This is a genomic window from Candidatus Auribacterota bacterium (assembly GCA_026392035.1).
Taxonomy (GTDB): domain Bacteria; phylum Auribacterota; class Tritonobacteria; order UBA1439; family UBA1439; genus JAPLCX01.
The window spans coordinates 1-89,129 of record JAPLCX010000064.1; the positions used below are offsets into that span (position 1 = coordinate 1).

Annotated in this window: 81 protein-coding genes, 1 tRNA gene, 1 pseudogene and 1 riboswitch; of the genes and pseudogenes, 64 read left to right on the forward strand and 19 right to left on the reverse strand. The window is 57.2% G+C overall.

What is annotated here, in order from left to right; genetic code table 11:
• Positions 1–145, forward strand: a 145-nt coding sequence (locus NTX71_06165) for a transposase (GenBank protein MCX6339488.1), incomplete at its 5' end; no start/stop codon positions are given.
• 66 nt (positions 146–211) lie between these two features.
• Positions 212–910 (forward strand): annotated as a pseudogene (locus NTX71_06170) (NmrA family NAD(P)-binding protein).
• A 191-nt stretch (positions 911–1,101) separates the two neighbouring features.
• On the opposite strand, the gene NTX71_06175 reads toward NTX71_06170, so the two are convergent.
• Positions 1,102–1,521: a secondary thiamine-phosphate synthase enzyme YjbQ gene (locus NTX71_06175; GenBank protein ID MCX6339489.1), complete on the reverse strand. Its 420-nt coding sequence runs from the start codon at positions 1,519–1,521 to the stop codon at positions 1,102–1,104.
• A gap of 133 nt (positions 1,522–1,654) precedes the next feature.
• Positions 1,655–2,410, reverse strand: a complete 756-nt coding sequence (locus NTX71_06180) for an NAD-dependent deacylase (GenBank protein MCX6339490.1) — start codon at positions 2,408–2,410, stop codon at positions 1,655–1,657.
• A gap of 156 nt (positions 2,411–2,566) precedes the next feature.
• Between NTX71_06180 and NTX71_06185 the strand changes: the two genes are divergently transcribed.
• The 8 genes from NTX71_06185 (at position 2,567) to NTX71_06220 (ending at position 8,672) form a co-directional block, all read left to right on the forward strand.
• Positions 2,567–2,809 (forward strand): ribbon-helix-helix domain-containing protein, encoded by a 243-nt coding sequence (locus NTX71_06185; GenBank protein MCX6339491.1) that lies wholly within the window; start codon positions 2,567–2,569, stop codon positions 2,807–2,809.
• Positions 2,794–3,132 carry a type II toxin-antitoxin system PemK/MazF family toxin gene (locus NTX71_06190; GenBank protein MCX6339492.1) on the forward strand — a complete coding sequence of 113 codons (339 nt, stop codon included), beginning with the start codon at positions 2,794–2,796 and terminating at the stop codon, positions 3,130–3,132. The genes NTX71_06185 and NTX71_06190 overlap by 16 nt, the downstream gene beginning before the upstream one ends.
• Positions 3,133–3,305: 173 nt before the next feature.
• Positions 3,306–3,803 carry an NUDIX domain-containing protein gene (locus NTX71_06195; protein ID MCX6339493.1) on the forward strand — a complete coding sequence of 166 codons (498 nt, stop codon included), beginning with the start codon at positions 3,306–3,308 and terminating at the stop codon, positions 3,801–3,803.
• A 152-nt stretch (positions 3,804–3,955) separates the two neighbouring features.
• On the forward strand, positions 3,956–4,777 hold the full coding sequence (locus NTX71_06200) for a hypothetical protein (protein ID MCX6339494.1): 822 nt from the start codon (positions 3,956–3,958) through the stop codon (positions 4,775–4,777).
• Between the two features lie 75 nt (positions 4,778–4,852).
• Entirely contained in the window at positions 4,853–5,071 is a 219-nt protein-coding gene (locus tag NTX71_06205) for a hypothetical protein (GenBank protein MCX6339495.1), read from the forward strand.
• A 280-nt stretch (positions 5,072–5,351) separates the two neighbouring features.
• The gene (locus NTX71_06210; GenBank protein ID MCX6339496.1) at positions 5,352–6,083 is read left to right on the forward strand and encodes a hypothetical protein; all 732 of its coding nucleotides are present in this window, start codon (positions 5,352–5,354) and stop codon (positions 6,081–6,083) included.
• Between the two features lie 190 nt (positions 6,084–6,273).
• Entirely contained in the window at positions 6,274–7,602 is a 1,329-nt protein-coding gene (locus NTX71_06215) for a hypothetical protein (protein ID MCX6339497.1), read from the forward strand.
• A gap of 200 nt (positions 7,603–7,802) precedes the next feature.
• Positions 7,803–8,672, forward strand: coding sequence for a glycosyltransferase (locus NTX71_06220; protein MCX6339498.1), 870 nt, complete (start codon positions 7,803–7,805; stop codon positions 8,670–8,672).
• On the opposite strand, the gene NTX71_06225 is transcribed toward NTX71_06220, so the two are convergent.
• The 3 genes from NTX71_06225 to NTX71_06235 all read right to left on the reverse strand — a co-directional run bounded on the left by NTX71_06225 (position 8,622) and on the right by NTX71_06235 (position 11,798).
• Positions 8,622–9,260, reverse strand: a complete 639-nt coding sequence (locus NTX71_06225; GenBank protein MCX6339499.1) for a GNAT family N-acetyltransferase — start codon at positions 9,258–9,260, stop codon at positions 8,622–8,624. The genes NTX71_06220 and NTX71_06225 overlap by 51 nt on opposite strands.
• Before the next feature lie 29 nt (positions 9,261–9,289).
• Positions 9,290–10,702 (reverse strand): PIG-L family deacetylase, encoded by a 1,413-nt coding sequence (locus NTX71_06230; protein ID MCX6339500.1) that lies wholly within the window; start codon positions 10,700–10,702, stop codon positions 9,290–9,292.
• Positions 10,703–10,970: 268 nt separating this feature from the next.
• The gene (locus NTX71_06235) at positions 10,971–11,798 is read right to left on the reverse strand and encodes an A/G-specific adenine glycosylase (protein MCX6339501.1); all 828 of its coding nucleotides are present in this window, start codon (positions 11,796–11,798) and stop codon (positions 10,971–10,973) included.
• Between NTX71_06235 and NTX71_06240 the strand changes: the two genes are divergently transcribed.
• The 9 genes from NTX71_06240 (at position 11,779) to NTX71_06280 (ending at position 21,463) form a co-directional block, all read left to right on the forward strand.
• On the forward strand, positions 11,779–12,654 hold the full coding sequence (locus NTX71_06240; GenBank protein ID MCX6339502.1) for a hypothetical protein: 876 nt from the start codon (positions 11,779–11,781) through the stop codon (positions 12,652–12,654). The genes NTX71_06235 and NTX71_06240 overlap by 20 nt on opposite strands.
• Before the next feature lie 122 nt (positions 12,655–12,776).
• On the forward strand, positions 12,777–13,247 hold the full coding sequence (locus tag NTX71_06245; protein ID MCX6339503.1) for a PTS sugar transporter subunit IIA: 471 nt from the start codon (positions 12,777–12,779) through the stop codon (positions 13,245–13,247).
• Between the two features lie 176 nt (positions 13,248–13,423).
• Positions 13,424–16,114, forward strand: a complete 2,691-nt coding sequence (locus tag NTX71_06250; protein MCX6339504.1) for a PAS domain S-box protein — start codon at positions 13,424–13,426, stop codon at positions 16,112–16,114.
• Positions 16,115–16,151: 37 nt separating this feature from the next.
• Positions 16,152–16,517, forward strand: coding sequence for a response regulator (locus NTX71_06255; protein ID MCX6339505.1), 366 nt, complete (start codon positions 16,152–16,154; stop codon positions 16,515–16,517).
• A gap of 66 nt (positions 16,518–16,583) precedes the next feature.
• Positions 16,584–17,015, forward strand: a complete 432-nt coding sequence (locus NTX71_06260; protein ID MCX6339506.1) for a hypothetical protein — start codon at positions 16,584–16,586, stop codon at positions 17,013–17,015.
• 108 nt (positions 17,016–17,123) lie between these two features.
• Entirely contained in the window at positions 17,124–18,656 is a 1,533-nt protein-coding gene (locus NTX71_06265; GenBank protein ID MCX6339507.1) for a YifB family Mg chelatase-like AAA ATPase, read from the forward strand.
• 67 nt (positions 18,657–18,723) lie between these two features.
• On the forward strand, positions 18,724–20,247 hold the full coding sequence (locus NTX71_06270) for a tetratricopeptide repeat protein (protein MCX6339508.1): 1,524 nt from the start codon (positions 18,724–18,726) through the stop codon (positions 20,245–20,247).
• A 266-nt stretch (positions 20,248–20,513) separates the two neighbouring features.
• A complete protein-coding gene (locus NTX71_06275) occupies positions 20,514–20,756 on the forward strand; it encodes a hypothetical protein (GenBank protein MCX6339509.1) in 243 nt (80 codons plus the stop codon).
• Positions 20,753–21,463: a polyprenol monophosphomannose synthase gene (locus tag NTX71_06280; GenBank protein MCX6339510.1), complete on the forward strand. Its 711-nt coding sequence runs from the start codon at positions 20,753–20,755 to the stop codon at positions 21,461–21,463. Before NTX71_06275 ends, NTX71_06280 begins: the two co-directional genes overlap by 4 nt.
• Here the strand turns inward: NTX71_06280 and NTX71_06285 are convergent.
• From NTX71_06285 to NTX71_06320, 8 genes are all read right to left on the reverse strand, one after another.
• A complete protein-coding gene (locus NTX71_06285) occupies positions 21,442–22,953 on the reverse strand; it encodes a hypothetical protein (protein ID MCX6339511.1) in 1,512 nt (503 codons plus the stop codon). The genes NTX71_06280 and NTX71_06285 overlap by 22 nt on opposite strands.
• 7 nt (positions 22,954–22,960) lie before the next feature.
• Entirely contained in the window at positions 22,961–24,670 is a 1,710-nt protein-coding gene (locus NTX71_06290) for a glycosyltransferase family 39 protein (protein MCX6339512.1), read from the reverse strand.
• 17 nt (positions 24,671–24,687) lie between these two features.
• Positions 24,688–24,978, reverse strand: a complete 291-nt coding sequence (locus tag NTX71_06295; protein MCX6339513.1) for a hypothetical protein — start codon at positions 24,976–24,978, stop codon at positions 24,688–24,690.
• A 19-nt stretch (positions 24,979–24,997) separates the two neighbouring features.
• Positions 24,998–26,395 carry a hypothetical protein gene (locus tag NTX71_06300; GenBank protein ID MCX6339514.1) on the reverse strand — a complete coding sequence of 466 codons (1,398 nt, stop codon included), beginning with the start codon at positions 26,393–26,395 and terminating at the stop codon, positions 24,998–25,000.
• Positions 26,396–26,417: 22 nt separating this feature from the next.
• Positions 26,418–27,809: a hypothetical protein gene (locus NTX71_06305; GenBank protein ID MCX6339515.1), complete on the reverse strand. Its 1,392-nt coding sequence runs from the start codon at positions 27,807–27,809 to the stop codon at positions 26,418–26,420.
• Between the two features lie 9 nt (positions 27,810–27,818).
• On the reverse strand, positions 27,819–28,580 hold the full coding sequence (locus tag NTX71_06310) for a glycosyltransferase family 2 protein (protein MCX6339516.1): 762 nt from the start codon (positions 28,578–28,580) through the stop codon (positions 27,819–27,821).
• A gap of 156 nt (positions 28,581–28,736) precedes the next feature.
• Positions 28,737–31,055: a YfhO family protein gene (locus NTX71_06315; GenBank protein ID MCX6339517.1), complete on the reverse strand. Its 2,319-nt coding sequence runs from the start codon at positions 31,053–31,055 to the stop codon at positions 28,737–28,739.
• A gap of 176 nt (positions 31,056–31,231) precedes the next feature.
• On the reverse strand, positions 31,232–32,785 hold the full coding sequence (locus tag NTX71_06320; GenBank protein MCX6339518.1) for a glycosyltransferase family 39 protein: 1,554 nt from the start codon (positions 32,783–32,785) through the stop codon (positions 31,232–31,234).
• Positions 32,786–32,993: 208 nt separating this feature from the next.
• Between NTX71_06320 and NTX71_06325 the strand changes: the two genes are divergently transcribed.
• A complete protein-coding gene (locus tag NTX71_06325; protein MCX6339519.1) occupies positions 32,994–34,430 on the forward strand; it encodes a glycosyl hydrolase in 1,437 nt (478 codons plus the stop codon).
• On the opposite strand, the gene NTX71_06330 is transcribed toward NTX71_06325, so the two are convergent.
• Positions 34,414–35,790: a radical SAM protein gene (locus NTX71_06330; protein ID MCX6339520.1), complete on the reverse strand. Its 1,377-nt coding sequence runs from the start codon at positions 35,788–35,790 to the stop codon at positions 34,414–34,416. The two genes, NTX71_06325 and NTX71_06330, sit on opposite strands and share 17 nt — an antisense overlap.
• 343 nt (positions 35,791–36,133) lie before the next feature.
• On the opposite strand from NTX71_06330, the gene NTX71_06335 reads away from it, so the two are divergent.
• Both NTX71_06335 and NTX71_06340 read left to right on the forward strand, forming a co-directional pair.
• Positions 36,134–36,367 (forward strand): hypothetical protein, encoded by a 234-nt coding sequence (locus NTX71_06335; GenBank protein MCX6339521.1) that lies wholly within the window; start codon positions 36,134–36,136, stop codon positions 36,365–36,367.
• A 70-nt stretch (positions 36,368–36,437) separates the two neighbouring features.
• Positions 36,438–37,454: an ATP-grasp domain-containing protein gene (locus NTX71_06340; protein ID MCX6339522.1), complete on the forward strand. Its 1,017-nt coding sequence runs from the start codon at positions 36,438–36,440 to the stop codon at positions 37,452–37,454.
• A 169-nt stretch (positions 37,455–37,623) separates the two neighbouring features.
• On the opposite strand, the gene NTX71_06345 is transcribed toward NTX71_06340, so the two are convergent.
• Positions 37,624–38,874 carry a tetratricopeptide repeat protein gene (locus NTX71_06345; GenBank protein ID MCX6339523.1) on the reverse strand — a complete coding sequence of 417 codons (1,251 nt, stop codon included), beginning with the start codon at positions 38,872–38,874 and terminating at the stop codon, positions 37,624–37,626.
• Positions 38,875–38,989: 115 nt separating this feature from the next.
• On the opposite strand from NTX71_06345, the gene NTX71_06350 reads away from it, so the two are divergent.
• The 27 genes from NTX71_06350 (at position 38,990) to NTX71_06480 (ending at position 66,422) form a co-directional block, all read left to right on the forward strand.
• Positions 38,990–39,063 (forward strand) — tRNA-Gly (locus tag NTX71_06350).
• Between the two features lie 219 nt (positions 39,064–39,282).
• Complete coding sequence (locus tag NTX71_06355; protein ID MCX6339524.1) at positions 39,283–40,746, forward strand: radical SAM protein; 1,464 nt, start codon at positions 39,283–39,285, stop codon at positions 40,744–40,746.
• A gap of 88 nt (positions 40,747–40,834) precedes the next feature.
• Positions 40,835–42,415: an ATP-binding protein gene (locus NTX71_06360; protein MCX6339525.1), complete on the forward strand. Its 1,581-nt coding sequence runs from the start codon at positions 40,835–40,837 to the stop codon at positions 42,413–42,415.
• A 210-nt stretch (positions 42,416–42,625) separates the two neighbouring features.
• Positions 42,626–42,805 carry a hypothetical protein gene (locus NTX71_06365; GenBank protein ID MCX6339526.1) on the forward strand — a complete coding sequence of 60 codons (180 nt, stop codon included), beginning with the start codon at positions 42,626–42,628 and terminating at the stop codon, positions 42,803–42,805.
• Positions 42,806–42,835: 30 nt separating this feature from the next.
• Positions 42,836–43,849, forward strand: a complete 1,014-nt coding sequence (locus NTX71_06370; protein MCX6339527.1) for a D-alanine--D-alanine ligase — start codon at positions 42,836–42,838, stop codon at positions 43,847–43,849.
• Positions 43,850–43,855: 6 nt separating this feature from the next.
• The gene (locus tag NTX71_06375) at positions 43,856–44,353 is read left to right on the forward strand and encodes a GNAT family N-acetyltransferase (protein ID MCX6339528.1); all 498 of its coding nucleotides are present in this window, start codon (positions 43,856–43,858) and stop codon (positions 44,351–44,353) included.
• 49 nt (positions 44,354–44,402) lie between these two features.
• The gene (locus NTX71_06380; GenBank protein MCX6339529.1) at positions 44,403–45,587 is read left to right on the forward strand and encodes a KamA family radical SAM protein; all 1,185 of its coding nucleotides are present in this window, start codon (positions 44,403–44,405) and stop codon (positions 45,585–45,587) included.
• Positions 45,588–45,984: 397 nt separating this feature from the next.
• Positions 45,985–47,739: a PQQ-binding-like beta-propeller repeat protein gene (locus NTX71_06385; protein MCX6339530.1), complete on the forward strand. Its 1,755-nt coding sequence runs from the start codon at positions 45,985–45,987 to the stop codon at positions 47,737–47,739.
• 263 nt (positions 47,740–48,002) lie between these two features.
• Positions 48,003–48,479, forward strand: coding sequence for a hypothetical protein (locus tag NTX71_06390; GenBank protein MCX6339531.1), 477 nt, complete (start codon positions 48,003–48,005; stop codon positions 48,477–48,479).
• Positions 48,480–48,805: 326 nt separating this feature from the next.
• Positions 48,806–49,552, forward strand: a complete 747-nt coding sequence (locus NTX71_06395) for an ABC transporter permease (GenBank protein MCX6339532.1) — start codon at positions 48,806–48,808, stop codon at positions 49,550–49,552.
• A gap of 74 nt (positions 49,553–49,626) precedes the next feature.
• Positions 49,627–50,394, forward strand: coding sequence for an ABC transporter permease (locus NTX71_06400; protein MCX6339533.1), 768 nt, complete (start codon positions 49,627–49,629; stop codon positions 50,392–50,394).
• A gap of 76 nt (positions 50,395–50,470) precedes the next feature.
• On the forward strand, positions 50,471–50,830 hold the full coding sequence (locus NTX71_06405) for a four helix bundle protein (GenBank protein ID MCX6339534.1): 360 nt from the start codon (positions 50,471–50,473) through the stop codon (positions 50,828–50,830).
• A gap of 37 nt (positions 50,831–50,867) precedes the next feature.
• A complete protein-coding gene (locus tag NTX71_06410) occupies positions 50,868–51,608 on the forward strand; it encodes an ABC transporter ATP-binding protein (protein ID MCX6339535.1) in 741 nt (246 codons plus the stop codon).
• Positions 51,609–51,619: 11 nt separating this feature from the next.
• Positions 51,620–52,231: an MlaD family protein gene (locus tag NTX71_06415; protein ID MCX6339536.1), complete on the forward strand. Its 612-nt coding sequence runs from the start codon at positions 51,620–51,622 to the stop codon at positions 52,229–52,231.
• A 189-nt stretch (positions 52,232–52,420) separates the two neighbouring features.
• Positions 52,421–53,518 (forward strand): hypothetical protein, encoded by a 1,098-nt coding sequence (locus NTX71_06420; GenBank protein ID MCX6339537.1) that lies wholly within the window; start codon positions 52,421–52,423, stop codon positions 53,516–53,518.
• A 77-nt stretch (positions 53,519–53,595) separates the two neighbouring features.
• Complete coding sequence (rnc, locus tag NTX71_06425; protein ID MCX6339538.1) at positions 53,596–54,297, forward strand: ribonuclease III; 702 nt, start codon at positions 53,596–53,598, stop codon at positions 54,295–54,297.
• Between the two features lie 175 nt (positions 54,298–54,472).
• Positions 54,473–56,125, forward strand: a complete 1,653-nt coding sequence (ilvD, locus tag NTX71_06430; GenBank protein MCX6339539.1) for a dihydroxy-acid dehydratase — start codon at positions 54,473–54,475, stop codon at positions 56,123–56,125.
• Between the two features lie 166 nt (positions 56,126–56,291).
• Entirely contained in the window at positions 56,292–58,019 is a 1,728-nt protein-coding gene (gene ilvB, locus NTX71_06435; GenBank protein ID MCX6339540.1) for a biosynthetic-type acetolactate synthase large subunit, read from the forward strand.
• A gap of 169 nt (positions 58,020–58,188) precedes the next feature.
• Complete coding sequence (gene ilvN / locus NTX71_06440) at positions 58,189–58,662, forward strand: acetolactate synthase small subunit (protein ID MCX6339541.1); 474 nt, start codon at positions 58,189–58,191, stop codon at positions 58,660–58,662.
• Positions 58,649–59,077 (forward strand): four helix bundle protein, encoded by a 429-nt coding sequence (locus NTX71_06445; GenBank protein ID MCX6339542.1) that lies wholly within the window; start codon positions 58,649–58,651, stop codon positions 59,075–59,077. Before ilvN ends, NTX71_06445 begins: the two co-directional genes overlap by 14 nt.
• 83 nt (positions 59,078–59,160) lie before the next feature.
• Positions 59,161–60,159, forward strand: a complete 999-nt coding sequence (ilvC, locus tag NTX71_06450) for a ketol-acid reductoisomerase (GenBank protein MCX6339543.1) — start codon at positions 59,161–59,163, stop codon at positions 60,157–60,159.
• Positions 60,160–60,205: 46 nt separating this feature from the next.
• The gene (locus NTX71_06455; GenBank protein MCX6339544.1) at positions 60,206–61,747 is read left to right on the forward strand and encodes a 2-isopropylmalate synthase; all 1,542 of its coding nucleotides are present in this window, start codon (positions 60,206–60,208) and stop codon (positions 61,745–61,747) included.
• 197 nt (positions 61,748–61,944) lie between these two features.
• Positions 61,945–62,742 (forward strand): prepilin peptidase, encoded by a 798-nt coding sequence (locus NTX71_06460; GenBank protein MCX6339545.1) that lies wholly within the window; start codon positions 61,945–61,947, stop codon positions 62,740–62,742.
• 422 nt (positions 62,743–63,164) lie between these two features.
• Positions 63,165–63,365, forward strand: coding sequence for a winged helix-turn-helix domain-containing protein (locus NTX71_06465; GenBank protein MCX6339546.1), 201 nt, complete (start codon positions 63,165–63,167; stop codon positions 63,363–63,365).
• Between the two features lie 5 nt (positions 63,366–63,370).
• Positions 63,371–65,308 carry an aconitate hydratase gene (locus tag NTX71_06470; GenBank protein MCX6339547.1) on the forward strand — a complete coding sequence of 646 codons (1,938 nt, stop codon included), beginning with the start codon at positions 63,371–63,373 and terminating at the stop codon, positions 65,306–65,308.
• 89 nt (positions 65,309–65,397) lie between these two features.
• Positions 65,398–65,946 (forward strand): OmpH family outer membrane protein, encoded by a 549-nt coding sequence (locus NTX71_06475; protein MCX6339548.1) that lies wholly within the window; start codon positions 65,398–65,400, stop codon positions 65,944–65,946.
• Between the two features lie 89 nt (positions 65,947–66,035).
• Positions 66,036–66,422 carry a hypothetical protein gene (locus NTX71_06480; GenBank protein MCX6339549.1) on the forward strand — a complete coding sequence of 129 codons (387 nt, stop codon included), beginning with the start codon at positions 66,036–66,038 and terminating at the stop codon, positions 66,420–66,422.
• A gap of 564 nt (positions 66,423–66,986) precedes the next feature.
• On the opposite strand, the gene NTX71_06485 is transcribed toward NTX71_06480, so the two are convergent.
• Positions 66,987–68,603 carry a hypothetical protein gene (locus NTX71_06485; protein ID MCX6339550.1) on the reverse strand — a complete coding sequence of 539 codons (1,617 nt, stop codon included), beginning with the start codon at positions 68,601–68,603 and terminating at the stop codon, positions 66,987–66,989.
• Positions 68,604–68,991: 388 nt separating this feature from the next.
• Between NTX71_06485 and NTX71_06490 the strand changes: the two genes are divergently transcribed.
• From NTX71_06490 to NTX71_06555, 14 genes are all read left to right on the forward strand, one after another.
• Complete coding sequence (locus NTX71_06490; GenBank protein ID MCX6339551.1) at positions 68,992–69,252, forward strand: hypothetical protein; 261 nt, start codon at positions 68,992–68,994, stop codon at positions 69,250–69,252.
• 302 nt (positions 69,253–69,554) lie between these two features.
• The gene (locus NTX71_06495; protein MCX6339552.1) at positions 69,555–70,208 is read left to right on the forward strand and encodes a TIGR03936 family radical SAM-associated protein; all 654 of its coding nucleotides are present in this window, start codon (positions 69,555–69,557) and stop codon (positions 70,206–70,208) included.
• 260 nt (positions 70,209–70,468) lie between these two features.
• Positions 70,469–72,004, forward strand: a complete 1,536-nt coding sequence (locus NTX71_06500) for an Rne/Rng family ribonuclease (protein MCX6339553.1) — start codon at positions 70,469–70,471, stop codon at positions 72,002–72,004.
• A gap of 93 nt (positions 72,005–72,097) precedes the next feature.
• Positions 72,098–72,219, forward strand: a riboswitch (FMN riboswitch).
• Between the two features lie 115 nt (positions 72,220–72,334).
• Positions 72,335–73,525: a bifunctional 3,4-dihydroxy-2-butanone-4-phosphate synthase/GTP cyclohydrolase II gene (locus tag NTX71_06505; protein MCX6339554.1), complete on the forward strand. Its 1,191-nt coding sequence runs from the start codon at positions 72,335–72,337 to the stop codon at positions 73,523–73,525.
• Between the two features lie 123 nt (positions 73,526–73,648).
• Positions 73,649–74,113, forward strand: coding sequence for a 6,7-dimethyl-8-ribityllumazine synthase (gene ribE, locus NTX71_06510; protein MCX6339555.1), 465 nt, complete (start codon positions 73,649–73,651; stop codon positions 74,111–74,113).
• A 174-nt stretch (positions 74,114–74,287) separates the two neighbouring features.
• Complete coding sequence (nusB, locus tag NTX71_06515) at positions 74,288–74,704, forward strand: transcription antitermination factor NusB (GenBank protein MCX6339556.1); 417 nt, start codon at positions 74,288–74,290, stop codon at positions 74,702–74,704.
• Entirely contained in the window at positions 74,694–75,869 is a 1,176-nt protein-coding gene (gene ribD / locus NTX71_06520) for a bifunctional diaminohydroxyphosphoribosylaminopyrimidine deaminase/5-amino-6-(5-phosphoribosylamino)uracil reductase RibD (protein ID MCX6339557.1), read from the forward strand. The genes nusB and ribD overlap by 11 nt, the downstream gene beginning before the upstream one ends.
• A gap of 247 nt (positions 75,870–76,116) precedes the next feature.
• Entirely contained in the window at positions 76,117–76,764 is a 648-nt protein-coding gene (locus NTX71_06525; protein ID MCX6339558.1) for a riboflavin synthase, read from the forward strand.
• A gap of 572 nt (positions 76,765–77,336) precedes the next feature.
• Complete coding sequence (locus NTX71_06530) at positions 77,337–77,978, forward strand: hypothetical protein (protein ID MCX6339559.1); 642 nt, start codon at positions 77,337–77,339, stop codon at positions 77,976–77,978.
• 19 nt (positions 77,979–77,997) lie between these two features.
• Entirely contained in the window at positions 77,998–78,165 is a 168-nt protein-coding gene (gene rpsU, locus NTX71_06535) for a 30S ribosomal protein S21 (protein ID MCX6339560.1), read from the forward strand.
• Positions 78,166–79,122 (forward strand): TIM barrel protein, encoded by a 957-nt coding sequence (locus NTX71_06540; protein ID MCX6339561.1) that lies wholly within the window; start codon positions 78,166–78,168, stop codon positions 79,120–79,122.
• Positions 79,123–79,227: 105 nt separating this feature from the next.
• On the forward strand, positions 79,228–79,611 hold the full coding sequence (locus tag NTX71_06545; protein MCX6339562.1) for a RidA family protein: 384 nt from the start codon (positions 79,228–79,230) through the stop codon (positions 79,609–79,611).
• 59 nt (positions 79,612–79,670) lie between these two features.
• Complete coding sequence (locus tag NTX71_06550) at positions 79,671–81,194, forward strand: glucose-6-phosphate isomerase (GenBank protein MCX6339563.1); 1,524 nt, start codon at positions 79,671–79,673, stop codon at positions 81,192–81,194.
• Between the two features lie 15 nt (positions 81,195–81,209).
• A complete protein-coding gene (locus NTX71_06555) occupies positions 81,210–82,028 on the forward strand; it encodes a polysaccharide deacetylase family protein (protein ID MCX6339564.1) in 819 nt (272 codons plus the stop codon).
• Between the two features lie 58 nt (positions 82,029–82,086).
• Here NTX71_06555 and NTX71_06560 read toward each other — a convergent pair whose 3' ends face one another.
• Positions 82,087–83,484 (reverse strand): sugar transferase, encoded by a 1,398-nt coding sequence (locus NTX71_06560; GenBank protein MCX6339565.1) that lies wholly within the window; start codon positions 83,482–83,484, stop codon positions 82,087–82,089.
• A 56-nt stretch (positions 83,485–83,540) separates the two neighbouring features.
• Positions 83,541–84,341: a hypothetical protein gene (locus NTX71_06565; protein MCX6339566.1), complete on the reverse strand. Its 801-nt coding sequence runs from the start codon at positions 84,339–84,341 to the stop codon at positions 83,541–83,543.
• 252 nt (positions 84,342–84,593) lie between these two features.
• On the opposite strand from NTX71_06565, the gene NTX71_06570 reads away from it, so the two are divergent.
• Positions 84,594–85,571: a bifunctional oligoribonuclease/PAP phosphatase NrnA gene (locus NTX71_06570; protein MCX6339567.1), complete on the forward strand. Its 978-nt coding sequence runs from the start codon at positions 84,594–84,596 to the stop codon at positions 85,569–85,571.
• A 192-nt stretch (positions 85,572–85,763) separates the two neighbouring features.
• On the opposite strand, the gene NTX71_06575 is transcribed toward NTX71_06570, so the two are convergent.
• Positions 85,764–88,904, reverse strand: a complete 3,141-nt coding sequence (locus tag NTX71_06575) for a fibronectin type III domain-containing protein (protein ID MCX6339568.1) — start codon at positions 88,902–88,904, stop codon at positions 85,764–85,766.
• Between the last annotated feature and the right edge of the window lie 225 nt (positions 88,905–89,129).

The window sequence follows — 89,129 nt, forward strand, 5'->3', positions numbered from 1 at the left end:
GGTGGTCGAACGGACTCTGTCATGGTTGAATCGCTATCGAAAACTGCTGGTTCGATTCGAGAAGACCAAGGCAAGTCACGAGGCTTTATTAGAGTTGGCATGTGCATTGATTGTTTTTAGACGGGTTATTGTTATTTACGGATAAGCTCTTACACAATCACTAAAGGGAGTATCAGTACTTTATAATACCTATTGGGTTAGATTTAACTACGGGGCTTTTACTCATGAATCTACTGTGACCAACACACTGACATTATTTAATTCGGCTAAAAAAGCAGGTGTTGAACGGATTGTGCATGTTAGTATTACAAACCCTTCAGAAGAATCTAATCTTGAATACTTCCGAGGGAAAGCAAAGCTTGAAAAAGCATTGATGAAATTGGGTATTTCATATTCCATCCTTCGCCCGGCAGTACTTTTTGGCAAAGAAGATATATTAATCAATAATATCGCCTGGCTACTGCGTAGGTTTCCTGTTTTCGGCGTATTTGGAAATGGTAATTACCGACTTCAGCCGATTTATGTTGATGACTTTGCCAAGCTGGCTATTGAACAAGGTGAGAGTAGAGAGAATACAGTAAGCGATGCGATTGGATCGGAGACATTCACTTATAATGGTCTAGTCGAGGAAATTGGTACAATTATAGGTAAGAAGAGGCCAATAATACATATTCACCCGGCAATCGGTTACATAGCAGGGAGTGTCATAGGCAAATTGGTAGGTGATGTAATCATTACGCGTGACGAAATTGAAGGTCTCATGAACGAACTTCTATACGTTAATTCGCCACCTGTTGGAAAAACAAAGCTTACAGACTGGGCAAAGGAACACGCTGAAACGCTTGGATTAAAATATACAAGCGAATTGGCACGTAGAAAAGACAGATTCAATGCATATAACACCAACTAACCCACCGCTGCACCTGACCTGAGAAAGGCTGCTCTTTCGTCTAGCAGTTCCAGGTGTAGCAAAGCTCAGGGGACGGTCTTTACTTGTTAACTTACTGCCATTTTCTCAGGCAGGTGAGCTTCACGTTAGCCCAAGTTCCGCTTTGGGGTCAGGTCTACGCATTACTATAATATTCCCCTCCGTTCAGCCCTTCACTCCCCCAAAATCTGAACGATGACCTGCCGCTGCCGGGGACGGTTGTCGAACTCGGCGAGCACGACCTGTTGCCACGTGCCCAGCAGGAGGCGGCCATCCTCAAAAGGTATCGTAAGGGAGGGCCCCTGGAGTGCGGCCCTCAGGTGGCTGAATCCATTCGCGTCCCCCCAGGTATCGTTGTGGGCATAGTGCTTGTTCCTGGGAATCAGCTTTGCATAGAATTCCTGGACGTCCTTTATCAACCCCGGTTCGTATTCAAATGTCGTGATCGCCGCGGTTGAACCAACGACGAAAACCGTCACGCTCCCCCTCTTGAGCTTTGTTGCCCCCAGCTTTTCCGCCACCTGGCCTGTGATATCCACGAGGTCCCCATCCCCCTGCGTGTCCAGACTGATTCTCTCATTGATGATTTTCATAATCTCCTTCCCGCGATGACTGTATCCTGTAGTGGGTTGATTCATCAATCCCGCCTTGATGCGGGTTCGATAAATCGAACCCCTACAACTACACCACAATAATAATCCGCGAAATCCGCATAATCCGCGGTTTCTATTTTTGAAAAGCCCTATCAACGAGTCCCGGCAAAATCTCTCCCGATTTTCCCATTATCGACCAGTCCACTATTTCTGAAATCTGCGTCGGCTCGCGGTTGATCTCCGCCGTCTTCGCCCCGCGGCGCTTCGCCAGATACACAAAGCTCGCCGCAGGCTGGACGACCGCGCTCGTGCCCACGGAAAAGAAGAGGTCGCATCTGCCGAGCGCCCGTTCAGAATCGCGCACCGCTTTCGGCGGCAACTGCTCTCCGAACCAGACCACGCCCGGCCTCCGGATGCCGCCGCACGCGCATCGCGGCGGATACTGCCCGAATGGGCCGCCGCGCTCCTCACGGCTTACCCCGCAGCGCTCGCACCGCCATTCCCAGATCGAGCCGTGGAGCTCGATGACGTTCTTGCTGCCCGCAGCCTGGTGGAGCCGGTCCACATTCTGGGTGAGGAGCGCGAATTCCCCTCCCCTCTCGATGAGGCACCGCTCCATCCGGGCGAGGGCATGATGACCGGGATTCGGTTTGACCAGCGCGCAGTTCTGCCGGCGCTCGTCATACCACTTGCTCACCATCTCCGGATTGCGCGCGAAGGCCTGCGGCGTGGCGAGCTCCATCGGATCATACTGCGCCCACAGTCCCTCCATCGCGTCGCGGAACGTCGGTATCCCGCTCTCCGCCGACACCCCTGCACCGGTGAGCACAACAACATATTTTGCCTTTTTTAGTGCTGCCGCCACTTCTTCCGGCACCCGCACCCTCATACGTCACTCCCACTTTATATAACTATTGTAACAGAATGCGTGAAATGCAACGCCTGACATTTAAATCATCTGTGTTTCCATCAGCCAAAAAAGTAATGATTTTTATCACTTGCATTATCTGCTGGTATGATATATTATCATACCAGAGGTGAAAAGATGAGCACTGCAAAGATCGCTATCACAATCCAGGAAAAGTTATTGCATAAGCTGGACCGCCTTGTAAAACTGCGCATTTTCCCAAGCCGCAGCAGGGCTGTTCAAGAAGCCGTTGAGGAGAAACTTACACGGATAGACCGGAGTCGCCTCGCGAGGGAATGTGCGAAGCTTGACCCCGCGTTCGAGAAAGCGATGGCGGAGGAAGGGTTCCCCACGGAGATTGAAGAATGGCCAAAATATTGAGGGGTGATATTATCTGGGCGGATCTGAACCCTGTAAGAGGACGCGAACAAGCAGGCCAGAGACCGGTGCTGATCCTCAGCCACGACGTTTTTAACGAGCGATCAGGCACGGTGATCGCCGTTGCACTCACAAGCAAGCCGCAACAAGCTGCGTTCCCCTTAACTATTGAACTTACCAGTTGTAAATTACCCAAACGCTCGTGGGTCAAAATCAGCCAGATCCGCACCCTCTCTGTTCAACGCCTCGACAAAGCGATCGGGAAAGTATCGCCCGAGGAACTCAGCCTTATAACAGAAGGATTGAACGAGATTATCGGAGGCTAGCTTGTTACTCACCAATGATCTTAGAAAAACTGTTTCTCCTACTGCATAATCCGGTGTCAAGCACACATCGTCGATTAGTTTAGTCGGTTCATTCTTACTTTTCCCAGGCAGATGAGTTTAGCTTAAGGCGCCATACTCTGAAACGCACTTTGTCTCGAAATTAAGGAAATCGCGTGATTAAATTCTGTCCCGATTGCGGCACAGCTCTTGAGTTGAAGGAGTTTGAGCAAAAACGGCAACATTTTTGTCCCTATTGCAAACATATTTACTATCCACAGTTGAAAGTCGCAGCCGGCGGTTTCATTGAACAAGATGGAAAGCTATTGCTACTACAAAGAACTGGCGCTCCCTTCCAGCACTGTTGGAACATACCTGCGGGTTATGCAGAAGTAGACGAAAGCCCTTTTCAAGCCGCCGTCAGGGAAGTTTACGAGGAAACAGGGTTGCGTGTCGAAGTGTATAACCTGATAGACGTCTACTTCTTTTCTGATGATCCCAGAGGTAATGGCATTTTAATCGTCTTTAAGTGCAAACTCATTGGAGGCGAATTACACCAAACCCTTGAAGGGGCCAATCCAACTTTTTTTGCCGCGTGTGATATTCCAAAGAATTTGGCTGGTGGTGGTCATGATCAGGCGATACGCGCTTGGGTAAAGTGCCAGCGCACCTAATAGTCCCCGCAGCCGACCACCCTATCGAAAATTTTATTCAGCGAGTCACTGAGCTCGTAGCATGCCGGTTCCTATTTGGCATCATGGCGAAACGCGCGTGGTGCCTTATCTGAATCGTTAGGTCTTTAATTACCTAGTGAACTAGAGGGATGATGAATACCAACGATATAATGAATGTCGCACTCACATTAGCTGGTTTTGCTGAGATCCCAGGTGATAGCGACATTTTTTATCCGGGTGAGAATATAAAGAAACTCCTGTTCGGGATTGATGTCTTTAATAGCGATATAATTGCTGCCAAAGAGAATGGATATGATCTGGTGATCTCTCATCATCCGCCGAACAAAACCTTCACGGCGCGCTTTTGCAATGAAATCAAGGATCAGGTTAAGTTGCTGGTTAAGGCCGGCGTCAGCCAGAAACATGTGGCAGCCATTGTCGAGCCGATAGTTGATAAGTTTTACAACTGGAATCGAGATAAAAATCATAACGAGGTGATATCACTGGCAGCAAAGCTTGAAATGCCGCTAATGAATATACATCAGCCATGTGACGAGCTCGGGAGACGCTGTTTACAGGCTATACCCGACCGAATAGGCAAAGCTGCCACTGTTGGAGATTTGATGTCTCGATTCGGTCAACTAAGAGAAGTGCAGCAAAGCGGTGAGAGAATCGAACTCGTGTGTGGTAATTTGAATGATCGAATCGGGGAAACTATCGTTGTCCACGGAGTGGGTACTAATGGCGGGCACGCAGTGGCGACGGCGCTATTTGAGGTTGGAGTCGATACCGTAATCTATATCCATCTGCTGCCGTATCAAAAAGACGAAAGGGAGCTTCTTGCGAAAGAGAACAAGGGAAATTTGATATTGACCGGCCACTATGCATCTGATTCCATTGGGGCAAATATTCTCATCGTGAAGCTTGAGGAGTTGGGGATGGAGGTCACACGTTTCAACAAGCTCTACTTTTGAGTATTACCGGGAGTATAATACTCGATGCATTGCGTAGCATGTTTCCGAAATACAGTAAGGGACAGGGGTGTGAATATGCGATTACTGGAAAAATGGGAATATGATGAATTCAAACAGATTGGAGTGGATTTTCAGGATGCGCGGGAAGTTCAAGCCTATGATGAGCGTATAGCAAAGTTCAGGAATACAGATGAACAGAACCAATTAATTAACCCAAAAGCGGCACGGGATTTAATCGCGCGTATTAGACAACAATCATCACTCGTGTCCAAATCACTAAACAAAATATCCTAACCTGTTGAAATATATGGGAATTGCATGCTTTATGGTTATTCGAGATTTCAATTCCAATTTGGATAGCAGTGGATCCAACTGTCAAGGAGAAAGATTTGACCCCAAGGCCAGTCATATACCCTGAAGGGTTGAACAGAAATCAGGGAATTGTCATGGGTATCCTGGTGCTCCTTATCAACCTGTTGGTTTATACCGCACTCGCGGGAAAGAGGAGTTGAGAGTGGCGGGGGTGAGCAGCGAGCAGTATTCGTCATTATTTTGGGAGGTGTCGCAACACCGCATGGACACTTTTGAAACTCTCTTCGGCATAAAAAAGGAGCAGGTGAAAAAGACCTGCGTGCTGCTCCCGCTCCTGTCGAGAGATATTTTGAAACAGTTCGGTGTGCAGCAGCTCTCACGAGGGAAAATCTACTCATCAGGGAACAGCGCGCACTTCACGCTCGTCCGCACCGGCGTCGGGCCGGCGTTCGCAGGCGATGCAGTGCTGCACCTCGCCGATACACAATGCAGAAACATCATCCTGTTTGGATCGTGCGGGCTGGTGGAATCCAGCACAGGCCTGCGTATCGGGAGCCTCCTGAGCCCCTCTGCAGCTTACGCGGCTGAAAGTTTCACCAATCTCCTGGAAAGCGATTCGCGCTCCTGGAAGGCGTACTATCCCGACAGGAGCTTGCACGACCAATTGCTGAACTCATCCGGCCCGGCTGGCATTGAGAATGGAACATGTCTTTCCATCGGCTCATTGAAGCTTCAAGACAGCATGCTACAGATAATCAAGGAAAAAGCGATCCGGATGGTTGACATGGAGTGCGCGAGTGTGCTCGCCGCGGCCGCGCACACGGGGCTGAGGGCGGCTGCCGTATTCTACGTCACTGATGTCATAGGGGAAAAGCCTTTCCACGCGGAATTGAGCCGGGAAGATACAACCATCATCACCTCCTCCATAAGGAACGCTGTCCGTGTTCTATGCGAGTTTATCGAAACGAAGTTGACGAGGAATAAAGATGTGTGAGCTTTGCATTCAGGCGTACCCAGACGATGACGTGCGCGGGGGGATGGATAATGGGTCGTGCGGAGGGCTCCTAGGATGTCGCAACAGGAGGGGGCTTTCTCAAAGCACGCAGTTCTGTAGGCATACTCGTGAATCTGAACGCCTGAAGGCGGCTCGCGCTCTCGCGAGTGCCAGATTCCCTCGGTTCGGGGTGAACAAAACGCAGGAGACTGTCCGGCTCTTATACGAAATATCGAAGCGGGACAATGTCACGCCGGCGGCAATACTCCGCACGAGCCCCTCCGTAAATTTCGCGGAGCTCAAAGAATGCCTCCTGCACAAACGGTTCCCGCACGCCTCTCTCCGCGGTGAACCCTCAAAGGCCTTTCTCCCCAAACTCTCCCTGGATCCCGCCGCCCGCCTGGTGCGCGGGCCGGGCACATTCAATCCGAAGCGGATCATGGTGGAGGAATCGGCAAGGAATTCAGATCTCGAACGAAGGCTGCGAGACGCGTTTCCCCGCGCGGTCGTCTCGGAAATCCCGAGCCTCGAGGCATACCTCTCAACACAGGAGGAATTCGGGATCGCCGATTACAACAGCAGACGCACTACCGTCTTCGTCATACGCGCGCGGCATGATTTCTTCAAACGGTGCCCATGCACAAATGGGGCGGTGCCGTGCGGCTACCATATCTTCAATCTCGGTTTCGGCTGCATCTATGAGTGCAGCTACTGCTACCTGCAGGAGTACGCCAATGCACCGGGGATCGTCCTGCCGGCCAACATAGAGCATTTCTTCGACCGCTTCGCGCGGTACACATCATCGCCCGCCGCCGTTGCATGGCGGCGGGGGACCCGCATGCGCATCGGGACCGGCGAGTTCTCTGACTCACTCATGCTTGACCACCTCACTGAATATTCCCTGCCGATAGTGGAATTTTTCAAGCGGCACCAAGACGCGCTCTTTGAGTTTAAGACGAAGAGTGCGCGCATCGACAATCTGCTGAAGGCCCCCCACGCCGGCAATATCGTATTGAGCTGGTCGCTGAACCCGCAGAAAATAATAGACGAAATTGAATGGTACACCGCGCCGCTCTCTGCGCGTCTCAATGCAGCGGCACGTGGCGCCGAGGCGGGCTACGCGATAGGGCTGCACTTTGATCCCGTGATTCATTTTGAAGGGTGGGAAAAAGAGTATGCCGGTGTCATAGAAGAAGTCTTCGATACACTGCAACCTCAGAATATCGCGTGGATAAGCATCGGCACACTGAGGTTCAGGCCACGTCTCAAGCAGATCATCGAGAACCGCTTCCCGGACAACACCATCCTGGATGGAGAATTGCTCCCCGGCTACGACCGCAAGCTCAGGTATCCGGTCAGCACACGCCACGCTGTGTACAATCGCCTTATGACGATGCTGCTCAAACACTCAAAGAAACTTCCGGTCTACCTGTGCATGGAAGACCGGAAAATGTGGGAAATGGTAGGGCTGAAGTTCCCATTTGGCGGAGATCAAAACCACAATTCTAACCACAGATAAACACAGATGACAAGCCGCGGATCGCCACGGGTAAACACGGAGATTTTGAGTTGTTGAAACAGGATGCACGCAGATGCTCACTGCAGTAGAAAGTGCAAAGCTTACGGCGCTGAAAATAGTGATGCCGTACACTTTCAAGATTTGGCTTTGAACTGTATTCCGGGCTGTGTTCATCCGCGTTGATCCGCGGCAAAAACCTTATGAAAGAAAATGTCAGCGTGATTATCCCGACGTACAACCGGGGGCCTTTCCTCAAAAAGGCGATTGAGTCCGTGCTGTCGCAGAGCTATCAGGAATTTGAACTCGTCGTCGTGGACAGCCACTCAGGTGACGACACACCGGCCATCCTCAAGGGCTTCGGGGACAGGGTCACCGTGCTTCAGGCGGCGCACGGAAACCCCGCCGCGGCGCGCAACCTCGGGATCAGGCGCACTCACGCTCCGCTCATTGCCTTCCTCGACTCAGACGACTGGTGGCAACGGGACAAGCTCTCGCTCCAGCTCAGGGCGATGGATGAAAATCCCCCGTACCTCATCTCACACACGCAGGAAATATGGTACAGCGGGGGGGAGATTCTGCGGCAGAGACGAAAGCACCGGAAATACCACGGCTGGATATTCGATAAATGCCTCCTGCTGTGCGCGGTCAGCCCCTCCACGGTCATCGCGCGGCGCGAGCTCTTCGAAGCGGTCGGTATCTTTGATGAAAGTTTCGTCTGCTGCGAGGACTACGAACTCTGGCTCCGCGTGAGCGCGAGGTATCCCTTTCTCCTCGTGGATATGCCGCTCACCTTTAAGGACGGCGGGCGCGGGGATCAGATGTCCCGCATCCACCGGGTGGGGATGGACAAATTGAGGATACGGGCCCTCTTGAAAATACTGAGTGAACCCTCACTTCTGAGCGAAGCGCAGAGAGCGCTGGCAGTGCGCGAACTCGAAAAGAAATGCCGCATTTATGGAGAGGGCTGCATTAAACATGGGAAAATCGAGGAGGGCAACCACTATCTCGAGTTGCTGAAATTACTTCCGGTTATCCAGATTTCTCCCCATCAGCCAGACTTCACCCGGTGAAACACCCGCCAGCGCGGGGGCAGGGTACCGCGAGAGGAGCACAAATCCCATTTTGGTAAAAAATCTCTTTCCCGGCCCTGTGGGTGTTGACACATGAATACCCTTTACCCCGTCCGAATTCAGCCGATCGAAAAATGCTTCCAGTAGTTTTGATCCGAGTCCTGTACGCTGCGCATCCGGCGCGATGTCTATATGACAGTGTGCGGGGTATTCCGCCATGATTCTTCGCACGACCCGATAACGGCGGAGGCCGAGCACCGTGACCGCGACAATGATTCGCCAGACTCCGATGCGGTGCCAGTAGCCATGCCTCACAAATCGAAAGAGGAGACGCGGAACAATCGCGCGCGCGAAGATGCGCTCGAACCGTTTCGTATCAGCGCACCCGGTGAGGTAGCCCACAACCCGACCGTCGGCCTCTGCAACAAAAAGCGATCCTCTCTCGAACCTTGTATAGTAGCCCAGGACTGCTTCGGCAACAAACTCCCGGTCATTGCAGAGCGGCTCTATGGACTGGCCATAGAGGGCGGTCTCAACGCAGATGTCGCGGATCACCTCCCAATTTGTCTCCCGGTAGGATCGGATCATAGCGCACACTTATGGAAGTGGAGGGCCTTTCACTCCCTCGTGAGCGTGAATATCTGCCACGCAGTATATGATCGGGGGACAACACCAGAAGTCAAGCCGCAAGCCTGCACAAAAATCGCCTCAGGATCTCCGAGCACACGCCACGGGATCGTCACAACACCGACGTCATTGCTTAATTCAGCATTGATCTCATCCGAAGGAATTTTCACATCCTGGTCATGAGCGACCAGCACGCCCATGAAAGACTCGACGCACACCTTGGGCATCTGCTCGAACGGCGTGTCATGGCGGTACCCGAAGGCGCCAATGGATATCCCCATCCTGTACTCAAGCGGGTGCCGCAGGCCAACCTTCACCTCCAGCCCCTCCCCTGTGTTGCGGTATGCCACGCCTGCAACATAACCACTCGGCTCTCCACGCTCATAGTCTGACGTCTCCGCGCTCGCAACCGCCTCACGATGTGGACTCCACGCAGCCGCTTTCATGAGCGACACCGGCTCAACGAGCGTGAAGAGTTCGTTGCGCCGCGCAAACGCCGTCAGCCAGTAGCCGCTGTCCGACATCTGGCTCTTATAGAGCCGGATTGCTTCGTACTTGCGGCGCACCTGGTCGGGTGTGAGCTCAAGTATCCATGAGCGCGCTCGCTCGTCGGCAAGGCGTTCCGGAAATGAAAGCCACTCATGCGGGCGGTAAAAGTAGGGGCGGGGCCACGGCCCCATGTGTATGGGGTAGGTGAAAATCTGGGGCTCGGGGATCCGGCCGGCGAGGTTCAGGAGCGCGACGCGCAGGAACAGGAAGTGGGCCCGATGATCAGGATTGGCGTCAATCGGGTGCGTCACGAAAATGTGCGTGGGACGGAAGTCGAGCAGCTCCCGCTCGATATCCGCCACAATCGATTCGCCCTTATAGGGCTTCCCATAGCCCGGCGCCTCTCTGTACGGCACATGCGTAGTGTCGGTGAGCATGCTGTGCAGCGGCGGCGACGTTCCCCAGTGCCTGTTCCAGATGTCGAGGGTGTCGTGATCCGGATACCCCAGGAACACGAGCTGCTGAACGGGAACGCCGAGAAAGGCCATCGCCTCTATCGCCTCGTGGATTCTGATTTCTCCCATGTTCCGATTGACCCTCGGGCTCAGCCAGGGACGCATTCGGTATACCATGAACGCGAGCTGGTTGTGGTCGCCGCTCGTCAGGTACACCACCCGTACCGCGGCGCCTACCGCTACCGCCTGCTGGATGAGCCCGCCGCACCCGAGCGTTTCATCATCTTCATGGGGTGCCAGTATAAGGATTCGACTGGGCACGGCGACCGCCGTAAAGGCGGGAAGCGCCGGACGCACGGGCGCGGCGCGGCGGGGAATGAGCAGCACCACCACGAACCCTACGATTCCCAATGCGAACAGCAGGAGAAACCACCACGCGCCATGCAGATGCCAGTTCATATCTCACACATCATAATACATACTCCCACCGAGCGAAACCAGATACCCTGCGAGAGATCTCACCGCGGGGAGTGCGTGTAGCGAACACAAAGAAACATAATGGATGCTCAGTGTCTTCAGTGGTTAATTGTTCTTACCACTGAAGTCACTGAATGCACTGAAGTTGGGTTCCTCCACTCCGCGGCTCCGTGGTTAATACTGCATGGCACCCATTGCATGACTGCGGGATTACCATTGCCGGAGAGGATACGCACCGGCTCACCGTTCCTCACGCGATCCCAAACCTTCCCTCGCGCTCTTTGATCAGGCCGTCTTTGACGAGCTGCCTGATATTCCTCCTCACCCTCCTGGCCTCCACGCTCAGCCGGGCGACCAATTCCCGCGCCGAGAGCGACTGTTCCGCAATGCACGCCCTGAGAATCAGCCCCCTGATCTGCCTGTCCGAACCCTTGAACGAAGTCTGTTTCCGGTAACGGGCGCTCTTCCTGTTTGGATTCCCATGCGTTGCCTTGAGCATGGACCCATAATCCATGAGTGCATTGTACCACTTTCGCGGACGCGCGGCATCGAGCGTCTCCTCGACCAAAGAAAGAATTTCTTCATCACTCACCACCCGCCGCGCCCGGAAGAAAAAGTGAATGAACACGGTCCGGACATTGGTCTCGATGAACGCGACCGGGATCTCAAACGCGAAGGCGGCGATGGCCGATGCCGTCGCGGGCCCGATCCCCGGGAGGGTTTGCAGATCCTCTATCCCGGGGGGCAGCTCCCCCTCCCACTCACTGATCACGCTCTCGGCGATCCTCTTCAACGCGAGCGCCCGCCGATTATATCCCAACCCCTGCCATGCCCGGAGTATCTTCCTCAGCGGCGCCCGGGCGAGCGCGCGGAAGTCAGGAAAGGCGGCGGTAAATTCCCGATATTTCCGCACCACCCTCTCCGCCTGAGTTTGCTGCAGCATGACCTCTGAAACGAGAATACGGTAGGGATCGCGCGTGGTCCGCCAGGGGAGACGCCGCCCATGCAGGGCGTAATGTCGGTATATCGTTTCCCTGAACGAACGGATGCGCGCGGGCGTGAGCGGCATTGTGCTCATCTCGCCCCTCCCCGAGGGATCGGTCACGCGCGACTTTCGCGCATGCGTTCTCGTCGCCCGCTTTGATTTGGGAGCTGCCATATACCTCATTATAACGGAATCGACTCATACTGAAATTAATAATCCAGTCAGTGATTTGAAACGCGGTACGGATGTATGGTATAGTACTTATGTGATGAAGATATCGATCGGCATACTGCTTGCAGGCTCCCTCTCTGTCATCCCCTCACTGGATGCCGATACCGTCACCTGCAAAGACGGCAGGGTGATCCATGGCACGATAACAAGCGAAACGGAAAACGAGTTGACCATCGGCCTCTACGGAGAGCAAGTGGTCATTCCCCGCTCGAAAATTCTATCCATCACGCGGGCTACCCCTGAAGACAATCAACGGCTTGAAAAGGAGTTTGAACAACTTGATGCACACTACAAAGAGGAGAGCCGCGAGCGGGAAAAGCAGGATGCGGAAAACGGCCCGGCAGAGTACACACCCATTCCATTCCCCACAGAACCTCCCCCCCCTGACGGCGATTTCGAGGAACCAGAAGTAATAGTCTTCCCGGCATATCCCCCCCAGGACGTGGCGCCTCCCTCGGGAGAAGCAGCGCCTCCAGGACCACCGAACAGGGTGCAAGAGCGGTTGTCCTGGGAGCAAGAGGTCCATCAGGCGATTCACCAGAAACGCGTGATCCCCGGCATGACGGAGAAACAGGTAGAGTCGGCGTGGGGGTTCCCCGACCTGATCCATCCAGTGCATGGAACCTACACCTACACCGATCGGTGGATCTATGACCGCGATGATAGCGGAAAGGTGAGTGTCTATTTCAATAATGGGATCGTGGTGGAAATCTATTAAGCGCGCTGTGCAGGTAGCGCCGCTGCGATCTTAGTAAACGGCTAAACGGGGAGACTGGCCGGGATCTTGACAAGCCATCTTTTTGGTGTTATATTTTATTTGAATAAATAATGGGGCTCAACATGGAATGCGTCCAATACCTTGACTGTTCCACTATCATCCTCAACCTCAGCGGGAGAACCCACGAAGAGGTTATTGCTGAACTTGTTGACACAATCTGCCAGGGGGGTAATGGGGATAGAGCGAAAATTCTGAAAAGTATCTATACTGTAGAAGACATCAAGAATACCGCCGTAGGGAAGGGAGTCGCAATCCCGCACGGCAGGACAGACGCGATACCCCACCTCAAGCTCGCGTTTGGGAGGTCTGAGCGCGGCGTGAACTGGGGATCGCCGGATGGCAATCTCGTCCAGATGGTGTGGCTCATCGTGAACCCCAAACACCAGGCCGACGAATACCTGAACGTGCTCTCCCAGATAACAAAGATTTCCTGCCGGCAGAATTGCCGCGAGGCCATCATGCTCGCCAGGGATCCTGCCGAAATAGTACGGATCGTGAAGGAATGCAGGAACCGAGAGCGGGCCCGAAATTAAGGGTTCCCTCCCTCTCTTCGATGCCCGATCCGCGGGCTCATATAATCATGATATTTGCTTTCCCTATGCCCCTCTCCCCCCACCCCACACACCGATCAGTCAAAAACCCAACGGTGGGAATAGATTTTAAACCTGCTCCCGCTGTGCTATAATATAGGGATGGAGCGCGAGATGCCGTGAACACCCCTTCCAACACAACCCCGAGCCTCAGCGGGAAAGAGATATATCGCCACATCTTCGAGCATGCGGCCAGCGCAATGTTCATCGCCGACGCCGAGACAGGAATAATTCTGGATTGCAATGCCCAGGCTGAAGCGCTGATCGGACGCACGCGGGGCCAGATTCTCGGGATGCATCAATCGGAGCTGCATCCCGAGGGCGAGGAAGAAAAATATAAGGAGCGATTCGCCCTGCACGTTCAACAGGGGAACATTGGCGATGTCGAAGTTGAAGTACAGCATAGCGACGGTCGGCGAATTCCCGTCATGATAAGAGATAAGATCGTGGAGGTGGATGGCAAAAAATTGATCCTGGGGATCTTCGTGGACATGAGCGAGCATAAACGCACCGAGGAAGAACTCAGGGGACTTAAGCAGCAAATCGAGTTCATCCTGGGCGCGACAAAAACGGGCCTTGACATCATTGATTCAGAGCACAACATACGCTACATCGATTCGGCATGGCAAAGCGTCTATGGAGATCCCGCGGGAAAAAAGTGTTATGAATACTTTATGGGGGCAAAACGGGTGTGTCCCGGCTGCGGAATTCCAAAGGCCCTCGCCACTAAAAAGCCGGTCGTCACTGAAGAAATACTGGTCAAGGAGAACAACAGGCCTATACAGGTGACCACCATTCCGTTCCAGAACGAAATGGGGGAGTGGCTCGTCGCCGAGATGAACGTTGACATCACCGAGCGTAAGCGAATCGAGAACGAAATAAAAAGATATCGCGATCAGCTCGAAAAGATAGTAGAAACACGCACCCGAGAACTCGAAAGACTCAACGAACAGCTCCGGGGAGACATCGCCGCGCGCGCGAAGGTTGAAGAGACTCTCCGGGAGCGTGAAGATTTCCTTGCGAGCATCTTCACAAGCATTCAGGACGGGATCAGCATCCTCGACAAGGAAATGCGCATCATCCGCGTCAACCCCACCGTGGAGCGGTGGTACGCGCACGCCATGCCGCTCATCGGCAAAAAATGCTACGAAGCCTACCATTCGCGGACGGCACCCTGCGAGGTCTGCCCAACGCAGAAAACACTCGAGACCGGCAGCGCAGCCTATGAGATAGTCCCCTTGAACGGTCCGGGAGGAGAGATTGTGGGGTGGCTTGACCTCTACAGTTACCCACTCATCGACAGGGCAACCGGCAAACTCACAGGGGTTATTGAATACATGCGCGACATCAGCGACCGCAAGAAAGCCGAGGAAGCACTGAGAGCATCCGAGGCCAAGTATCGCGCCGTCGCCGATAATACCTATGCCTGGGAATTCTGGATGGATCCCGACGGCCGCCTCATTTACTCATCGCCCTCGTGCGAGAGAATCACCGGCTATGCCGCGGAAGAATTTGAGGCGGATCCTGGCATGTTGCGCACCATTATCCACCCCGATGATCGGGCGCGTTTTGAGTCGCACGAGCAGGAACAAGATCACGGCACTTCCCCGTCCGAGATGGAGTTTCGCGTCATCCATCGCGGTGGGTCAGTCCGCTGGATCTCCCACGTCTGCCAGCAGATATACGACGCCGCTGACACATATCTCGGCACACGCGGCAGCAACCGCGACATCACCGAGCACAAAGTAGCCGAGGAGACTTTGCGGGAATCAGAGGAGAAATATCGCGCGCTGATGGATGGTGCGGTTGATGCTATATTACTTGCAAATACCGATGGGTATCTGCTGGAAGCGAATGAGAACGCCCTCAAACTTTTTGGGTATTCGAAGAAAGCCTTAATGGGGACGCATTTCACACATCTTCACCCTGAACAGGAGCGCGCACGAGTGGATGCCGATTTCAAAGGTGGTGTAGAGAGTGGGCGCAGTTTTTTAACTGACGGCATAGTGCTCAGAAAGGATGGGAAACTAATTCCAGTGGATATCAGCACATGCGTCATTGAATATGCAGGCAAGAAGGTGGCACAGGGTATCTTCAGAGACATCTCGGAGAGAAAAAGAATAGAGCAGATGAAAGATAACCTCATCCGGGACGTCTCCCATGAACTGAAGGCCCCCATCGCCATGATGGAGATGGCGTTTGCCATGGGGCAGAAGGCGCTTGGGGCTGAAAATATTGATGATGCACAGAAGGCGTGGAGCATTGGCTCCAGAAATCTCAAGACGCTCAGCAAGGATGTGAACAACATACTGGGAATATTCTCGCTGAGCGCCAGAAGAGTAGTACCACAGCGGAAGCAGATTTCCCTTAAAAGGATGGTGGCCGAGATCGTGAGGGATTTGCGGGATCTCATCGCGCAGAAAAAACTCAGAGTTAAGATAGATATCCCGCGAGAGATCGACAAGATCTACGCTGACAGGAGAATGATGCGGACGCTCGTCCACAATATCATAGACAACGCGATAAAATTTACGAGACATGGCACCATCTCACTGATCGTTCGCTCTCGCGGAAATGAGATCTGTCTCAAGGTCAAAGATACGGGCCGCGGTATCGCGGAAAAAGATATGGGTGTGCTATTCACCAGATTCTTCAAGCATGATCCGTCAATGCAGGGGACGGGACTCGGCCTGGCAATCTGCAAGGACATCGCCGGGATATACGGCGGTACGATCCAGGTCACCTCGGCAGGAGCGGGGAAGGGAACCACGGTCACAGTGAAATTGCCGCGCGCAGTGCTGGGTATCTGAGCGCGGGAAACATGGAATACCACAAGAGGGTGAATGGATGAAGCGCATACTTATTGTTGAAGATGACCCCGACATGCAGGCAATTTACAAGTTCATGTTTAAGGATGAAGCCCACAAGTATGCGATCCAGATCACGGGTAACACGGCGAGAGCGTTAAAATCAATCAGACAGCGGCGCTTTGATCTCATTATCTCTGATATCATCATGAGGGACATGAGTGGTGAATCCTTTCCTGTCCAGGTAAGGCAGGAAGGGAAGAACAACGTGCCCGTCTTGGTGGTGAGCGTGCTGAACCCCGACATGCTGGGACAGCTCAAAAATATGCACCGCGTCTATTTCCTCCAGAAACCGATCACCAGGGAAAAATTGCTGAATAAGATTGGCAGGATTGTGCGGTCGTGAACGATCCCGCCAGTGCTCTAGATGGAGCAGGCTGAACAACCCCTCGTACGAGAAAGGAGCAGTGCCATGAAAGCCGTTGCGATGTTATGCGCAGCAATCGTTCTTCTCGGCCCCGTTGCAGATAGAGCGTTCGGTGCCGAAAAAGCTGATGAAGGAGCCATACGGGAAGCCTTCAACACCAACGCGGCTCTTTACATACAAACGACGCAAGCGGATTTACAATCCAATATAAACTTTCCGAATGTCGGCGTCACCCTCCTCTCGTCCGGTATCGAAAAAACAGACTCACTGGTCACTCCGTATAAGGGGAAGGCCGAGTATGTCATCGAATACGATAATCCCGCTGAAAAAGGCTTGCGCAAAACTCATCCGTATATCATGCGCTGCACCTACTTCAATGGGAAATGGGACATTGACCCGCACGGGCATGCTCGCAAGAAGAATATTGAAGACCTGGAGCCGCCCCTGTCAAAAACTCGTGTCTCTCCTGACGTGTAAACACGAAGAGCCACCCTCAGGTAACTGACCAATAACCTTTCGCCGCGCTTTCCGCTTGCCACGCCATTTCCCATAGTCTATGATGGTGGAACCGGGAGGATCGTTGATATGCTTGCGAAGGTTCATTCAGGTTCCATCCACGGCGTCGAGGCGTATCCCGTTGAGATCGAGGTTGATGTCTCAGGAGGCATCCCGGCGGTGGTCATCGTCGGGCTCCCCGATACCGCGGTAAAGGAATCCCGGGACCGCGTCAAAACAGCCATCCAGAATTCCGGTTTCGTGTACCCCGAGGGGCGCCTCACCGTCAACCTCGCCCCCGCGAATATCAAGAAGGAGGGTCCGAGTTTCGATCTCCCCATCGCCGTGGGGATTCTCGCCGCCGGCAAACAGATCGATCGCGATCGCCTTGGCGACTTTATCATACTGGGTGAGCTCGCCCTCGATGGGAGCGTGCGCGCGGTCAGGGGCGTGCTCCCCATCACCCTCACGGCGAAGCAGGAGGGACGGAAAGGCATCATCGTCCCTGCGGATAACGTCGCAGAGGCCGCCGTCGTGGAAGGGATCAACGTTTACCCGGTTGACTCCCTCGCGGCGCTCGTCAAGTTCGTCGAGGGAGAGGCTGAGATCAATGCCGTCACGCTGGATATGAGCGAGGTGTTCGAGCGGGCGCGCACTTACCCGATTGATTTTTCCGACGTCAAGGGGCAGGCGCACGTGAAGCGGGCACTCGAGGTCGCGGCGGCCGGCGGCCACAACATCATCATGATCGGCCCTCCAGGGTCAGGCAAGACAATGCTCGCCAGAAGGCTCCCGACAATCATACCCGAGATGACGCTCGATGAGGCCCTCGAGACGACCAAAATTCACTCAATTGCCGGCCTCCTCGATCGGGGAACGCCGCTCGTGGCCACGCGCCCGTTCCGCAATCCGCACCACTCAATCTCGGACGCGGGGCTGATCGGCGGGGGAACCTACCCGAGGCCCGGCGAGGTGAGCATCGCGCACAACGGCACTCTCTTCCTCGATGAGCTGCCGGAGTTCAAGCGGAATGTGCTCGAACTCCTCCGCCAGCCGATCGAGGACGGCTATGTGAACATATCCCGCGCGGCGGGGACAATCACCTATCCCGCCCGCTTCCTGCTCGCCGCCGCGATGAACCCATGCCCGTGCGGATTTTTTACCGATCCCCAGCGCACCTGCCGCTGCACGCCCGCGCAGATCCAGCAGTACATGTCGAAGATCTCGGGGCCGCTCCTGGACAGGATCGACATCCACGTGGATGTGCCCGCGGTGAAATACCGCGAGCTCGCGGGGGAAACGATCGCCGAGAGCTCTGAGGCGATGCGGAGCCGCGTGAGCGCCGCGCGCGGACGCCAGCTCGGGCGGTTCAGCGAAGAGAAGATCTACTGCAACGCCGAGATGAACCACCGGCAGATCAGGAAGCACTGCCGGCTGAACGCGGAAGGGCAGGAACTCCTCAAGACGGCGATCACCGAGCTCGGCTTGTCGGCGAGAGCTTATGACAGGGTGCTGAAGGTTTCCCGCACGATAGCCGATCTCGAGGGGGGCGGCGAGATACTCCCGCCGCACGTCTCCGAGGCGATCCAGTACCGGGTGCTGGACCGGCAGCTGTGGATGTAACTACAGCCCAAGGTTGAACGTTGAAGGTGTAAAGCCTTTTTACAACACGCTCAGGCGTCCCCTTATCATGTCCAGCGAAAAGCGGAACACGATCATCGCGCTCTTTATTATCGTCGCTGCCACGCTCATCTCGTTTTATCCCTCGCTCCACGGCGGCTTTGTCAACTTCGACGACGATCGCTACGTCTATCGCAACCCGATGATCAGGGACTTGTCCTGGCAGGGAACTGCGACGATATTCACCTCCACCGACTACGCCGTGATCTACTGCCCGCTGGTGTTCCTCTCTTACGCGATTGAATACCGCTTTTTCGACCTCCACCCGTACGCATATCACATGACCAACCTCGTCCTCCACTTGTGCAACTGCGTATTGGCGTTCTGGTTCATCCTCCTGTTGAGCCGCAGCATCTCCACCGCGCTCATCGTCGCCCTGCTCTTCGGCGCGCACCCGCTCCGCGTCGAATCGGTTGCCTGGATCACCGAGAGGAAAGACGTGCTCTACGCGTCCTTCTTCCTGGCTGCGCTCGTCTGCTATTGCTATTACCTCGCACACAGGTCAACCATGAGGTATCTCGGCGTTGTTCTATTCTTCCTTCTCTCCCTCCTCTCAAAACCGGCAGCGCTGGTGCTCCCGCTCGTCCTCCTCCTCTGCGACTATCTCCGCGGCGCGAAAATAGACAGGAAGAACCTTCTCGCAAAACTTCCCCTCTTCTCAATCGCCGCGGCCTTTCTGATCCTGGGGTTTTTCGCCGCAAAGGACTACGCGCGCACGGGGCCCGCGTTCACCATGTTCGACCAGCTCTTTATCCCCCCCTATGCCCTGCTCTTTTACCTCTACAAATCCATCGTGCCGGTGCGCCTGTCATGCCTCTACCCTTTCCCCGTAAAGCATGGTGATTTTCTGCCTGCGGTATTTCTCCTCTCTCCCCTCATACTCATACTACTCGGCGGGCTGGTCGCGTTCTCAACACGCTCCACAAAAAAATTGGCCTTTGGGAGCTTGTTTTTCCTGATCACGGTCCTCCCCGCCCTGCAATTCTTCCCCACGGGCACGGCGATTGTCGCCGACCGCTTCATGTACATCCCCTCGATCGGGCTGTCATTTCTCCTGGCCGAATTGATTGCATGGCTCTACGGGAGGAAGAGGAAGTTTGTCGCGCACCTCGCGGCCGCCTCGTTCGCGGTGCTTATCGTGGCGCTGTCCGCCCTCACGCGGAGCAGGTGTGCGGTGTGGAATAGCAACATCGCGCTGTGGGACGATGCCGTTCGTAAGTACCCCGATGGCTACATTCCGCTCGCCTATTTCAACCGGGGCATTGTGTATACCGACATGGGGCTGTATGAAAAAGCTGTTTCCGATTTCAATAGAGTGCTCACGCTCTACTATCGCGAGCGGGGAATGGATGGAGACCACGCCGAAACCTGCCGCACCATGATGGCAACCGGCGGTGGACCCGCGGAGGCATATCACTTCCTCGCCTCCAGGTACGCTGAGATAGGCAAGACCCAGGAGGCGATCGGCTGCCTCAATGTGTCCAGACGGCTGCGCGGCGAGAGCGGCGTTCCACTCCACACGGCGCCGCCCTGAGGTGAGGGCGTGAGGTAACCCCTTAGTCACAGGGGGAAAACAGTATAAACGACTATCCACTGATTTCACTGATGAGCACGGATTTTTAAGTAGGTTATCAGTGTAAATCCGTGTTAATCCGTGGATGAAAACACTGCGTGAAATGAATTAGTGCCCACCGTGACTGATGTATTACGGCGCACGCTCATTCCAGATAGAGAAAAGGATGCGAGCTGTGGTATCATTTGAACCTGCGCTGACAGAACACACCGGAGAGGGGGAGCCAAATGGGCCTGACGCCCGAGCAGCAGGATGTGTTAAAACTCATGCGCGGCATCGTGGAGGGCTACCACACGCTCAGCATCGGCAACGCGCACGCGCTCAAACGGCTGGCCAGGGACTACTTTAAGGTTGACCTGGATGTGGCACCGACCATTGAGGCGGTACGCAGCCGCCGCGGTGACCTCATCTACACTGAACTCAACCGGCTCCAGGCCGTGATCAGCGAGATTGAGGAGCACGGTAGATGAGCGGGAAAATCCTCGTCGCGATCGGCACCTACAACGAGCGGGAGAACATCGCGCGCCTCGTGGAGCAGGTGCTGTCCGTTGCGGGCCGCGAGCCACTGGACATACTCATCGCGGACGACAACTCGCCGGACGGGACAGGCCAAATCGCAGACGAGCTCTCGAAGAGGCACGCGCGCGTCCACGTGCTCCATGGCCCGCACAAGCGCGGCCTCGGCAGGGCATACCTCGCCGCCTTCGCGTGGGCACTCCCGAAGGGATACGACACCATCATCACCATGGATGCCGATTTCTCGCATGACCCGAACTATCTCCCCGAGATGTTGACGAGGAGCCGGGAGTGCGACGTGGTGATCGCCAGCCGCTACGTGCCGGGAGGCGGCGTGAAGAACTGGCCATGGTATCGCAGGGTGGTGAGTCGCGGGGGCAGCATCTACTCAAGGCTCGTCACCGGCCTGCCGGTCCGGGACGCCACCGGCGGGTTCAACTGCTACGGGCGGAGCGTGCTCCAATCGATCGGCCTCGAGACCATCCAATCGGAGGGATACGCGTTCATGATCGAGATGAAGTACCGGGCATGGAAGAAGGGATTCCGCCTCTGCGAGATTCCGATCGTCTTTGTCGACCGCACGCTCGGCGCGTCAAAAATGTCAAAAAGGATCTTTCTCGAAGCGTTTTTCCGCTGCCTTCAATTGAGATTCTCGCACTGAGGACCCGATTCTAAGGACCTCGCATATATCGCGCGCGCTCCCATCAGGTGAATTCTCCGGAAGCCTGATTCCCTGAGGCGCCGTCGCACATCTCTCGTGAGCAGCCCCCTGGCGATGACAATGTAGTTCGGCTCCTCGCCCCGCTTCAAACTCAGATGGTAGTGGTAGCCAGTCTTCCCCATCAGCTCTTCAGGCGTCCGCGCACTGCGGATCGCATGTTCGAGGAGCATGTCAGGGGTGCGCGGGGCCGGCGAATACCTCTGGTATTCGTCCAATGTGCCAAAGGCCTCAAGCGGGACATTGTGGCGAAGGTAGAAATATCCTCCTGTTTCCCACCAGTAGGCACCAAGCACGGTGACCGCCCTCACATCGTTTTTCCTGCTCAGATATGCGAGGGCTGACGCGTATCCGCTGTTCTGCCGCCATGGGAAATGGAGGCCCTTGACGCATGAGAGGAGCAGGATGGCAACCACCACGGTTGTCGCAAAGAATCGCTTGAGCCCGGAACTGCCGATTCTCGCCGAGAGCCCCGTGAGGCCGGCCGCGATCGAGACGAAGAGGAGGGGGAGCGCGGGGGCTAGAAATCGCGCCTCTTTATGGAGCAGGACAGAGAGGATACCGACGAGCAAGAGGGCAGAGCCACCTATAAGGGGAAGCTCGTGGAGGCCGTAGAGGAACAGAAGTGCCACCAGCGGCGAGAGCGGGTAGAATTCGTTCCAGAGCCACGCGAGATAGAAATACCACGGCTCCGCTCCCCAGAGGGAAGCCGGAAGCCCTGTAAAGTGGAATGCGAAGTAGGCGCGCAGGGAGTGTACGGCGCTGCCCCACCGGACCCAATCGATCGCTCCCTGGAGGAGGAGGCAGATCGAAAAACCAACTGCCAGTGCCAGGAGGCCTCGCAGGTCGCGTCGCACACAACAATAAATGGAGAGCGGCAGGAGGAAGATCGCGACCTGGAAGCGGATAAAGAAGGCCACTCCCATGAGCAGGCCGCCGAGAAATCGCCCCGTCAGGCTCCCCCCACGGTTCAGCCCTATCAGGAGAAACGGGAACAGGATAATATTCATGACGAATGTGTCCGGGAGCGTGCGCACGCTGTAGTATATGAGTAGATACCAGAATGCGCAGAGGAGCGAGGCGATCACCCCCGTCGCTCCGTCCCGCAACTCCCTGCCAAGGAGATACGCCCCCCAGACCAGGCCGAGAGAACAGAGCGCGTTGAAGGACCGGACAATGACAACGCCGGATATCGGATCATCCAATCGAAGGATGCGGACAAGCCACAGGAGAGGTACATAGAGGGCGGGGAAAAACCAGAATCGCGCTCCGAAAACGAATTCCCATGGAACGATGCCGTAGCCGCACACGATGCGGTGTGCCTGCTCGAGGCTCTGGAACGGCTCATCGGGGTGCATGTACCCAGATGAATGGACGGCCGCGACTGCCCTCACGACTGTCGCCAGCGCGAGGACGGGGAGGAGGGCCCGCATGCCGGAGTCACCTCGTGGGCGCATGGTCAGTCCCTATGGATGTCGGGGGCGTATCAACAGCGTAGACGAAGATAGAGTGACCCACCTGCGCTGCCGGGCGGCGCTCTTTCAGCCAGTCTAACGCGTGCTTGTCGTCTCTCCGGACGCACTGCAGATCCATCGCGGAGATGGCGACGTAGCCGCTCACGCCCTCGACGTTCGCCGGTAGCGGCGCGTGCTTGATCGCATAGTAGTCCAGCACATCGGGATAGAAACCGCATTCCCAGATCCGATCAATCCCCTTTTCCCGCAGGTAGTTTTTCAACCCCTTGACGTCCTGCCCCCAATCCAGATTCGAATCGACGAGATACCTGTATCCCTGGCTCGGGCCGCCGATGAGCTCATTGAAATACGCGAGGTAGTGCGGGTAGATGGAGAGTGATGACGCGAGGTGCCAGGCGAGGAGCAGGCACATGACGGGCGCGAGGAGCTTGCGCCGCTCGGGCGCGGGCATCGCCAGTCTCGAGATGAAGACGAAGAGGAAAGGGTATATCGGCAGGATGTAGCGGAGGCCGATATTTATTTTCCCCAGCATGCAGGCGGTGAAGAAGAGGAGCGGGGGCAGTACGACGAAGCACTCGCTCCCCCAGTCCGCGCGCGCCCTTTTAAACAGTGCGAGCGACAGGACGAAGAGGATGAGGATCGCGACAGGTGTCTTTATGAGGAACGCCACGGGGAAGTAGTACCACCAGCCGGTGGTGGAATAGCGGCCCATGAGAAACGCGGGATGCCCCTCCGCGGCGTGCCGCAACTGGAACAGCAGGCCGCGTACGAAGCTGGGCGCAGGGCAGGGGAGTCCGAGCAACCGGGGAGGCAGGAGCCTGGCAGCCCTCCGCGGCAGTTCACCGATGAGCGATGCGAGCGGCGCTGTCTCAAAGCCGTACGCGGCCCATATCACGACCGCGGCACAGCAGAATACGACGATGAGCGGAGTAACCGCCGAGAGGATACGCGCGGGGAGAACCCGTGGCGGGCAATCTGCCTGCACAAAGGCTCGCAGCGCGGAGAAGGCCGCGGGGGAGAGATACGCCGCGCAGTAGAGAATGACATAGATGGGAAAGAGCAGGAAGGCGGAGAACTTGCTCAACTGGGCGAGGGCGAGGCACGTAGCGACAAGGAGCAGCCCCGGCCAGTTGGGGCGCCGACAGAAACACCAGAGCGAAAAAACGGCGAGGAAGATGAAACAGGCCGCCGCCATATCCGAGGTTGCAACGCCTGCGTGGGCGAGGATATTGGGACAGAAGCAGTACAGGAAGAGCGCCATCACTCCGCTGAGCTTGCCGAAGAGCAGCGACGCCCACAGATACACCAGGAAGCCGAGCAGGCAGCCGCACGCAACGATGCCCATCCTCCCCCAGAAGATAATGCGCTCGGCGTCCACCCTGTTGTGATAGAGAAAATGGAGACCGAGTGCGGGCGAGTTCGCCTCCCGCCATGCGGGGTGATCCAGCGGCAGGTCCGGTTTCAGAAAGAGGAGGGGGATTGCGGCGATGTATTTACTCAGGGGCGGGTGCTCATAGGTCAGGCGGAAATTACCTGTTGTGAGCTCGGCGTAGCCGGGGAGGAACGTCACGATTTCGTCGGTGACCATCGACTGCTGCCTCATGCTGGCCACCGCCTGGAGCGCACACAGTGCCAGCAGAAGACAGATGAGTAACCGCGTGCTGCGTTCCGTCACCTCTCAGACTCCATACCTCACTGTACCGTAACGGGCGAGGTGGACATGCCGTTGCCCAGCCAGTTTCCGGGGCTCGCCGCACCGGCGCCCGCGGGCACAATGACCGCCTCGAGCGTGTAGATCCCCGCGGGGATGCCATTCGGTATCCGGAACTGCAGCGCGCCCGCGGCATTCCCGTTCGGGTTGAAACCGCCGGCGACCGGACTGATGCTGGTTGACCATCGGAGTTTTGAGTCCGCGACCCACAATTTTCCATCCGGCACATTCGCCCCGAGGTCAACTGCGCAGACAACAGCTAATGTCCTCATCTTTGCTTCTCTCCCTGAATCACGGGTACACAAAACCCACCATGCTGAGTGTGATAGTAGTTTGAACCATTGTCGCGACCAAGACAAGCGAAAACGTCGATCTGCCCAGCCGCTCGGCGCAGCAGTGCGCGGCCACGATCTGAATCAAAACGGCGAGGAATATCCACAGCCTCGCCACCTCGCCCCTGTTGATGCCGATGAGATCGAGAAAGAGCAGCATGGCGGCGGTTGAGAGTGTGAGGAGCGGGCCCGGTTCCAGCAGCGTTTTCCAAATCTCCCCTCCACGCCCCACCCTGTTTCTCACGGCGGAGATGCCGCGCGCGAGCGCCCCTCCCATCGCGAAAAAGAAGAGGATCATCTGGGCGATGCCTGCACTAAAAAAGAAATCCTTTGGATTCTGGACGACCCATATCCCGTAGCTCCTCTGGTCGTGCAGGTTAAAATCTATCGCATCCCTGAGCACCATGAGAAAAACCTCAACGATATTGAACTCCAGCAGGAGGAGCACTGCGAGATGGAGGGCGAGAAATGAGAGGGCGGCGTATGCGATCATACCCACGAGCTGTGGCCGCTGGATCTTTCTCTCAAAGTAGTATTTCGCGCAGAGGGCGACACACACGATACCCATGACCAGCGGAAGCGGTTCAAAGAATAGCACGAGATAGATCGAGCACCCCGCGAGCACGAGATACGCCACGCCGCGTGACTCGAGGTACCTCAGGAAGAGGAGGAGCGTGAGGAGAATGAACACCGGCGTGACGGTGTTGAGGATCGGGAAGAAAAAGATCTTCGCGGGGATAAAGAGGTAGAGGATCAACGAGTAGATTGCGGTCTGGGCGTTATGGAATATGCGCTTCACCAGGGCGTAGGTCAGCAGCGCGCCGATGTTCGAGATGAGGATGACGAGCCACCCCATTACCCGTGGCGAGGCGGTGAGCGCGCGCATGAGCGAGAAGAACACGATCTTCCCCGGCATGTTGCTCCTCACGTGCCGCGGCATGCGCGGCGCGATCGTTTCGTAGTGCCTGAGGAGTTTATCCGCGCGGTATTCCATCGCCGGTTTATAGAACGAATTGGCCACGTCGCTCTTGATAATGGTTGCCAGCGAATATGGATACACTGAACGGAGCGTCAGCTGGATGAAAAAACCGGTGATGAGCCAGAGACAAATGAACCCGCGCTCGCGCCCCCCTATGTATCGGTTGGTGAGGAGTAGCAGCGCGAAGATGAACGGAAGGGCCGCGAGGGAGACAAGAATCGGAGCCCATGTGATGCCCCGGTAGTACGGATAGGTCCAGTTGCCCGGAGCCGACCCGAAGGAGATATTTTTTGTAGCGACGAGAGAAATAAAAATAAGTAACGCGGCTGCGATACATATATTCACCGCCGCTGCTTTACCAATTCTCAATCTGGCCATTTTTACCACCCGCGACATGGGCTCATCGCACACGATCGGGCGACAGGGCGTACGCGCACCTGGAGCGCTCCGGAATCAGGTAGAGGAGCATGAGAAAGATCATTTGGGCTGAAATGAGATAATAGTAATTGCAGAAGGCATTCTTGAGGACGAGGAGCGCGCAGAAAGAGACCGTGATGCTCGCGCGAAGGAAACCCGCGATGTTTTTGTCCTCTATGAGGAGCAAAAGGATGAGAAGGGACAGGATGAGCGGCAGGGAGATCACGGGAGGTATGTGTGTTCCGTAGCGGTTGAAGAGGAGGCTCTCGAGGCTGAGCGCATCGGGCCGGGACCCCAGTTTCAGATGGTGCATCACCGTGCTGTACAGGAATTGCCTCGGGGAAGCAATCAGATAGGGCAGGATCGTAATGAGCACGATCATCGAAATGACAAGGATTTTCTTCCCTCCCCCCTCGAGGAGAAAAATAAAGGGAAGCAGGATGAGATTATATTGCTTCGCGGCGAAGAATACCCCCAGGACGATTGTCCCGGCCCTCTGAGACCCACGGTAGATGAGGTAGATAGCCACACAGAGGAGGCCGGCTGAAATAGGCTCCGTCCATGCTTGCTCGAGCACGAAAAAGGACAGCGGATTGGCCAGATAGACCAGGGCCAACAGGGGAGCCGCGAGCTTCGGGTAAGAGTCCCCTCGGGCCATTCCATGCACCGTGGCGATCCGGTAGAGCATACACGCGCAGACAAGGTCAAAGAAGATAGAGCATGTGCGGATATCTCCAAATGCCCAGCGAAACGGCGCAAGAAGTGCAACAGTCACAGGAAAATAGAACAGCCCGGGCAAATAGGTGCCCGGCGGGTAGATCGCTGTATACGTCGCCCTGTAGGGATTCTCACCGGCGAAAAGAGCCCTCGTCGCCTCCTGGAGAATGTAGTACACATCTATGTGGGGTTTGGGTGATGCAAAGATGACAAAGACCTTGCCGGCGAGAAACATACCCGCGCAGAGGATGATCAAGAGGCGTAGCGCAAAAATGTGCTTCCGCCCCTTTGAACGGATGAGTGCGATCAGGATGCCTATGCCGAGCGGGAAGGCGCAGAGGCCACATGCATTGATCATACGATTGGAGAGAGGATTCTCGCAGTACATCAGGCTGTTGGTGAGACCAAGAATGAGAGAGAAGAGACAGAGACACGCAGAGAGGAGGATGAGTGGAGCCGTACTATTTGCCGCATGCACCTTCCTGAACAGGGGGCAATAGAGGAGGCCGAGCGGAGCCAGTAATGCGATGAGCGAGAGAGCTGCCCAGGAGCGGTAGCTGCCGAAGGTAGCGTATAGGACCGAGCTTATGGTGAGATACATCAGAAATAGTGGATAGAAACCATAGCTATAGCAAATCCCATTCGCCTCTTGTTTCACTGGAGTCACTCAGACCTGTAATTTTTTGCCATTCCGGTTGAATATCGAAAACCGGCCGAGCCGCAGTTTTTGGAGTACGAATTGCAGGGCGGTGCCGACCACCCCCCATCCATATGCCACACTCCTGCCGAATCCTATGGAGGAAGACTCCCTGGTATATTGCGAAGGCGCCGTCAGCTCGCCTATCCTGTAGCCGAAATAGATTGCCTGAGCCAAGATCTGGTTGTCAAATATAAAGTCGTCGGAATTTTCCAGGAGGGGAAGGCTTGAGAGCACTTCTCTTGAAAAGCCTCTGTAGCCGGTGTGGTATTCTGAAATTTTCTGGCCGAGCAAAATATTCTCCATGAAGGTGAGTGCCCTATTAAAAAAATATTTATAAAGGGGCATGCCGCCCCTCAGGGCCATGCCGCCCAATATCCTGGAGCCGAGCACGACATCAAACATTCCCGAGGCGATAAGTCCCGCCATGGCGGTTATCAGCTTGGGAGGATACTGATAATCCGGATGAAGCATTATCACTATGTCTGCTCCCTTTTTGAGAGCTTCCCGATAGCACGTTTTCTGATTGCCTCCATAGCCCCTGTTTTCATCATGCACGTGAACCTCAATTCCCAATTTTTTTGCTACGGAAACAGTATTGTCACTGCTGCGATCATCCGTGAGAAGTATCACATCGACAATTCCCCTGGGGATCTCGTGATAGGTTTTCTCCAGTGTCTTCTCAGCATTGTATGCAGGCAGCACCACAACTATCTTCTTGCCTTCGAGCATCTCACACCCCTCCAATCGAGAGCACGTTGAATTGTACGGGTTTGATTCATCAAGCCCGTATTTGACTCGGATTCGATAAAACTTGTCCTGAGCGGAGCCGAAGGATCCCTGCCCGGCCGGCAGGCGGGGAACCCCTACGACAGAATGATGTTCACTTCAGTCGAATATGCATCTCATACTTGTGACAACGGCGATGAGCAATGAAATCAGGGAGATCGCCACGCCAATTTTAAAGGAAGATGGTGAATAGTAAAAGTGCAGATTGTGATCGCCCGCAGTCGAGATGGCAACGAGCCTGAAGCTGCCGTTCGCTCTGTGGATCTTTACCTTCCGTCCGTCAATAAACGCCCTCCAGCCCGGAAAGTAATTATCGCTCAGGATCAGATAGCAGGGTCTTTCTGCGTGGATTTTCAGCGCTACCTCCCGCGGCCTGTAGCGCGTGATGGTGCAGGAACTGTTCGAAATGCCGCCCGCGTGGTACAGTGGCACATCCCGGTCGGCGACCAGCGCCTCACTGCGGAAGTCAAGTCCCGGCAGCTCCTTGAGCACCTCGTCGCCGGAGCCGACGACACGCACCCGCGGCACGAGGAAGGCGCGCGGCATGCACGAGAGGTTTTCAAATATGCGCACCGAGCGGTCAGCGTATGCGCACCGGTAGCGCTCCGGATAGCGCACGCGCATCGCGCGCCGAGGGTCCTGATCTTTCGCGCACATGATATATTTCACATTAAGGAAACTCGCCATCTCTTCGTTGACGCTGGTGACCACCTGAAAAAGGTTTTCAAAATTTCCGAGCGCCGACTGGAAGAGTCCGTATGATCCGATCCCCATGGCATCGTAGTTCCTCGGTTCCTGGATCCCGTACCAGGCGCTGAGGTCGGGGAAAAACAGATCCCCCATGAAGAGGCATCGATGCACCGATTGATCCCTCTGGAGGAAGCGGAGGGAGGGTGACGTAGGATAGAACTGGCTCTCCGGAATCGCGGGATTGAAACCGATTGCGTGGACACCCGTCTGCGCGAACATCAGCAGGCCCAGATACAGCGCCGCGCGTCTGCCCGTCAGCAGGCCGTACCGGCAGAGCAGGAGGATGAGAGAGGTCACCATGATGAACGCGAGGAATAAGATCGGCGGCGCGAGGTTGTGGCGAAAGCGGAACTGGAAGTTGTACGCTTCGAAAAAGGCCTTATTGGAAACGGCGAGCACAACTGCCGCAGCGAGGACAAGTGCCGCGAGTCCGATCACGGCTGCCGCACGCGGAGGCCGTGCGCCATTCTCTGTAATAGAATGGATAGAGAACGCCCCGATGACGCAGAGCGAGAAGCCGAGGCAGAAGAGCAGGCGGCTGTTATCGGCGATGTCGAGGAAGGGGACTGCGGTGAGGATCCGGTAGATCGGCTCTCTCTTGTATATCACGCAGAAGCACAGTGCTCCTAGGATCAGGTAGAACCAGACGTACCCCTTATTTCGCGCCGTGCTGAGGATGGCGAGAAGGGACAGGATGACCGTGGTCACACCGGCGAGTCCGCCCACGGACACGCAGTAGTTGGTGAACGGAGCGAAGTAGCTCTTGTGGCTTGGGTTTCCGTAGAAATCGGGAATCAGGTTGAGGATCGCCGCGGGGAGCGGGAGGTAGTGCGGGTTCGCCGCATATGCCGCCCGTCGAGTGTATGCCGTGCTCAGGAACAGGTACTCGAGAAAAGGGATGAGCTGGACGGCCGCCAAGCCCAACCCAAGGGCTGAGAAGAGGAGGAAGCACGCGAGCCTCCTCCGGCATTGGCCCCAGGAAAGTTCACCGGATAGCAACCTCCAGAGGAGGTATGCGAGCGCAATGAGAAGCACGTGGATGAGCGTCTCGATATGGCCGGCGAGGGCGGCGAGCGCCACGGAAAGGGCGACGAGGAGCGACGGCCATCTGCCGGGGGGACTCTGCCTGAGGAACTGCTCGATGAGAAAGAGCAGGAGGGGGAAGAAGATCATGACGCTGCTCAGCGGCCACTGGAGCCAGAACACATTGAAGCCGAGGAATGCGAAGTTCACGCTGCCGAACGTTGCGCCCCCCCTGTTGAGGCCGAGCGAGCGCAGGTAGAGATACGTGGAGAGCGCGATGAGGGAGAGTTTGAGAAATGCAGCGGCGACCAGAGCGATTTTCCATGGCAGGATATAGAAACAGAGATTGAGCGGAAAGAGCACTGCGGATTGCAGGTTGGCGAAGTGAGGTACGCCTGCGCCGGAGCAGGGGTTCCAGAGGGGGAAAGAACCGCCGAGGATCTGCTCGCGGCTGAATTTCAACCATGGGTGTATCTGGGTCACGATATCGGAGAGGAGCACGTTTCGTGGGGTGTACGGTACACCGGGAATGGAGAAGGGCGACCACATCTGGAGAATATCGGCAGGGGAAAAGTAGGCGCCGCTGAAGAGCGATAGTGAGAAGAATATGAGAATGGAACAAAGGATGAGTATGTGGTATTTCATGCGGGGCGCCGATCAGGCTCGGGTATACAAGATAATTGCTTTAAGATGGATCATCCCTTTGGCAACAACCAGTGCCGATCTGAAGGAGTATATTATATATATTCCGACAAGCACATCAGCAGAGGTTCCTATTTTAAGTACAACATGTACAGTGAGCGCTCCTTTTGAGTCTGGCTCTATAGCTGAGTTTCTGCATACCGTTTCATAATATTGTTATGTTGATCGTAAATGAGGATGATGCTATTTTTAATCTGATCGATTTTTTTCAACTCCCCAACGTCAATCTCCTTGTGTCCTCGCCATGTCCCTTCTGCGCCCGGCAGCCGAACGGCCTCTATGTCTCCTGATCTCCCTCCGTAGGCAAAAAAGAGCGCTTCTGAAATGCCATTTCTAAAAATAAATGCATATCCTATCGAAGATTGGATTCCGTCGGGGAGATTAACAAAATATACTTTGCGACCGGCTAATGAATCCGGTTCAAGCTCCTTTACCGATTTTATGATCCGTCTCACATTATATGACGCAGTCGCCCAATCCATTTCTCTTTTTTTTATGAAAAGCACTTGTGGAATACTAGCAGCAAGACATATCGTGATGAGTATGACTACGCTTATCCAGGAAGAGTGAGGACAGGCGTCAGCGGTCGACTTAGTGAATTTGCTGCCAAAATAGTTGGAGGAACGAACAAAAGCCATGGCCAGGATGATAGACGAGAAGCAACCGGGGAGGAAGAGGTAACGCGCTTCGACCACCGTGTAGATGGCCGGCAGGGAGATGAACAGAAGAAAACAGGCAACCAGGAATTTCATTTGCATTGAGCCAAGCCCCAATAGCATTCCCACACCCCCACAGGCAAAGAGCATGGCGCCGATTTTTACATAGGCGGGACAGCTCAAGTGAGAATATGTGGTGAGAAACGGGAGGAAACCGTAGAGCACATATTGCGTGTAGTTCACGGCTATTTTGCCGGGGGGATTTATCATGCTGAACGGAGCTTTGAAAAATAGGTACACGAACAAAAGCACGAGGAAGGGAATGAACTTTGCCGCCGCACAGGGCGGTGTTGATAATGGAGCAGCCGTGGGGGAGTGAAGCCGGGCAATATTGAAAACATGATATGCAACGAGAATGAAGAAAAGAGGAAATGCTGACTCCTTAGTAAAAACGGCACAGCAAAACCAGATGAGGGATAGTATATACCATCGCAGCTCCCCGCGATGGCAATAGATGTGGTAGGAAAGCAGTGCGAGAAGGCAGAAAAATGTGAGGAGGATATCTGCGGAGCACGATATCCAGAAGATAACCTCGCTATGGTAAAATGTGCACGCGAAAAGCACGGGGGAAACTATTGATACTATTTTATTATGGGTGATTTCAAGAGCAAGCAGGGAGAGCAGAACGCAATTGCATAGCTGAAATATAATTGCAGTTACGCGAAAGGCAATTGGAGAAGTAGAAAATAATTTGTAGATGATTGAAAATATGAAAAGAACGCAGGGCCTGTAGAATTCCCATTCTGAAGGGATGAGGGCGGCACGTAGGCCCCCCGAAGCCCATTTAAGGAGTACGAAATCATCCGATTGAAAATAATTATTGAGTGAATATGAGTAAAGGAGTACAAGGGTTAGCCCGCATATAATGATTACCCATGTTACTAGAGTAAAATAAGGCTCCAGATAAACTCTCTTCTCGGCGTTTGAATTTGGCATATGTAATGGTTTAGACATCATATTGGGCTCAATACGTTCGGAGTCATATTATTACAAAAATGAGAAATATTTGTATATCCATTCCCGGATGGAGTGTTTAATGTGGGTATGCGTGGTATCCAAATCACCTAGAGGCGGAAGTTCAAGCGGTGAGCGGGAGGGCGCGCTCCCTTGCTTAAAGAGCATTTAGATGCTATCTTATATCAGGAGAAGTAAATAGGAGATTATCATGAAATCGAGGATCATTATAGCTATCTTCATGCTCGCCAGCTTTAATGGTGTGTGCGGCGGGGGACAGATCAGCCCTGGAATTTTCTTCCAGGGGGGGGATAATTGGGCCGGGCGGATTGACTATTTTAACGACCAAGCCGGGAAGGCGCATCCTCTCATAGGGTACTCGGTGACGTGGACATATGAATTTGGCGTCAATTGGCCCGATTATATTGCTGAAACGGTAAAGGCGGGCTCTGTCCCCATGATGACATGGATGTCTTGTGTCGATGACATTATGGACAGCGACTATCCGCTTCAAAAGATTATCGATGGGGCATTTGACGACTATATCAGGCGATCTGCAAAGACGCTTAAAAACTATAACACGAGAATACTGTGCCGCTTCGATCAGGAGATGAATTTGAACATATGGGCCTGGTCAGTGACCGCCCCTTGGAACAATGGGGATCCAAAACAGTACGTAGCGATGTGGCGGCATGTGGTGGATATTTTTAAGGAAGAAGGCGTTACCAACGTTGAATGGATATGGTGTCCTAATGCCATGAGTTACACCCTGGCGACCTGGAATGATGTGAATAACTATTATCCGGGTGACGGTTGCGTTGATTGGATCGGCCTTGATGGTTATAGCTGGGGCTCTGCGAACACGAGTGGGAATGCAAAATCTGCGCTCTCCTTCCCGTGCATATTCGATCCGATTGTTCGCGATTTTCAATGCACATATAAGAAGCCGATCATACTATGTGAGACAGGATGTCTGGAAGATGCGCGATATCCGAAACCGAAGTGGATTGGCGACGCCTACGACTATCTTTTCCAATATCCATTTATAAAAGGAATCGTATGGCTTAACAGCTATAATCCAGAGACAGGAATGGAGGAGGATTTCCGCGTCATCCGTATGTATGATGATAAGTTGGGCGTGCCGGAAATCGTCACGAGCGCGTACCGCAATGCGCTCACCCCCGAGTCATTTATCACCTACCTGCCGACATTGGAACAAGCGACTCCATCGGAACTTGCGTGCAACCCGCTGCCGCGCGGCAGCGAATATCCGAAACATGAGATCTTGCTCAACAAATCTCCCGGTTCGATCTATCGGACTGGTGATGTGCTGGCTCCCGCATACTTCGTCTATTCGGCAACCAATCCAGCAAACATGTTCGTGGATCCTTATGTGGTTGTAAAATTGCCGAATAACACATATTACTCGTACACTAAATCTGGATTTGTTCGTGGAATCGTTCCTGCGGCAACTGGCTTCGCCGTGAAGAGAGAGTCGAGATCAATGACATTTTACTACACGTTCTCAGGTTCTCTTCCTGAGGGAGCCTATATTCTGTACAGCGGACTTGTACGGAAAGGCCAGAGCGCACTGGTAGCGGCCAATCGGTTGAGTTTCGACCAGGACCCGTTCACGTATCAGCGCTGAGAGCAACCTGTTGTTTGTTTGCCCGCCGGTTCGATCGGATTCCCCGGAGCAATCTCCAGAGTTTTATTTTGATGCGATGGCTGATTCGTCGGAGGCGGTTCAAAAACTTCCGGCGTTGTTTCTTGATCTCTGCGCACGCCGCCTGTAGTTTCTTGTTGTAACTGTCAAAAGTGGCCCAGTCAACCTGCTCGATCATTGCATTTTTGATATCCAGATCATCCCGCAGGAGATTCATCTGTTTTGCCATCTCCCAGAATACCGTTCCTGGCAGCGGGATAAGCGAACCAAATGAGACATTGGCAAACTTATGGCGATTCGCATTGATAAAACTCAATGTCTCTTCAATATCTTCTTTCGTCTCGATCGGGGTGCCGATGATAAAGCTTGCATTGACGATGAGACGATTCCGATAGCAGAGGTCGAGCGCTTCTTGATTGATTCGTTTTGTGCACCCCGTTTTATTGAGATAACGCAGGATTCGATCCGATGCCGATTCAAAGCCGAAGAAAACTTCGCGAATGTTTATTTTCTTGAGCAGTTGAACCACCTCAGCATTAATCAGGTTGGCGCGAGCATTACAGCCATACCATGCCAGGCGCTGCAAACCGTCAGTGCGCATGAGTCTGACGATATCTCTGAACCGCTGGAGATGGCCTATGAACAAATCGTCAATAAACCCAATACTTAATGGCCGATAGCGCTCGAGGACATACCGGAGTTCCTTCACTACATAAGGCGCGGTGAAGTAGCGATATTTTCCCCACATTCCCTCGTTGTAGCAAAACGCGCATCTGAAGGGGCACCCGCGCGATGTTACCATGTGCATATTTTTGTCATAGGGCAGGAAGCCTTTGTTGATGAAGATATCTCTGTCAGGGGCCGGATATTTGTCAAGTGTGCGATCTATCTTTCCCGGGTCGGTTCTCCTCAAGCAGCCGTTCTCTCTATATACAAGGCCGGAAATGGACGACAGATTTTCCGGGGCGATTCGCCGATTGTTCAAAAGCAGACGCGCTATTTCCGAAAAGCTCTCTTCCCCATCTCCAATTACGCCAATGTCAAAGCATTCCGACAATGATTCGGGCAATGCGGAGATGTGGACTCCCCCAACGACTATCGGTATTCTCGCTGCCTTCTTGATCTGGTGTGCGATCTGTGCCGCGGCCGTGAAGTTGCGCGTGATGGATGATATGCCGATCAAATCGGGATTGAGTTGGAGGATTTTCCGGGGATCTTCCGCATAATAAACCTCTATATTTTTTTCTCTCGAATGGAGGAAAGAGGCGAGGTAGCCGAGGCCGAGGGGGGGGAGATTGGTTTCCGACTGAGCCTTTTTGCTCTCGAGCAGGCATATCTTCATAACGCCCGCGAATCCTAGCACACGCCCCATGGCGAGTCAAAGTCAAATGCCGCCCCGGGACGCAGACGACACAGAGCTCGCAATAATTTCCACCACGGACCTGCCTGTCGGCAGACAGGGACACGGAGAGCACGGAGAAACACAGTGGATTCTCAGTGGTTTCAGTGTCTTCAGTGGTTAGGGGTTTTTACCACTGAATACACTGAAGTAGTGCACCTCTGCTCCGTGTCCTCCGTGGTTAATGCTAAGTGTTATGCCATGGATAACCGATCGCGCATTTGGGCTTCCTCAACGTCTAAAGTTTTATCTATAATGTTCTCACCCGAATGGAGGATGATTACACATGAGATGGATAAGTGTCGCCATGATTATGCTCCTCCTCTGCGCGCTCCCGTCCTGCGTCAACGTGACGACGGAGCGCAGGGCGGAGTCTGTTTCCCGCACGCCGGAGGGAGGCTACGAGAGGGACTCGGAGGTCAAGGTCAACACGTACGGCTGGAATTTCCTGGCGGCGTCGCTCCACATTCTTTTTTTCCCATTCAAGCTCCTGTGGCACGCGGTGAAGATAGTTCTTTAACCGCTTCTCACGCTCGGATATAATTTTCATCGCGATTGCACAGTTGGTGCGTGACGAAAGGCGGAGCCGCGTGAAGAAGCTCAAGATCACCATTCTCTACGACCGTTCACCCGATCAGTCTGACGAGAAGGAGCTCGCGCTCGCCATGTCAGGCGAGGGAAAAGATGCGCACCATCACCTGTGTGGGTACCTCGGCAAGCTCGGCCATGAGGTGCGGCTCTACGGCGTGTATGATGACGTCAAGGGGCTCATCGCTGAGCTCGATGCACATCCGCCCGAAATCGCGTTCAACACGTGCGAGTCGTTCCGCCAGGACTCCGCCATGGAGTTCCATATCCCCGCGTTCCTCGACATGCTGAGCGTAAAGTACACCGGCTCCGGTCCCGACGCGCTCATGCTCGCCCAGAACAAGGGGCTCGCGAAGAAGGTCCTCGCCCACCACGGCCTCTGGTCGGCCGATTTCACCGTGTATCCCAAGGGGCAGTTCGACATCCGCCCCTCGAAGTTGAGGTTCCCACTGATCGTCAAGCCGCTCACCGAGGACGCCTCCATCGGCATCGCCGAGAGCTCGGTGGTCAAAAATGATGACGCGCTCGCGAGCCGGATCGCGTACGTGCACGAGAAGATCGGCTGCGAGGCTCTCGTCGAGGAGTACATCGAGGGGCGCGAGCTCTTTGTGGGGGTGATCGGCAACGACAAACCGACCGTGCTCCCGCCGGTGGAACTCGACTTCAGCAAAGCCACGAGTGACAAGCTCAAGGTCTACAGCTTCAAGGCTAAGTTCGACTCCGCGTATAGGAACAAGTGGGGGATCCAGTCCCTCTTCCCGAAGGACCTAAAGAAGGAAACGATCGCGACGATCGAGGAGATCACGCTCACCGCCTACCGCGCCCTCGGCCTCAGGGACTACGGCCGCCTCGATCTCATCCTCGCCCCCGACGAGGCCGTGTATGTCCTCGAGGTGAATCCCAACCCGAACATCGCAAAGGACGAGGACCTGCCGAACGCCGCCGAGCAGATCGGTTTGAGCTACACAGATTTCGCCGAGCGAATCATCAAATTCGCCCTCGAGCGATATAAGAAATAACGGTCAATTCTGCACCACGAAGACACGGAGCGCACAGAGTAGAGGAACACTAATTCAGTGGCTTCAGTGGTAGAAACACCTAGCCACTGAAGACACTGAAACCGCTGAGAATTTACTGCGGTTTTCTGGGGTGGAAATTATTGCGAGCCCTGTGCCCTCGGTGGTGAACTCACCTCCTCCGCTCCAGCAGCAAAGCTTTTTGGAACTCCTCAACCGCCTCAGCGTGCCGGTTATACCCGCCCTGCTTCGAGAGCGACTCGCCGAGCAGCCGATGTGCTTCCGGATCATCCGGACAGAGCCTCACCGCAGACCGCAACTCGATTTCAGCGGCGTGAAATTTACCTGTCTCGTAGAAGAGCTTCCCGAGGAGAAGATGTGCGGGGCCGTATCCCGGGCTGTCCGCAATCAACCCCTCGAGGATGCGGCGCCCCTCATCTCCCCTCCCCCTGTTCACCAGGCAGTGTGCCAGCCAGTAGCGCGCTCCGGAATCTTTCGGGCGCAGCTTTATCGCCCGGCGCAATTCCCCCAGCGCGGATGCGCAATCCCCACGCACGGCCTTGAGTTTCCCCGATTGAAAGACCGCCTCGAAAAAGGCCGGCTGGATGCGGGCGGCCTGTTCGAACGCGCGCTCGGCGAGCGTGGTCCGCTCGAGAGAGAGCCAGACGAGCCCCTCCTGATACGCCGGCATGGAGAACGCCGGATCAAGGTTGCGGGCCTCATTGAACAGGCGGAGGGCCATATACGGCTTCTTCGCTCCGAGCGCAACGAGGCCGTTCAGGTAGCGCGCATCGGCGCTCTCCGGGTAATCCTCGGACAACTGCGCCGCGTTCCGTGATGCCCCCCCAAGGTCGCCATCCCCCAGGAGCTGGAGCGCGCGGGAGAACGGGGGGAGGAATCCCGGGGGAACGCGCGGAGGGAGCGGATCCTGGACGAGGCGGCACGCCCTTCCCGCCGCATGGGCGGCGAGCGCCGGGAGGGATTCATCTCCGCCGGCAACGCCGGTTTTAAAAACGTCCGTACCGTCCCCCGAGGCGGAGCCATTATAGAAGGTGACGGAAGCTGTTTCACCGCGGCCTGCTGAATCCTTCCGCTTCGCGAAAGCGCCCAGGAGGTAACGGTCGGCTCCCGCGCGCGCGCAGAGGGTCCTGGCCTCGCCGACACGCGGCATCCCCCGGGCATCGTAGAGTGTGCTCAGCGTTTTTGAGTGGGGGGCTGCCGACAGGAGCGCCTCGCAATCCCCCGATCCGTTGATCGCCCTTGCGATGAAATAGGGCAGGCCAAGGGAGAAACAGGGATCCGGCGTTCTCCCCCCATCCGCGCCGCAAAAATCTCCAATGAGAATGGTATCGGCGGCGGCTCCGGAGAGGCACAGGACACACAGACACAGCGCACCACATCGTCTCGTCGCAGTCAGATTCATCTTGAGTGTCTCTATTATAGCCCATGCGCAGACGCGGCAATCCGTTTTTTATTGAACTCGGGGCTCTGATTCATATATTATTTGAATCCCTGCGGGCCGAGGATGATCGTCTCAGGCGGGCGTAGCTCAATGGTAGAGCCCCAGCCTTCCAAGCTGGTCATGTGGGTTCGATTCCCATCGCCCGCTCCAGATTTAGCATGGGGAGGCGCATTGAGGTGTGTGGATACGTTTCCAGATCAGAGGAGAGCCCTCGGCATACGCCTCGGGCCCCAAGGGCTTCATCCGGATTGCGTTCACTCTGTTCCGCAATCCGGTGAATCCCTAGGGTTCCCATCGCCCGCTCCACTACTGCAGGGATAAGGGATAAGAGATTAAGGATACGCCATGTCTCTTACTAATGGATGACTGATGCGATTAGGGCTTGTGTTCAATCCTTTCTCGTACAAGCTGCACGAGGAGAATCTCAAGATCGTGCAGCGGTTCTTCGGCCTCTTCCCCCCCTTGAGCCTGGCGTGGGTGGCGAGCATCGCCGAGAAGGCCGGCCATGAGGTGATCATCATTGATGCCCGCACGCTCAGGCTGAGCAGAGAGGATGTGCTCGACCGCCTGTGTGAGTTCGCGCCCGACATCATCGGGTTCATGATGACGACCTACATGTTCCGGGAAACGCTCGACTGGATACGGTACCTCAAGAACAACCTCAAGGTCCCCGTGGTCATCGGCGGCTATAATTTGCGCGTCTATCCCCGGGAATCTGTCGCGCCGCCCGAGATCGACTTCGGCGTGGTCGAGCACGCCTACTACACGATTCCGAAGCTGTTCGAGGAGCTCGGGGGGGGCAGGCGATTCGGGGACGTGCCCGGACTCGTATACAAGCAGAACGGCGCCACCATCGTCACCCCTCACGAGATGCAGATTGACTTTGACAAGTTCCCCTCCCCCGCGCGCCACCTGCTCCCCAATGAGCTCTATGCCGAATTTCCCACCGAGCGGAGGAACTTCACCGTGATGGTGACATCCCTTGGCTGCCCGCGCCGCTGCGTTTTCTGCGAAGCAGGCGGGACACGGTACGCGCCCCGCACGCCCGCGACGGTCGTCGCGGAAATGGAGGAGTGCTACCGGAACCACGGGGTGCGCGAGATCGACATCTTCGACTATGAGTTCCCGTGCCTCCGCGGGAGGACGCTCGAGATATGCCGTTTGCTCAAGGATAAGAAGCTCGACCTCGAGTGGGCCTGCCGCGCCCGGGTGGACTCGGTGGACGAGGAGTTGCTCCGGGAGATGAGGGCGGCCGGCTGCAGCCGCATCTACTACGGCCTGGAGTCCGGCGTCCAGGAGATCCTCGACAGGGTCAACAAGGGAACCACGCTCGCGCACATCGAGGACACAATGCGGATGACGAGGGACGTCGGGATACGGCCGCTCGGGTTTTTCCTCATCGGGGCGCCGGGAGAGACCCGCGAGACGGTCAGGCAGACCGTGAAGTTCGCGAAGCGGCTGAACCTTGACTACGTGCAGTTCTCCAAGACGCTCGCGAAGCCGCTCACCCCCCTCTGGAAAAAGCTTGTTGCAGACACGGGATATGATTACTGGCGCGAGTACATCCTCGGCAACGCCCCTGAACAGGTGCTGCCCCGGCCGTGGACGGCGTTGAGTAACGAGGAGATTGATCGCCTCGCCCGCCGTGCGTATCTGAGTTTTCACACGCGTCCGATGTTCCTCCTCCGCTCAACGCTCAAGGTCAGGTCGTGGAGCGAGTTCAGGCGAAAATTCATGGCGCTGTTCGAGATGTTTCTCAAGCAAGAGCATGTGTCAACAACCGACGAGACATTCGTCGCGTACGACGACAATGCGATCGCACTGCCGCATTGACAACGGGTGACTCGTGACCAGTGACCCGGTAACCGGGAAACGGTCCGCGAACCATTGGCCGCGAGGCGCGAGCGACGAGACACCATACATGGATGCAGATAGAATTCTCAAAGCGATATCACGATCGGTCCCTGCCCTCTTCAGGGAAAAGGAGTTCGGTCGCGCGGCGGGCGGCTTTTTGCGCGGCCTTGGCGTCGCGACGGGCGCGAGCAGGATATACGTTTTCGAAAACTGCGCCGGGCCCAGGGGAGAGCTCCTCGCCAGCCGGCGCTATGAATGGGCGGCCCCGGGGATCTCGCCCCAGATCGGGAAGAGAGCCGTGCAGCACCTGAGGTGGAGCCGCTTTAAATCCCTGAGAGATCACCTCCGCAAGAAACACTTCTGCGGCACGGTGCACACGATGTCCGCATCACTGAGAAAATTCTTTGAATCCCAGCAGATCCGCTCTATCGCGCTTCTTCCCGTGTACGTGAACAGGTCCTGGTTTGGCTTCATCGGTTTTGACGACTGCCTCGCTCCGCGGCGCTGGTCAATGACAGAGATCGAAGCCCTGCGGGTGGCCGCCAATGCGCTTGGAGGCGCGATAGAGCGCCGCAGGATGGAGCAGCAACTGCGCATCGCGGAAAAGAAATACCGCGACCTTGTGGAGAGGATGAACGAAGGGCTCTCCTACGCCGACGAGCGTAACATCATCAGGTACGCCAACAAGGGGTTCTGCAGGATGCTCGCCTACGCCCCGCGCGAACTCATCGGCCGCAGCATCGAGAGCTTACTGAACCAGGAGGGGAAGGAAACGTTGAGGAGCGAAGCCAGGCGCAGGAGAAGGGGAGAGTCCTCACGTTACGAGCTGAGCCTTCGTTCCCGGAGCGGAGAGATGGTGTTCGCGCTGGTATCCGCCGTCCCGGTCTTCGACGAGAAGGGATGCTTCCGGGGCGGATACGCGGTGTTTACGGACATAAGCGAGCGGAAGAGGATCGAGGTATTGAAGGACGATATCCTCAGAGAGGCCTCGCATGAGCTCAAGGCCCCCACCGCGAAGATCAAAATGGGGCTCGATCTCCTGAAGACGCACCGCAGGGCGCCGATGGATGATGAGGAACGCCTGGGGATGAGAATGATCGAGAAGGAGGTGGCGCGGCTCCGGAGGAACGCCGATTCGCTCACGGATCTCTCCGCCTTCGATTCGGGACTGATAAAACTCAGGAGGGAGAAAATCAACCTGGGTGACTTTCTCAATGGGGTGGTTGCAGAGCACTTCGTGAGCGCGCGCGAGAAAGGGCTCTCGCTCGTGTGCTCACCCGGCGGGGGAAAATTAATTCTTCGAGGCGATCGCGAGAAACTATATCAGTTGTTCCGCAACCTGCTCGAAAACGCCATCAAATTTTCTACGGCAGGAACGATTGCTGTTTCCGCGGGGAACGGGAAGGGTGAGATCGCCGTTTCCGTCACCGACGAGGGAAGGGGGATCGAGCCCGCCTATCTGGAAAAGATTTTTGAGCGCCACTATCAGCGCCACCCGCACGAGCCCGGGATGGGTCTCGGCCTCACGCTGTGCCGCAAGATCGTTGAGCTCCACAGAGGCAGAATATGGGCTGAATCGAGAGAACCCGGGAAGGGAACGACGATCTGCGTTTCGCTGCCAACAGCATCAGGGAAAATAAAAAAATGATTTTTTTAAAAAATATATTGACATAAAAACACCTTTACGCTAGTATGCTTGAAAATGGCGTTTTTTTTATGAGTAGAGAGGCATAATTATGTATTTATGCGTTTATGTTAATATCTGGCTCTCACAGCTTGGGCCAGAGGCCGCCACACAAGCTGCGCTCAATCTCAACCACATCAACTGCACAAGATGCGGAGAAAGGTGGCACGGCATATGAAAAAGAGAACGACCATATACATGGATGAAGAGCTTCACAAGAAGGTGCGGATGCTGGCCATCAAGGAGAACACCACGATGGCGAAGATATTCGTGCATGCGCTGAGGCGCTATCTTGCTGAAGTCCAGGAAGATCCCCGTCAGGAAAAATTCGCCCAGCTTCTGGGCACCCCCTGAGGGAACTTCATGAACTGAAAGGGCGACCCTATGCGCATCGCATTGACGTGCAATCTCAAACCCCGGCTCTCCCCCACCCCCTCGCGCGAGGACTACTACGCTGAGTGGGACGACCGCGGCACCATAGACGCGGTGGCAGCTGCCCTGTCAGAATCAGGCATGGTGGTGACAGTAGAAGCCGATGAGGATATCGCCGAAAATCTGAAGAAGGCGCAACCCGACATGGTCTTCAATATCGCAGAGGGGATCAACTCGCCGAGCAGGGAATCCCAGGTCCCGGTCATCTGCGAGCTGCTGGGGATACCGTACACCGGCTCGGACCCGTTCACACTCGCCGCGTGCCTCAACAAGGCAAGGGCAAAGGAGGTCATGTCGTTCCACCACATTCCCACCCCGGCGTTCCAGGTGCTCACGCACCCCGAAGAGCCGCTCAACGGGTTGAAGTTTCCCGTGATCGTGAAGCCCCTGTGGGAGGGGTCGAGCATGGGGATCAGGGATGACTCACTCGTTTTCGACCGGAGCGACATCCCCTCACGGGTGGAGAGAATTGTTTCTGAGTATCGCCAGCCCGCGATTCTGGAATCCTTCCTCAGCGGCAGGGAATTCACCGCCGCGCTGCTGGGGAACGAAGAGGGCCTGCGGGTGCTCCCATTGGTTGAAATCGATTTCCTGACGCTGCCCGAAGGCGCCAGCCGCATCTACTCCTATGAGGCCAAGTGGGTTTGGGACACACCGGGGGCACCCTTGAAAATATTCACCTGTCCGGCTGAGATCGAGCGCGAGATGGAAATGGCGATTGCAGATCTATGCAAGGAGGCGTATGTCGCGCTCGGCTGCCGCGACTGGTGCCGCATCGACGTGCGCCTGGATGAATCCATGAAACCGCACGTTCTGGAACTGAACCCCCTGCCCGGTATCCTCCCCGATCCCGATGAAAACTCCTGCTTCCCAAAAGCGGCGCGGGCGGCGGGGATGAGCTATGGCGATCTCATCAGGGAGGTCGTGCGCATCGCGCGCGCGCGCTACGGCATGGGGGAGGCATAACTCATCATGAGCACGGTATCGATCCGTCCGATCAGGCGCGGCGACCGCGCGGGAATTGAGAGTTTGCTGAACCGCGCTTCCGAGTTCACGCGCGACGAGATCGCCTGCGCCCTGGAGCTCGTTGACTACTCGCTCGCGAACGGGAACAGCGATGAGGACTATGCCGTGTTCTGCGCCGAATCACCTGAGAAAGGCATCATCGGTTTCGTCTGCTACGGCAAGACCCCCCTCACTCAGGCCACCTACGATCTCTACTGGATCGCCATTGATCCCGCGCGCCGGAGGGAAGGTGTGGGAAAACGCATGCTTACGTATCTCGAAGATATTTTGAGTGCACAGGGCGCTCGGCTCCTCGTGGCGGAGACCTCATCCCAGGCCGCCTACGCACAGGCGTGTTCGTTCTATGCCAAAGAGGGGTTCCGTGAGGAGTCCCGCATCAAAGACTTTTATGCGTCGGGAGATGATCTTTTGATTTACTGTAAGAGGTTTCAGAGCAGCAAATAACTACCGAGCAACGCTCGCATGCATGGCGAGCTCAAGGGAGGAGGAAACATTGCAGTCGCGATTGAGAACCACCATCTGGAAGGATGTCCCGGAAACTGATTGGAACAACTGGAAATGGCAGGTGAAGAATCGGGTCACCGCGCTCGCGGAGCTCTCCCGGCTCGTGAAACTCACCGCGGAGGAAGAGAGCGGCATCAGGCGCGAGGAGGACAGGCTCCCCATGGCGATCACGCCGTACTTTCTCTGCCAGATAGATGCTGACAACCCCGACTGCCCCCTGAGGAAACAGGTCATCCCGCACATCGAGGAGCATTTCTTCTGCTCGCGCGAGATGCAAGACCCCTGCGGCGAGGAGAAGGATTCGCCCGTCCCCGGGGTGGTGCACCGCTACCCCGACCGCGTCCTCCTGATCGCCACCGAGGCGTGCGTGAGCTACTGCCGCTACTGCACGCGCAAGCGCATCGTCGGGAGGAGGACACAGAGCATCGACCGGGAGCAGCTCGCGAGGGCGTGCGACTACATCAGCGGCAACAAGAAGATACGGGACGTGCTCATCTCCGGGGGCGACCCGCTGTCGCTGTGCGATGAGAAGATCGAAACGATCATGAAGTCGCTCAGGGCGATCAAGCACGTCGAGATCCTGAGAATCGGGACCCGGGTTCCGGTCTTCCTCCCTCAGCGGATAACCCCGGAGCTGGTGGGGATGCTGAAAAGGTACCACCCGGTATATGTGAGCATCCATTTCTCCCACCCGCGGGAGATCACCCCCGAAACCTCAAGGGCGTGCGAGATGCTCGCCGACGCCGGCATCCCCCTGGGGAGCCAGACGGTGCTCCTCAGGAACATCAACGACAATGCGGTGACGATCAAAAAGCTGCTCCAGGAACTGTTGAGAATCCGCGTGAGGCCATACTACCTCTACCAGTGCGACCTCGCCGTCGGGACCGAGCATTTCCGCACGCCGATCTCCACGGGGATCAACATCATCGAGAAGCTCCGCGGCCACACCACCGGCTACGCCGTCCCCACCTTCGTGGTGGACGCCCCCGGCGGCGGCGGGAAGATACCGTTGAGCCCGAGCTACTTTATCTCGCTGGTCGAGGGGAGGGCCGTCCTGAGGAACTACGAGGGGAAGATCTTCGAATACCCGGAGCCGATGGACGCGCAGCGGCTCAAGCTGAAGCTGTGCAAGGAGGAGATCCACGAAAAAACCCCGCCCCTCCTGGTCACATAGCAGAGCGCGTTTGATCCGTTTGAACCGTCTTCAGCCGTAGGACGCCCCATTTTCTCTTCCTGATTAAGATCCCGTCCCTCTGATCTCGTAGCCGAGACTTCGGTCTCGGCTCTGTAAAAAGGGTGCATGAGCCGCGGATTGGCGCGGATAAACACGGAATTTGGATACCCGAAAAGTTATCCACAGCGTAGCCGACACTTAAGTGTCGGCTACGGCAGATGGTTAGTGTGGTGTCTCGGAAGTAGCATTCAAAAGTCCTGTCATTGCGAGGAGCGTAGCGACGAAGCAATCTCATGATTGCCAATATGTTGAGATCGCTTCGCTTTCGCTCGCGATGACAGACATATGCTAGGAATTTCCGTGACAAGACATTAGATGATTTCAACAGAGGTCGTGCATGAACCGCCGGCACGTGATTCTGGCCGCCATTCTGATTGCACCGTGCGCGCTCAACGCCCAGCTCGGCAACTTCCCCTGGCCGATGTTTCACAAGGATGCCCGGCATACCGGCATGAGCTGGTCATACTCGGGCCCCTCCCAGGGCGACCTGTACTGGAGCTATTACACCGGGGGCGCGGTGCTCTCCTCGCCCGCCATCGGTTCCAACGGCGGCATCTACGCGGGATCGGATTCCCGAGCCCTCTACGCCCTGACGTCTCTCGGCGCTCTCACGTGGAGTTACACGACAGGGGGGGCGATCCAATCCTCCCCCGCCATCGGGTCTGACGGGCGCATCCACGCCGGCTCTCAAGACAACAATCTTTATGTAGTGAGCAGCGTCGGGAACCTTGCGTGGAGCTATTACCTGGGGGGGGATAGTTACCATTTCTCGTCGCCGGCGCTCGGCTTAAACGGACGGATATATGTCGGATCACGCGATTACCAGGTATACGCGTTTAACTCCAATGGCGCTCTTGCATGGACTTACGCAACCACCAACCTCATAATTTCCTCCCCCGCCATTGATTCTGCCGGGCGCATCTCTGCCGCCTCCGCCGACAAGCATTTCTATATGGTTAATTCCGCGGGTTCTCTCGCATGGAGTTATGAGATTGGATACCAGTCGAACACCTCTCCTTCGATAGGCCCGGACGGCAGGGTTTATCTTGGTGTGGACAATACTCCCCCCGAAGGTTCAAATTACGGCAGGTTCTGCGCGTTCACGTCGAAAGGTTCCCTCGTGTGGAGTTACGGGACCGGGGATGGAGCATTGGGAGTGGAATATGTCTGTCCCGCCATAGATAATTCCGGGAGGATATTCGCAGGCAGCAATGACAATATTGTTTACTGCCTCTCGTCCACCGGCAGTTTCGCCTGGAGTTACAGAACGGGAGCTGACGTGCAATCTTCCGCCACATTGGGATCTGACGGGATGGTTTACATCGGCTCCGAGGACACCACGTTCTATGCGTTCACTTCCTCGGGCGCCCTCGCCTGGACATATTTCACCGGAGGCCATGTTGATTCCTCCCCCGCCATAGGTTCGGATGGAAGGGTGTTTGTGGGCTCCAATGATGCCAACATCTACGCATTCAGGCAGCAACCGACTGCCACGGTCACGCCGACGCACACGAGCACACCGACGCGCACGCCCACACCAACAGTTACGAGGACTCCGACCATCACGCAAACGCCGACCCAGACGCAGATTCCCACTCAAACACCGACAACGACGCCGACTCCCACTCAAACGCCGACGTGGACGCCTGCTCCACCGTTCACCTCAACACCGGCCATCACACTCACGCCCACCGCCGGACCGAGTCCCCAACCCACATCCGCCTCGCTCCTCGGAGTGACGGTAAACAGCACTTCCCTCTCGGCGGGGAATCCATTCACGGTTGATGTTGTCGTACAGCCGATCAGACAGGCCTTCGACGCATGGGGGGTGATCAAGGGGCCCGGCGTGATTTACTCATTCATACTCAACAAACCGGGCAGCCTCCGCAAGGGAGCAAGACCCATTGTCAGAAATGTGGCCGGCTTGAGGAAACCGTACCATGGAACACTCTTCTCGATGCCGAAGCTCCCCGCGGGCATCGCGGGTGATTATCTTGTCATCGTGGCGCTCGTAAAGCCAGGCGTCTCGCCGAAGGGCGTGGAGAGCGCTATCTCCGGCTACGCGGATCAAAAATCCGTGACGATGCATTAGAACTACTGGCGCCCTAGAGCACTGCACCTCGCAGGAGAGAATTAGACCTCCGCTGCTCAAAGAGGGTGAACACAAGCTTATGGGGGCCGGCCATGGCACCGGCGGTCATTAGTCACGTGCACATGCCTGTTCATTCTCAGCGTAAAAATATTTTTAGATTATCTATTGACAGAAAAACGGCAGTATAGTAGTTTGCGTATACATGGAGGTGCACAATATCATCATGGACTCTGCATAGACATAATGCAGAAAGGAGGTGGGTGTTGAAGAAGCTGGTGGCTCTAGTTCTTGCCGTAACGTTCAGCTCAGTTTGTAGTGTCGCGCCGATCCTTGCGGGTGAGGGCCCCATGCCGGCGAGCGAACCCGCCGCAGTGACAAGCGGGGCTCCGGTGACATCCGGAGGGCCGGGATGGACCCTGGCGGGCGGGGCGAAAGAGAAGAATCCCACGCTTGCCGGGATCATGTCGTTCATCGTGCCCGGTTCAGGCCAGTGGTACAATGGCGAGCTCCTCACATGGAAAACTGCCGCGATGATCGCGGCCGAGGGCGGCTCCATATTCGTTCTCGCGTTCTTCGCCGCGCGCGGCCCCACGGGAGTGGCGTTCGCGGGCATGGGCGGTATGATCGCGACCGCCGCAGTGAGCAGCTGGGACGCCTGGCGTTCCGCGAAGAGAATCAACGGCCTTGCGCTTGAAATGGACAAGAACCGGACGATGGTGAGCTACAATATTCCCTTTTAACACAGGCTGCCTTCGTGCGGTTTTATAAAGAAGCAATAGAACCTCCTGGGCTCTCGGGCTCGGGAGGTTTTTTATGCCCACACATAGCGCGCCTGAACCAGATATAAATACAGATACATATTATGAAACAGGATGCACGCAGTTGGTTACCACGGCCGACAGTTTGAAGTGTAAGGTGTAACGTATAAGGAGCGCGATATTCTTTCAACTTTATGCTTTTTACCGTAGTGAGCATCTGTGGTTTAAATATATTACTGTTCCCGGCGTTGCGGATTCGGGCGGAATATGGTAAGAATAAACAACTTCAGAGGGCTACATAACCGTCCATGCGATTCATCATTGAGGTTGGCGCCATAGCGCTCTTCGGGATCAGGAGCATCTCATGGGCCCTCAGGCCTCCCTTCTTCTTCAGGGAGACACTCAGGCAGATGGCCCGCGTGGGCGGGCGCTGCCTCGTGCCCGTGATCGGCGTGGTCGCCCCGTTCGGGATGATCATCACGCTCCAGGGACTGCACATCGTCAATCTCTTCGGCGTGGACAGAATGCTGAGCAGCATCCTCGCGGCGTCGCTCCTGCGTGAACTCTCTCCCGGCCTCTGTGGAATCATGATGGCGGCGCAGGCGGGCAGCACGGCGGCAGCCGAGCTCGGAACCATGCGCGTCAAGGAGGAGGTGGACGCCCTCTCGGTGATGGCGGTCAACCCCTTTCAGCACCTCGTCGCCCCACGACTGATCGCGCTCACCCTGATGTGCCCCATCGTGAACGCGATCGCATGCTTCAGCGGGATCATCAGCGGCTATGTCTCGGCGGTGATACTCAAGGGGGTCAACCGGGGAGCCTTCATGGCGAATCTCTACAGCTTCGTGGACATCATAGATATCTGGGGAGGGATCATCAAGACCCTCGTCTTTGGATTCATCATCGGGTTGATAAGCTGCTACTACGGCTACCACGTGAGAGGGGGGGCGGAGGGCGTCGGCAGGGCGGCGAACGATGCCGTCGTCCGTTCCATCATCACCTTTCTGGGGGTGAACTACTTCTTGACATCAGCGCTTCTCGCGCTAGCCAAATAATGCGAGCGGGCACGATAACTCATGCCCCTACAGGGGCTTCGCTTCTCGCATCAGCCAACTGATTGAGGCGGCACATGGTCACAGACAATCGGCACAACCCACTCGCTGCGGGGATCGCGCAGGTTGGAGGGTGGGGAATCTTCAGCGCGCGGGCAATGCACTGGGCCTTTGGCTCGCCGCCGCTCGTCGCCACTGTGATCGAGGAGGTGTACCGCATCGGGGTTCAATCGCTTTTTATCGTGTGCGCAGTCGCCGTGTTCATCGGCGGCAATATCGCCCTCCAGGGGTACTACGTCTTCAGGGAGTTCGGGGGGCAGAATCTCGTGGGGATTTTCGTCGCCCTCGCCTGCGTGCGCGAGATGGGCCCCATCGTCGCGGGATCGATGGTCGCGGCCAAGGCGGGCACCGCCATGGCCGCCTCGATCGCCACCATGCGCGTCAAGGGGCAGATAGACGCGCTCGAGGTCATGGCGGTCAATCCCTACCGGTACCTCATCGCCCCGCGCGCGATCGCCGCGCTGATCGCCCTCCCGATCCTCGTGGTGTTCGCTGATTTCTTCACCGTCGCCGCCGCATATTGCGTCTCCGTGTTCCAGCTCGGCGTCAGCTCGGGCACCTTCATGGAAAATGTGGCGAGCTACACAAAGATGAGCGACATCTTCTTCGGCATGGTCAAGGGGATGGTGTTCGCGCTCCTGATCTGCCTACTCAGCTGTTATCAGGGGTACTATTCTGAGCCGGGCCCCGAGGGCGTGGGGAGGGCAACCAACAGGGCGGTGGTGAGCGTGTGCGTCGTATGCATTATTGTGAATTACCTTTTAAGTGAGCTCATGTACGGCTAAATACTCGTGAGGCGTATCTCGTATTTCGTATCTCGTATTGTGCATCTCGCAAGCACATGCACAAGGGACATGAAGAATGAAAGACAAAATAATCAGTTTTAGGGATCTTGAGGTGTGGCAGTTGGGGAAACTGATTGTGGTAGAAATCTATACGACAACAAAAACGTTCCCGCCTGAGGAGATATATTGCCTCACCAACCAGATGCGGCGGGCGGCAGTCTCCATTCCATCAAACATAGCAGAAGGTTTCAGCAGGTATCACAACAAAGAATACCGCCAGCTGCTTTTCGTAGCCCTCGGATCTTGTGCTGAACTGGAAACCCAAATTGAGATAGCTTGCGAATTGGGTTACCTCGATACGTCCTCACGCCAAAGCCTGCTCGAAAAGTTGGATCACGAATCGCGAATGTTACGGAACTTAATTAAAAAACTCTAAGGACGAGATACAAAATACGATATACGAGATACAGAACGTGATCGAATACATTAAGGTGTACAAATCATTTGGCGATCTGAAGGTCCTGGAGGACGTCTCGTGCACGATCCCGGACTCAAGGATCACCGTCTTCATCGGCCCGAGCGGCGTGGGCAAGAGCGTGCTCATGAAGATGCTGGTGGGGCTGGAAAAGCCGGACTCCGGCGCCGTGCGCGTTGATGGCGAGGATGTCACCAGCATGGATGAGCGGAGCCTCTACCGCCTCAGGCGAAAGATGGGGATGCTCTTCCAGGACGGCGCCCTCCTCGATTCCATGACTGCGGGAGACAATGTCGCGTTCCCCATGAGGCAGCACACGAGCATGACGGAGACGGAGATCGCGCGCGCCGTCGCCCAGAAGCTCGCGCTGGTCGGCATGCCGGGGTGCGAGGAGAAATGGCCCTCGGAGCTGAGCGGCGGGATGCGCAAGCGGGTGGGCCTGGCGAGGGCCATCGCGCTGAACCCCGAGATCGTCCTCTTTGATGAGCCGACGTCCGGCCTGGACCCGCTCATGGCTGACGCAATAGACGAGCTCATCCTCGACATGCAGCGGAAACTCGGCTGTACATTTGTGGTCATCAGCCACGATATCCCCGGAACATTCAAGATCGCAGACCGGGTCGGTGTCCTCTATGACACGCGGCTGATCGCATACGGAGAGAAGGAGGAAATCTATCGGTCTCGCGAGCCGCTCCTCGTGAAATTTTTCTCGCGCGACACGGGTTACACACGCGCATAAAGGAGGCAACTATGGACAAGCGATTCAGGTCCGAGATCACCGTGGGGCTTTTCGTCATCGCCGCCGCGCTCATCCTCGGCTACATCTCGCTCAAGATTTCGAGGATACGGGTCCGGGACGGGATAGACGTTACCTTCGTATTCTCCCACGCCTGCGGCCTCGTGAAAGACGCGCCGGTGGCCGTGTCGGGAGTGGAGGTGGGCTACATCAAGGACCTCAAACTTGATTCGGGCAACGCGCTCATCACCACCCGCGTCGCCTCTTCCGCAGGATTGAGGAGAGACCTCAAGGCGACCATACGCTCAAAAAGTCTCCTCGGGGAGCCGTACCTTGAGCTCATTCCCGCCAGTCGCACCGCGCCACTTCTCCAAGACGGCGACAGGATCGTCAATACGGTAGCGCCGGTCCAGATAGACCAGATGATCTCATGGCTCGGCGCCGCGTCGGAACAGATGGATCCCGCTGAGGCGGGGCGCTTTCTCAAGGCGCTCTCCCATGACCCCGCCGCCACACGCCGCATCATGAAGAACGCCGACGAACTCCTCGGAAAACTCTCCACGCTGGACGCCAAGACCCTCAGGGAATTCATCCAGCAAGTGAAAGTGCGGGCGCGCTTGTTCTGAGATGCGAGGGGTTTTAATAGCCGTCCGCCTTGGTAGTGTAGGGGTTCGATCCTTCGGCAAAGTTTATGCTGAGCGTAGCCGAAGTACTCAGGACAGGTTTTATCGAACCCGCGACTATACCTTCTCTTTAAGCGGGCTTGATGAATCAAGCCCCTACGGATAATTGCCCCCATAAAAGGCAATAATAACATGCTACGGATCGCATTCTACATAAGCTGCCACGGCCTGGGCCACGCGATGAGGATGAAGGAGCTCCTCTCGTGGATCCACAGGGAAGATCCGTCAGCTCAACTGCATGTCGCGGGGATGATGCCCCCGTGGGTCTTCAATGAGGCCCCCGCCGTGCCACTCCGGCACCGGGCCGTGCAGTGCGACATCGGCGCCATCCAGAAAGACAGCCTGCACCTCGACGTGGCGCGCACACTCGATGAGAATGCCGACTTCTACCGCGACATAGATCCCCTCGTGCGGCGCGAGGTTGATTTTGTCCGGCGGGAGAAGATTGACCTCATCGTGGGCGACATCCCCCCGCTCGCGTTCCTCGTGGCCGCGGCCTCAGGCGTGAAGAGCATCGCCATCGGAAACTTTTCATGGGATTGGATCTATGAAGAATACGCCGAGGAGCACCCCCGCTACCGCTATCTCGTCGATTGTGTGAGGGAGGCCTACGCTCGCGCTGACCTTCTCCTGCGCCTCCCTTTCCACGGTGATATGAGCGTGTTCCGCACGGTGAGGGACATTCCCCTCATCAGCCGCTCGGCATCCCTCCCGCGCGATGAGGTGCGGAGCCGCCTCGGGATACTGGAGGGAGAGACGAGGAAGGTGGTGTTCATCTCGATGGGCGGCCACGACAATGCGGGCATCGTGGCGGACACGCCGGCCCCGGAGTTCGGCGACTACATTTTCATCTCGTTTTTCAATGTCAGTGGCCGGATGAAACAGATGATACTCCCGGAGGACAGGGCCGGCATCCCACACCCGGACATCGTCCGGGCGAGCGATTGCGTGATCAGCAAACCGGGATACTGCACCGTCGCTGAATGTATCGCGAACCGGACCCCGCTCATGTACACCTCGCGCGACAACTTCAGGGAATATCCTGTGATGGAGGCAGCGGTAAAAACCTACTGCCGGTGGCACTACCTCCCCAGAGATGACTTCCACGCGGGATTATGGCGGAGACACCTTGATGCCTTCTTCCAGGGGCCGGATTCGTTCCGCTGGCCCGAGATACCCACCGACGGCGCGGCAACGGCGGCGCGCATCATTCTGGGAAAGTTGGGGTAACGTCGCCGACAGACCCCCACTATGCTCGTGCAGCGCTCGTTTGTTTCCTATATAATAGCGATCCCGACGAGGTCGTTATGCCCGATGATCAACAGCTTGACCATCTCCAGGAGAGGCTGGGCTACCGGTTCAGGAAGAGGGCCCTGCTGGTTGAGGCGCTCTCCCATTCCTCTTACGTGAACGAGAAGCTGGACGCCAGCGGATCCAGCAACGAACGGATGGAATTCCTCGGCGACTCCGTCCTGGGGCTGATCATCACCCAACACCTCTTCGAGCACTACCCGAAATGCTCCGAGGGCGAGCTCACCCTCATGAAATCGGTCCTCGTGAGCGAGGGAACCCTCGCCGGGATCGCTCAGAGAATCGAGCTCGGTCCGTGCCTCTACCTCGGGAAGGGTGAGGCATCGAGCGGGGGCGCCGAGCGGCCATCGAATCTCTCGAACGCACTTGAAGCCCTGCTGGCCGCGCTCTATCTCGACGCGGGAATCGAGGAGGCTCGGCGCGCCACGGAGGCGTTATTTGAAGAGGATTTGAAGAAAATAGAGACCACACGGCACAGCCTGAACTACAAGAACCTGCTCCAGCACTACAGCCAGGAGCGCAGGGGCGCCATACCCGAGTACGTTCTGCTCGGCAGCCATGGCCCGCAGCACGACAAGTTTTTCGAAATAGAGGTCAGGATCAAGGGGGTGGCGCTCGGCAGGGGTTCCGGACGGAGCAAGAAAGAGGCCGAGCAGGAAGCCGCACGACTCGCGCTCGAGGCCCTCGGCAAACAGTAGTATCCCGTAGTCAACTCACATCAATCATATACGCACACTAATGTGTAACCACAGATGAACACAGATTAACACGGATGAACACTACAGCCTGTTTCCCTGATGTATGAAATTAGGTGAAAAATCGCCCGCGATAGGATATCATGGGGCATTCTCTCACAGGGAGACTGTCATGCCGATGAAACATGAGGCGATCACCAAGGGGATCGAGCGAATGCCCCACCGCGCCCTCCTGTTCGCGACAGGGATCGGGCGCGAAGATATGTCAAAACCGTTTATCGGCGTGGCCACGTCCTGGAACGATCTCATCCCGGGCCACGTGCACATGCGCACACTGGAGCGATTCATCGAGCGTGGCATCTTCGCCGCGGGGGGCGTCGCGTTCTTTTTCGGCATCCCTGGCGTCTGCGACGGGATCGCCATGGGGCACGAGGGGATGAGATACTCGCTGCCGCTGCGCGAGCTCATCGCCGACTCCATTGAGACGGTCGCCCGGGCGCACGCACTCGACGGCCTCGTCCTCCTCACGAACTGCGATAAGATCACGCCGGGGATGCTCATGGGGCTCATGCGCCTCGACCTCCCCGGTATCGTGGTCACCGCCGGGCCGATGCTCGTGGGTCACTACAGGGGGAGGAAGCTCTCCCTCGCCAAGGACACCTTCGAAGCGATCGGCCGCTTCAAAGCGGGAGAGATCGATGAGCAGGAATTCCGGGAGCTTGAGATCAGGGCTTGCCCTGGGCCCGGTTCCTGCCAGGGCCTCTACACCGCGAACACCATGGCGTGCGTGACGGAGGCGATGGGACTTTCATTGCCGGGCTGCGCGACGGCGCCGGCGGTTGAATCGGAGAAGCTCCGCATCGCTCAGGCGAGCGGGAGCAGGATCGTGGAGCTGGTGCGGCAGGGGATCACCGCGCGGGCGATCGCCACACGCGCCGCGTTCTCCAATGCCATCCGCGCCGATATGGCGCTCGGCGGTTCGACGAACAGTGTCCTCCACATACCGGCAATCGCGTACGAGGCCGGGATCGAGCTCCCTCTGGAAACATTCGACCATGTGTCAAAAGACACACCGCACATCGCGAGCCTCCAGCCTGGGGGCGATTGGTGCATGGAAGATCTCCATCGCGCGGGCGGCATTCCCGCGATCCTCTCGGTGCTCAAAGAGAAGCTTGAGGATGCGGCAACCGTGAGCGGGAAGAGCATCCTCCGGATTGCCACAGAGGGCGTTGTGTACGACCAGGCGGTGATCAAGCCACTGAAGGAAGCGTACAGCCCCGAGGGAGGCATCGCGATCCTGAAGGGAAATCTGGCCCCCGAGGGAGCCGTCGTCAAGCAGAGCGCGGTCAAACCAGAGATGAGGCAGTTCAAGGGGCGGGCCGCGGTATTCGACTGCGAGGAGGCGGCCATGAAGGCCGTGATGGAAAAATGCATCCCCCGCGGCACGGTGATCGTCGTCCGCTACGAGGGCCCCAAGGGAGGACCGGGGATGAGGGAGATGCTCTTGCTCACCGCGGCGACCGTGGGGATCGGGCTCGCCGACCATGTCTTCATCGTCACCGACGGCCGCTTCTCCGGCGGGACAAAGGGGCCCTGCATCGGCCACATCTCACCCGAGGCGATGGAGGGCGGTCCGATCGCAGCCGTCAGGGATGGGGATGAAATAGAGATCAACATGCCGCAGCGCACACTCACCGTTGCCCTGAGCGAGCGCGAGCTCGCCGCTCGCCTGAAGGCATGGAAGCCGCCGGAGCCGAAGGTCAAAAGCGGATACCTCGTGCGCTACGCCCGCTCGGTCACCTCGGCTGCCACGGGAGCCATATGCAAGTAGCAACCGTTGTTCGTCATTCGTACTTCGTATCTCGCAGTAAAGTAGAAAGGCTAGAGAATTTCAAATATCTTAAGATCCGGCAGAATGATGGACACACAATACTCGTCGTCTTAGTCTACGATATACGAAATACGAACGACGCTGTACGATTGGGGGTTATTACGATATGAAGGGGTGCGAGATCGTCGTCCAGGCGTTGCTCAAGGAGAATGTCCAGGTGATGTTCGGCTACCCTGGCGGAGCCATCATGGACGTCTTTGACGCGCTGTACGAGGCGCCCATCTGCTTCATCCTCACCCGCCATGAGCAGGCGGCGGCCCACGCTGCCGACGGCTACGCACGCGCCACGGGGAAGGTCGGCGTCTGCATCGCCACCTCCGGCCCAGGCGCCACCAATCTGGTCACGGGGATTGCCACCGCGTATATGGATTCAGTCCCCCTCGTCGCCCTCACCGGGCAGGTCTCCACGCAGATGATCGGCAACGACGCCTTCCAGGAGGCGGACATTGTCGGAATCACGCGGCCAATCACCAAGCATAACTTTCTCGTCAGCAATGTTGACGACCTCCCCCGAATCCTGAAGGAAGCGTTCCTGATCGCCTCCACGGGCAGGCCGGGGCCTGTCCTGATCGATCTTCCCAAGGATATCCAGAAGGCCGAGACGGCGCAGACCTATCCGGAGAGCGTCGAGATCAGGGGGTACAAGCCGACTTACAAGGGGCATCCCCAGCAGATCAAGCGCGCCGCCGCGGAAATCGCAAAGGCGAAAAAGCCGATCATCTATGCCGGCGGCGGCGTGATCAGTTCCGGCGCGGCGAAAGAACTCAAGGAGCTCGCCGTCAAGGCAGAGATACCGGTGACCACCACACTGCTGGGGCTGGGGGCGTTCCCAGAAACGCACGAGCTCTCGCTCGGGATGCTCGGGATGCACGGCACGGTCTACGCAAACTACGCCATGGCGGAGGCCGACCTCGTCATCGCCGTGGGCGCTCGCTTTGACGACCGCGTGACCGGCAAGCTCTCCGCATTCGCGTCACACGCACACATCATCCATATTGACATAGACCCCGCCTCCATTCACAAGAACGTCACGGTGGATGTCCCCATCATCGGGGACGTGAAGGCCGTGCTGAAGGAGCTCAACAAGCTCATCAGGAAATGTGATTCCACCGAGTGGCTGAGCACGATCAAAGGCTGGAAGGTGAAGCACCCGCTCACCTACGACATGAAGATCGGAACGTTGAAGCCCCAATTCGTGATAGAAAAGATGCGGGAGCTCACGAAAGGGGAGGCGATTGTCGCCACCGACGTCGGCCAGCACCAGATGTGGTCGGGGCAGTACTGCAGGGTGACAAAACCGCGGACGTTCATCTCATCCGGGGGCCTCGGGACGATGGGATACGGCTTCCCCGCGGGCATCGGCGCTCAGGCCGGCTTGCCCAAAGAGCTCGTCGTGGTCATATCCGGCGATGGGGGCTTCCAGATGAACATACAGGAGCTGACGACCGCGGTGAACTACGACCTGCCGGTCAAGGTGCTCATCCTCAACAACCAGTACCTCGGCATGGTGAGGCAGTGGCAGCAGTTCTTCTACAAGGGCCGCTACGCATCGACCTGCCTCGCGCGCAATGTCCACTGCCCGAAGATCTGTGACGGCACGGCGGGAAAATGCCCTCCCTACGTTCCTGACTTCGTGAAGGTGGCCGAGGCCTACGGCGCCATGGGACTGAGGGTTGAAAGGGAGAAGGAGGTCGTGCCCGCGCTGAAGAAGGCGTTCCAGACGAAGAAGCCGGTGGTGATAGAGTTCGTGGTCGCCCCGGAGGAAAACGTTTTCCCCATGGTGCCCGCCGGTGCCTCGGTGAAAGAGATGATCAAGGGAATGGAACTAGTGTAAACGCAAAAGTCAAAGCGCAAAAGGTAAAATGACAAGGCAAAATTCAAAAGGGGGAGAAGAGGGTTGCATGGGCGTACCGTTGTTTTTGACTTTTGGATTGTGGTTTTGACTTTTGACTTTTTCACGAGACACCCGGAGTTCTGTATACGCATATGGAGATATCAATGTCATGAAGCACACCATCAGCGTGCTCGTGGAAAACAAATTCGGTGTCCTCGCGAGGATCGCCGGCCTGTTCAGCGGACGGGGTTATAATATCGACAGCCTCTCCGTCGCGGAGACGACCGATCCGACTGTCTCGCGGATGACGATCGTCTCACGCGGGGACGATCGCGTCATCGAGCAGATTACCAAGCAGCTCAACAAGCTCGTTGACGTGATCAAGGTACAGGACTACGCGGGCGAGAATTTCCTGGAGCGCGAACTCGTCCTCGTCAAGGTGCACACCACCGCACAGGCCCGCCCCGAGGTGATGCAGATCGTTGACGTCTTCCGCGGGAAAATCGTTGACGTCGGTCACTCCTATGTGACGGTGGAGCTCACCGGAACTGAAGACAAGGCCGACGCGCTGCTCGGCCTGCTCAAACCGTTCGGCATCAGGGAGCTCGTCAGGACGGGCAAGATTGCAATTGCGAGAAAATAAAAAGTCAAAACGCAAAAGGCAAAACCAAAAGCCAAAATTCAAAACAGAGATGAATGACAGGGTTTATGATCTTAAGAAGCGGACATACCTCTATGCGCTCGAAATAATCCGCTTTCTTGAAAGCCTGTCAAAAGATTATATTTCGCAGGTTATCGGAAAACAGCTTCTTCGGTCAGCAACATCCGTTGGAGCAAATATTATCGAGGCACAAGCCGCAAGCTCAAGAAAGGATTTTATCAATTTTTACAATCATGCCCTTAAGTCGGCGAATGAAAGCAAGTTCTGGCGCGGCCTTATCAAGGATTCCGGTAAGGCATCTCCTGATATGATAGCTCCTTTTCTCAATGAAACGAACGAATTGGCTAATATATTAGCAGCGAGCATATTAACGATGAAGGGCAAGAAGAAGTTTTGACTTTTGAATTGTGGTTTTGCCTTTTTACTTTTGGCTTTTGAGTTAGCATGGTCGATCGCGGGTTACTACCAAGGGAGGATACTATGCTCAAGATTTACTACGACAAGGATGCGAACATGCGTATCCTGAAAGGCAAGACGATCGCGGTCCTCGGCTACGGCAGCCAGGGGCACGCGCAGGCGCAGAATCTGCGCGACAGCGGCGTCACGGCAATCGTTTCTGAACTGGAGGGAACGGATAACTACCGGCAGGCGGTGAAGGAGGGCTTCAAGCCCGTTCCCGCGTCCGAGGCCGCAAAGAGAGCGGACATCATCCACTTTCTTCTGCCCGACGAGGTCCAGGCGACCGTCTACGCAAAGGATGTCAAGCCCTCACTGAAGGAGGGGATGGCGCTCGCCTTCTCCCACGGTTTCAATATCCACTTCGGCCGGATCGTCCCGCCCAAGGACGTGGATGTCTACATGGTCGCCCCGAAGGGGCCAGGGCACCTTGTCCGGCGCGTCTTCACGGAGGGGAAGGGAGTCCCCTGCTTGCTCGCCATCTATCAGGACGCGACCGGAAAGGCAAAGCAGATCGCCCTTGCCCACGCCCGCGGGATCGGGGGGACGAGGGCGGGCGTCATTGAGACGACCTTCGCAGAGGAGACGGAAACAGACCTCTTCGGAGAGCAGTGCGTCCTCTGCGGAGGGCTCACCGAACTCATCCGCGCCGGCTTCGACACGCTGGTGGAGGCCGGGTACCAGCCGGAGATCGCCTACTTCGAGTGCCTGCACGAGATGAAGCTCATCGTGGACCTCATGTACGAGAACGGCATCCAGAACATGCGCTACTCCATCAGTGACACCGCCGAGTACGGCGATGTCACGCGCGGCACAAGGATCATCACGGCCGAGACCCGCGCCGAGATGAAGCGCATACTGGAGGAGATACGGAGCGGCCGGTTCGCCCGCGAGTGGATACTGGAGAACATGGCAGGGCGGCCGGTGTACAAGGCGCTCGTGAGGCAGGGGAAGGAACACCTGATAGAAAAGGTCGGGGCCAAGCTGCGCGGGATGATGGCGTGGATAGGGAAGAAAGGGTGAAAAATCCCAAATCCCAAACCCCAAATCCCAATAAAGGTATCGATCTATGTCCGAGAAACTGATCATCTTCGACACCACGCTCCGGGACGGCGAGCAGTCGCCGGGCGCGAGCCTGAACGAGCGTGAAAAATTTGAAGTCGCCATGCAGCTCGCGCGGCTCAAGGTGGATGTCATCGAGGCGGGCTTTCCCATCGCCTCGCCGGGCGATTTTGCCGCCGTGCGGCAGATCGCCGCCGGCGTGCGCGGCCCGGTCATCGCAGGCCTCGCGCGCGCGCTCCCCAGGGACATCGAGCGGGCCGCGAAGGCCCTCGAGAAGGCATCGAGGCCCCGCATCCACGTCTTCCTCGCGACCTCGAGCATCCACCGGCGCTACAAGTTGAAAAAGGCGAAGAGCGAGATCCTCAAGCTCGCCGCGAGCTCGGTACGGAAGGCGAGGAGATACGTGGACGACGTTGAGTTTTCGCCGGAGGACGCCTCGCGGACGGAACCGGACTTCCTCGCAGAGGTCGTGGGGGCGGTGATCGACGCGGGCGCCCGCACCGTCAATATCCCCGACACGGTCGGCTACGCGACCCCCGAGGAGTTCAGCAGGCTCATTCGCTTTCTGAAAAGCTGCGTCCCCAATATCTCAAGGGCGGTGATCAGCGTCCACTGCCACAACGATCTCGGCCTCGGCGTGGCCAATTCGCTGAGCGCCATACTCAGCGGGGCGCGCCAGGTGGAGTGCACCATCAACGGGATAGGGGAACGGGCCGGGAACGCCTCGCTCGAAGAGATCGTGATGACGGTAAAGACCCGCCCGGATCTCTACAAAACCCACACCGGCATAGACACCCGCCGGCTATGGAAAACGAGCCGCCTCGTGAGCCGCCTCACCGGGATTCCGGTTCAGCCAAACAAGGCGATCGTGGGTGATAACGCGTTCGCCCACGAGGCGGGGATACACCAGGACGGCGTACTCAAAAAGCGGGCCACGTACGAGATCATCACGCCGGAATCCGTGGGCTGGAAGGGGACCTCGATGGTCATGGGAAAGCACTCGGGGAGCCACGCCTTCCGGGAACGTCTGAGGCAGCTCGGGCATGAGCTCGCCCCTCACGAGCTTGAGAAGGCGTTCCGCAGGTTCAAGGATCTCGCTGACAAAAAGAAGTTCATCTTCGATGATGACCTGGAGGCGATCATCGAGGACGAGATATCGGCGATCCCGGAAGAGTACCGCCTCGACTACATCAGCATCTCGAGCGGCAACAAAACACTCCCCACGGCCACCATCAGGCTCGTGCGCGACGAGAAACTCCTCCAGGACGCCGCGTGCGGCGATGGGCCGGTTGACGCCGCAATGAAAACGATCAGGCGCATCACGGGGATCAAGGGCATGCTCGCGGATTACGCGCTACGCGCCGTCACTGGAGGCACCGATGCCCTCGGCGAGGTCACGGTGAAGGTGTCGAGCGGCCCCTATACCGAAACCGGGCGCGGCACGAGCACTGATATCATCGAGGCGAGCGCCAAGGCGTACCTCAACGCACTCAACAAGATCCTCTGGCGCCAGGGCCGGAAAAAAAGGACGAAGTCGCCTCGATTCTGAATGCGTCGTGAACAAGATTTAGATTGTCATCCCTGCAAACGCGGGCCTGCCTGCCGGCAGGGATCCAGCATAAAACCTGGGCTCCTGCTTTTGCAGGAGTGACAGTGACTACATATAATAAAATCCGTGCTCATCCGTGAAATCAGTGGATGATCGTCCATACTGTTTCCCCCCTATAACTGAGGGGTTACTACATAATGACTATTCTCCTGGGATTCTTCATCTTCATCCTCGGCGCCATCGCCGGCAGCTTCCTGAACGTGTGCATCCACAGGCTGCCCCGCGAGGAGTCAATCGTCTCTCCGCCATCCCATTGCCCCCACTGCAAGACCCCGATAAAGCCGTACGATAACGTCCCCATCGTCAGCTACCTTGTCCTCGGGGGCCGCTGCCGCTCCTGCGGGAGCCGCATATCACCACGCTACCTTGTCGTTGAGCTTCTCACCGCCGGTTGTTTTCTCGCGCTCTCACTCATGTTCGCCCACGCATTTCCGCTGATGGTCATTGCTCTGATATTCGTGTGCAGCCTCATCATCGTGTTCTTTGTGGACCTTGAACATCAGATAATTCCCGACGAGATCAGTCTGGGGGGAATTGCCTTCGGCATCGTGGCGAGCATCGCCTACCCCCAGCTCCACACGACGACATCCCACGGACTTGCGCTCATACGATCTCTCGAAGGCCTCGTCACGGGTGGCGCGCTCTTCTGGCTCATCCGCATCATCGGAGGGAGGGTGTTTAGAAAAGAAGCCCTTGGCTTCGGTGACGTCAAGCTCATGGCCGCCATCGGAGCCCTCCTCGGGCCGTCCCTCATCCTCCTCACCACCTTCCTCGCCGCGCTCATCGGATCGGTCATCGGCCTTTCACTCATCGCCATCGGCAGGGCGGAGCTCGGCTCCCGCCTTCCGTTCGGCCCGTTCATCTGCCTGGGGGCCGTTACTTCCTTCCTCTACGGCAACCAGCTCATCGCCTGGTACCTCACTCTGCTCCGGTAGCTCTTCTTCCACGAATCGCCTGACTCGCAGGCGTGTAACCCGAAATGGCGGATAACCGATTACTATCTTCACCAACTGGGTGCGCGTAATTAAGAAATGGCGATTCTGTAGGGGCTTGATCCTTCGGCTGAGTTTATACTGAGCGTAGTCGAAGTGCTCAGGACAAGTTTCCCGCCTGAAGCGGGCAGGTATCACGCGAGCCGCGTGGCTCACGCGGCCCGTTACGCGGGTCGGATGAATCCCTGCCCCCCGGCAGGCAGGCGATCCCTGCAAATCCGCCATTTAGGGACAGGTCACCGGGCTTTCGCTTTTCACAGATATGTGGTATCATTCGGATGTGCGCGGGCGCAGGCTGCGCGATCGGCGTGTAGAAGACGCGAGGCGATCGTCCGGATTGTCGCTACGAGAAAGGAGGAGCTATCATGCTCTGGGTGCAAATAGGCCAGACAGCGGGTATGGCGTACAGGGTGCTGGAGAAAAAGAAGGAGGCAACCACCACCGAACTCATGAGGGAGCTCAAGGTCCCGTATGATATTCTCCAGATGGCGTTAGGTTGGCTGGCCCGTGAGGACAGGATAAAGTTTGACAGGGTGGGGAAGTCTCTCAAGATCTCATTGAAGTAAAATCCATGGGCAGATCCCTGACCGACAAGATCATCGCGGGACATCTCGCGCGCGGGATGCCTGTCGCCGGTGCGGAGATTGCGCTGCGCATTGACCAGACGCTCACGCAGGACGCGACGGGGACGCTCGCGTTCCTCCAGTTTGAGGCGATGGGTGTCAGCAAGACGAGGGCCGGCCTGTCGGTGAGCTACGTTGACCACAACACGCTCCAGGCGGGACCGCAGAACGCCGATGATCACCGCTATCTGGAGCGCGCGGCGGCCCGTTACGGGGTATATTTCTCCCGCCCGGGGAACGGGATATGCCATCAGGTGCACCTGGAGCGGTTCGCGGTCCCGGGGAGCACGCTCCTCGGCTCGGACAGCCACACCCCTACGTGCGGCGGAATCGGCATGCTTGCAATCGGCGCGGGAGGGCTGGATGTCGCGGCAGCCATGGCAGGCGAGCCGTTCTACCTGAGCATGCCCGAGATCATTCTCGTGAGGTTGAGCGGGAGACTGCGGCCATGGGTTTCAGCGAAGGATATCATCCTCGAGCTCTTGAGGCGTTTCGGCGTGACGTGGGGGAGGGGCAAGATACTCGAGTACGGCGGTCCGGCGCTCACGTCGCTCACCGTCCCCGAGAGGGCGACGATCGCCAACATGGGGACGGAGCTCGGCCTGACCTCTTCAGTATTCCCCTCAGACCGCCAGGCGAAAATATTCCTCGAAGCGCAGCGGCGCCCCAGGCACTGGCGCGAGCTCCTCGCTGACCGCGGAGCGGTATATGCGCAGACGGTCGATCTCAACCTTGACGCGATCGAGCCGCTCGCGGCTGCTCCCCACAGCCCCGACAATATCAAGCGGGTGAGCGAGCTCGAGGGAGTGAGGGTCGAACAGGTGTGCCTCGGCAGTTGCACCAACTCTTCGTTGCGAGATATGCTCGAGGCGGCAGCGATGCTTGAGGGGCGCACAATCCCTCCAGGGGTGAGCCTCACCATATCGCCAGGCTCTCTGCAGGTGCTCAGGATGATGGTTGAGGGCGGCGCGCTCGATGCGATCCTCTCAGCGGGGGCCAGGCTCCTTGAGAACGCGTGTGGCCCGTGCATCGGCATGGGTCAGGCTCCTCCCTCCGGCGGAGTTTCGCTCAGGACGTTCAACCGAAATTTCATGGGGCGCTCGGGCACGCCTGATGCCGGGGTGTATCTCTGCAGCACTGCGGTGGCGGTTGCGTCTGCGCTCGCGGGCGAGATTGCCGACCCACGAAAAATGGGCAGGCCGCCGGTCATACGGTTGCCCCGGCGTTTCCTCGTTGACGACAGTATGATTATCCCCCCGCCGCGAAACAGGAGAGGGGTGCGCGTAGTCAAGGGCCCAAATATCAGGCCGCTCCCGCGCTTCCCGAAACTCGCCGATCGGATCGAGGGTGAAGTACTGCTCGTGTGCGGAGACAACGTGAGCACGGACGATATCATGCCTGCCGGCGCGAAGCTCCTCCCGCTCCGGTCGAATATTCCTGCGCTGGCCGAGCACGCATTTGAGCGGCGTGATCCCTCGTTCGCGCGGCGCGCCATGAGCGCGGGGACGGGTTTCATAGCGGCGGGGAGCAACTACGGCCAGGGGTCAAGCCGCGAACACGCCGCGCTGGTGCCCAGATACCTCGGAGTCGCCGCGGTAATCGCGCGCTCGTTCGCGAGGATCCATCAGGCAAACCTTGTCAATTTCGGCATCGTGCCGCTCGTCTTGGAGCGCGCGGATGATCTCCGCAAGCTCGCGCAGGGGGAACGGCTGAGGGTGCACGGGCTGCGGGCTGCGGTAAGGTCGGGGGAGCGGGTGGTCATTCACCATGTGAGCCGGCGCAGGCAGGTGCCTGCACGCCTGGAGCTCAGCAGCCGCGGGAGGCGGATCCTCCTCGCGGGTGGGCTGCTGAATCTGATCAAACAACAAAAGGGTTCAAGTCGTTGAAATTGTTCCAATCGTTTAAATCGCGAGGAGTTTAATTATTAACCGACTTGAACGACTTAAACGACTTAAACGAATATAGGATAGATACCATGCGCTACATTCTTCCCATGCTATTACTCGGGGTTGTTATATCCGGCTGTGCGCCCTCGCCGACCGACATTGCCGTCATCGACATTGACGCGATCTTTAAAAACTATAAGAAGTCGCAGTCCATTTACGAGGGACTTGAAAAGGAGAGGAGCAGCCTGGAAACCAAGGGGCAGGAAATGCTCGATGAGATCAACAAGCTCGTGAAGGAGTCAGAGCTCTTGAGCGAGGAGACGCGGAAGGAGCGGGAGACGCGCATCAAGGAAAAGAGCGTGGCGCTCGAAGCCTATCGCCGCGGCGCGACGAAGGACCTGGCGGAGCGGACGAACAGCGAGTACCAGAAGTTGATGAACGATGTGCGCGTGGCCGCTGAGGCCGTGGCGCAGAGGCGCCATATCAAGATCATCCTCGACACCTCGGCCGTCGTCTACGGCGCGAAGGGGTTGGAGGTAACCAGGGAGGTGATCGACGAGCTCAACAGGCGCTTCGATAAAGCGACCGAAAAAAGTGAAGCGCGCGCTGCCTCTCCCACAAGCCCAACACCTCGGTAACTTCATCACTGAACAGGTGGTGGGAGCCCTTTATAATAGTTCCCCTTGGTGGTACCTGTTTTTGTGGACGAAAACTCACCTGACACACTGTGAAAATCGAATCGAGTCGGTACGGAGTCCCCTGCACCAGGAAAAGAGGGAGCACGCGGTCGTACGACAGGGATAAGTTGAGAAGCCCTGACCGCCGCAGGAAGAGAAAGAGCTGCACGAAGGCAGTGCTGAAGCGGCGTCTGCGCGCCCACATCGTCAATGCCATCGCGCAGATGCACGTGGTAAATAGGATTGACATCATTCCGGAGAAGAAGGCTCATCTGGAACGGGCGGTCGCTGACCTCGAGGCGGTGCTCGCGGAGAGGGCGGGGAGCCATCTCCTCAGGCAGCAGCTCGCCCTCTGCCGCGAGCTCCTCCGGGAGATCGAGCGCGGCGCCTCTGACTGCCGCAGCGGACATGTCGATGTTATAATATGCAGCGAGTAGCTGTCTGAGGATGCGTCCCCCCGAGTATCCATCCCATCAAATTCCACTGGAGTTCCCCACCTGGAAGGGTGGGGGTGAGAGCGGTCTGGAGTTTTTGTGGCAGACGATTTGAACGGGGGGCGGGATTCTCCGCCTGAGGCACCCGCCTGCCTCCCGTCGGGCAGGCCCGCCTACAACCTGGCGGGCAGGGATGCGCCTCCGGAGCAGAAGTCGATTCGTACACTGCACCAGTCCTTACGGCTCGCTGGCTGTATGCGGGGACTAGACAGGGAGCTAAAGATATGCAGCGAGTGTGGCTGATAGCCTGAGGCGCGTCGCCGCCGGAAGTGCGAAGGATGGCGACATAAGCGTTCTTGTGCCCTCCATCCCAGCCTCAGCCAATCGGACCTACTGAACGATTACTTTATGGCCAGATCCTTCTCGCATGTAACCGCACTTTCTTGAAATTCCTGTCGTCATCTCCACCTGGCCCCCCCATCGGAGGGGGAGGGATATGGGAAAAAGCAGGGGGCCCTTCCGGCCCCCCTGCGCGTGTGGATACATGCCCGTCGCCCCTGGTATCGCTTACTGGACGATCAGGGTGTTTCTATCGACAGTCCCGACGTACTGCGGATTGTTCATGTCGGTCGTCTTCGCCGGATCAATTGCGCCACCCTCGAGGTAGTAAACCCCCGTCGCGATTCCCCTGAACTGCGTGTCAAGGACCGGATAGTTCCATATCGGCGCCGCCACGGTGCTGGTCCTGGAGAAGCCGAGATAGGGCGTCGGCGAAGCCCTGAACCCTTTTCCCCGTTCATAGTAGAGCGTCTGCCCGTTCGTCATGATGAACCGCACGAAAAGGTAGCACGGAGTGGAGATGACGGATATGTTCGCCCTGACCGCGATCCAATCGGTCGTGAAAAACGTCGTCTTGTTCGCCGTCAGATCGACCGGGGGCACCGGCGTCGGCGTGGGTACCGGCGGTATTACGAACGAGTAGACGACGCCCATATCCTCTGTCCCCCCATCCTCTGCTGCGCCATAAAGCGCGCCGTTCTCAAGGAGAAGCGTCCCTGTCGGAAATGAGCCGGTTCCCCCGATAATGCCGTCGAAACTGTAGAGCACGGTATAGCCGGTACCGTCGGTGTTAAGTGTGAAGATGGCGCCCGGGTCCGTGTACCCGACCCCGACCCCCTTGAGGGCAAATACCATGCCCCCGGGAGACGTTGTGCCATAGAGCCTGTTGCCGTCCATTGCCAGACCGGTGCAGAAAAGGTTATTGACCGTCTTCTTACTGCCATAAGTCCCCGCAGCGGTGTCGAGAGTGAAGTCGTGCAGGGTCTGGAAATTTGCCCCATTTTTGTCGAGGGCGAAGATGGTTCCCCCACCGGAATCGTATGGCCCGGTGTTCACGCCGCCGTACCGCGTCAGGCCGTAGAGCCTGCTCCCGTCCGATATGAGTCCGCCCACTGGCTCCGCGCCATCAGTCCCGGAGAAGTCGTGCAGGATCGCGTGGTTGCTTCCGGTGGGGGACATGGAGAACAGAGTCCCTTCTTCTGCGATGTACTTTCCGCCATCCCGGGTCGCTCCGTACAGGGTCCCGTTTTCGAGGAGCAGGTTGCCCCAAGGAGAACTGCCGTCGAGCGGGGAGCCGGCGAAATTATAGGCGACAGTATAGCCTGTGCCGTCGGTCTTGATGGAGTACGCGATGCCGTCGTCAGTGGTCCCCCCATTAATGGTCAATCCGTAAATCATGTCTCCAGACACCACCACGGGGCTCGGCTGCCATGACGTGCCTCCGGCATAACTGTACAGGATCGTGTAGGCACTGCCATCGGTCTTGATCGAATAGAGGGTCCCGGCCGAGTTTACTCCGCCCCCATTGGTCGTCCCGTACAGGACGCCGTTGGCCGGCGCGGGGACGCCGTTTGGGTACATGCCGTCAGGCGCGGGGCCGAAGCTGTGGAGGATTGTGAAGCCGCTCCCATCCATGTTCATTGCGTAGAGGATGCCCGATCCGTTCGCGCCCCCGGCGGATGTGATCCCATAGAGCTTGGCGCCGTCGGATACCACTCCTCCTGCCGGATACTCGCCGTCCGTCAGCCCGCCCGCAAAGTTATGAAGCACCGTGTACGTCTGCGCGAAAGCGCCCGTCGCCGCCAGGCACAACGCCACTGCCGCCACCGCAATTAAGCAACGCATGGCAATCCCTCCCTCTTTCCGTACCACGGGTACACCCCGTTAGGTACATCACCCTAATGATGCCAAAACCATTTGCGCACATCAAACAAAATAGCACAACAGTTATAATGGTAATCCCTCAGTTACGGTGGGGCTAAATAGAATACTCCACAACGTAGAGCACCCTTAAGGGTGCTCTAGTGTGCCCGGCATGTGTTGTTTCTCACAAGCTGAAAGGAGCTTGTCGGAGCTGATAGCGGCAACCGTAGCCAAACCGCAAGGCGTAGCCGTAAGGCGAAGCTGAAAGAAGCGGAAGGCGAACTCGCGACCGCAGGAACACGAACTGGCAGAGAGGCCGACGCGCAGGCGACGAGCTGGCTAGCAACAGCGAAGTCCGAAGGCTATCAAGATGCGCGTGGTAGAGCCAGACGGCGCGCGGGGAAAGAGACAACGCTTACCCGGGGAGATCCTCTTCTTGAGAGAGGAGAGGAAGTCAGCAGAGGCCGTAGTAGCGACGAGGCCCCCCGAAAAGGGGGCTGAGCGAAGGGCCGAAGAACCACGGAGCAGAGCTATAGAAGGGACTGGTTCGGAGACCGAGAGGAGCTATATATCGCGGAGAGCTGTCGAGGAGACAACTTCTCCGGCGACCCAAATGTTTGCGGGGCGGTGAAGCCGCTGTAGCGAGCAGGAGGGAGCCTCCGAGGGGGCCGAGCTGCGAACTTTCTGAAAGAGAGCGATGCACGAGCTCGACGCTTGCGGCGATGCTATAGTTGCTGGGTTCAATCGCCGGATGCTGAAAACGGCATGTCCGGTGGTGTGGGAGGGTCTGCGGGCGCAATCCCGCAGGCCCGACCCGATCAGGATTAGACGGATTAAGGTTCACGCGCTTGAATGTATGATCTGGATTCGTCATGTTTGCCTCCAGTTTTACCTTGCCCCTTCCTGCGGGTTTGAGATAATAGTCTCTGACATATGCATCGTGTAACGTATTCGAAAGAGGGGCTGATCAAGTTTATCTCCCACCTTGATCTTATCAGGCTCTGGCAGAGGGCGTTCCGAAGGGCTGGTGTGCCGGTAAAGATGTCTCAAGGTTTTTCACCCCATCCGCTCATGTCGTTCGGTCCCCCCCTCCCTCTGGGAGTGGAGGGCTGCGGCGAGATGCTGGATGTGGCACTGGTCCACGGGCAGGATCTCACGCGCGCGAAGGAGCGTCTTCAATTCGCTCTCCCCGAGGGCATCGGGGTGCGCGAGTTCCGCCCCGTTTCAGAGTTTCAGGCGTCCCTCTGCGCCGCAATTGATTATGCCAGTTATGAGGTGCATCTGGGAAAAGAGTGTGCGGGCGAAGTGAGGGAAAGGGTTGCGGCCGCGAAAAGCGCCCCCGCGTTAGTTTCAAAAAAGCAGACGAGAAAAGGGGAACGATACCGCGATATAAAACCCCTGATCAAAGAACTGGAGGTTGGAGGAGACAGCGGAGGGGAGGCGCGCATGCGCTTCACCGTCCGGGTGGGAGAGGGGGGTAATTGCAACCCCCATGAGTTGCTCGAGGCAGTGCTCGGGTGGCCTGAAGAGCGCGTCAAGAAGCTACGCATCACGCGAACCGCGCTCGTCTCGAGCGGTAAATTCTAAATGGAAGGCTCTGCAAACCCGTGTTGAGATTCATTCCGAGAGCGCCGGCGCCGGAGTTTTAGCGACGACGCTGGGAAACGCGACAGAGGACCCGATGACACATGTGACGCGCCATACGAGAGACACCAGGGGACAGAAACGCCGTCTGCGGACATGTCTCGGCGCACATACGACAGTGAATCTCCGATTGCCAAGGTCTCTGGCGCAACGGAGTGCCTCATCGCTCGGCGCGGGAAGCAGCCTGGAAAGGATTGTTATCAATGGACAGGCAGATCATTATCAGTTCGGAACCGCGCGAAACCCGCGTGGGCATCATGGAGGATGGCAAACTCCAAGAGCTTTTGATCGAGCGGGAGCAGGAAAAAACGCTCGTGGGAAACATCTACAGGGGAGTGGTGAGAAACGTCCTCCCGGCCATTCAGGCGGCCTTTGTTGACATTGGCCTCGGCAGGAATGGGTTTCTCCATGTTTCGGATATCACCAATGAGGTTTCTGCGTGCAGGGAGATCGCGGGCGAGGACGTTGAGGGGCTCGGGGTCACCAGCAAAGACGCCAAGAGAGAGTCTATCGACAAGATGCTCCACAAGGGGCAGGAGATTCTTGTCCAGATAATAAAAGAACCCATCGGGACGAAGGGGGTCAGGCTCTCGAGCAACATCTCCCTCGCGGGCCGCTACCTGGTGATGATGCCGGGGGCCCGCCAGATCGGCATCTCCAGGCGCATCGCGGATTACGCGGAGCGGCGGCGCCTCAGGCATATCCTCAGACAGGTCAACACCCCTAAGGACCTCGGGTTCATTGTCCGGACCGTCGGCCAGGGCGCATCGCAGGAAGAGTTCGAGAAGGATGTGCGCTACCTTTCCGACCTCTGGGCGGGCATTCAGAGGCAGATCCCGGCCTCGCCCTGCCCCTCGCTTATCCACGAAGAGCTCAATCTCATCCTCAGGGTTCTCCGCGACGTGCTCACCGAGGATGTCTCCAAGATCATCATTGATTCGCGGGATGAGTATAAGAACATCCAGCGGTTCGTCAATGCCCTCATGCCGAACATGGAGGCCACGATCGTCTACCACAGCGGCAGGGACCATGTGTTCGACAGCTCCGGCATTGAAAAGGAGATTGAAAAGGCTCAGCGGAAGAAGGTGTGGCTCAAATGCGGCGGCTACCTCATCATCGATCAGACGGAAGCCATGGTCGTGATCGATGTGAACAGCGGCCGATGCCTCGACAAGAAGAATCTCGATGACACCATTCTCGAGACAAACATGCAGGCCGCGGAGGAGGCGTGCCGCCAGATACGGCTGCGCAACATCGGTGGCATCATCATCATTGATTTTATTGACATGCACCTCAAGAGGCACCAGCGGATGGTGGAGAAGGCGATGCTGAAAGCGGTGAACCGGGATAAGGCGAAGACGAACATCTTCCCCATTTCGCAGCTGGGGATCCTGCAGATGACCCGCGAGCGCGTGAAGGAGAGCTTGAGCGAAGCGGTCTACGAGGCGTGCCCTTACTGCAGCGGGGGAGGGAGGGTGAAATCCGCCACCAGCATGAGCATCGAGGCCCAGCGCCTCATCAAGCTGGCCCTGCGGAGCAGCAGGCGCTTTCTCAGGCTTCCCATCAAGGTTCAGGCGCACCCGAAAGTGTGCGAGCGGCTTCAGAAGGAGGACCGCGAGGCCGTACAGGAGCTCACGCAGAGATACAGGGGAGTGGTCACGTTCGAGCCGCGGGAGGATCTGCACGTTGAAAACATCAAGCTCATCAACGAGCGGACGGGGAGGCTGATTCAGGTGTAGATCCATTTCGCGCCGGGAAGTAAGGATGGCTGATGCAATTTGGCTGGTGCAATTTATAGTTGACCTTAATTACGCTAGATAGTAGTATGGTGCAACAATCTTCAGGGCGGGGTGCAAGTCCCCACCGGCGGTAGAGCCCGCGAGTCCCGCTTAGCGGGACTGATCCGGTGAAACTCCGGGGCCGACGGTCACAGTCCGGATGGGAGAGGATTGCATAGTGTTGTGCTCACTGTCCTGAAGAATGCGTTCTTCAGGACTTTTTTATTTCGCCGCGGGCTTTGTGACGACATGGTGCTTTAAACTTTACACTTTCAACTTTGGGCTGCAATTATGGTGAGTTCGGTGCAGGACGCAATTAAAGACATTGCCGCGGGCAAGATCGTCATCGTGATTGACGATGCGGACCGAGAAAACGAGGGCGATTTCGTCATGGCCGCTGAGAAGGTCACTCCGGAGGCGATCAACTTCATGGCGACGCACGGCAGGGGCCTCATCTGTGTCTCGGCGCCGGGGGGGCGCATCGAAGAGCTGGGACTGAAGCCGATGGTGCAGGTGAACACATCCCTCTATGGCACCCCCTTCACTGAGTCAATCGACTTCATCCACAATACCACCACGGGCATCTCCGCCTACGATCGGGCTGCGACGGTCCGCGCGTTCGCCGATCCCGGCTTCGGCCTCAAAGATTTCGCCAGGCCGGGGCATGTCTTTCCCCTCAGGGCAAGGGAGGGAGGAATCTTGAGGCGCGCGGGGCATACCGAGGCAAGCGTGGATCTGGCGAGACTCGCGGGGCTCTATCCGGCGGGCGTCCTCTGCGAGATCATGGATGAGGACGGCAGGATGGCGAAGCTGCCGGCCCTTCGCCGCATCGCCGAGCGTTTCCAGCTTCGCATCGTGACGATTGACGATCTCATCCGCTACAGGATGACAGAGGAGAAGCAGGTCAGGTGTACCGCCCGGACGTCAATCCCCACCCCGTACGGCACATTCGAGCTCCGCCTCTACGAGTGCATGCTGGATAACTACCACCACATCGCGCTGATCAAGGGCGAGGTCTCCGGCAGGGAGAACGTCCTCGTGCGGGTTCATTCGGAGTGCATGACCGGAGACGTCTTCGGCTCCCTCCGCTGCGACTGCGGGGAACAGTTGAGATTGTCGCTCAAGCGGCTTGCGGAAGAGGGGTGCGGCGTGCTCCTCTACATGCGGCAGGAGGGGAGGGGGATAGGCCTGGTGAACAAGCTCAAGGCGTACGCCCTCCAGGACAGCGGGCTCGATACGGTGGAGGCCAACGAGCACCTCGGGTTTCCCCCCGATCCCAGGGATTACGGGATAGGCGCCCAGATCCTCGCTGACCTCGGCCTGCATAAGATACGGCTCCTCACCAATAACCCGCGGAAGATCGTAGGCCTCGAAGGCTATGGCCTGAAGGTTTCCGAACGGGTGCCGATCAGCGTGGGGGCGACAGATTATAATCGGGAGTATCTGGAGACCAAGCGGGATAAACTGGGGCACCTCATATAAAAGTCAAAAGGCAAAAGTAAAAAGGTAAAAAGGAGGATTGAGCCGCGTCGTTCTTTTTAATTTTGAATTGTGGTTTTGCCTTTTGCGTTTTCACTTTTGAGCTATCAAAGAAAGGAGGGAGCAATGGTTAAAACATTTCAGGGTGAGATGGTGAGCAGGGGGAAGCGGTATGCGATTGTCGTCAGCCGCTTCAATGAGTTCATCACCTCGAAGCTCCTCGGGGGAGCGATGGACGCGCTGCGGCGCCACGGGGTAAAAGAAGAGGAGATCACCGTGGTGTGGGTTCCCGGCTCTTTTGAGATTCCCTATGCCGCCAGCAGGATCGCGAAGGCCAAAAAGCACGACGCGGTCATCTGCCTCGGCGCAGTCATTCGCGGGGCGACGCCGCATTTCGAGTACATCAGCAGCGAGGTGACCAAGGGGATCGCGCAGATCTCTCTCTCGACCGGCGTGCCGGTGATCTATGGCGTGATCACGCCGGATACGCTCGAACAGGCTATCGAGCGCGCGGGGGCAAAGGCGGGTAATAAGGGCGCGGAGGCCGCAGAGGCCGCCATCGAGATGGTAAATCTGTTTGAGAAGATATAGCAGTGAATGACAAATGACAAAGCACAAATCACAAAAGAATGACAAATACCAAAGTACAAATGACAAATGAACCGCAGATAGCAAGGAATAAAGGCTAGTGTCAGATTATTTTGTCATTTGGATTTTGTCATTTGGTATTTGACATTTCAAGTATGGGATTTGGGATTTTAACAAATGGGTAGCCGAAGAAAAGCACGAGAGCTCGCGCTCCAGTTTCTCTACCAGATAGAGATAACCCGTGGGGATCTGGAAACGACGCTGGGCCTCTTCTGGGCGGAGCATCCGGTTGGGCCAGAAATAAGGGGTTACGCGAGCGAGCTGATCCGGGGGACTCAGGAAAATCTTGACAAGATTGACCCGCTCCTCAGCAGGTACGCTCATAATTGGATACTCGCGCGGATGGCGGCGGTGGACAGGAACGTTCTCCGCCTCGCCGTGTACGAGATGCTCTTCTCGAAACATGCGCCGCCCATTGTGGTGATCAACGAGGCGGTGGATATCGTGAAGAAATATTCGACGCCTGACTCTGGGGCGTTTGCGAACGGCATCCTTGATCAAATCCGCAAGGAAGAGATGAAAGATGCACCGTAGGGAATCGGCGCCGCCACACGCCCCGGCGGATCGTTTCTCCGGGGAAGAGTTGAAATTCATGCGGCTCGCCCTTCGCCTGGCGAATCGCGGCAAGGGCCGCACCAGCCCGAATCCCGCGGTGGGCGCCGTTGTTGTCAGGGGTAGAAGGGTGATCGGTCGGGGGTGGCACCGGCGATCGGGAGAAGCTCACGCGGAAGTGCGCGCCATCGCTCAGGCGGGCGGCGCGGCGCGGGGGGCGACGATGTATGTCACGCTGGAGCCGTGCTGTACCTACGGGCGCACGCCGCCCTGTACTGATGCGATCGTGCACGCAGGCTTAAAAAAAGTGATCGTCGCCACGCTGGACCCCAATCCGCGCCACCATGGCCGTGGCATCGCCCTCCTGCGGCGTCGCGGCGTCCTCGTGAGGGTCGGGGCTCTCAGCAGGGAGGCGTCGGCCCTCAACGAAGACTTCGCGAAGTACATTAAGACAGGGCTCCCCTTCACGACGGTAAAGGTTGCGATGAGCATCGATGGGAAGATCGCCACGGTTGGAGGCGACTCGCGCTGGATCAGCGGGGCCGAATCACGGAGACAGAGCCATCGGATCAGATTCTGCTCGGACGCGGTCCTCGTCGGGAGGAGGACAGTCGAGCGGGACAACCCAAGTTTAACGGCTCGCCCGGGAGGGCGCGTGGCAAAAGTCCCATGGCGGATTATTCTGGATTCGAAGGCGGAAATCCCCTTCGGGTCGAACGTGCTCAAACCCCCGGACGTGTCGAAAACGGTCATCGCCGTCACCGGCCGCGCCCCCCGCGGGAGGATTGCCAGGCTGGAAGCGCTCGGCGCGAGGGTGATCCGATGCCCGACCAGGCGCGGCAGGGTTTCGCTGAGGAGCTTGTGGCGGCGGCTCGGCCGCATGGGCGTCATGTCGGTGATGGTCGAGGGGGGAGGCGAGACGATCGCCTCTGCGCTTGAGGCGGGCGTGGTGGACAGCGTGATGATATTCATTGCCCCCGCGATCATAGGGGGGCGCGGCGCGCCGACGCCGGTGGGCGGGGCGGGAATAAAAAGGATCGCCGATGCGATACCGCTCAGCAGCGTTGCTGTGGCGCGGTGCGGTGATGATATCTTGATCGAGGGGCGCGTTAACTGCGGCCGAAAGTGGAAAGCGAAAACAAAATAGGCGACTTAACGTATCACCACAGATAAACACAGATAAATACTACGGCAGAAAGTGCAAGGCTTAAAGTTGAAAGAAATTATGTCACGGTAAACCTTCAACTTTGCACTTTTAACTGTAGTCCTATCTGTGTGCATCCGTGTTCATCTGTGGTTATTCATATTTAACTGATGTCCGCCACGGGCGGCTCGAGGCTGTAGTGCTTATTGCACTTTAAACCTTACACTTTCAACTTTGGGCTGTAGTCAAGATGTTCACGGGGATCATCGAAGAGATAGGTGTAGTTGAGAACATTGTGGCGACGCCCGCCGGCAGGCGGATTGCGATCATTTCCGGCACCGTTGCGGCGGGGGCCGAGCGCGGAGCGAGCGTGGCGCTCAATGGCGTGTGTGTGACTGTGGTTGAATGTTCGCCACCAGTCTCAGCGTCTCGCAAAGGGAGGCTGGCGGCCGACATACTCCAGAAAACATGGGAACTGACGAACCTGAATGCGTTGAAACCCAACGAGGGTGTCAACCTCGAGAGGGCGTTGCGCCTCGGAGACAGGATCGGGGGGCATTTTGTTCTGGGCCACGTCGATGGTCAAGGGACAATCATATCCCGCCGGAGGGAGGGCGATGATCTGGTCGTGGGGATTTCTGCGAACGAAATGCTCATGAAGGGAATCGTCCTGAGGGGATCAATCGCGGTGGACGGGATCAGTCTCACCGTCGCCAGGATGAACGCCGGCGCCTTCTATGTGCACTGCATCCCGTTCACGATACGGAATACCACGCTCGGGAGCACGCCGGTCGGCGGCAGAGTCAATCTCGAGCTGGACGTCCTGGGTAAGTATGCCAGTCGGGATCGCGCACAGGGGATCACCGAGTCGTTCCTCAGGGAGCACGGTTTTCTATAGGATTCCGGGAGCCGGTGGGTGATCGGCGCTGGGCGATAACTGCCAGAAATGATGTTTCACCACGGACCCGCCTGCCGCCTGCCTGTCGGCAGACAGGGACGGGCAGGGAGCACGGCGCGGCCTTTGGCCGCAACCAATTTTTACCACTGAAGACACTGAATTCACTGAACACAACATTCTACGGTAAAGAAAGTTACGAATACCAAGCGAAAAACTTTCTCCAATTAAAAAGTTTTGCACACGTGTAGTACGGAGATACACGGAGCCTGCCCGCCGGCAGGCAGGCTCTGTGGTAAAACATCAAAGCTGTTTTTCTGAAAATTGGAGATAGTCCAGACTGATTGCGCTTGCCTTGGCGCTGCATGTTTTTTAGAATAGTGATCTCTCATGGGCGCCGGTTCAGGCGGCGCGGTGCATCAATTCCCGGGGTATCATTCCGGATGGTGCCGATATATGCGTGGGCTTCACAAGATGCCGTAGCGCACACTTAAGTGCGCGCTACAGGGCTCTTAAAAGTACACACTTTTATGCGGATAATCTCATTCCGAGCGCGTGATGAAGTGAGGGGTTGAATGGACAGGTTCCAGCTCTTATGTGTCGCCCTTTCAACGGGGCTGCACACCGTGCTGATCGCGCATCTGCCTCCCGTGGTCTCCAAGGAAGCCGGACAGGCCTTCCCCCCCGCGATAGAGTTCTCGTACATTGAGGCCGTCGGCGGACCGGCCGGGGGAGAGCATGTGCCACATCCAGGCGAAGCGGGTGATGATTCCTCAATCGCCAGCTTGCGGGAGGTGGGACAGGATCAGGCAAGGGCCGACTCACAGGTGCTGAAAGGTACGGGTGAGATACTCTCGGGAGTCACAAGGGAGACATTGAGGCCTCTCTCTCCTCGGGAGATAAGAAGCTCCGAGGCGTTCACTGCTGCGGTGAACCGGTACAGGAAGCAGCTCGAGCAGATACTCGAACGGGAGGGCAAGCTGTCATATCCGCATATCGCGCTGGAGAGCGGACGGGAGGCCAGGCTGCAAGTACGTTTCTGCGTGCGGGGAGATGGAGCGCTGGAGTCAATCGAGGTGCCGCCGGCGTGCGGGGGTTTCGACCGTGAGCTCGTGGCAGGTCTCAAAAAGGCCGCGGTCTGTTTCCCTGCGTTCCCCGAGGAAATCAAATGTGAAAAGCTCACCTTCTGCTGGCCGGTGAGTTTTGATCTGCGCTAAAGAAAAGGAGGGGGTGAATTTGCCAAAGGTAATTCTGAGGCCGAACGAGCCGGTGGAGAGGGCCCTGAGGCGATTGAAGAAGAAAATCGACAAAGAGGGCATCATGAAGCAGGTGAGGAGACACCGACACTACGAGAAGCCCAGTCAAAAGCGCCGCAGGAAGGCACAAGAAGCCAGGAGGAGATAGTTGTTCATCGCTCCCCAGGAGAGCATGCTGGCTTTTTCTACCTCGTGGAATGCTGGTGGCAGGCTCACCCCGAGGGCGTTGCTCTTGACCCTGCGCGGGCTCGGTGTCAGGGCGATCGAGCTGAGCTACCGGCACACGGAGAAGGAAGTTGACGCGATCTCCACCTGCTGCCGCTCGCTGGAGATGGGGATTGTGAGTGTGCATAACTTCTGCCCCCTCCCCGCCGTGCCGGATCGCGGACGCTCTCTCTCTGAGATACTCCTCCTGTCCTCTCTGGAAGAGGCCGAGCGCCAGGCTGCGGTCGAAGAGACAAGGCGCTCTATCGACACTGCCGCTGCGTGTGGCGCCCGGGCGCTCATCGTGCATCTCGGGCGCGCGGAAATACCACCATTCACGAGGGACCTGATAGAACTCTACCGGTGCGGCCAGGAACGCTCGAAGCGCTACCGGGAAATGCACGACCGCATGGTGGAAGAACGGGCGCGGAGCGCGCGGCGGTATTTCGACAGGGCACTCCTGAGCCTGGACGCGCTCTGCCCGGATGCGTCGCGTGCGGGTGTGTTGCTCGCGGTTGAGAACCGCTTCCACCACAGAGAAATCCCCTCCCTGGATGAGTGCGGGGAAATTATGGAGCGGTTCAGGGATGGCCCGATTGCGTATTGGCATGACATCGGGCACGCCCAGGTCATGGAAAATCTTGGTTTCTGGCGGCAGGAGGATTATCTGGACGCGGCAGCGGGGAAGTTGTGCGGGTTCCATGTCCATGACGTGCTGCGCTGCCAGGACCACCTGCCTCCATCATACGGCACGGTGAATTTCAGCCGTTTCAGAAAGTACTGGAATCCCCTCGCGCCGGTGGTCATCGAGCTCTCTCCCGCCAATGATACCGCTGCGGTTGTGCGGGGGATTGAGTACGCCAGGCGCGAAATGGCCGGGGCATGTACGGGTGCGGGCTGACCAGATTGAGCAGAACCCAAGATGGCCCCTCGCATGACATCTCTTAACTCGATGGGATAGTGCTGCCGCGGGCACGGCTTATGGATGATCAATGGAGAAGATACCATGACTAAAACCATCATCAGCACGGAAAAAGCCCCGGGGCCTGTGGGACCGTACTCACAGGCGGTGCGGGCGGGAAACATGCTTTTTATTTCAGGGCAGATCGCCATTGAGCCGCAGAGCGGGACGCTCGTGAGCGGCGATGTAGCGCAGCAGACGAAAAGGGTAATGGAAAACCTCGGCGCGATACTCCATTCCCAGGGACTCTCGTTCGCCAACCTGGCGAAGACCACGATCTACCTCAAAAACCTCGGAGACTTTGAATCGGTTAACAGGATATACAGCGAATATTTTGATTCCGGGCCGCCTGCCCGTGCCTGCGTTGAGGTTTCGCGCCTTCCTAAAGATGCGGCGGTCGAGATAGAGGCGATCGCGGTGTATGGCTAATGGTTGAGGGTCGAGGGTGGAGGATTGAGGATCGAGGGTTGAGGATCGATGGTTAAGGGTTGAGGGTTGACTGTCAGCGGGGGGAACGCGTCGAGGGAGCGCGGGGCGGTGCGCGGAACCACGCTCACCGTGAAGAGGATCGAGCGAAAGAGGTGACGAACATGGGCGCGAACGGTGTGGTGATTGATTATACGCATATGATGGCAGACGCCATCGGCACCGAGAACGGCATCTGCGCCGAGGATCTGAAGAGTTCAATGGACAGGGCGTGCGCCGCCGCGAGTTCAGTGCGCGCGGCTGCCGGGGAAGGGCGCATGGGCTTCTGCAAGCTCCCCTTCGACCCGTCACTCGTCAGAGAAGTCGGGGGCGTTGCAGACCGGCTCGCCGCGGCGGTTGATAATTTTGTCGTCCTGGGGATAGGCGGGTCGGCGCTCGGCAACAGCGCGCTTCACGCGGCGCTCAACCATCCGTACTACAATCTCCTTCCCAGGGAGCGGCGCGGCGACAGGCCCCGTATCTTCGTGCTCGACAACGTTGACCCGGAGTTCGTCGCCGGCGCCATGGATCTGCTCGACCTGGAGCGGACCGCGATCAACGTGATCACGAAATCGGGGAGCACGGCGGAGACCATGGCGCAGTGTCTCCTCTTCCTCGACGCGATGGAGAAAAGGCTTGGGAAGGAAAAAATGCGGGAGCGGGTGATCGCCACGACCGATCCGCATCGGGGGGCGCTGCGGTCGCTCGCCCTCCGCGAGGGATACCGCCTGCTCACGGTCCCGCAGGATGTGGGCGGCCGCTTTTCGGTGCTCAGCGCCGTGGGTCTTCTGTCTGCGGCCGTTTCGGGTATTGACATCGGGGAGCTCCTCGAGGGCGCGCGGCTGATGCATGAGATTTCACTGAAGCCTGAAATCTCATCCAACCCGGCGCTCGCACTGGCGCTCCTCTACTACCTGGCCTATACGAGAAAGGGGAAGGCCATCGCTGTCATGATGCCCTACTGCAATGGCCTGCTCGGGATCGCCGACTGGTTCAGGCAGCTCTGGGCGGAGAGCCTGGGGAAGAGGGTCGATCGCGCCGGGAGGGTTGTGCACGTGGGGCAGACGCCGATCAAGGCGCTGGGCGCAACGGACCAGCATTCGCAGATTCAGCTCTACATGGAAGGGCCGTGCGATAAGATCGTGACATTCGTAGGCGTGAGGGAATACCGGCGTGAGGTTCCGATTCCGCGTCCCGCCGTGCGTGATGATGCGCTCGATTACCTCTCGGGGCGGACGATGAACTCCCTGATCCGCGCCGAGCAGAGGGCGACCGCCCTCGCGCTCGCGCGCGCCGGGAGGCCAAACATTTCAATTGAGCTCAGCCGCGTCACCCCGCGCACCGTGGGGATGCTGCTCTACATGTTCGAGATGCAGACCGCGCTCGCCGCTGAACTTCTGGGGATCGACGCATTCGACCAGCCAGGCGTCGAGCAGGGGAAGAAGCTGACGTACGCCATGATGGGGCGCAGCGGGTATGATGAGATGCGGGAAGAGATCGAGCGGATGGAGGGGGATAGGAGCAGTAGGTACGTGATCGAGCTGTGAGGGGAAAGGATCCCAATGCCCTTTATAAAGAAGAGGAGGGTTCCCATCTTCCTCTACCACGGGGTGAGCGAGTGTGAAACCGACGCCATACGCGATCCGATCTACGCGCTGCCGATCTCGGCGATCAAGGCTCAGGTAAACTGGCTGCGTAGTCATGGCTGTGCCGCGGTGCCCCTTGACGCGATCCTGGCGCGCGCGGGGACGGAAGGGAGCGCGTTCGTCATCACGATTGACGATTGCCTCGCGAGCGCGTACACGCACCTTTTCCCGCTCCTCCTGAGCGCGGGATGCAGGGCCGTGGTGTTCCCCGTGGCGGGACTGGTGGGGCGGAAGGGCTGGGTGAGATGGGGCGAGCTCGACGAGATGCGTCGAGCGGGGATGGAAATCGGCTCCCACACGATGAGCCATGCGAATCTGGCTGCGATATCCCGGCATGAAGTGACGAGGGAACTCCGGGAATCAAAGGGGCTCCTTGAAGACAGGCTGGGGGCGCGTGTGAGATTCCTCTCACTGCCGGGCGGCTACCATAGCCCCACGCTCGCGGCAGCCGCGATTGAGGAGGGCTACGAGGCGATATGCGGCTCCGTGTTCGGCTACAGCCGTTATGGAGCGGATCGTTACGCGCTCAAACGGTTCTGCCTCAAACAGGGTGACGGGGAAGCGATCGTCCACCGCGTCATGAGAGGGGCATTTACGCCACTCGCAACGCGCTACTTAAGAGAGCGGGGAAAAGATGCGTGCAGGCGGTTGATGGGGGAAAAATTTTATGCGGTGGTGCGGGGCGCGCTCACGCCGCGCGGTACGCCTGCGGGCCTCCCCCGCTTCCCCGTGTGAGGTTGCATGCTCGTTGTTCCTTCGCTTTAAACTTTAGACTTTCAACCTTGAACCGTAGTTACACGCCCCTCGCGCTGAGCACCACGCCCAATGTCTTGAGCATTATCCACAGGTCAAGGATGAGGGACATGTTCTCGATGTAGTAGAGATCGCAGACGAGCTTCTCCGCGTGCGACTCAAGGCTCCCCGCGTAGTTCAGGGTTACCTGCGACCATCCGGTGATCCCCGGCTTGACCTCCAGCCGCTCCGCATAAAACGGGATGCCGCGGATGAGCGAGCGGACGAAGTGGGGGCGCTCCGGCCGGGGACCGACGATGCTCATGTCTCCCTTGAGCACGTTGAAGAACTGAGGCAGCTCATCGAGGTGGGTCCTGCGCAGGAACCGCCCGAACCGTATTACCCTCGTGTCACCCGGGCGTGACCATACCGGCCCGGTATCTTTTTCAGAATCCGCGCTCATCGTCCTGAACTTGAGCATGGTAAATGGGCGGCAGTGCAGCCCCGCTCGCTCCTGTCTGTGAATGACCGGGCCGGGAGAGGTGAGTTTGATGATCAGGGCGATGGGCGCCATGAGCACGGGCCCGGCGAACACGATTCCCACGAGCGAGAGCGCGATATCCATCACCCGTTTGATCCCTTTATACGGACCGCGCCCGTAGCGGACGGTGGTCAATTCAATCAGCGGGACATTTTTCTCTGCGGCGGTGGCGGCTACCCGGCCCACGACGGCTTCATAGAGATTAGGGACCGTCTTGAAGATGATGTCCGTGTTGATGAAAAGGGAGAATATCAGGGCGACCTGGTCCCGGGGGAGATCGGGAGATGAGATCACCGCCTCGTCCACCGGGATTCTCTTAATGATCGAGGGGATATCGTTCACGGAGCCGAGGATCATGCGCCGGTCGACGCGCGGCTCTTCTGCCCCCGTTGAAACATACCCCACCAGCGTGCATTTGACGCCCGTGCGGCGGGTGAGATGGAGCATCAGGCGGAAGGCGTTCTGATCGGTGCCGATAATGAGCAGGTGGGAGACGAAGTAGTCGTGGCCCAGGATGGCGTTGATGAGGCGGCGGACCAGGACTCTCCACGTCGTGATCAGGGCTGCCGTGATGCCCCACGAGATCAGGATTACCGACCGCGGATAGGCGAGGGCGCGCGAGTAGAAGGCCGCCGCGATAATGATGAGCGTGCTCACGGTCATGGCCTTGACGATGTTTGAGAGGCTCTCGATGTTGGTCTTGTATTTTGGCTTCTCGTAGAGGCCGAACACGTAGAGGCAGATCAGGCGCAGGAGGACGATGAACACCGCGATCCGCTTGTAGGCGTCAAAATTTGCCTGGCGCACGTCGATGCCGAAACGGAGGGAGAAGGAGAGCAGGTCGGCGAGGACAATGAGCACGATGTCAATGATCACCCCGGCGCCCACGATCAATCGAATCGATGGTTTTGCTTTCATAGTGACCGATGCGGTGCTGAGCGGCCTCCCGCTAATGTAAAAATCTTTGGAGCGGGCTACGATTTATTCCCGTCGGGCTCGCGGGCGAACTTTACCAGAAAGCTCTTCTGAACCTTCGCGTCCTGGGAGGTCTCCACGATGTCTGCGAGGCACATCCTATTGTAGAGTTTCTTCACCTTCGCTCTTCCTATCTGCACGCCATCGTGCTCGATCGTGCCCTCATCCCCTGCTTCGATCCCGTCGGCGCTCCCCACATTGAGGATGATAAAATTGTACGTATTATTAAGAATGAGGATCTGACCCGCGATCTCACTGACCGACGGGGCTGCCTCGGTGACGACCGTTTCCTTGAGCTGAATGTCCTGCGCGATCGGGGTGCCGACCCCCTGCGCCAAATTGAATTGGGCCATGCGCGTTTCCATCTCGGATTGCTTCCTGCTGAGCTCCTCGATCCTCTCGTACATCTGCATCTCCATCTCTTTGCTTTCCTTCAGGCGTTTCCGCAGATACGCTGCAATCTCTTCCTTCCGCGCGGCGTTATCTTTCGCCTCCTTCTCGCGCCCCTCGATCAGGCCGAGACGCTGTTCCAGGTCACGGATTGCCTGTTTTTTCTCATCCATGCTTTTTTCAAGGCTTCGTCTCTTGTACTCGATCGCGATGATTTCTTCCTTGGTCTGGGTGAGTTTGTCCTGGAGCGAGATGGTCACGAGGTTCTGAGAGTAATACTTCGCGTAGAAATAGGCAACCGCCGCGCTCTCGGCGAGTATGATCAGAATGACCACGAGACTGATCGGGTGCGCTCTAAACGCAGTCCCGTGTCCCTTGGGGCGGTGTGTGCGTGGCGTGGTTTCTTCCATAGAATTGAATATCTCGACAGCCCAGCGTTGTTCTTATCGCGCAAGGCCACCCGGTCGCGTAATGGGTCAGTTTTGCAGGGGTAACGGTAAATGATGTTCGCCACGGATTTTCACGGATAACCACACGGATGGCCGCAGATGAAGCTTTCTTTTGATCTGTGAATATCCGTCATAATCCGTGTTCATCCGTGGCCCCCCTCCTGTCAACGGCAGCACGTAAGACGCTGCCATCGGGAGAAAAGAGTGAATCCCGTGGCTTCGTTAGCGCGCGTAAAAAAAATCATCAGGGACGGCAAGGTATTTGCGCTCACCACGCATATATACCCCGATGGTGATGCCATCGGTTCCACGATGGCGTATCTCCTCCTCCTGAAATCGATGAACAAGAGCGCGGTCGCCATCATCCCGTCACCGGCCCCTCTCATATACCGTTTCCTCGACAGGAGAGGGGACCTGCTCGCGTACCATAAAAAATATGATCCCCTCATTGCCGGGGCGGACGCCCTCTTCATCCTTGACTCCAGCACGAATGACCGCCTGGGGCCGATCTATGAGGTGGCGCGGCGCTCCGGGGTCAGGCGGGTGTGCATCGACCACCACCCCGGCAATACGGTCGAGGCGGAGACCAAGTTTGTGAAAATCGATGCCTGCTCAACCGCGCAATTGATATACGAGCTCTATCTTGCCTGCGGCCGTGAGATCGGGCGGGACGCCGCAATCGCCCTCTACACGGGGATGCACACCGATACGGTTTCGTTCAACTTTCTTGGCACGACTGCCCGCACGCACGAAATAGTCGCCGATCTCTTGAGGAGGGGAGTTGATCCCAAAGAGGCATGGCTGCGGATGTATGGGAATGATTCGCCCCGCTTGATGAAACTGGCGGGAATTACACTCGAGGGACTTCGCACGGCGGCCGGGGGCCGCATCGCGTGGGTGGTGATACGGGAATCACAATGGCGGCTGCTGCGTGTCAACCCGTCTGAAACGGAATCGATTACACGCTACCCGCTCACGTTGCGGGGCGTGGGGGTCATCGCCCTCTTCTGTGAGGAGGGGAGAAGACAGGTCCGCGTGAGCATGCGGGCGCTGGACCGCACCGATGTGGGGAAAATCGCGCGCGCCCTCGGCGGGGGAGGCCACAGTACCTCGGCCGGCGTGCGGATGCAGGAACCCCTCCCCAAGGTGGTCAGAAAGATAATCAAAGCACTGATGAGAAGAAAACCCTAAATCCGAAACACTAAACTCGAAACAAACTCAAAACTCAAAATCCAAAAACATTGAACGTTGGTGTTTTGAGTTTAGAGATTCGGGTTTCGGGTTTGTTTAGGATTTCGTGTTTAGTGTTTCGAGTTTCTCCCCGGAGGGGATCATTTGGAAAGGAGGTGCGCGGAAAGTTGAAATTCAAGACTTGACCCCTTGTCAGGGGAGATGCGCGGAGGCCGCTTTTGACTTCTCGCTGTGGAGGCCCACGCCGTCAACTGCGGCGATCCGGTAGGTGTATTTCTTTTTTGCCTGCGCCGTGCAATCCTCGAATCTCAGGCCGGTGACCTGGCCGACCCTGCTCTCTCCGCCGAGGATGTCCCACGCCGTGCTCCTGTAAATCTCGTAGCCGGAGATATCAGGCTCCGGATTTGCTTTCCAGGTCAGTACAATCTTGCCGTTTTGGGCTTCGGCAGTCACCCCCTCGGGCGCGGCGGGGCGGGGTTTCGTCGATGCCTCGGTTTTATCCGAGGCGTCGCTCTCGAGGCCGTCAGCATCCACCGCACGCACGTTGTACTGATAACGCGCCCCGTTCTCGAGCCGCTCATCGAGATAGCTGTTTGACTTCGAGCTCCCGACGTCCTTGAAGCTGCCACCGCGCCCTGTTTTTCTGGACACAACGTAGTGGTCTATGTCGCCCTCGGGATTCGCCGCCCACGTGAGGCGGGCGCTCCTTGCCAGACCTGATTCTGCCGAGAGTTCACGCGGCTTCGTGGGGCATGGTTTGGTAGTCGCTGAAACCGGTTGAGAGAAGTCGCTCACGAGATCATCGCGATCCACCGCCTTTATTTTGTAGGAGTATGTCGTCAGGTCTTTGAGCCCCTTGTGGATGAATTCGTTCTGCGGGGTTTCAGCGAGCTGCCGGAATGGTCCGCCCTCCTTCTCGGCAGAAAAGATGGTGTACTTTTTTATGTCCGTTTCAGGGTTCTTTTCCCAGGAGAGGGGTGCGGCCCTGGCCTTGTTGCCGGAAGCCGCGAGACCGCGGGGCGTGGAGGGGACGGGTTTTGTGGTCGCCTTGACAGGGGGGCTCATCTGGCTTGAGAGGTCGTCCTTGTCGATAGACTGCAGTTTGTAATAGTACTCGGCTTTGTCTTCGAGACCCCCGTCCGTGTAGCTCGGGCTCGAGAGCCATCCGGGCTTGACCGTGGCGATTCTCTTGTAGTCGCCATCCTCAGAACGGCTGCGATACAGCCGGAACTCGCGGATGTCGCTCTCCTTGGGGTTCCCCCACTCGAGGTAGACCCTGCGGGCAAGGCCGCTCTGGGCGGTGAATCCTTCCGGAATTGAGGGATGTGGTTTTGTGGAGACCGCGAACGGCTTGGAGGGCTCGCTATCGAGTCCGTTCCGGTACTTTTTGGCCACCTTGTAGTAATAGGTCTCCCCGTCGCCGAAGCCCCCTTCGGAGAAGCGCGGCGTTCGGCTTTCCCCGATGGATTTGAATTCGCCGTCAGCCGAGGCGGAGCGGTAGATCACATATCCGGTAACGTCATTTTCATTCTCGCTCCAGGAAAAGGATGATTTTTTCACCGCGACATTTTCTTTTACCGGGAGCTGTCCCAGAGCCGGCCGGGGGCGGGTTGTCCCCGCCATCTCGGGGCACTGCTTTGACTCCATCTTGGTGGTGTCCGCCGCGGCGAGCCGGTAGTAGTAGGATGCGCCGTCGCTCAGATTTTTATCAACCCACTCTGTCTCTCTTGTCTTGCCGAGCAGCGCGTACGGGCCCTCCGCAGACTCGGCGCGATAGATCCTATACTCCTTGAAATCGGGTTCCTCGTTGGCGCTCCATGAGAGGATGTTCCTCCTGATGCCCGCCTCGATCTTCAGGCCGACCGGCGGCGCCGGCGGGCAGAAGCGGACCACGTAGCTGTTCTCCAGCCTCAGCACCTCCCGGTTCACGAGCGGTCTCAGTTCGTGCTCGAAGTTCGCCTTGAGCGAATCGGCGAGGATCACCCTGCCTGTCTCCACGTCCAGGAGGCGGAGGTCTATTTCGATGGAGTTGGCGAAGGCTGCGACGCCCCCGGCGAGCGCGACGTCAATTCCCAGGATCTTGCCTATCTTCTTTGCCGTCTCAGACTCGACAACACCTGACTGGTCGAAGTATATCTCGTCAATGACCTTGCGCACCTGCTTCCGCTCGATGACCTCGAAGTTCGGCTGTTTGGCGAACGCGGTGATGAACATGTCCGAAATGGCCTCGCCGTAGCCGCGTGACTGCGCCGCCGGGTTGTTGTTCTTGAAGTCAAAGACGGCAATGCGCACGGGCTTCTCAATTCGCGCTACCGTCACCTCGGGCCTCGGAATGGCGTACGAAAATATCTGCACGCGCCGGTTCCCCTTGTCCGCGATGAAGATCCGGCCATCGGCGCTGGTTCCGACTCCCTGTGGCTGGCTGAACTGCCCATGGCCCTTCCCCTTGCTCCCCACGCTCGTGAGGAATCTTCCCTCGGGATCGAACAGCTGGAGGGTGTTATTTTTCTCATCGGTCACGCAGACTACTCCCATGGCCCCCACGGCGATCCCGCCCGGTTTCTCGAACTTGCCTCCGCGCTTCCCCCGCCCGCCGAAACTGAAGAGGTACGCCCCCTGTGGGCTGTAGGCGTGGACAATGCAGAGGCCCTCATCGATGAGGTAAATCGTCCCGTCAGGGCCCACGGCGACATCCCTGAGGCGTTTGAACTGGGGCCAGGAGATATATTTGATCGGGCCGCTCGTGCGTGAGATGTTGATCTTTTCGATCGGCTTGGGGCCGGAGACTATCTGCATCACGAAGACCCCGCGGGGGTCGAATTTCTGAAACCGGTTATTCCCCTGGTCAATCACGTAGAGGTTGCGCATGCCGTCAACATCGATCCCGGCGGGGGCACGGAAATTCCCCGCGTCCACGCCCTTTTCTCCAATCCTTGAGCTGAACGCCCCCGTGCGGTCGAATATCTGGACGTTGTCGTTTTTGGTGTCCGAGACATGAATGCGTCCCTCGCTGTCCACGGCCAGGCCTGAGGGGCGGGGGAATGTCTTGCTCCAGAAACCGGTTTCTCCGATCACGAAGAGCGGCTTGCCCTGGGAGTCGGCGGCGAAGACCTGGTGGGTTGACGCGTCGAGGATAAAGATATTGCCGGCGCGATCCGATGCCACGTCCACCAGAGCCTTCCAGTCGTTGTTGTAGATCTCCCGCTCGTAGTTGACGGATCTCAGGCTGACCGCGTACTTGGGAGGCCCCTGGAGGACGTAGAATTGTGGCCCCGCGCAGCCCGCCCCGACAATAATAGTTGCGTAAATTATGCGGCGTAGGACTCTCTTCATTTCAGTAAGAATATACAACCTTACTATGTTTCAGTAAAGGAGATAAGGGACGTTCATGGCATCCCTGTTGCTAGTGTTGTGTCCCGAGGGAATTGCTTTGCTCATAAGATGTTGCATAGGAGAAGGAGAGAAGAAGTACAGAAATGAGTTTACCCCATCGCGTGAGGCAGAGAGAGTGAGGTTTCATGCAGAGATAGGGAAATTCACCCCAGGAGGGGAGAATAG

Excerpts from the sequence above, each read along its gene's own strand:
- NTX71_06175 (MCX6339489.1), bottom strand. The coding sequence starts at position 1,521 with ATGAAAATCATCAATGAGAGAATCAGTCTGGACACGCAGGGGGATGGG.
- NTX71_06180 (MCX6339490.1), bottom strand. The coding sequence starts at position 2,410 with ATGAGGGTGCGGGTGCCGGAAGAAGTGGCGGCAGCACTAAAAAAGGCA.
- NTX71_06185 (MCX6339491.1), top strand. The coding sequence starts at position 2,567 with ATGAGCACTGCAAAGATCGCTATCACAATCCAGGAAAAGTTATTGCAT.
- NTX71_06190 (MCX6339492.1), top strand. The coding sequence starts at position 2,794 with ATGGCCAAAATATTGAGGGGTGATATTATCTGGGCGGATCTGAACCCT.
- NTX71_06200 (MCX6339494.1), top strand. The coding sequence starts at position 3,956 with ATGAATACCAACGATATAATGAATGTCGCACTCACATTAGCTGGTTTT.
- NTX71_06205 (MCX6339495.1), top strand. The coding sequence starts at position 4,853 with ATGCGATTACTGGAAAAATGGGAATATGATGAATTCAAACAGATTGGA.
- NTX71_06210 (MCX6339496.1), top strand. The coding sequence starts at position 5,352 with ATGGACACTTTTGAAACTCTCTTCGGCATAAAAAAGGAGCAGGTGAAA.
- NTX71_06220 (MCX6339498.1), top strand. The coding sequence starts at position 7,803 with ATGAAAGAAAATGTCAGCGTGATTATCCCGACGTACAACCGGGGGCCT.
- NTX71_06225 (MCX6339499.1), bottom strand. The coding sequence starts at position 9,260 with ATGATCCGATCCTACCGGGAGACAAATTGGGAGGTGATCCGCGACATC.
- NTX71_06230 (MCX6339500.1), bottom strand. The coding sequence starts at position 10,702 with ATGAACTGGCATCTGCATGGCGCGTGGTGGTTTCTCCTGCTGTTCGCA.
- NTX71_06235 (MCX6339501.1), bottom strand. The coding sequence starts at position 11,798 with ATGAGCACAATGCCGCTCACGCCCGCGCGCATCCGTTCGTTCAGGGAA.
- NTX71_06245 (MCX6339503.1), top strand. The coding sequence starts at position 12,777 with ATGGAATGCGTCCAATACCTTGACTGTTCCACTATCATCCTCAACCTC.
- NTX71_06255 (MCX6339505.1), top strand. The coding sequence starts at position 16,152 with ATGAAGCGCATACTTATTGTTGAAGATGACCCCGACATGCAGGCAATT.
- NTX71_06260 (MCX6339506.1), top strand. The coding sequence starts at position 16,584 with ATGAAAGCCGTTGCGATGTTATGCGCAGCAATCGTTCTTCTCGGCCCC.
- NTX71_06265 (MCX6339507.1), top strand. The coding sequence starts at position 17,124 with ATGCTTGCGAAGGTTCATTCAGGTTCCATCCACGGCGTCGAGGCGTAT.
- NTX71_06270 (MCX6339508.1), top strand. The coding sequence starts at position 18,724 with ATGTCCAGCGAAAAGCGGAACACGATCATCGCGCTCTTTATTATCGTC.
- NTX71_06275 (MCX6339509.1), top strand. The coding sequence starts at position 20,514 with ATGGGCCTGACGCCCGAGCAGCAGGATGTGTTAAAACTCATGCGCGGC.
- NTX71_06280 (MCX6339510.1), top strand. The coding sequence starts at position 20,753 with ATGAGCGGGAAAATCCTCGTCGCGATCGGCACCTACAACGAGCGGGAG.
- NTX71_06285 (MCX6339511.1), bottom strand. The coding sequence starts at position 22,953 with ATGCGGGCCCTCCTCCCCGTCCTCGCGCTGGCGACAGTCGTGAGGGCA.
- NTX71_06295 (MCX6339513.1), bottom strand. The coding sequence starts at position 24,978 with ATGAGGACATTAGCTGTTGTCTGCGCAGTTGACCTCGGGGCGAATGTG.
- NTX71_06300 (MCX6339514.1), bottom strand. The coding sequence starts at position 26,395 with ATGGCCAGATTGAGAATTGGTAAAGCAGCGGCGGTGAATATATGTATC.
- NTX71_06310 (MCX6339516.1), bottom strand. The coding sequence starts at position 28,580 with ATGCTCGAAGGCAAGAAGATAGTTGTGGTGCTGCCTGCATACAATGCT.
- NTX71_06315 (MCX6339517.1), bottom strand. The coding sequence starts at position 31,055 with ATGAAATACCACATACTCATCCTTTGTTCCATTCTCATATTCTTCTCA.
- NTX71_06320 (MCX6339518.1), bottom strand. The coding sequence starts at position 32,785 with ATGATGTCTAAACCATTACATATGCCAAATTCAAACGCCGAGAAGAGA.
- NTX71_06325 (MCX6339519.1), top strand. The coding sequence starts at position 32,994 with ATGAAATCGAGGATCATTATAGCTATCTTCATGCTCGCCAGCTTTAAT.
- NTX71_06330 (MCX6339520.1), bottom strand. The coding sequence starts at position 35,790 with ATGAAGATATGCCTGCTCGAGAGCAAAAAGGCTCAGTCGGAAACCAAT.
- NTX71_06335 (MCX6339521.1), top strand. The coding sequence starts at position 36,134 with ATGAGATGGATAAGTGTCGCCATGATTATGCTCCTCCTCTGCGCGCTC.
- NTX71_06345 (MCX6339523.1), bottom strand. The coding sequence starts at position 38,874 with ATGAATCTGACTGCGACGAGACGATGTGGTGCGCTGTGTCTGTGTGTC.
- NTX71_06355 (MCX6339524.1), top strand. The coding sequence starts at position 39,283 with ATGCGATTAGGGCTTGTGTTCAATCCTTTCTCGTACAAGCTGCACGAG.
- NTX71_06360 (MCX6339525.1), top strand. The coding sequence starts at position 40,835 with ATGGATGCAGATAGAATTCTCAAAGCGATATCACGATCGGTCCCTGCC.
- NTX71_06365 (MCX6339526.1), top strand. The coding sequence starts at position 42,626 with ATGAAAAAGAGAACGACCATATACATGGATGAAGAGCTTCACAAGAAG.
- NTX71_06370 (MCX6339527.1), top strand. The coding sequence starts at position 42,836 with ATGCGCATCGCATTGACGTGCAATCTCAAACCCCGGCTCTCCCCCACC.
- NTX71_06375 (MCX6339528.1), top strand. The coding sequence starts at position 43,856 with ATGAGCACGGTATCGATCCGTCCGATCAGGCGCGGCGACCGCGCGGGA.
- NTX71_06385 (MCX6339530.1), top strand. The coding sequence starts at position 45,985 with ATGAACCGCCGGCACGTGATTCTGGCCGCCATTCTGATTGCACCGTGC.
- NTX71_06395 (MCX6339532.1), top strand. The coding sequence starts at position 48,806 with ATGCGATTCATCATTGAGGTTGGCGCCATAGCGCTCTTCGGGATCAGG.
- NTX71_06400 (MCX6339533.1), top strand. The coding sequence starts at position 49,627 with ATGGTCACAGACAATCGGCACAACCCACTCGCTGCGGGGATCGCGCAG.
- NTX71_06405 (MCX6339534.1), top strand. The coding sequence starts at position 50,471 with ATGAAAGACAAAATAATCAGTTTTAGGGATCTTGAGGTGTGGCAGTTG.
- NTX71_06415 (MCX6339536.1), top strand. The coding sequence starts at position 51,620 with ATGGACAAGCGATTCAGGTCCGAGATCACCGTGGGGCTTTTCGTCATC.
- NTX71_06420 (MCX6339537.1), top strand. The coding sequence starts at position 52,421 with ATGCTACGGATCGCATTCTACATAAGCTGCCACGGCCTGGGCCACGCG.
- rnc (MCX6339538.1), top strand. The coding sequence starts at position 53,596 with ATGCCCGATGATCAACAGCTTGACCATCTCCAGGAGAGGCTGGGCTAC.
- ilvD (MCX6339539.1), top strand. The coding sequence starts at position 54,473 with ATGAAACATGAGGCGATCACCAAGGGGATCGAGCGAATGCCCCACCGC.
- ilvB (MCX6339540.1), top strand. The coding sequence starts at position 56,292 with ATGAAGGGGTGCGAGATCGTCGTCCAGGCGTTGCTCAAGGAGAATGTC.
- ilvN (MCX6339541.1), top strand. The coding sequence starts at position 58,189 with ATGAAGCACACCATCAGCGTGCTCGTGGAAAACAAATTCGGTGTCCTC.
- ilvC (MCX6339543.1), top strand. The coding sequence starts at position 59,161 with ATGCTCAAGATTTACTACGACAAGGATGCGAACATGCGTATCCTGAAA.
- NTX71_06455 (MCX6339544.1), top strand. The coding sequence starts at position 60,206 with ATGTCCGAGAAACTGATCATCTTCGACACCACGCTCCGGGACGGCGAG.
- NTX71_06460 (MCX6339545.1), top strand. The coding sequence starts at position 61,945 with ATGACTATTCTCCTGGGATTCTTCATCTTCATCCTCGGCGCCATCGCC.
- NTX71_06465 (MCX6339546.1), top strand. The coding sequence starts at position 63,165 with ATGCTCTGGGTGCAAATAGGCCAGACAGCGGGTATGGCGTACAGGGTG.
- NTX71_06470 (MCX6339547.1), top strand. The coding sequence starts at position 63,371 with ATGGGCAGATCCCTGACCGACAAGATCATCGCGGGACATCTCGCGCGC.
- NTX71_06475 (MCX6339548.1), top strand. The coding sequence starts at position 65,398 with ATGCGCTACATTCTTCCCATGCTATTACTCGGGGTTGTTATATCCGGC.
- NTX71_06485 (MCX6339550.1), bottom strand. The coding sequence starts at position 68,603 with ATGCGTTGCTTAATTGCGGTGGCGGCAGTGGCGTTGTGCCTGGCGGCG.
- NTX71_06490 (MCX6339551.1), top strand. The coding sequence starts at position 68,992 with ATGCGCGTGGTAGAGCCAGACGGCGCGCGGGGAAAGAGACAACGCTTA.
- NTX71_06495 (MCX6339552.1), top strand. The coding sequence starts at position 69,555 with ATGCATCGTGTAACGTATTCGAAAGAGGGGCTGATCAAGTTTATCTCC.
- NTX71_06500 (MCX6339553.1), top strand. The coding sequence starts at position 70,469 with ATGGACAGGCAGATCATTATCAGTTCGGAACCGCGCGAAACCCGCGTG.
- NTX71_06505 (MCX6339554.1), top strand. The coding sequence starts at position 72,335 with ATGGTGAGTTCGGTGCAGGACGCAATTAAAGACATTGCCGCGGGCAAG.
- ribE (MCX6339555.1), top strand. The coding sequence starts at position 73,649 with ATGGTTAAAACATTTCAGGGTGAGATGGTGAGCAGGGGGAAGCGGTAT.
- nusB (MCX6339556.1), top strand. The coding sequence starts at position 74,288 with ATGGGTAGCCGAAGAAAAGCACGAGAGCTCGCGCTCCAGTTTCTCTAC.
- ribD (MCX6339557.1), top strand. The coding sequence starts at position 74,694 with ATGCACCGTAGGGAATCGGCGCCGCCACACGCCCCGGCGGATCGTTTC.
- NTX71_06525 (MCX6339558.1), top strand. The coding sequence starts at position 76,117 with ATGTTCACGGGGATCATCGAAGAGATAGGTGTAGTTGAGAACATTGTG.
- NTX71_06530 (MCX6339559.1), top strand. The coding sequence starts at position 77,337 with ATGGACAGGTTCCAGCTCTTATGTGTCGCCCTTTCAACGGGGCTGCAC.
- NTX71_06545 (MCX6339562.1), top strand. The coding sequence starts at position 79,228 with ATGACTAAAACCATCATCAGCACGGAAAAAGCCCCGGGGCCTGTGGGA.
- NTX71_06555 (MCX6339564.1), top strand. The coding sequence starts at position 81,210 with ATGCCCTTTATAAAGAAGAGGAGGGTTCCCATCTTCCTCTACCACGGG.
- NTX71_06560 (MCX6339565.1), bottom strand. The coding sequence starts at position 83,484 with ATGAAAGCAAAACCATCGATTCGATTGATCGTGGGCGCCGGGGTGATC.
- NTX71_06565 (MCX6339566.1), bottom strand. The coding sequence starts at position 84,341 with ATGGAAGAAACCACGCCACGCACACACCGCCCCAAGGGACACGGGACT.
- NTX71_06575 (MCX6339568.1), bottom strand. The coding sequence starts at position 88,904 with ATGAAGAGAGTCCTACGCCGCATAATTTACGCAACTATTATTGTCGGG.